At 49.1% G+C, this 115,343-nt stretch carries 102 protein-coding genes and 1 tRNA gene (2 of these 103 running past the window's edge); 57 read left to right on the top strand and 46 right to left on the bottom strand.

Annotated elements, in window-relative coordinates; all coding sequences use genetic code 11:
• Both L0Y31_RS13520 and L0Y31_RS13515 read left to right on the top strand, forming a co-directional pair.
• Positions 1-442, top strand: the 3' portion of a protein-coding gene (locus L0Y31_RS13520; RefSeq protein WP_234733604.1) for a TonB-dependent receptor. 1,922 nt of this gene lie to the left of the window's left edge; 442 of the gene's 2,364 nt are visible here — the last part of the coding sequence; the start codon falls outside the window, past its left edge; its stop codon occupies positions 440-442.
• Between the two features lie 13 nt (positions 443-455).
• Entirely contained in the window at positions 456-1,523 is a 1,068-nt protein-coding gene (locus tag L0Y31_RS13515) for a DUF4249 domain-containing protein (protein WP_234733603.1), read from the top strand.
• A gap of 6 nt (positions 1,524-1,529) precedes the next feature.
• On the opposite strand, the gene L0Y31_RS13510 is transcribed toward L0Y31_RS13515, so the two are convergent.
• The 4 genes from L0Y31_RS13510 to L0Y31_RS13495 all read right to left on the bottom strand — a co-directional run bounded on the left by L0Y31_RS13510 (position 1,530) and on the right by L0Y31_RS13495 (position 6,095).
• Positions 1,530-2,576 (bottom strand): lytic transglycosylase domain-containing protein, encoded by a 1,047-nt coding sequence (locus L0Y31_RS13510; protein WP_234733602.1) that lies wholly within the window; start codon positions 2,574-2,576, stop codon positions 1,530-1,532.
• A gap of 266 nt (positions 2,577-2,842) precedes the next feature.
• A complete protein-coding gene (gene guaA / locus L0Y31_RS13505) occupies positions 2,843-4,375 on the bottom strand; it encodes a glutamine-hydrolyzing GMP synthase (RefSeq protein WP_234733601.1) in 1,533 nt (510 codons plus the stop codon).
• 148 nt (positions 4,376-4,523) lie between these two features.
• Positions 4,524-4,805, bottom strand: a complete 282-nt coding sequence (locus tag L0Y31_RS13500; RefSeq protein ID WP_234733600.1) for a DUF7683 domain-containing protein — start codon at positions 4,803-4,805, stop codon at positions 4,524-4,526.
• An 84-nt stretch (positions 4,806-4,889) separates the two neighbouring features.
• Entirely contained in the window at positions 4,890-6,095 is a 1,206-nt protein-coding gene (locus L0Y31_RS13495; protein ID WP_234733599.1) for an exo-beta-N-acetylmuramidase NamZ family protein, read from the bottom strand.
• A 200-nt stretch (positions 6,096-6,295) separates the two neighbouring features.
• On the opposite strand from L0Y31_RS13495, the gene L0Y31_RS13490 reads away from it, so the two are divergent.
• The 3 genes from L0Y31_RS13490 to L0Y31_RS13480 all read left to right on the top strand — a co-directional run bounded on the left by L0Y31_RS13490 (position 6,296) and on the right by L0Y31_RS13480 (position 11,531).
• On the top strand, positions 6,296-7,519 hold the full coding sequence (locus L0Y31_RS13490; protein WP_234733598.1) for an ABC transporter permease: 1,224 nt from the start codon (positions 6,296-6,298) through the stop codon (positions 7,517-7,519).
• Positions 7,520-7,637: 118 nt separating this feature from the next.
• On the top strand, positions 7,638-9,839 hold the full coding sequence (locus L0Y31_RS13485) for a S9 family peptidase (protein ID WP_234733597.1): 2,202 nt from the start codon (positions 7,638-7,640) through the stop codon (positions 9,837-9,839).
• Positions 9,840-9,890: 51 nt separating this feature from the next.
• Positions 9,891-11,531 carry a M1 family metallopeptidase gene (locus tag L0Y31_RS13480; protein WP_234733596.1) on the top strand — a complete coding sequence of 547 codons (1,641 nt, stop codon included), beginning with the start codon at positions 9,891-9,893 and terminating at the stop codon, positions 11,529-11,531.
• Between the two features lie 34 nt (positions 11,532-11,565).
• On the opposite strand, the gene L0Y31_RS13475 is transcribed toward L0Y31_RS13480, so the two are convergent.
• The 4 genes from L0Y31_RS13475 to L0Y31_RS13460 all read right to left on the bottom strand — a co-directional run bounded on the left by L0Y31_RS13475 (position 11,566) and on the right by L0Y31_RS13460 (position 15,087).
• The gene (locus tag L0Y31_RS13475; protein WP_234733595.1) at positions 11,566-12,525 is read right to left on the bottom strand and encodes a LiaF transmembrane domain-containing protein; all 960 of its coding nucleotides are present in this window, start codon (positions 12,523-12,525) and stop codon (positions 11,566-11,568) included.
• A gap of 11 nt (positions 12,526-12,536) precedes the next feature.
• The gene (locus tag L0Y31_RS13470) at positions 12,537-13,043 is read right to left on the bottom strand and encodes a PspC domain-containing protein (protein WP_234733594.1); all 507 of its coding nucleotides are present in this window, start codon (positions 13,041-13,043) and stop codon (positions 12,537-12,539) included.
• A gap of 164 nt (positions 13,044-13,207) precedes the next feature.
• A complete protein-coding gene (locus L0Y31_RS13465; protein WP_234733593.1) occupies positions 13,208-13,828 on the bottom strand; it encodes a beta/alpha barrel domain-containing protein in 621 nt (206 codons plus the stop codon).
• A 221-nt stretch (positions 13,829-14,049) separates the two neighbouring features.
• Complete coding sequence (locus L0Y31_RS13460; protein ID WP_234733592.1) at positions 14,050-15,087, bottom strand: TIM barrel protein; 1,038 nt, start codon at positions 15,085-15,087, stop codon at positions 14,050-14,052.
• Between the two features lie 275 nt (positions 15,088-15,362).
• On the opposite strand from L0Y31_RS13460, the gene L0Y31_RS13455 reads away from it, so the two are divergent.
• Positions 15,363-15,935 carry a dihydrofolate reductase family protein gene (locus L0Y31_RS13455; protein WP_234733591.1) on the top strand — a complete coding sequence of 191 codons (573 nt, stop codon included), beginning with the start codon at positions 15,363-15,365 and terminating at the stop codon, positions 15,933-15,935.
• 296 nt (positions 15,936-16,231) lie between these two features.
• Complete coding sequence (gene mnmA, locus L0Y31_RS13450) at positions 16,232-17,356, top strand: tRNA 2-thiouridine(34) synthase MnmA (protein WP_234733590.1); 1,125 nt, start codon at positions 16,232-16,234, stop codon at positions 17,354-17,356.
• A gap of 172 nt (positions 17,357-17,528) precedes the next feature.
• Here the strand turns inward: mnmA and L0Y31_RS13445 are convergent, their stop codons facing one another.
• A complete protein-coding gene (locus tag L0Y31_RS13445) occupies positions 17,529-18,014 on the bottom strand; it encodes an OsmC family protein (RefSeq protein WP_234733589.1) in 486 nt (161 codons plus the stop codon).
• Positions 18,015-18,219: 205 nt separating this feature from the next.
• Between L0Y31_RS13445 and L0Y31_RS13440 the strand changes: the two genes are divergently transcribed.
• From L0Y31_RS13440 to L0Y31_RS13415, 6 genes are all read left to right on the top strand, one after another.
• Positions 18,220-19,083, top strand: a complete 864-nt coding sequence (locus L0Y31_RS13440) for a sugar phosphate isomerase/epimerase family protein (protein ID WP_234733588.1) — start codon at positions 18,220-18,222, stop codon at positions 19,081-19,083.
• An 87-nt stretch (positions 19,084-19,170) separates the two neighbouring features.
• Positions 19,171-20,514: a Gfo/Idh/MocA family protein gene (locus L0Y31_RS13435; RefSeq protein ID WP_234733587.1), complete on the top strand. Its 1,344-nt coding sequence runs from the start codon at positions 19,171-19,173 to the stop codon at positions 20,512-20,514.
• A 196-nt stretch (positions 20,515-20,710) separates the two neighbouring features.
• Positions 20,711-21,637 (top strand): DUF389 domain-containing protein, encoded by a 927-nt coding sequence (locus L0Y31_RS13430; protein ID WP_234733586.1) that lies wholly within the window; start codon positions 20,711-20,713, stop codon positions 21,635-21,637.
• Positions 21,638-21,700: 63 nt separating this feature from the next.
• Entirely contained in the window at positions 21,701-22,801 is a 1,101-nt protein-coding gene (locus tag L0Y31_RS13425; protein ID WP_234733585.1) for a sensor histidine kinase, read from the top strand.
• Positions 22,798-23,874: a sensor histidine kinase gene (locus tag L0Y31_RS13420; RefSeq protein ID WP_234733584.1), complete on the top strand. Its 1,077-nt coding sequence runs from the start codon at positions 22,798-22,800 to the stop codon at positions 23,872-23,874. Before L0Y31_RS13425 ends, L0Y31_RS13420 begins: the two co-directional genes overlap by 4 nt.
• A 107-nt stretch (positions 23,875-23,981) precedes the next feature.
• On the top strand, positions 23,982-24,167 hold the full coding sequence (locus L0Y31_RS13415; protein ID WP_234733583.1) for a hypothetical protein: 186 nt from the start codon (positions 23,982-23,984) through the stop codon (positions 24,165-24,167).
• Between the two features lie 98 nt (positions 24,168-24,265).
• Here the strand turns inward: L0Y31_RS13415 and L0Y31_RS13410 are convergent, their stop codons facing one another.
• The gene (locus L0Y31_RS13410; RefSeq protein WP_234733582.1) at positions 24,266-24,742 is read right to left on the bottom strand and encodes a hypothetical protein; all 477 of its coding nucleotides are present in this window, start codon (positions 24,740-24,742) and stop codon (positions 24,266-24,268) included.
• Positions 24,743-25,037: 295 nt separating this feature from the next.
• On the opposite strand from L0Y31_RS13410, the gene L0Y31_RS13405 reads away from it, so the two are divergent.
• From L0Y31_RS13405 to L0Y31_RS13380, 6 genes are all read left to right on the top strand, one after another.
• The gene (locus L0Y31_RS13405; protein WP_234733581.1) at positions 25,038-25,496 is read left to right on the top strand and encodes a LexA family protein; all 459 of its coding nucleotides are present in this window, start codon (positions 25,038-25,040) and stop codon (positions 25,494-25,496) included.
• Between the two features lies 1 nt (position 25,497).
• The gene (locus L0Y31_RS13400) at positions 25,498-26,754 is read left to right on the top strand and encodes a Y-family DNA polymerase (RefSeq protein ID WP_234733580.1); all 1,257 of its coding nucleotides are present in this window, start codon (positions 25,498-25,500) and stop codon (positions 26,752-26,754) included.
• A gap of 563 nt (positions 26,755-27,317) precedes the next feature.
• A complete protein-coding gene (locus tag L0Y31_RS13395) occupies positions 27,318-27,575 on the top strand; it encodes a hypothetical protein (protein WP_234733579.1) in 258 nt (85 codons plus the stop codon).
• 295 nt (positions 27,576-27,870) lie between these two features.
• Positions 27,871-29,298, top strand: a complete 1,428-nt coding sequence (locus L0Y31_RS13390) for an arylsulfatase (protein ID WP_234733578.1) — start codon at positions 27,871-27,873, stop codon at positions 29,296-29,298.
• A gap of 151 nt (positions 29,299-29,449) precedes the next feature.
• The gene (locus L0Y31_RS13385; protein WP_234733577.1) at positions 29,450-30,235 is read left to right on the top strand and encodes a glycerophosphodiester phosphodiesterase; all 786 of its coding nucleotides are present in this window, start codon (positions 29,450-29,452) and stop codon (positions 30,233-30,235) included.
• A 206-nt stretch (positions 30,236-30,441) separates the two neighbouring features.
• Positions 30,442-31,218 carry a DUF3223 domain-containing protein gene (locus L0Y31_RS13380; RefSeq protein ID WP_234733576.1) on the top strand — a complete coding sequence of 259 codons (777 nt, stop codon included), beginning with the start codon at positions 30,442-30,444 and terminating at the stop codon, positions 31,216-31,218.
• Positions 31,219-31,335: 117 nt separating this feature from the next.
• On the opposite strand, the gene L0Y31_RS13375 is transcribed toward L0Y31_RS13380, so the two are convergent.
• From L0Y31_RS13375 to L0Y31_RS13365, 3 genes are read right to left on the bottom strand one after another with little or no spacing between them, the layout of a single operon-like run.
• Positions 31,336-32,469 (bottom strand): efflux RND transporter periplasmic adaptor subunit, encoded by a 1,134-nt coding sequence (locus tag L0Y31_RS13375; RefSeq protein ID WP_234733575.1) that lies wholly within the window; start codon positions 32,467-32,469, stop codon positions 31,336-31,338.
• Complete coding sequence (locus L0Y31_RS13370) at positions 32,466-35,696, bottom strand: efflux RND transporter permease subunit (RefSeq protein WP_234733574.1); 3,231 nt, start codon at positions 35,694-35,696, stop codon at positions 32,466-32,468. The genes L0Y31_RS13375 and L0Y31_RS13370 overlap by 4 nt, the downstream gene beginning before the upstream one ends.
• Before the next feature lie 18 nt (positions 35,697-35,714).
• Positions 35,715-37,181 carry a TolC family protein gene (locus tag L0Y31_RS13365; RefSeq protein WP_234733573.1) on the bottom strand — a complete coding sequence of 489 codons (1,467 nt, stop codon included), beginning with the start codon at positions 37,179-37,181 and terminating at the stop codon, positions 35,715-35,717.
• A 198-nt stretch (positions 37,182-37,379) separates the two neighbouring features.
• Here L0Y31_RS13365 and L0Y31_RS13360 point away from each other — a divergent pair, with 198 nt between their 5' ends.
• The gene (locus L0Y31_RS13360) at positions 37,380-38,057 is read left to right on the top strand and encodes a response regulator transcription factor (RefSeq protein ID WP_234733572.1); all 678 of its coding nucleotides are present in this window, start codon (positions 37,380-37,382) and stop codon (positions 38,055-38,057) included.
• On the top strand, positions 38,054-39,334 hold the full coding sequence (locus L0Y31_RS13355; protein WP_234733571.1) for a sensor histidine kinase: 1,281 nt from the start codon (positions 38,054-38,056) through the stop codon (positions 39,332-39,334). Before L0Y31_RS13360 ends, L0Y31_RS13355 begins: the two co-directional genes overlap by 4 nt.
• 9 nt (positions 39,335-39,343) lie before the next feature.
• Here the strand turns inward: L0Y31_RS13355 and L0Y31_RS13350 are convergent, their stop codons facing one another.
• On the bottom strand, positions 39,344-39,910 hold the full coding sequence (locus L0Y31_RS13350) for a pyridoxamine 5'-phosphate oxidase family protein (protein WP_234733570.1): 567 nt from the start codon (positions 39,908-39,910) through the stop codon (positions 39,344-39,346).
• 77 nt (positions 39,911-39,987) lie between these two features.
• Between L0Y31_RS13350 and L0Y31_RS13345 the strand changes: the two genes are divergently transcribed.
• Both L0Y31_RS13345 and dinB read left to right on the top strand, forming a co-directional pair.
• On the top strand, positions 39,988-41,349 hold the full coding sequence (locus L0Y31_RS13345) for a PhoPQ-activated pathogenicity-related family protein (RefSeq protein WP_234733569.1): 1,362 nt from the start codon (positions 39,988-39,990) through the stop codon (positions 41,347-41,349).
• Between the two features lie 76 nt (positions 41,350-41,425).
• Positions 41,426-42,505: a DNA polymerase IV gene (gene dinB / locus L0Y31_RS13340; protein ID WP_234733568.1), complete on the top strand. Its 1,080-nt coding sequence runs from the start codon at positions 41,426-41,428 to the stop codon at positions 42,503-42,505.
• A 6-nt stretch (positions 42,506-42,511) separates the two neighbouring features.
• On the opposite strand, the gene L0Y31_RS13335 is transcribed toward dinB, so the two are convergent.
• Positions 42,512-43,924 carry a mandelate racemase/muconate lactonizing enzyme family protein gene (locus L0Y31_RS13335; protein ID WP_234733567.1) on the bottom strand — a complete coding sequence of 471 codons (1,413 nt, stop codon included), beginning with the start codon at positions 43,922-43,924 and terminating at the stop codon, positions 42,512-42,514.
• Between the two features lie 127 nt (positions 43,925-44,051).
• Positions 44,052-44,735: a uracil-DNA glycosylase family protein gene (locus tag L0Y31_RS13330; protein ID WP_234733566.1), complete on the bottom strand. Its 684-nt coding sequence runs from the start codon at positions 44,733-44,735 to the stop codon at positions 44,052-44,054.
• 97 nt (positions 44,736-44,832) lie between these two features.
• Between L0Y31_RS13330 and L0Y31_RS13325 the strand changes: the two genes are divergently transcribed.
• The gene (locus tag L0Y31_RS13325) at positions 44,833-45,225 is read left to right on the top strand and encodes a RidA family protein (protein ID WP_234733565.1); all 393 of its coding nucleotides are present in this window, start codon (positions 44,833-44,835) and stop codon (positions 45,223-45,225) included.
• Positions 45,226-45,424: 199 nt separating this feature from the next.
• Positions 45,425-46,435: an AraC family transcriptional regulator gene (locus L0Y31_RS13320; protein ID WP_234733564.1), complete on the top strand. Its 1,011-nt coding sequence runs from the start codon at positions 45,425-45,427 to the stop codon at positions 46,433-46,435.
• A 21-nt stretch (positions 46,436-46,456) separates the two neighbouring features.
• On the opposite strand, the gene L0Y31_RS13315 is transcribed toward L0Y31_RS13320, so the two are convergent.
• A complete protein-coding gene (locus L0Y31_RS13315; RefSeq protein WP_234733563.1) occupies positions 46,457-48,799 on the bottom strand; it encodes a PAS domain-containing hybrid sensor histidine kinase/response regulator in 2,343 nt (780 codons plus the stop codon).
• A gap of 198 nt (positions 48,800-48,997) precedes the next feature.
• Between L0Y31_RS13315 and L0Y31_RS13310 the strand changes: the two genes are divergently transcribed.
• Entirely contained in the window at positions 48,998-49,840 is an 843-nt protein-coding gene (locus L0Y31_RS13310) for a methylated-DNA--[protein]-cysteine S-methyltransferase (RefSeq protein ID WP_310587090.1), read from the top strand.
• Between the two features lie 23 nt (positions 49,841-49,863).
• On the opposite strand, the gene L0Y31_RS13305 is transcribed toward L0Y31_RS13310, so the two are convergent.
• Entirely contained in the window at positions 49,864-51,330 is a 1,467-nt protein-coding gene (locus L0Y31_RS13305) for an aminotransferase-like domain-containing protein (RefSeq protein WP_234733561.1), read from the bottom strand.
• 97 nt (positions 51,331-51,427) lie between these two features.
• Here L0Y31_RS13305 and L0Y31_RS13300 point away from each other — a divergent pair, with 97 nt between their 5' ends.
• From L0Y31_RS13300 to L0Y31_RS13280, 5 genes are all read left to right on the top strand, one after another.
• Positions 51,428-52,051: a pyridoxamine 5'-phosphate oxidase family protein gene (locus tag L0Y31_RS13300; protein WP_234733560.1), complete on the top strand. Its 624-nt coding sequence runs from the start codon at positions 51,428-51,430 to the stop codon at positions 52,049-52,051.
• Positions 52,052-52,061: 10 nt separating this feature from the next.
• Positions 52,062-52,661, top strand: coding sequence for a DNA-3-methyladenine glycosylase family protein (locus L0Y31_RS13295; RefSeq protein WP_234733559.1), 600 nt, complete (start codon positions 52,062-52,064; stop codon positions 52,659-52,661).
• Positions 52,662-52,765: 104 nt separating this feature from the next.
• Positions 52,766-53,035 (top strand): autorepressor SdpR family transcription factor, encoded by a 270-nt coding sequence (locus tag L0Y31_RS13290; RefSeq protein WP_234733558.1) that lies wholly within the window; start codon positions 52,766-52,768, stop codon positions 53,033-53,035.
• A gap of 13 nt (positions 53,036-53,048) precedes the next feature.
• A complete protein-coding gene (locus tag L0Y31_RS13285; RefSeq protein ID WP_234733557.1) occupies positions 53,049-53,711 on the top strand; it encodes an SdpI family protein in 663 nt (220 codons plus the stop codon).
• Positions 53,712-53,881: 170 nt separating this feature from the next.
• A complete protein-coding gene (locus tag L0Y31_RS13280; RefSeq protein ID WP_234733556.1) occupies positions 53,882-55,027 on the top strand; it encodes a hypothetical protein in 1,146 nt (381 codons plus the stop codon).
• Here L0Y31_RS13280 and L0Y31_RS13275 read toward each other — a convergent pair.
• The 9 genes from L0Y31_RS13275 to L0Y31_RS13235 form a co-directional block, all read right to left on the bottom strand.
• On the bottom strand, positions 55,021-56,253 hold the full coding sequence (locus L0Y31_RS13275) for a metallophosphoesterase family protein (RefSeq protein WP_234733555.1): 1,233 nt from the start codon (positions 56,251-56,253) through the stop codon (positions 55,021-55,023). The two genes, L0Y31_RS13280 and L0Y31_RS13275, sit on opposite strands and share 7 nt — an antisense overlap.
• A 24-nt stretch (positions 56,254-56,277) precedes the next feature.
• Entirely contained in the window at positions 56,278-57,684 is a 1,407-nt protein-coding gene (locus L0Y31_RS13270; RefSeq protein ID WP_234733554.1) for a DUF4403 family protein, read from the bottom strand.
• A 248-nt stretch (positions 57,685-57,932) separates the two neighbouring features.
• Positions 57,933-58,487, bottom strand: coding sequence for a YfiT family bacillithiol transferase (locus L0Y31_RS13265; protein ID WP_234733553.1), 555 nt, complete (start codon positions 58,485-58,487; stop codon positions 57,933-57,935).
• Positions 58,488-58,517: 30 nt separating this feature from the next.
• The gene (locus tag L0Y31_RS13260; protein WP_234733552.1) at positions 58,518-59,330 is read right to left on the bottom strand and encodes an inositol monophosphatase family protein; all 813 of its coding nucleotides are present in this window, start codon (positions 59,328-59,330) and stop codon (positions 58,518-58,520) included.
• Positions 59,314-60,582, bottom strand: coding sequence for an Lnb N-terminal periplasmic domain-containing protein (locus L0Y31_RS13255; RefSeq protein ID WP_234733551.1), 1,269 nt, complete (start codon positions 60,580-60,582; stop codon positions 59,314-59,316). Before L0Y31_RS13255 ends, L0Y31_RS13260 begins: the two co-directional genes overlap by 17 nt.
• The gene (gene rsmI, locus L0Y31_RS13250) at positions 60,551-61,216 is read right to left on the bottom strand and encodes a 16S rRNA (cytidine(1402)-2'-O)-methyltransferase (protein WP_234733550.1); all 666 of its coding nucleotides are present in this window, start codon (positions 61,214-61,216) and stop codon (positions 60,551-60,553) included. Before rsmI ends, L0Y31_RS13255 begins: the two co-directional genes overlap by 32 nt.
• Positions 61,217-61,334: 118 nt before the next feature.
• Positions 61,335-62,123, bottom strand: a complete 789-nt coding sequence (locus L0Y31_RS13245; protein WP_234733549.1) for a ferritin-like domain-containing protein — start codon at positions 62,121-62,123, stop codon at positions 61,335-61,337.
• Positions 62,124-62,135: 12 nt separating this feature from the next.
• Positions 62,136-62,876: a ferritin-like domain-containing protein gene (locus tag L0Y31_RS13240; RefSeq protein ID WP_234733548.1), complete on the bottom strand. Its 741-nt coding sequence runs from the start codon at positions 62,874-62,876 to the stop codon at positions 62,136-62,138.
• A gap of 193 nt (positions 62,877-63,069) precedes the next feature.
• Positions 63,070-63,333, bottom strand: coding sequence for a 4a-hydroxytetrahydrobiopterin dehydratase (locus tag L0Y31_RS13235; protein ID WP_255773031.1), 264 nt, complete (start codon positions 63,331-63,333; stop codon positions 63,070-63,072).
• Positions 63,334-63,671: 338 nt separating this feature from the next.
• On the opposite strand from L0Y31_RS13235, the gene L0Y31_RS13230 reads away from it, so the two are divergent.
• The 8 genes from L0Y31_RS13230 (at position 63,672) to L0Y31_RS13195 (ending at position 73,592) form a co-directional block, all read left to right on the top strand.
• Positions 63,672-63,756: transfer RNA gene (locus tag L0Y31_RS13230), tRNA-Ser, on the top strand.
• Between the two features lie 881 nt (positions 63,757-64,637).
• A complete protein-coding gene (locus L0Y31_RS13225) occupies positions 64,638-67,757 on the top strand; it encodes a SusC/RagA family TonB-linked outer membrane protein (protein ID WP_234733546.1) in 3,120 nt (1,039 codons plus the stop codon).
• A 45-nt stretch (positions 67,758-67,802) separates the two neighbouring features.
• Positions 67,803-69,503, top strand: coding sequence for a RagB/SusD family nutrient uptake outer membrane protein (locus L0Y31_RS13220; protein ID WP_234733545.1), 1,701 nt, complete (start codon positions 67,803-67,805; stop codon positions 69,501-69,503).
• 218 nt (positions 69,504-69,721) lie between these two features.
• Positions 69,722-70,168 (top strand): DUF2141 domain-containing protein, encoded by a 447-nt coding sequence (locus L0Y31_RS13215; RefSeq protein WP_234733544.1) that lies wholly within the window; start codon positions 69,722-69,724, stop codon positions 70,166-70,168.
• 134 nt (positions 70,169-70,302) lie between these two features.
• Positions 70,303-70,857 (top strand): hypothetical protein, encoded by a 555-nt coding sequence (locus L0Y31_RS13210; protein ID WP_234733543.1) that lies wholly within the window; start codon positions 70,303-70,305, stop codon positions 70,855-70,857.
• A 412-nt stretch (positions 70,858-71,269) separates the two neighbouring features.
• Entirely contained in the window at positions 71,270-72,061 is a 792-nt protein-coding gene (locus L0Y31_RS13205; RefSeq protein ID WP_234733542.1) for a glycosyltransferase family 2 protein, read from the top strand.
• Positions 72,048-72,890, top strand: a complete 843-nt coding sequence (locus L0Y31_RS13200) for a glycosyltransferase family 2 protein (protein WP_234733541.1) — start codon at positions 72,048-72,050, stop codon at positions 72,888-72,890. The genes L0Y31_RS13205 and L0Y31_RS13200 overlap by 14 nt, the downstream gene beginning before the upstream one ends.
• 9 nt (positions 72,891-72,899) lie before the next feature.
• Positions 72,900-73,592 carry a glycosyltransferase family 2 protein gene (locus L0Y31_RS13195; RefSeq protein WP_234733540.1) on the top strand — a complete coding sequence of 231 codons (693 nt, stop codon included), beginning with the start codon at positions 72,900-72,902 and terminating at the stop codon, positions 73,590-73,592.
• A 4-nt stretch (positions 73,593-73,596) separates the two neighbouring features.
• Here the strand turns inward: L0Y31_RS13195 and L0Y31_RS13190 are convergent, their stop codons facing one another.
• From L0Y31_RS13190 to L0Y31_RS13175, 4 genes are all read right to left on the bottom strand, one after another.
• On the bottom strand, positions 73,597-74,466 hold the full coding sequence (locus tag L0Y31_RS13190; protein WP_234733539.1) for a glycosyltransferase family 2 protein: 870 nt from the start codon (positions 74,464-74,466) through the stop codon (positions 73,597-73,599).
• 42 nt (positions 74,467-74,508) lie between these two features.
• On the bottom strand, positions 74,509-75,303 hold the full coding sequence (locus L0Y31_RS13185) for a methyltransferase, TIGR04325 family (protein ID WP_234733538.1): 795 nt from the start codon (positions 75,301-75,303) through the stop codon (positions 74,509-74,511).
• A 63-nt stretch (positions 75,304-75,366) separates the two neighbouring features.
• Positions 75,367-75,795 carry a sugar 3,4-ketoisomerase gene (locus L0Y31_RS13180; protein WP_234733537.1) on the bottom strand — a complete coding sequence of 143 codons (429 nt, stop codon included), beginning with the start codon at positions 75,793-75,795 and terminating at the stop codon, positions 75,367-75,369.
• A gap of 11 nt (positions 75,796-75,806) precedes the next feature.
• Positions 75,807-76,652, bottom strand: coding sequence for a glycosyl transferase (locus L0Y31_RS13175; RefSeq protein WP_234733536.1), 846 nt, complete (start codon positions 76,650-76,652; stop codon positions 75,807-75,809).
• 688 nt (positions 76,653-77,340) lie between these two features.
• On the opposite strand from L0Y31_RS13175, the gene L0Y31_RS13170 reads away from it, so the two are divergent.
• Both L0Y31_RS13170 and L0Y31_RS13165 read left to right on the top strand, forming a co-directional pair.
• A complete protein-coding gene (locus L0Y31_RS13170) occupies positions 77,341-78,633 on the top strand; it encodes an acyltransferase family protein (protein WP_234733535.1) in 1,293 nt (430 codons plus the stop codon).
• Positions 78,634-79,212: 579 nt separating this feature from the next.
• Positions 79,213-79,461, top strand: coding sequence for a hypothetical protein (locus tag L0Y31_RS13165; RefSeq protein ID WP_234733534.1), 249 nt, complete (start codon positions 79,213-79,215; stop codon positions 79,459-79,461).
• Between the two features lie 77 nt (positions 79,462-79,538).
• On the opposite strand, the gene L0Y31_RS13160 is transcribed toward L0Y31_RS13165, so the two are convergent.
• Positions 79,539-79,931, bottom strand: coding sequence for a helix-turn-helix domain-containing protein (locus L0Y31_RS13160; protein ID WP_234733533.1), 393 nt, complete (start codon positions 79,929-79,931; stop codon positions 79,539-79,541).
• 446 nt (positions 79,932-80,377) lie between these two features.
• Here L0Y31_RS13160 and L0Y31_RS13155 point away from each other — a divergent pair, with 446 nt between their 5' ends.
• Positions 80,378-80,632, top strand: coding sequence for a hypothetical protein (locus L0Y31_RS13155; protein ID WP_234733532.1), 255 nt, complete (start codon positions 80,378-80,380; stop codon positions 80,630-80,632).
• A 721-nt stretch (positions 80,633-81,353) separates the two neighbouring features.
• Here the strand turns inward: L0Y31_RS13155 and L0Y31_RS13150 are convergent.
• A complete protein-coding gene (locus tag L0Y31_RS13150; protein ID WP_234733531.1) occupies positions 81,354-81,818 on the bottom strand; it encodes an Lrp/AsnC family transcriptional regulator in 465 nt (154 codons plus the stop codon).
• A gap of 221 nt (positions 81,819-82,039) precedes the next feature.
• Here L0Y31_RS13150 and L0Y31_RS13145 point away from each other — a divergent pair, with 221 nt between their 5' ends.
• Together L0Y31_RS13145 and kbl are read left to right on the top strand one after the other, a co-directional pair.
• Entirely contained in the window at positions 82,040-83,002 is a 963-nt protein-coding gene (locus L0Y31_RS13145) for an NAD-dependent epimerase/dehydratase family protein (protein WP_234733530.1), read from the top strand.
• A 4-nt stretch (positions 83,003-83,006) separates the two neighbouring features.
• Positions 83,007-84,218 carry a glycine C-acetyltransferase gene (gene kbl, locus L0Y31_RS13140; protein ID WP_234733529.1) on the top strand — a complete coding sequence of 404 codons (1,212 nt, stop codon included), beginning with the start codon at positions 83,007-83,009 and terminating at the stop codon, positions 84,216-84,218.
• 79 nt (positions 84,219-84,297) lie between these two features.
• Here the strand turns inward: kbl and L0Y31_RS13135 are convergent, their stop codons facing one another.
• Together L0Y31_RS13135 and L0Y31_RS13130 are read right to left on the bottom strand one after the other, a co-directional pair.
• Positions 84,298-85,041, bottom strand: a complete 744-nt coding sequence (locus L0Y31_RS13135; protein ID WP_234733528.1) for a nuclear transport factor 2 family protein — start codon at positions 85,039-85,041, stop codon at positions 84,298-84,300.
• A gap of 311 nt (positions 85,042-85,352) precedes the next feature.
• Positions 85,353-86,360 (bottom strand): LacI family DNA-binding transcriptional regulator, encoded by a 1,008-nt coding sequence (locus tag L0Y31_RS13130; RefSeq protein WP_234733527.1) that lies wholly within the window; start codon positions 86,358-86,360, stop codon positions 85,353-85,355.
• A gap of 237 nt (positions 86,361-86,597) precedes the next feature.
• On the opposite strand from L0Y31_RS13130, the gene L0Y31_RS13125 reads away from it, so the two are divergent.
• Complete coding sequence (locus tag L0Y31_RS13125) at positions 86,598-87,971, top strand: Gfo/Idh/MocA family protein (protein WP_234733526.1); 1,374 nt, start codon at positions 86,598-86,600, stop codon at positions 87,969-87,971.
• 93 nt (positions 87,972-88,064) lie between these two features.
• The gene (locus L0Y31_RS13120) at positions 88,065-89,186 is read left to right on the top strand and encodes a mevalonate kinase family protein (protein WP_234733525.1); all 1,122 of its coding nucleotides are present in this window, start codon (positions 88,065-88,067) and stop codon (positions 89,184-89,186) included.
• Positions 89,187-89,192: 6 nt separating this feature from the next.
• On the opposite strand, the gene L0Y31_RS13115 is transcribed toward L0Y31_RS13120, so the two are convergent.
• Positions 89,193-91,289: a right-handed parallel beta-helix repeat-containing protein gene (locus tag L0Y31_RS13115; RefSeq protein WP_234733524.1), complete on the bottom strand. Its 2,097-nt coding sequence runs from the start codon at positions 91,287-91,289 to the stop codon at positions 89,193-89,195.
• A 225-nt stretch (positions 91,290-91,514) separates the two neighbouring features.
• On the opposite strand from L0Y31_RS13115, the gene L0Y31_RS13110 reads away from it, so the two are divergent.
• Positions 91,515-93,833 (top strand): glycoside hydrolase family 20 protein, encoded by a 2,319-nt coding sequence (locus L0Y31_RS13110; RefSeq protein WP_234733523.1) that lies wholly within the window; start codon positions 91,515-91,517, stop codon positions 93,831-93,833.
• A gap of 36 nt (positions 93,834-93,869) precedes the next feature.
• Here the strand turns inward: L0Y31_RS13110 and L0Y31_RS13105 are convergent, their stop codons facing one another.
• The gene (locus tag L0Y31_RS13105) at positions 93,870-95,987 is read right to left on the bottom strand and encodes an outer membrane protein assembly factor BamB family protein (protein WP_234733522.1); all 2,118 of its coding nucleotides are present in this window, start codon (positions 95,985-95,987) and stop codon (positions 93,870-93,872) included.
• Positions 95,988-96,088: 101 nt separating this feature from the next.
• Here L0Y31_RS13105 and L0Y31_RS13100 point away from each other — a divergent pair, with 101 nt between their 5' ends.
• Both L0Y31_RS13100 and L0Y31_RS13095 read left to right on the top strand, forming a co-directional pair.
• Positions 96,089-97,465 (top strand): L-serine ammonia-lyase, encoded by a 1,377-nt coding sequence (locus L0Y31_RS13100; RefSeq protein ID WP_234733521.1) that lies wholly within the window; start codon positions 96,089-96,091, stop codon positions 97,463-97,465.
• Between the two features lie 81 nt (positions 97,466-97,546).
• Complete coding sequence (locus tag L0Y31_RS13095) at positions 97,547-98,620, top strand: AI-2E family transporter (protein ID WP_234733520.1); 1,074 nt, start codon at positions 97,547-97,549, stop codon at positions 98,618-98,620.
• A 22-nt stretch (positions 98,621-98,642) separates the two neighbouring features.
• On the opposite strand, the gene L0Y31_RS13090 is transcribed toward L0Y31_RS13095, so the two are convergent.
• From L0Y31_RS13090 to L0Y31_RS13080, 3 genes are all read right to left on the bottom strand, one after another.
• Complete coding sequence (locus L0Y31_RS13090) at positions 98,643-99,554, bottom strand: NAD(P)/FAD-dependent oxidoreductase (protein WP_234733519.1); 912 nt, start codon at positions 99,552-99,554, stop codon at positions 98,643-98,645.
• Complete coding sequence (locus tag L0Y31_RS13085) at positions 99,554-100,012, bottom strand: hypothetical protein (RefSeq protein ID WP_234733518.1); 459 nt, start codon at positions 100,010-100,012, stop codon at positions 99,554-99,556. Before L0Y31_RS13085 ends, L0Y31_RS13090 begins: the two co-directional genes overlap by 1 nt.
• Before the next feature lie 112 nt (positions 100,013-100,124).
• Complete coding sequence (locus tag L0Y31_RS13080; RefSeq protein WP_234733517.1) at positions 100,125-100,526, bottom strand: MerC domain-containing protein; 402 nt, start codon at positions 100,524-100,526, stop codon at positions 100,125-100,127.
• 724 nt (positions 100,527-101,250) lie between these two features.
• On the opposite strand from L0Y31_RS13080, the gene L0Y31_RS13075 reads away from it, so the two are divergent.
• Entirely contained in the window at positions 101,251-102,171 is a 921-nt protein-coding gene (locus L0Y31_RS13075) for a glycoside hydrolase 5 family protein (RefSeq protein ID WP_234733516.1), read from the top strand.
• Between the two features lie 147 nt (positions 102,172-102,318).
• On the top strand, positions 102,319-103,047 hold the full coding sequence (locus L0Y31_RS13070) for an endonuclease/exonuclease/phosphatase family protein (RefSeq protein WP_234733515.1): 729 nt from the start codon (positions 102,319-102,321) through the stop codon (positions 103,045-103,047).
• Positions 103,048-103,064: 17 nt separating this feature from the next.
• Here L0Y31_RS13070 and L0Y31_RS13065 read toward each other — a convergent pair whose 3' ends face one another.
• Positions 103,065-103,322, bottom strand: coding sequence for a hypothetical protein (locus L0Y31_RS13065; RefSeq protein ID WP_234733514.1), 258 nt, complete (start codon positions 103,320-103,322; stop codon positions 103,065-103,067).
• Between the two features lie 282 nt (positions 103,323-103,604).
• Between L0Y31_RS13065 and L0Y31_RS13060 the strand changes: the two genes are divergently transcribed.
• From L0Y31_RS13060 to L0Y31_RS13045, 4 genes are all read left to right on the top strand, one after another.
• On the top strand, positions 103,605-104,564 hold the full coding sequence (locus tag L0Y31_RS13060; RefSeq protein WP_234733513.1) for an MBL fold metallo-hydrolase: 960 nt from the start codon (positions 103,605-103,607) through the stop codon (positions 104,562-104,564).
• An 81-nt stretch (positions 104,565-104,645) separates the two neighbouring features.
• Entirely contained in the window at positions 104,646-105,866 is a 1,221-nt protein-coding gene (locus L0Y31_RS13055; RefSeq protein WP_234733512.1) for a PQQ-dependent sugar dehydrogenase, read from the top strand.
• A 183-nt stretch (positions 105,867-106,049) separates the two neighbouring features.
• The gene (locus tag L0Y31_RS13050) at positions 106,050-106,241 is read left to right on the top strand and encodes a cold-shock protein (RefSeq protein WP_234733511.1); all 192 of its coding nucleotides are present in this window, start codon (positions 106,050-106,052) and stop codon (positions 106,239-106,241) included.
• Positions 106,242-106,395: 154 nt separating this feature from the next.
• The gene (locus tag L0Y31_RS13045; protein WP_234733510.1) at positions 106,396-107,589 is read left to right on the top strand and encodes a L,D-transpeptidase family protein; all 1,194 of its coding nucleotides are present in this window, start codon (positions 106,396-106,398) and stop codon (positions 107,587-107,589) included.
• Between the two features lie 57 nt (positions 107,590-107,646).
• Here the strand turns inward: L0Y31_RS13045 and L0Y31_RS13040 are convergent, their stop codons facing one another.
• Positions 107,647-108,333 (bottom strand): murein L,D-transpeptidase catalytic domain family protein, encoded by a 687-nt coding sequence (locus L0Y31_RS13040; protein ID WP_234733509.1) that lies wholly within the window; start codon positions 108,331-108,333, stop codon positions 107,647-107,649.
• Between the two features lie 126 nt (positions 108,334-108,459).
• Here L0Y31_RS13040 and L0Y31_RS13035 point away from each other — a divergent pair, with 126 nt between their 5' ends.
• Together L0Y31_RS13035 and L0Y31_RS13030 are read left to right on the top strand one after the other, a co-directional pair.
• Positions 108,460-109,194, top strand: a complete 735-nt coding sequence (locus L0Y31_RS13035; protein WP_234733508.1) for an EcsC family protein — start codon at positions 108,460-108,462, stop codon at positions 109,192-109,194.
• 180 nt (positions 109,195-109,374) lie between these two features.
• A complete protein-coding gene (locus L0Y31_RS13030) occupies positions 109,375-109,971 on the top strand; it encodes a fasciclin domain-containing protein (RefSeq protein ID WP_234733507.1) in 597 nt (198 codons plus the stop codon).
• A 52-nt stretch (positions 109,972-110,023) separates the two neighbouring features.
• On the opposite strand, the gene L0Y31_RS13025 is transcribed toward L0Y31_RS13030, so the two are convergent.
• From L0Y31_RS13025 to L0Y31_RS13010, 4 genes are all read right to left on the bottom strand, one after another.
• A complete protein-coding gene (locus L0Y31_RS13025) occupies positions 110,024-110,920 on the bottom strand; it encodes a lysylphosphatidylglycerol synthase transmembrane domain-containing protein (RefSeq protein ID WP_234733506.1) in 897 nt (298 codons plus the stop codon).
• Positions 110,920-111,873: a glycosyltransferase family 2 protein gene (locus tag L0Y31_RS13020; protein WP_234733505.1), complete on the bottom strand. Its 954-nt coding sequence runs from the start codon at positions 111,871-111,873 to the stop codon at positions 110,920-110,922. The genes L0Y31_RS13025 and L0Y31_RS13020 overlap by 1 nt, the downstream gene beginning before the upstream one ends.
• 103 nt (positions 111,874-111,976) lie before the next feature.
• Complete coding sequence (locus tag L0Y31_RS13015; RefSeq protein ID WP_234733504.1) at positions 111,977-113,650, bottom strand: ArnT family glycosyltransferase; 1,674 nt, start codon at positions 113,648-113,650, stop codon at positions 111,977-111,979.
• 74 nt (positions 113,651-113,724) lie between these two features.
• Positions 113,725-115,343, bottom strand: the 3' portion of a protein-coding gene (locus L0Y31_RS13010) for a TonB-dependent receptor (protein ID WP_234733503.1). Its footprint extends 1,615 nt past the window's final position; only the last 1,619 of its 3,234 coding nucleotides appear in the window; its start codon lies off the right edge, out of view; it ends in the stop codon at positions 113,725-113,727.

Here is a 115,343-nt window from a genome sequence, read left to right as displayed (position 1 = left end):
GGCCTATAGTGAACTGCAAGTCAACAACGGCCAGTGGTTCCCGTCAAATTTTGACCGGCCACACAACCTGTATCTGCAAGCACGTTGGGATTTGTCCAGAAACTGGCTCTTTTCTACCAATTTTGTATACAGTACCGGTATTCCGGCTACTTATCCCGATGGTCAATATGTATTTAATGGCCTTCCTACGCTGGATTATTCCCGGCGCAATGCGGATCGCATTCCGGATTACCACCGGCTAGACATTGCCTTTTCAAAAGACACGCGAAAAAGCAAAAACCAGCTTCGGTACAGCATTTGGACACTAGGCATTTACAACCTCTACGCCCGAAAAAATCCGTATTCGATCTATTTTACCCGCAGCGGTGCCCAGACTCAGGCCTACCGCCTTGCTGTTTTCGGCTCGCTCATCCCCTCCATTAATTACTCGTTTTATTTCTGAAGACTAGTTGACTATGCAACAAGCAACAAGACAATGGATAGGCTGGATAGTGGGCTTCGCTGTTCTGGCCAGCCTGGTTCCTTCCTGCATTGATCGGGTTGATCTTCCCATCCGCCATGAAAAACCAGTTTTAGTAGTCGAAGGGCAGATTACCAACGAAGCTCCCCCCTATCTGGTACGGCTTACTTACTCCAACCCCTTTCGGTATACGGGCGAGCTGCCTGCCGAAGCGTTGGCGCGGAATGCGCAGGTTCGGCTGAGCGATGATGCGGGACGCAGTACATCATTGAGGGAAATACTGGGCCGACCCAGCTATTACCAGACAGTTGATTCTACATTTGTCGGACAGCCGGGGCGGATTTATACACTGTCAATTGCTCTTTCGGATGGCAAACGCTACGTGTCGCAACCCGAACGCATGCAAGCGGTGCCACCAATTGATACAATTTATACTGATGTCGCTCGCTTGAACCTGACCACAGACCCCTTCCGCTACATGGTGTATGTTGACGCTCAGGATCCGGCGCAAACCGAAAATTATTACCGGTGGACGGCCACTACCTATAGCGTCCGCCTATCCACGGGCGTGCCCTGCGCTTTGGGAAGTTCCGCCCTATGCTACGATAAATGCTGGATTCCATTTTACCACCGAAGCCTTAACATCTTCTCCGACCAGGGTATCAATGGAAATTCAATTAAGAAACGGCTCGTCGCTCAGTCGCCCATTTATGCCCTTGGGCCACACGCCATGGAAATCAAACAGTATTCACTTTCCCGCCAGGCGTATCAATTTCTGCGATCTTTCCAGGAACAGCAATCCCGTGTAGGCAGCATTTTCGACCCTTTACCTACCTCTATTATCGGCAATATTGTTAACGCTGATGATGAAAAAGATCACGTGCTTGGCTATTTCAGTGCGTCAGCGGTTACAACAAAGCGTCTCAAAGAATTTAAGGATGAATCTAGTCGCGGAAACCTGCGCTCCTACCTGGCAACGCTCATTCCCCAGCAAGGAGACTGCCGATATCTGTTTGCGTCCGAAGGGGCTTTTTTACTTCAGTATGAACCACCCGGGTTTTGAAGTTAGCTACAGGGGTTTCAAGGTTAGCACCCAACCTGCCCGGACTTCTTCGAGGTCCGGCAGCGGAATCCCCGACTGTCCCGTGGAGGCATCAATCGCAGAGAGAAAAGCGGGCAACACGTTTCGTCGCTGAACGGAATAGGCCTTTTCTACGCGTAGAAACAACTTGTTGCGGCGAGCATCGATGTTCTCAATGACCGCGTAAAGCAAATCGCCTTCGTCCAAAGCAGCCCCGCGAACATCGGTTCCCCGGCTCAATTTAAAAACCCAAACCTGGCCCGCTTCCAGTCCTGAAGCTTCAACCAACGTAGCTTTCACGCCCGTGCGGACCATAGTACTGATTTCTTCGCTTTGTATATCTGTTAATTTCTGGCGGGTTGTTGTCGGTAGATTTTTCACTTCAACCGCACCGTCACCAGCCGCTGCTTCCACAGATTCAACGAGAATTTCGGGTATCAATACCTCGTATTCATTCTCAAGCTCGCCACCCGGCAATGGAATACTTAAGGTAGCCATCGCAGCCGGGCTGATAATTTCGTCGTAACTACGGTAGTTGGTAAACAGCTCTTTGAAAGCCACTATGCGGTACAAGTAGCGTGCTGTTTCCGGGTTTAGTTTCAGGTAATAATAATCGGCTTCCTGTTGCCGCCGGATGTGGTATAACAATCGATTAATCCCAATGTTGTAAGCAGCGGCGGCGAGTGTCCACGAGCCAAGTTGGTTGTGTAAATCCCGCAAATAGCGACAGGCCGCATCGGTTGATTTCAGCAGATTCTGGCGGTCGTCGCGGCCAGGGCGCACCGTTAGGCCCAGCTCACGCGCCGTTTGAGGCATAAATTGCCAGTAGCCCGCCGCCCCTTTGGGTGATACCGCCGTGCTGCGTAAGGCACTTTCGACGAGTGGCAGGTACTTGAAATCGGGGGGAATATGATAACGTTCTAAGATGGGCTCAATGGTGGAAAAAAAAGAGGAAGCCCGAAGCCGAAGCCGGTAAAGCGCCTGGTTGTGCGTAGAATGCTGCACCATCGTCGAAACCAACTTACGAGCCACCATGTGTTCATGGGTGGGAACTTCCTCTCCACAGAAAAAGACCGGAGGCAGAACCGCTTTTGATGAACGCCTTCCATTAGCCAAACTGGGATCCTCTCCAAAAGCAGTGTTACAGCTAACTATCAACCCTACCGCCAACAATAAGTACGTCAATCGCATGTAGTAGTAACATATTAGTTCTGGATATAAGACCCTGAAATTACTAATAAGTCACAGCCGGATAACGTTTTAACGAACTTTTAACGGACAGTCGATTTTACTCTCAATGCCTACTCCCACTCAATGGTAGCTGGTGGCTTCGACGAAATATCATATACAACCCGGTTCACTCCTTTGACTCGGTTGATGATTTCATTGGAGATATCGGCCAAAAATTCATACGGTAAGTGAGCCCAGTCAGCGGTCATTCCATCCACGCTGGTAACCGCCCGGAGTGCCACTACGCGCTCGTAAGTGCGTTCATCGCCCATCACCCCAACCGACTGAACGGGCAACAGCATCGCGCCCGCCTGCCAAACCTGGTCGTACAAGCCTTCACGCTTTAAACCATTGATAAATAGCGCATCTACTTCCTGCAAAATGGCTACTTTATCGGGAGTAATATCGCCCAGAATCCGAATACCCAAACCTGGACCCGGGAACGGGTGACGACCCAGAATTGCGTTTGGAATTTCCAGCGTCCGGCCCACCGCACGTACCTCGTCTTTAAACAACGTATTGAGCGGCTCGACTACTTTCAGCTTCATGAAATCGGGCAAACCACCCACATTGTGGTGCGATTTAATGGTGGCAGACGGACCTTTTACCGAAACCGATTCAATTACATCGGGGTAGATGGTTCCCTGACCCAACCACTTAACGTCTTCAATGAGGTGCGCTTCCTGGTCAAAAACCTCGATAAACGTTTTACCGATGGCTTTCCGTTTCGCTTCCGGATCGGTCAGACCAGCCAGCCCCGTATAGAAAAGTTCTTTGGCATCAACACCTTTGACATTTAGCCCTAAATGCCGGTATGATTCCAGCACATCTTCAAACTCGTCTTTCCGAAGAAGGCCATTGTCCACAAAAATACAATACAGATTTTTGCCAATAGCGCGGTGAATCAGCATGGCGGCAACCGAAGAATCTACGCCACCCGAAAGTCCCATCACCACTTTATCGTCGCCTAATTTTTCGGCCAACTGAGCAACGGTTGTCTCCACAAAGGATTCGGAAGTCCAGTTTTGCGAAGCCCCGCAGATGTCAACGACAAAGTTTTTCAACAAGGCCTTTCCTTGCAGGGAGTGCGTTACTTCGGGGTGGAACTGAATGCCGTACGTAGCTTCTCCCGCAATATCAAAAGCGGCAACGCGTACGGTATCGGTCGAGGCAATTACCCGAAAATCGTCGGGAAGCTGCATGATGGTATCGCCGTGCGACATCCAGACCTGCGAATGCTGGTCGATGCCGTGCAGCAGCGGGCTATCTTCGTTTACCGTTCCAAGCTTGGCGCGGCCATACTCGCGAATGGTAGACGGCTTTACTTCGCCACCGTTCCGCTGGGCCAGCATTTGTGCTCCGTAGCAAACGCCCAGTAACGGCAATTTTCCCCGGAATTGAGTCAGATCAATAAAAGGTGCATCCGCATCGCGAACAGAACAAGGGCTGCCCGAGAGGATAACCCCTTTGATGTCGGGGGTAATCGGCGGAATATGATTGTAAGGATGTATTTCGCAGTAGACATCCAGTTCGCGCACGCGGCGAGCAATCAATTGAGTATACTGCGAACCGAAATCGAGGATGAGAATTTGTTCGGTGGTCATGCTACGTTTCTAAAATGCAAATTTAGGTCATTTTAGAATACGGACGTCAAACCAGGAAAAGAATCCTGGTTTAAATAGCCGGAAACAACGCCCAACAAGGGGCTAATGCTCAAAAATCAGCTCTGCTTAGCTAAAGATACCCAACTTCTTAGGCGCTGGATTCTTTTTCGATTCGTGCACATTCAACGTAATAAATGTGCTCATCAAAGGCGAATCCAATATTTTCATCTCTAAACAAGGGCATGTGTTCAGGGCTGATTTCGTAAAATTCGTGCATCGACGGGTCGTTGGCCGGAACGTCAAACGTTGCTTTGTATTTTTCTAAGGAAAAGTGCTGGAGGGGTATAAGTTTAACAAACTGAGAAGATTCTTTTTCAAAAACCGATACAACCCGTTGAATTGGACCGGGGTCTTCTGTATCCAATGCCATAGCTAACCTCAATTAATTCTTTACTAAGCCTATTTTGTAGCAATATCATGAAATCCATAAATAATTGCACAAAAACTTACATTTTCAAGGATAAATTAGATACTTTTTCCGCATCTGTTTGTAATTGCCCAGGCCCGGCTCCCAGGTTTTCCGAATGGCTGCTTCGGTCATTCCCGCCCGAATCTGCTTGCGAAGCTGGTCGGAGCCATACAGACGGTCGATGCCATTGTTCGCCAGAAAGAACTTGTCTTTATTCGTTGCTTTTTTGTAAAAATCAATCAGGTACGACAGACTGATTTGCCCTTTCGGTGGTGCTACTTTCGATAAATCAACCCCGTAACAAAGCTTCCCTTCCTGCGGCGGATTAATCGCGCCGGGCTTATCAACGGGTGTAAATGTATAGGAGCCGCCTTTGGCATCGGGCATCCCGAGTACCTGAAACTGCTTGTCAGTGCCCCGGCCCACGCTCACGACCGTTCCCTCAAAAAAACAAAGCGATGGATAAAGTAAAACCGCCTGCTGATTGGGCAGATTAGGCGAAGGCGCTACGGGCAACACGTAAGGCATTTGGTGGTTGTAGGTTGGCATTTTAACCACCGTCAGGGAGCAGGTACCCGCTGGCGTGCCGTCCTTTTTCTTTAGCCAGCCCTCGCCGTTGATCATCTGCGCCAGTTCACCGACCGTCAAGCCATGAACAACCGGAATGGGGTGCATTCCCACAAACGATTGAAACTTTGGATCCAGAATAGGCCCGTCGACAAAATTGCCGTTCGGATTCGGGCGGTCCAGCACCAGCAGTGGTTTTTTATACTCCGCGCAAGCCTCCATCACGTAATGCATGGTACTGATGTACGTATAGAAGCGCGTTCCTACATCCTGAATATCAAAGATTAAGACATCGAGCGAATCAAATTGCGCGGCGGTCGGGCGGCGATTGCTGCCGTATAAGGATGTGATCTGAATGCCCGTGCGGGGATCGCGGCTGTCTTTTATTTTCTCCCCGTCCGTTGCCTGGCCCCGAAAGCCGTGTTCAGGCGCAAAAATTGTTTTGATCGTGATGCCCAGGGATAACAGACTGTCTACTAAATGCGTTTTACCAATGATAGAGGTGTGATTGACCACCATTCCAACGCGTTTTCCTTGCAGGACTGGCAGGTATTGGGGTAGTTGTTCCGCCCCGGTCTGAATCGTTTTTGTTTCCGATTTACCGGATACTTTTTTTTGTTGTGCGTTACAGCCTATTGCTACCATAAACGCGCCCAAAAGAAGTAGTTTGCAAGCGTATCTCATTGGATTTATTGATCGATTATGCCGTAAAATGTTACTTTTAAGTCGCAATATACCCATAGTTGGTCGTAGACAGGTTTTCAGTGGTCAGTTTTTCGTTGGTTGTGGACTGCCCTTTTAAAACGCATCATTTCCGCCAGCCTTTAACGCTTGCCACTCACTGTCAACTGCCTGCTTAAAAAACTGCTTACCGAAAAAACGTTTTGAACACTTCGTTATTCATTGCCCGCCGGATTCGCCACGCTCCCATTGCCACGTTTTCGGCTACGGTTACTAAGGTTGGTATCGCCAGCATTGCCATTGGCCTATCCGTTATTATCGTTGCTTTTTCGGTTTTATTTGGCTTCAAGAGCACCATTCAGCAAAAGATTTTTCTGTTTGGCTCTCATATTCAGGTTTCCAAATTTTCTTTGAACAACTCCTACGAAGAAACACCGCTACCAGCACATACGAAGCTATACGACGAAGCAAAACAGATCAAAGGGCTGCGCCATATCCAGGCCGTAGCAATGAAGGCGGGAATCTTGCAAACCACGGACGAGCTCTCCGGGGCTGTCCTGAAAGGCGTCGGTAAAGACTACGACTGGCAGCAGTTTAAAGAAACATTGGTGGAAGGCAAGGTGCCGGAAGTGCAACCTGATAGCGGCTATTCTACCCAGATTTTGATTAGCCGACAAATGGCGACGCAACTGCAACTGGCGGTGGGCGGCGACGTGCTGATGTATTTTATCGATAATCCGCCCCGCGCCCGGAAGTTGCAGGTAACGGGCATCTACGAAACGGGGCTGCCCGAATTTGACAAAACGATGGTCATTGGCGACATTCGGATGATTCAGCGGCTGAACAACTGGGGTGCCGATTCGGTGGGTAGTTACGAGATTTTCGTCAATAATTTCCAGCAGTTGGACGCGGTTTACAAGCGCGTTCGTGAAGCAGCCTCCCCCGATATGCGCCCCGTCCGCGTGACCGATAATTACCGTCCTTTGTTCGAGTGGCTCATGCTCCTTGACAACAATACGGCGGTTTTTCTGACGCTCATTTTATTCGTGGCTGGTTTCAATATGGTGTCGATTTTGTTTGTGTTGATGATGGAGCGCACGCCCATGATTGGCCTATTCAAAGCGCTGGGAAGCTCCAATGCCCTTATTCGGGGCGTCTTTTTTTATGTGGGTTTGAATATGGTAATCAAGGGGTTACTCATCGGAAATGCCGTTGGGATTGGGCTTTGTCTGATTCAGGATAAATTCCGCGTTATTCCGCTGGACCCAAAAAATTACTACATGAATTACGTTCCGATTGAGTGGAGTATTCCGGTGATTGTGCTGGCTAATGTCGCCTCGCTGGCCCTCATTGGGCTCATTCTTTGGCTCCCAACAATCGTGATTACGCGCATTCAACCCGTAAAAGCCTTGGTGTTTAAGAAATAACCCGTTTCTTATAATTTAACCAGAATCGGTATTATTTTACCTTCTATTTTACTACTTCACGATTCTGCGGTATATTGTTGTACCAAAAACACCTTTATTTAAATCGCATTTTGCGGATATGAGTTATTTTAGTCTTCCTCTCAACCACCTTTCATTGAGAAGGCTGGGTTTTGTTTTTTTACTTACGTGTATTCTTTCGTCAAAATTGGCCGCTCAGCGCGGGAATCGGCCCATTACCTGGACCAAAGACGGAAATTCGTATACAACAATCAAGAATGGTTCGCTGGTAAAAACGGATGTTGCCACGAATCAGGAAACGGTGCTGGTAGCGGGCGAACAATTGCAGGTTGGCGGAAAGAGTCTCCCCATTGCGAGTTACGCGTTTAGCGACGACGACTCGAAAATGCTCATTTTTACCAATACGGCCCGCGTCTGGCGGCAGAATACCCGGGGCGACTATTGGATTCTTAATCGCAACACCAAACAACTGCGTCAGATTGGCAAAGACAAGCCTAGCCAGTCGCTGATGTTTGCCAAAATCTCCCCCGACGGCACGCGCGTTGCCTACGTCAGCGAGCGCAACATCTACGTTGAAAACATCGCTAACGGACAGACCACCGCCCTGACCACCGACGGCACGCGCAAGCGGATCAACGGTACGTTCGACTGGGTGTACGAAGAAGAACTGGATTGCCGCGACGGCTTCCGCTGGAGCCCGGATGGTCAGAAAATTGCTTACTGGCAGGTCGATGCCAGTGGAATCCGGGATTATTTGATGCTTAATACCACCGATTCGCTCTACTCGTTTGTCGTACCGGTTGAATACCCTAAAGTTGGTGAGGCACCTTCGCCCACCCGCGTCGGCGTGGTGAGCGCCTCTGGTGGCCCAACCACCTGGCTCGCTGTTCCCGGCGATCCGCAGCAAAATTACCTGGCCCGCATGGAATGGATTCCGGCAACACAGGAGCTTATCGTGCAGCAACTCAATCGGAAACAAAACGAAAGCCAGCTTTATATCTGCCAAAGCGGCAACGGAACCGCGCAACCCATCTACAAGGAAACGTCTACCGCTTGGATTGACGCCAAAGACGAACCCGTTGGCTGGCACTGGCTCGAAGGCGGTAAAAGTTTTGTCTGGGTATCGGAGAAAGACGGCTGGCGGCACATCTACAAACTGACCCGCGACGGCAAGAAAGAAACTCTGCTCACGACGGGCAAATACGACATCGCTTCCATCAGCCGAATCGACGAAGCGACGAATTACGTTTACTTCATTGCGTCACCGAACAACCCGATTCAGCGGTATCTGTACCGCGTCAAAATGGATGGCAAAGGCAAACTGGAACAGCTTTCGCCCGCGAGTCTAGCCGGAACGCACTCGTACAATATTTCTCCCAATGCGAAATGGGCCACGCACAGCTTTTCAAACTACAAAACTTTCCCGGCGCAGGAATGGATTAGCTTGCCGAGCCATAAGCCTTTGAAAGAAGCCGAGAGCATTGCGGCCACCAGCAAACCAAGTCCAGCCCAGAATCTGGAGCTTTTCACGGTCACTACCGACGATGGCGTAACGCTAAACGGTTGGATGGCCAAGCCCGTGCCCTTTGACAGCACGAAAAAATACCCGGTTGTTTTTTACGTGTACGGCGAACCGGCCACAACCACAACCAACGATGTTTTTGGCGCAGGCAGCAATCGTTTATTTGACGGCGACATGGCCAAAGAAGGCTATTGCTACATTGCCCTGGACAACCGGGGAACGCCCAACCTCAAAGGAGCCGCCTGGCGGAAAGCCATTTACCGCCAGATTGGTCGCCTGAATATTCGCGATCAGGCGATGGGTGCCAAGAAATTGTTCCAGCAGCGGTCGTACCTCGACACCAGCCGCGTAGCCGTTTGGGGCTGGAGTGGTGGCGGTTCGACGACACTGCACCTGTTGTTCCAGTATCCAGATATTTACAAAACGGGTATTTCGGTAGCCGCCGTGGGTAATCAGTTATTCTACGACAACATCTACCAGGAACGCTACATGGGTCTGCCGCAGGAAAACCGCGAGGATTTCGTGGCCGGATCGCCCGTAACGTACGCGAAAAACCTGCGGGGAAATCTGCTTTACATTCACGGTACCGGCGACGATAACGTGCACTATTCCAACGCCGAAGTTCTGATTAATGAGCTGATTAAACACAACAAACAGTTTCAGGTCATGCCGTATCCCAACCGAACCCACGGCATTTCGGAAGGCGCCGGAACCAACCAACATTTGCGGACACTCTTCACGCGCTATTTAAAAGAACATTGCCCCCCAGGCGCCCGTTAATTTCACCCTTTCCCGCCTCTTATAAAGGGGCGGGAATTAATTTTAATTACCATGCAGAAGTTTTTTCTGGTAATAACGGCGCTGTTGGTTTCCCTGACGGCTTCGGCTCAGCGCTATATTTTTACGCACGACGATACCTTGCGCGGGTCCATTACGCCCCAGCGGGCCTGGTGGGACTTAACTTTTTATCACCTCCAGGTGCGTGTGAACCCAACCGACAGCACCCTGAGTGGCAGCACCACCATTCACTACAACGTGCTGAAAGCAGCGCAGGAACTCCAGGTCGATTTACAGCGTCCTTTGCGCATGCTCAAAGTTGAGCAGGATGGTCAAGAGCTTCCTTTTCGACAGGACGGCGACGCCTATTTTGTCACGCTAAAAAAAGGCCAGCAACCCGGTAAAAAAGAGTCGGTTGTGGTTCATTATTCCGGTAAGCCGCGCGTAGCGAAGCGCCCGCCCTGGGACGGCGGTGTCACCTGGTCGCGCGATTCAACGGGGCATTGGTTTATTGCTACGTCCTGCCAGGGTTTGGGAGCCAGCGCCTGGTGGCCCTGCAAAGACCACATGTACGACGAACCCGATAGCATGTTGATCAGCGTGACCGTTCCCAAAGACCTGAAAGACGTGTCGAACGGCCGTTTGCGACGCGTTGTCGAGAATAATGACGGAACGCATACGTTCGACTGGTTTGTGAGTAACCCAATTAACAACTACGGCGTTAACCTGAATATTGGCCGGTACATCAACTGGTCTGACACGTTACAGGGCGAAAAAGGCCAACTGGACCTTAGTTTTTACGCTCTGCCCGAACACGAAGCGATGGCCCGCAAGCAGTTCCAGCAGGCGAAGAAAATGCTACGGGCGTTCGAGCACTGGTTTGGCCCCTACCCTTTTTACGAAGACGGTTTTAAGCTGGTCGAAACGCCCTACCTGGGCATGGAACACCAAAGCTCCGTGACCTACGGCAACAAGTTTCGGAACGGTTATCTGGGCCGCGACCTGTCCGGCACGGGCTACGGAATGCTCTGGGATTTCATCATCATCCACGAATCGGGTCACGAGTGGTTTGCCAACAACATCACCTATAAGGATGTGGCCGATATGTGGGTTCACGAAAGCTTTACCAACTATTCCGAAAACCTATTTACGGAGCATTATTACGGCAAAGCCGCCGGTGCCATGTATGTGATTGGTACCCGCCATAACATCCGCAACGACCAGCCGATAATTGGAACCTACGGCGTCAATAAATCCGGCTCGGGCGATATGTACTACAAAGGGGGAAACATGCTGCATACGATCCGGCAGCTGGTGAGTAACGATGAGCGGTGGCGGCAGGTTTTGCGGGGAATGAACAAGCAATTCTACCACCAAACCGTTGACGGTAAGCAGATCGAAGATTTCATGATCCAGCAAACCGGCATCAAACTGCAAAAAGTATTCGATCAATATTTGCGCGATACGCGGGTTCCTACGCTGGAATACCAAGTGACCAATGGCCAGATTAAATACCGCTGGACCAACTGCGTTGCCGGTTTTGACATGCCGGTACGGGTTTGTCTGAACGAAGCGGGTCCTTCGCAGAACCTGAAGCCAACTACCCAGTGGCAAACGCTTAAAGCGGCCAAGGCCACGGCGTTGACCGTTGACGCCAATTACTACGTCCTGGTTAAACGAAGCGCAGGTCTTTAAATGGCAGAGGGGAGCTAAACGGCTCCCCTCTTTTTTAGTAACGCTCTACTCTGATTTTCGAGATACCACTCTCATAACGAATGGTAATTTTCTTGGTACTTTGCGTATACCCAGAACTCTGGTAGATTCCGTCGCTTACTTCATTGAACCCTTCGAAATTCTTTACATTCAAAGCGCCATCGGCCTCAATCTGACAACCAACCGTTCTTGGCACCCGAATCGTCAAAGCAGCTACTCCGGACGAGATTTTTATGTCTGATTCGGCGGCCTTATCGCCTAGCTTCAGGTCAATTTTGGCGGCTCCTGTTTCCAGATCCAACGAACGAACGGCGTAGGAACTCAAATCCAGATCGGCCTGTCCGGCGCCAAAGTCCAGGTCGAAATCCCAGAAAGGCTTGTCATTTAACTTCAGGTCAACCCGATTTTTAAGCTTTCCTCTTTTCAGATTAACCTGGTCGTCGTTCAGGCGCATGCTAACCACCGCGGCATTATTGTCATTTTTTTCGACGCTCATGCTGTAGTTGGTGACTGTCACCTGCGAGTTCGCTTCAACGAGGCTATCCGAGGCGGTCCCAATCGTGAAAAAGCCCGCGCCCCCTTCAAATTTTAAGGTAGCCTGCCTGATTGTTGAATCCATCGGCTCGGCAAAGTGGTTGATCTGTACCTTGCTCTCTTCAGCCTCTTCTTCGTCTTCTTCCTCACTGTCATTCCAGCGATCGTTATCATGGATACCAACCTGAAAATCGCCGTTGTTAGAACGCATAGCACTCACAATGGCCAGGGGCACGGCAATAGCGAGCAGAATGGTTGTCACAACGGCGGCAGAACTTTGCCGCCGTCGCAGAATAATATTGACACCCGCCAGAACCAGCAATAAGGGCCAGAATCGGGAGAATATACTCCAGTCCAGATGAAACCAGCCGTAATTCTCACCCAGAAAAATAACCCCAACGGTAATAAGTAGAACAGCCGGAAAAATACCTCTTGTTTGCATGACTAGCTAAATTAAAGCGGTTGCTGCGGATTGTTCGGCGGATAGGTTCCCCCGTAGGACGAGCCGGGATTGGTGCCATCGTTCCAGGGATCATGCGGCTTGTTTCGGTCTTTCACCAGCAACCAGATACCCAGCCCAATCAGGAACAGCGGCCAAAGCTTTCCCCAGTCAATGTCAATATCAAACCACTCCCGCAGGAAGAAAACCAAACCGATCACGATTAGGATGGCTCCACCTACCAGACTACCACTTTGTTCATTGTTACGACTCATAACTGTTTCAGGATTAGAGAAAACATTGGATTGATCGGACTCAGATGCAGTCGCATAGCCGAATTTCCGCTCGGGCAAGGCGATCCACAAGATAATGTATACCAGCAAAGAAGGGAAACTCGGCAGAAAAATGCCCACAATAAATAAAACCCGAAAGAGGACTTTATCGACCTTAAAATAGTCAGCCAGTCCGGCGGCAACCCCGCCCAGGACAGCATCTTCGCGCAAACGTTCTAATCGTCTCATGGCATTTTGTTGTTTTGACGATGTAAACGTAGCCCTATCCGGCCTTGTTCTCAAGGTGAGTTATAAGAATGGATGCCGGACAGGATGAAGAGGGGTTTTTGCTGGATAGTTGGTATTACCAACTACTGTGTTTAACCAAGCCATAAATAAGCTTGAAAGGCTGGTTAATCTTCCTCCAGTATTTCCAGAATATCCATGAGTTCACCAAATTCACGGTAGCCGGGGCGATCCTCTTGCCCACCGGTCAACGCAATGCCTTTAATGGGCATATCAGTCAGCAGGTCATGAATATTTTCGGCCGTAACCCCCGTGCCTAGTAACAAGGAATACCGGTCGGCAAGCCGCTGCAGAGCCGTTTTAAGTTCTTCGTCCAGGTTGAACGCCGCTTTACTTTCCAGTAAAATATAAGTCAGCCCTGCGTAATTCGCCGTCAGCAGCGCTTCCATCTGGTCCAGGGTCAGCAGGGCCAGATCCAGTTTCAGGATGACGGGCAAATTAAAGGAAGCGACATAGGGCACCAGCGAAGCCTCTTCGACCTGCACGCCGTCTGGCTGGTAGGTTTCCAGCAGCGCATCAAGCGTCTCCGGATCCGTTACCGCTGTTTCGCCGATGATTTGCACGCCCGCCACCCAGGACCGAATTTCTTCAAATTTTTTCGGCTCGATGTATTGTTCGGAATCTTCGTCCATGGAAAAGCCTAACAGGTCTACCCCCATTCCGGCGCAATACCGGGCATCACTGAGGTTCGTAACGTTGCTAATCTTGACGGTTGTTTTCAGAGCCATTTTGGAGATATTAGTGAACAGTTGATAATTCTTTGCGCGAGGCAAAAGTAATTCTGTATGATCAACTGTCCACTATTGGCTAAAGTTTTCGTATTCCCTCGCGAATACTTTTGTTTGTTTCCTGTCTATTAAGCAGAAAAACGAGCGACGGCGGGTAACTGGCGATTGCACCTGCTTTGACCCGACGTAGCCCGCGTTATTTCTCCTATCTTTTCAGATGATTAACTCAAAATCTTCCGACAGAACTCGAAGCACTTGCTCACTTCCGCTACCGATGTTGATCCTTGGGGAACCTGGTATTCCAACTCGATAGTAGCCGGAAACTGGTATCTTTTTTCGCGCATCAAGCCCAGTACTTCCTTCAGTGGCGTATCGCCCTGGCCCCAGGGCAAATTCCCTTTGCCGTGCGTCGGAGCCTGCCGGTCTTTGATGTGCATACTGGCAATGCGGTCGTGTTTTTGCTGAACCAGATTCAGCGGGTCGGGCTGCCCGGCAGCGATGTAGTGCCCTAAATCAAAATTCAGAGCGTTGCCCGGCGATTGAGCCAGCGCCGCATCCCAGAACGTGGGGGTTTGCTGTTCATGCCCATGATAACCCACCCGAATGCCGTGTTTCTGCGCCATCTGACCTAGTTTAAGCGTATGGGCTTCGTTGACCGGGTGTTCGAGCGTTATCTGGTTGGCTCCCAAGGTCTTAGCTGCACGCATACCATAATCTATTTCGGCATCAGAATTCTGCATACCGAACGCATCGGGCTTAAAACCGTAAATGCTTACACCCGCCTGGTTATACATCTTCCGTACCTGCTCAAATTTTGCCATAGGCACCTTTTGCCGCCAGTTGGCCATTTCGGTCCGGTACGCTTTCAGCTTGGTTTCGGCTTCAGCCAGTGTTTTTTGCTCATCCTCGGTCAGCGTTTGGTTTTCGCGGCGTTTGCGCATGAGTGGGTACATGCTCCGCATGTCAACCGTGTTTTTAGGTGCCCCCGCGAACGATTCGACGGGAGTGCCCATGAGCTCAATGGCGCTGATACCACTGTCGAGCACATACTTTAAGGTGGCTTCCGCGCTCTGGTCGGGCATATCCCGGTACGAATACGTAATTACGCCGATCTGCACCCCGTTAATCAGGGAATTTGGCTTGTTTAAGTTTCGGATCAGGGCAGGAGCGCCCCAAAGCTTGTTGGGACCCAGGACGGCACCAGCCACCAACGCGGCGGAGGCTCCCAGAAAATGACGACGGCTTTGATTTGGTTTCATGAGGTTTAAGAATAATCGGCTACTAGAGCCAAGCTGAGCCTCTGCTTGGTACAGTGCTTTTACCCACTGATTTGGCTTTGCTATGGCTCACTAAATGTAGCTAATTAAACTATCCGTATTTACTGATCCAGCAATTTTAGTAAACTAGCCTGAACGGATACTGCCACGCACGAACGGAAAGACTTTATTTGTCGTAATTCACCCCCTTCAAAGGCGCATTAACAACCCACTCCTTTAATCGGCACAGACTAATTTTGTAAAAAAACAAAACGACCATGCGAAAATTAAAACTGCAAGTACAAATGACCCTTGATGGATACATCGGGGGCCCGAACGGCGAAATGGATTGGGCGGTCTGGGATTGGGATGATCGATTAAAACAATACGTTGGTGACTTAACAGAACCGGTTGATTGCATCGTCCTGGGCCGAAAGCTGGCCGAAGGGTTCATTCCCTACTGGGGTTCCGTGGCCGCAAATCCTGAGAACCCGGAATATTCAGCAGGCCAGAAATTTACGAATACCCACAAAGTTGTTTTCACCAAAACGCTCGATAAATCTGATTGGGCAAATACGGTTCTGGCCAAAGGTGATCTGGCTGATGAAATCAATAAACTGAAAAATCAGGACGGCAAAGACATTATCGTTTACGGCGGTGCCACGTTCGTGTCGGCCCTCATTCAGCACGGCTTGATTGACGAGTTTCATCTTCTAATCAACCCCACGGCGATTGGCAACGGGATGGCTATTTTCAACCAATTAGACCACCAGCAGGGATTGACCCTAATTAAATCCATTGCCTTTGACTGCGGCATTGTTGTGCTCCATTACGAACCAAAACGCGCTTAACGCTATTTCCCAACATCCTGAAATTACATGCTTTTTAATCGTTTCATGAAGCTTTGAAAAGCCGGTTTTAAGTCTTCAAAAATTCGACTAGCCAGAAAGTGCTACATTTGTGCGTTATAACGCGAATGGATTTGGCTGAAAAATTGTTAGACTATACCTGTAGTGTAGTACTGTATCTATAAAAGCAAGCCATTTCGGTTTGAAATTGTACTTTTGCGTTGCTTTTAGCTTTATCAAATTTACCGAAAATCAATACAAATTAAATCATCGCAGGGCTTTGAACCCTGGCAGATCGCATGAGTAAACACGGACGCATTTTGGTCGCCATGAGTGGCGGCATCGACTCCTCCCTGGCAGCAGTTCTGCTGCACGAACAAGGCTACGAAGTAATCGGTATGACCATGAAAACATGGGATTATGCCTCCTCCGGCGGTTCTAAAAAAGAAACCGGTTGTTGCAGCCTGGATTCCATCAACGACGCCCGCAACATTGCCGTCAATCTGGGCTTTCCCCATTATATCTTAGACATTCGGAATGAGTTTGGCGATTCGGTTATCGACCATTTTACGGGCGAATACCTCGAGGGACGGACCCCTAATCCCTGCGTTTTGTGCAACACACACATCAAATGGGACGCCCTGCTCCGCCGCGCCGACCGCCTTGATTGCGAGTTCATTGCGACGGGACATTACGCGCATATCCGGGAAGAAAACAACCGCCATATTATTTCCAAAGGCGTTGATACCCTGAAAGACCAGTCGTATGTTTTATGGGGGGTTTCGCAGGAAAGCCTGAGCCGCACCAAACTACCGCTGGGCCATCTGCGTAAATCCGAAATCCGCGAAATGGCCACCGAACGGGGCTTTCTTGAACTGGTTACGAAATCGGAATCCTACGAAATCTGCTTCGTTCCCGACAACGACTACCGGGGCTTCCTGAAACGCCGGATTCCGACGCTCGAAAAAGAGGTAGCAGGCGGTAATTTTGTAATGGAAGATGGCCGCGTCGTGGGCAAGCACGAAGGCTATCCGTTCTACACCATCGGCCAACGCAAAGGCTTAGGCATCGCGCTGGGACACCCGGTGTTTGTGACCGAAATCCGGAAAGATACCAACGAAGTGGTGCTGGGGCTCGACAAAGACTTGTACCGCGACGGGATGGTAGTCCGAAAACTGAATCTACAAAAATACGACCGCATCGAAAAACCGCTCGAAACGGTTACTAAAATTCGGTATAAAGACGCTGGTACTCCGGCCCTGATATCGCAGGTTTCCGACGACCAGATCAATGTTTTGTTTGAGCAGGGCGTTAGCGCCATCGCTCCCGGTCAGGCAGCCGTTTTCTACGAAGGTGACGATGTCATTGGCGGTGGCTGGATCATGAAAAGCTTCCGGCAAACAGACAGTTTGTCGAATAATTAAGTAAATGAGTGAGTGAGTGAAAGAGAGAATGAGCGCATGGCTTCCAGTGAATTAACTCCATCGACAGTCCGAGTAATCACGCCGATTTAACTCAGACTTCCACAGGAGTAACGCCCTGAAATTTAGCCACTTATTCACTCTTTTGCTCTCTCCCTCATTTCTCGCCCCAGCGCTAATGCGCCCGCTCTTCGCTAACCCGACAGATTGGCTGGTGCAAAACCGGAAAATTTACTGAGTTCGCAATAAAGCAAAGCTGATTGGCGCGGTGGTGCAAGGCGTTGGCCTGATCTATAAGCTGGGGATCGGTTATAGTGACGATGGGACGAAGCGTTACCTCCGTAAAACGGCCACCGCCATCCGCAGTTTCTTCCATAATACCCGTGGCCTCGCCCTCATACGCCACAACAACAATCCCCGCCTCGGCACACAAATGCAGGTACCACAGCATGTGGCAAGACGCCAACGAATCGACCAACAAATCTTCCGGGTTATGCCTGGTTTTATCGCCCCGAAAGGCCGGGTCTGATGATCCCAGAATATCCGCTTTACCCGGATGCAACAGCGTAAAATTCCGGTCATACGCCCGATAATCCATCGTTCCCTGGCCTTTGTTGCCCGTCCATCGAATGGTTGACGTGTAGCTATGCTGTCCTTTCATTGGGCGTTTAATTCACTGACGAAATTTATAAAAAAGCGTTTACTGAACCAGGCTTGCAAGCAAGCCAAATGAATTTTATTGGCAACGAAATAGTACGTAAACGGCGTTCTAGCCGATTTATCCCGACTTTTACTTTGCTTTATAAGTAAAAAGTACCTTAGCTTGCCTTACTGTAAAAAGCGCCAAAATTGACCAGTCATTACCGATGACAACACGAAGATCTTTTCTAAAAAATGCCGGCGGCTACATGGCCCTAGCCAGCATGACTCCCGCCGTCGCTTCTGCTAATGCGCCCGAAATGCGCGATTCTGCCAATGAGGATTTGTTCAAGTTGGGCATGGCGGGCTATACGTTTGTTCATTTCAATCTGGATCAGGCCCTGGAAATGATGAAGAAAACCGATGTGCATTACCTATGCATCAAGGACTTCCACCTCCCCTACGCCAGCACGCCCGAGCAAATTGCCGCCTTTCACGAAAAGCTGAAAAATTCGGGGGTGACGGGCTATGCCGTTGGTCCGATTTACATGAAAACAAACCAGGAGGTGGACAACGCCTTCGCCTACGCCAAACGCGTCGGTGTCAAACTCATTATCGGTGTTCCCAATACGGAGCTTCTCCCATACGTCGATAAGAAAGTAAAAGAGTACGATTTCCGGTTCGCCATCCACAATCACGGACCCGATATTGAGCTGTACCCTAACGCCATTTCTATCCACAACGCCATCAAAGACCTGGATTCCCGGATTGGCTTCTGCTTCGATATGGGCCACGATAAGCGCAACGGCGATGATCCGGTAGCGGACCTGCAAACCTATTCCAAACGCATTTTCGACATTCACCTCAAGAATGTTACGGCGGCTTCCAAGGCGGGGAAAACCTGCGAACTGGGCCGGGGCGTGATCGACATTCCGGCGTTTGTGCAAATGCTGCGGAAAGTTAAATACAGTGGGAGCTGTAGCCTGGAATACGAAAAAGACATGAAAGATCCGCTGGCGGGTATTGCCGAATCGGTGGGGTATTTCAAAGGTGTCTGCGACGCGTCGAGATCTGGAAAACGCAAGGCATAACCTGCTTATTTGGCCCAGATTGGGCGTTTCGGGCTTTGTCTGAATGGGCTTGTTTTAATAATATTGCTTTTTAAGCATCTGTAATTCATGGAAAATTCCAGAAGAGATTTTATCAAAAAAGTAGCCCTGGGAACCGCCGGGGTTTCGTTTGGTGGATTGGCTAATGGCATGTCGGCTAAAAGCTACGCCAAAATCGTGGGAGCTAACGAACGTTTGAATATAGCCATCGCCGGACTTGGTCGCCGACTGGACGCCTACTACGAACCCATTGGCAAAAAAGACAGCAATGTAGAACTGGTATATCTGTGTGATGTCATGCAGAAGCAACGTGAAGCGGCGGTGAAGAAATTCGCCAAACACATCACGTACACACCCAAGCTCGAAAACGACATTCGCAAAGTTATTTCCGATAAAAACGTGGATGCGCTCATCAACGCCACGCCCGATCACTGGCACGCGCCGGGAACCTGGATGGCGGTGCAGGGCGGCAAGCACGTATACGTCGAAAAACCGTGTAGCCACAATCCGCGCGAAGGCGAACTCCTGGTAGCGTTTCAGAAAAAATACAACAAGGTGGTTCAGATGGGAAACCAGCAACGCTCTTCCCTGGAGTCCATCGACATCATTAACCAGATTCACAACGGCGTGATCGGGACGCCTTACAAAGCCGTTGCTTTTTATGCAGCTTCCCGCGGGGAGGTGCCCATTCCTAAAAAAGCGCCCGTGCCCACCGGACTGGACTGGGAGTTGTTTCAGGGACCCGCGCCCCGCAAAGCGTACACGCACGACACCTGGGACTACAATTGGCACTGGTACGGCTGGGATTACGGCACCGCCGAAAGTGGTAACAACGCCACCCACGAACTGGACGTAGCCCGCTGGGCCTTGAAAGTTGACTTCCCCGAACACGTTGCGGTCGAAGCGGCCAAGCGGCACTTTGCGGACGACGGTTGGGTGATGTACGACACGATGGACGCTACCTTCCGCTTTCCCGGCAATAAAATCATCAAGTGGGACGGCAAAAGCCGCAACGCGCACAAGACCTACGGCAGCGATCGGGGAACGATTATTTACGGAACCAACGGCTCTGTTTACGTTGACCGGGGTGGCTACCAGTTGTTCAGCCGCGAAGGCAAAGTCATTAAAGACAGCAAGTCGAAAGGAGCCGAAGCCGGAACCGCTCTGGGCGGTGGCGGCGATATGTCGACGCGGCACGTGGTTAATTTCTTTGAAGCCATTCGGGGCAAAGAAAAACAAGCTTCGCCGATTGACGAAGGGGCCAAGAGTGTGTTGCTTTGCCACTTGGCCAACATTGCTTACCGCACCAACAAGCCGCTCGATGTTGATTCGAAAAACGGCCACATTCGCGACCGCGACGCCATGAAACTGTGGGGCCGGGAATACGAAAGAGGCTGGGAGCCGGTCATCTAAATAAAAAATCGCACAAGAACGTTTTTCTAAATCAGATAGAATGAGTTACGGAGCCATTTCGTAACTCATTTTTTTTGCCGCTGCTGGCTTCTATTTCGGTTAAACCATTGATTCCGTACGGAGTTAGTAGGTATGAGGGTTCAGTAAAACTGATGAACCAGGCTCATTTTCATTTGTTTCCCCCATCCTAAACGCTATGCACCGGACCCTGGAAGTCTCCGTACCTGCCGACCGAACCGACCAATTAATTGACCATTTGTGTCCGTACCCGGAGGTAATCGGGCTTGCCGTTCTACGCGGTGCCTCCATCAAGCCTAAAGGAGACATATTGACACTCAGCGTATTAAACCGGGGAGCGGATAAAGTCCTTCAGCAAATCCAGACTATTTGTACCGGCTCGGAGTATAGCATCGCCACTGCGGAACAGGCTAGCCTGATTGATCCGCAACAAGACGGTCTTATCGAAGAAGACTACGACGAAGCCATCTGGGAAGAGATGGAAACGGGCCTGAGACACAACGGCTGCATTACCGCTAACTACTTGTCGCTGATGGCGATTGGCGGTGCTGTTGCGGCGGTTGGTCTGGTATCCGATCCGGCTCCTCAGGCCATTTCCTTCGTAGCGGCGGCGGTCATTGCACCCGGTTTTGACCCACTCGCCAAACTGTCGTTGGGGATTACGTTACGCAAGCCCGGCTTGATCAAAAAAGGCATAAAATCCACGCTGGCGGGTTACGCCTTACTCGTCGTAGCGGCGGCGGCGGCCTTCTGGATTATGCAATGGACCGGTTCAGCCAGCGTCATTGATTTTACGACTAACCCGGAAGTGAAGCATCTGTCAGAGCCTACCAGCCGGGAAATGATCATGTCCGTTTGCGGGGCGCTGGCGGGCGGCATTATGGTTGCCTCCTACCGGGAAAGCTTTATTGCCGGGCCTATTATTGCGCTGGCTTTTATTCACGCCTCGGCCACGATTGGGGTGGGTCTTGCCAGTGGTGAGTGGGCTTTGTCGGTCGAAGGGCTGGAACGCTTCGGGCTGGATATTTTATTTATCGTTGCGGGCTGCTGGTTTGTCTTCGTTATCAAGCAACTCTTTGTGCATAAGCGAAAACCCATTGTTTAGCTTTTCAGAAGGAGATGTAACCATTCCGCGCTGATTTTACGGAAATGATCGTAAATTTACCGAATGGTGCTGCCTTTACTGCAAAGTAAATTACGGACAATTTTCAGCGAGCGGCTTGACGCCAGAATGAAGCTGGGCAGAATTTACGCCCAGGCTTGCCTTGTGGTTCTTCCCTGGTTTGTGCCACTGGCAGGCCACTTGTTCTGGGGCGCCAGATATCTTTCCAGTTGGTCAACCTTTCTGGGAATATCCCTCACCCTCACGGGCACTACCATGCTGGCTACTGCCTTGACGGTTAACATTGCGTGGCGGGTTATCAAACGCTTTCCAGAGCCTCATCAATCCGTCTACCGGGTTGGCCTTCTGGCCTTTCTGTTTGTGTTGCTAAGCCTGTTGTTTGCCCAGGGCATGATGCGGAGCTTCGACGCCCTTAATCTATACGGCTACCGATATCAACCCCAAGCCGCCCTCTGGATTCTTCTCTTTTTTGCGCTGATCAACATTCTGGCGGCGGGGCTTTGCGAATTTGCGTATGCCTTTACGCAGTGGCGGGTTAATAAACTGGAGTACCAGCAGTTTGAGCAGGAAAATTTACAAACTCAGCTCAACGAAATCAGGGAGCAGGTCAATCCGCATTTTCTATTTAACAGCCTGAATTCCTTATCCGTATTGATTGGCGAAAATCCGCAGCAAGCCGAACAGTTTGTGGATGAACTGGCCAAGGTTTACCGGTATCTGTTGCAGGTGGGCGAGAATCGGTTGACCACGCTGGAAGCAGAAATACAGTTTATCCGCTCCTATTCTTATTTGCTTTCTACCCGTTATGGGGCGGGATTTACGTTGCAGATCGACGTAGCCGACCACTACCAGTGCAACTTACTTCCTCCTCTAACCCTGCAACTCCTGGTAGATAATGCCTTAAAACACAACGCTGTTACAACGAGTCGTCCCCTTCACATTACCATTAAAACCACTAATTCCGATCGTCTGCTGGTTCAGAACACGATTAACAAACGCCAAGTAAAAGTGCCGCTGAGACGAGCCGCGTTGGCCACGCTGATTGCCCGGTATCAGCAATTTAATTACGGCCCCATTCAGGTTGTGCCCGACGATCATTATTTTACGGTCGATTTACCACTGCAATCGACCGCACCTGCCTTATGACCCAAACGCTACTTACTCGCTCTTTCTGGCGGTTTAGTCCCCGCGGCCAATGGACATACGCGCTACTGGTGCCCTGGTTTGTGCCTTTTATTAGTTATTTATTCATTGGCGACCCTTACGGAAATGATATTCAGACTTTTGCGGTAGGAACGCTTACATTCTGGCTTATGACTACCGTCGCTTTTATGACCCACGATTGGGCGGCAACGGCCATTGCCCGGCGCTACCCTAGTCTGCGGCAAACCATCCAACGGTCTTTATTGCTTTTTGTCGCTTTTTCGTTTCTTTCAGGCTCTTTTCTGGCCGTATACACGTGGTTTTTTATTCAATTTAAGCCCTTTAACTCGCAGCTTACCTACGATTCGGTAGCCCTGGTTTACATCTTTGACTTAGGAGCCATATTCATATTGGTTCTGCTTTACGAAACGCTCTATTCGCTGGCGATGTGGCAGGAGAACCGGCTGGGGAAGGAACAACTCAAAAAGGCGCGTTTGCAAAGCCAGCTGCAAAGTCTGAAAAGCCAGATCAATCCGCACTTTCTGTTCAATAGCTTAAATTCGCTTTCGTCTATGATTGCCGATGAGCCCGAACGCGCCGAACAATTCGTAGACGAAATGGCCAAAGTTTACCGTTACCTGCTCCAAAATAACGAACAGGAGTTAACCACTCTAGCCGTTGAACTCAACTTTATTCAATCGTATTACCATTTGCTGCGGACACGACACGGATTGGGCCTGCACCTGCATGTATCCATTGAGGACTCGTACATGACGTACCAGATTCCACCGCTGACGTTGCAACTGTTGGTCGAAAATGCGGTCAAGCACAACATTATTCAGACAACGAAACCGCTCACCATCGAAATTTACACTAGCCCGGAAGGAAACTTACACGTTCGGAATAACCTCCAGGCCAAAACCGCCCGCATTGCTTCCAACCGTGTTGGCTTAGCCAACATTATAGCAAAATACCAACTGCTCGCAACGACCCAACCGATTATCGACCAGAGTTCGACCCATTTTACGGTGACCTTACCTTTACTTGCGCCGTTGACCAGTGATAAGAATCAGTGAGTTGCTCAATAATACCACAGCCTAATCTTTTCAGCGTATTCTAGTTTGGCGATTGCTTTCCTGCCCGCCTTCGCGTATGATTGCGCAGAATAACAACCTACTCAGCAATGGAAGAAATCAATTATGGCGACCGCGTTTGTCACGTTAACCCGGCAGTCAATCAGGGGCAGGAAATGGATGTGCTAAGCACGGAGGACGACAAGGCACTTTGCAGCCTGAGTGATGATTCTGAAGAATGGTTTGCCCTCAGCGAGTTGCGGATTACTAAAAAATCGGAAGGCGATTTTATCTAGCCCTCCGATTCAACTTAGTTTAGCTTACTAACAAGCAAGGAAACAGCGTCGTACATCCAGCTTTGAATCTGGCGTAAGGCAATGCTCCTGGCTTTCTATTACTTATCCAACGAATCGATAGCATCGTAGGCTATCCCGGCGGCCAGCGCATAAACGGCGTGGTGCAACCCATCAATGGCTGTTGTCTCGGGTTTTGCTTCGGTCACGGGTGGTGCCAAATCGAGGCTAGGCAGCATCACCAGCTCAGCGCCCCAGATTGCCACAAAATGCGCCAGCGTCGCCGGCCATCCTTTCACGCCCGCTAGGGCCAATACACCCCGGGGAATGCCCCAGGCGGTGCCGTACGTCCAGTGAATTTCCTGCGAAACCTGTTCCTTCTTGGCTTTTCTCACGGGTTTCACATCCAGCACTTTAGAAACTGCATCGGCAGGAACGGTGCTGGCTGGGCGCTTCGTGATTTGCATTTCAATCATTTGTGAGATGGTAATGGCTACCGTGCCAGCAAAACCAGCCAGTATGCCGACGCCGATAGCTGTTCCCAGCTCCTTCATCGGGTTGTTTGTCTCGATTTTCATAAGCAATCGTCGGGTTGAAATTGGGTTTTTATACACTACTCGGCTTTGCTTCAGAAGGTTTTAGGACTTATCGTATGCCTTGATCAGAAACGTTTTATGCAAACTATAACTATCCTATTAGAAAAGAAAAGCAATACATTTACTGCTACCTTTTATGATATATCGCCAACATAATGTTTCACTATCTTCTATTTAGATAACAAAAAGTAACTAAATACTGGTTTTTATATTCTTAAAAATGCATATTGCTTTTGTATAATATCATTAGCTAGCATGTATTTAAAATAGCGCTGCCATGAGGAATCAGATTGATCCTGCTGATTGCATTCCGCCCGATTGGATTGTCAAGGCGACGGCAAAAACGCCGCTGGCGATTCCCTTTTTTGCCAGCTATGTGCAGGCCGGTTTTCCTTCCCCCGCCGACAATTACATCGAGAAAACCTGCGACCTCAATGAGCTATGCATTACCAACCAGCCAGCGACTTACTTTGTGCGGGTGGGGTCGGATAGCTTGAGTGGCGACCGAATCGAGCGCGGTGATATTTTAGTGGTTGACTGTTCGAAAGAGCCGGTTGGCGGCAAAATTGTGGTGGTCTGGCTCAACGGACAACTGGCCGTCAAGCGCATTCAATACGCGGCGGAAATGGTGGTTTTGTTGCCCTCCAATCCGCAGTATTCGCCCATTTACGTGCATCCCGGCGATGAATTTAAAGTACTCGGGGTAGTAACTTACGTCATTCAAAAAAAGATCTGACATGATCGCCATCGCCGACGCCAACAACTTTTACGTAAGCTGCGAACGCGCTTTTAATCCTACGCTGGAAAAAAAACCGGTTGTTATCATGAGCAATAACGATCTGTGCGTGATTGCCCGCAGCAACGAAGCCAAAGCACTGGGTATCAAAATGGGGCAACCCTATTTCCAGGCCGAAGAGTTTATCAAGGCGCACGACATTCAGGTTTTCAGCTCAAACTATGTTTTGTACGGCGATATGTCGGCCCGGGTAATGAGTACGCTGGCGCATTTTGTCGAAGACGTTGAGGTCAGCAGCATCGACGAGGCTTTTCTGGACCTTACCTCCTGCCCGGGTAATCCAGACGATATCGGTCGCCAGCTAAAAGCTACCGTTTCCCAATGGACCCGCATCCCCCTGTCTATTGGCATTGCGCCCACGAAAACCCTGGCTAAGGTAGCCAACTGGTACGCCAAGAAAGCCCCCGAAAGCGGCGGTGTTTTGACCTTTCAAGACCCCGACCAAATCAACAGTGCGTTAAAAAATTTTGAAGTAGATAACCTGTGGGGCATTGGCCGTCGATACGCCACGCTCCTAAAAAAGAACCATATTCATACCGCCTGGGATCTGAGTCAAGTCCACGATTTATGGATCGAAAAGCACATGACCGTGAACGGGTTACGGCTCGTTCATGAGCTGCGCGGCCTGCCGTGCCACCCCCTGGAAGTCGAACCAACGGCCAAGAGAGTTATTTGCGTAGCGCCTTCCTTTGGCCAGCTTATCCACGACCTGCCGACCATTCAAATGGGGCTGATGAATCACCTGGCGCAGGCCTCCCGGAAACTGCGGGCGCAGAACTCGGCGGCCAGTTCGCTCACCGTGTTCCTGCATACAAACCGATACCGCACCAACGCGAAGTACTATTCCAATAGCCGTTTCGTTCAGCTCCCCCACCCGAGCGGAAGCCTTAGTGAGTTGGCAAAATATGCTTCGGCTGCCCTCGAAGCCATTTTCCGATTCGGCTACGCGTACCAGAAAGTAGGGATCTATCTAACGGGTTTGGTCCCTCTTCATTATCAACAACCAAGTATCTTTACGGAAGGCCCGGATCCCCGCCACGCCAAGCTGAGCCAGGCCATGGACCAGCTCAACCACCGGTTTGGTCGTGATAAAGTACGCTTGGCGGCGCAAGGCTACGAAGAGCGCTGGCAGATGAAGCAACGTTGGCTGTCGCGCTGCTACACAACGCGGTGGTCAGATATTCTGGAAGCCATGTAATGCGGCCTTTTTTATTAATTCTCTTTATTAAAATGAGGAGCCGGCTAGGGCCAGCTCCGTTTCATGGGGCAATGTAAAGAACCAGCTCGGAGGCCGACTGATCTTTGTCTTGCCTAGCTAAGTGAGTTCTAAAACAACAAAATCTTTTGCGGATTCGGCAGAGAATAGATGTGAACGACACATATAGTGCAGTGAAAGTGCGTTTTATTGTAATGAAAGCCGAATTGCAGTTTGTTACTTATTTGCGCATAGTGGGTAAATCCAAGCTTCTACTTGGCGAAGATTGGTAAAGAACTGGTCTCTTTTCCGATCAAAAAGCTACCCTTGGCCAACCGCCTAAGTGGCTTGATTTTCCCCTCCCCCTTCTAATTATTTATTACGATTCATTCTGTCAATGGAGCGATTTTTCAGTTAATCTTTTAGCGGTTACGCTTATCTAAATACAATCTTTGTCTGTTTACTCAAAGATTATCAAGTTCTTTTGCATTTAATTTTCAGATACTTACCTTTGCGCACTCAAAACTATCCCACTAAAACGATTTTCGTCAATCAAACAACGTTATATGAGGTTAATAGTAATCTACCTATTTTGGGGTCATTACAAATCCTTAGAGTGTCGTTCCGATCGCGAAGGCCTGGAAATCCTTTCTGACTTAGCTACTCACGAAGACATGGAACCAGTTGGCGTTTACAATCCTAAGACCCGACGCATTACCTGGCATCCTGAAAATCCTTTCCGTTCTTTGCAGGAATCCGATCCAACCTTAACTCGCTTCCTGCTCAAAACGCAACTTTCTCAGTTGATGAGCAGCTACAACTAGCGCACGGCCTAGCTGAAATCACTTTTGTCCACTGTCTGGGAACCGCAGGTTATTTTTTGGTAAAAACAAGTACCTGATAGACCTGTTTTGAACCACGCTGCCAGGGAAAGCCAGCCAACTTGCTGGCTCTATTTTTTGGTAACTATCGCTCTTTCTTACTTCAAGATTTTAAAGCATTCCCTTCTTTACCCGATCTATTTCTGAGTTGATTCTCTGGCTAATGTCTCGCATCGGTAGACAAAGAATCCGAATATTTATAAATAACTTAGGGCCGCTGCTTTTAACTTTTTGATTTATGCGGATTACCCTTGTTAGCCTTCTTTTCGTTTTCTTTCACCTTCAGGGGCACGCCCAAAACACAAAAGCCCCGCGACCCAATATTATTTTTATCCTGGCGGATGATCTGGGATTTGGTGATGTAGGCTTCAACGGCCAGAAGCTTATCAAAACGCCTAACCTTGACCGGCTGGCGGCGGAAGGAAAACAGTTCACGCAGTTTTACGCCGGGACTTCGGTTTGCGCGCCCTCCCGCTCGTCGCTTATGACGGGTCAGCATACGGGACATACCTTTATTCGGGGGAACAAAGGCGTGGAGCCGGAAGGCCAGTACCCAATTGCTGATTCTGTGACCACGGTGGCCGAAGTGCTCCAGAAAGCAGGCTATAAAACGGCGGCTTTCGGTAAATGGGGGCTTGGCCCGGTTGGTTCAGAAGGCGACCCGAACAAACAGGGTTTTAACCGATTTTATGGGTATAATTGTCAGACACTTGCTCACCGCTATTACCCCAATCACCTCTGGGATAATAATCAGAAGATTGTTCTGAGCGAGAATGAAAATCTACGTCAGAACAAGCAATACGCCCCCGACCTGATCCAGAAAAAAGCGTTGGAATTTGTAGATGCTCAGGCCAATGGCCAGCCTTTCTTTTTGTTTCTGCCCTATATTCTCCCCCACGCGGAATTGCTGGTTCCAGACGATAGCCTGTTTCAATACTACAAAGGTAAATTTGCTGAGAAGCCTTATAAGGGTGCCGACTACGGATCTGACGCCAGACCGGGCGGTTATGCGTCGCAGGAATATCCGCACGCAGCTTTTGCCGCGATGGTTGCGCGGCTTGATTTATACATTGGTCAGGTCATGGCCAAGCTGAAAGAAAAAGGACTAGACCAGAATACCCTGATTGTTTTTACCAGTGATAATGGCCCTCACCAGGAAGGCGGCGCCGATCCGACGTTTTTCAACAGCGGTGGTGGCTTCCGGGGCTTCAAACGTGATCTGTACGAGGGCGGAATCCGGGAACCGTTTGTGGCCCGGTGGCCGGGTGTGATCAAGCCCGGCACCAAGAGTGATTTTGTCGGCGCTTTCTGGGACTTGCTGCCCACCTTTGCCGAACTGGCGGGTACTCGGTCGCCCTCGCGCATTGATGGCATTTCGTTTGTTCCGTCCTTGACTGGCAAAGGTGCGCAGCAGCAACACAATTACCTTTACTGGGAGTTTCACGAACAGGGTGGTCGGCAGGCCGTGCGGCAAGGTTCCTGGAAGGCGGTGCGCCTCGACGTTGCCACCAATCCCAAGGGGGCGGTTGAATTATATGATCTCAGTAAAGATCCCGCCGAAAAGAATAACCTGGCAGCCAAGCACCCCGACAAAGCCAAAGAACTGGGCCAACTCATGAACCAGTCGCACGTACCGTCGGCCCTCTTTCCTTTCGGAATCGAGTAAGCTGATTTTATTAAGAAATCGTGAAGATTAGACCAATAACCTTTTGATAATCAAAAGCCTGATTTATCGCTAACCCTAGGCGAAGCGTATAACCTCTTATCCACAAAGGAAACGTTGTACCTTGCGGCCCTCTTTTTAAATCTCTTGTCACATGAAACGTACTGGCTTACTTACAGCCATTTTACTCATGGCTTCCCTTTTTCCGGTAATGGCCCAAACGCAGGGACCGAAAACTAAAGTTATTGCGCACCGGGGAGCCTGGAAAAACACGGGCGCGCCTCAAAATTCCATTGCCTCGCTTCAGGAAGCCATCAAATTAGGCTGCTTCGGTAGTGAGTTTGACGTTCATCTTTCGGCGGATTCGGTGCTGGTGCTCAGCCACGACCACGTAATTCAGGGCGTTGACATTGAAAAGGCAACGGCGGCGCAACTGGCAGCGGTGAAACTCAGCAATGGCGAGTCGCTGCCGACGCTGGAAGCTTTTCTGAAAGAAGGATTGAAACAGTCAAAAACGCGGTTGGTTCTGGAAATCAAGGCGTCAAAAGTCAGCAAGGAGCGTTCGCTGGCCCTAACCACCAAAGCGGTGCAGATGGTTAAAGCCCTGAAAGGCCAGGCGCTCGTCGATTACATCAGCTTCGATTATGACGTTTGCAAAAGAGTGAAAGCGCTGGATCCGTCGGCAAAAGTGGCTTACTTAAACGGCGAAAAATCGCCCGAACAACTTGCGGAGGATGGCCTCTATGGACTGGATTATCACCAGAGTGTGCTGAAAAAGAATGAGAACTGGATTAAAGAAGCGCAGCAGAAAAACCTGACGGTCAATACCTGGACCATAAATCAGCGGGAAATGATGGATTGGATGCTGGAACGCAACGTGGACTTCATCACCACCGACGAGCCCGAACAACTGCTGAATATTCTGAAATCAGGGCGTTAAGCTCTCTCCCCGTCTTAAACGCATAAAAATTCCCCGCTTTGTCCGACCAGGCGGGGAAATTTGTTTGTGGGGTTATTGCACACGTATAAACCGCTTATCCAATTGGGCGAACAAAAGCTTGGAAGTGCTATATGAAGATGTTTTATTTACTGGATAGAAGGATCGTATTCTAAAAAAAATGACTGCCAATAAAGTGAACAATAAAAATGGCAAGACCACTTAAAATTGGGAAAAATGAATTCAAGTTCAAGAAAGATGCACTTGCTTTCTACAAGGCGATTTTGAATTCCTACAATTTTGGCGAATCGTTAAACGACTCTGATTTTGACGCAGTCGTGGCTCTTCTCGATTACGAGTATTTGAATTCTGTAGCAGAATATGAGGAGGCAGAGCACGAGACTGACGAGCTAGAAACAACAAAAGAAGACAGTAGCGAAGAGGGAAAAGACGATTTTTACATAAATGATATTCAAGTAGCGAGAGTTCAGTTTAATACCAAATGTTTTGAGGTCTTCTACTCTGATGAGACAAGTTATTACATTTCGTACTTAATGGCGCTTAACAAAAAAAGGTACGATTCTGAAAGACTGTTTTATGCTGCTTGCCGCAATTCAATTCATACTGATATTCACGCTGTGAAGCAAGCTTATTTCGATGCCTATTCTGTCAAGGGTCAGGTGAAGTGTCAAGAAACGAGCATTCTCTCAAAATGGACTGAATTGGTTGTTGATCACCGGCAACCCAACACCTTTTCGATCATCGTTGACCGTTTTAAAGAAGTGAATAATTTTGATTTAGAAGCACTGGAATACGATTCAAACCAACATAATCACATTATCTTCAAGGACGAAGCTTTGGGACAAAGCTTCAAGGATTACCACAAAGCCAAAGCGCACTTACGGATAGTTAGAAAAGAATGTAACTCAAGTCGAACTGGATTAGCTCGAGTAAAAAAGGCAACCAAAGATTTAACGGTAAAATGAAAGTGGGCAGCCTCCGTCACTGGAAGCGCGTCCCAAAAGAGGATGTTCAAACTTTCTATAACAAACAACTTCCCCCGTTTGGCCAGTAAGACCAAGCGGGGGAAGTTGTTTGATGACTTACTGCACCTTAATCGCTTGCCCGTCGCGCAGCTCTTCGGAGGCAACCCGCACGATGGACTCACCCACCTGGAGGCTGCCAAACACTTCGACTAGACTATCAACCACCACGCCTTTTTCCACGGGCACCCAGATCGCTTTGTTGTCTTTCACCCGAATCACAAACACTTTCTCGCTCGAACTCACCACCGAACTAGTCGGCACAAATAGGGTCCGAACGGGTCGCTCGAGCGGTAATCGTACCTCGGCGTACATCCCCGCTTTCAGTTCGTGACTGGCGTTATTGACATCAAATTCAGCGATCATGGCCCGGTTTTCCTCCACCAGACTCCGGGCATCTCGAGCTAGTCGAGCCGAAAATTGTTTTTCTGGAATGGCGCTCACGGCAAACGAAACGCCGCTTTTTTCAACTAGTTGGTTCGTAAACGTTTCGGGAATGGCAACCGTCAAACGCAGCGTGCGGCTATCTTCCAACACAAACAACGGCTTTCCGGCATCGCCCGCACCCACCAGCGCACCGGGGCTAATGTTCCGCTCGATGATCATTCCGTCGAACGGGGCGGTGATGGTCAGGTAGTGCGCCAACTCCGATTTGGCCTGCAAGTTCGACCGGCCCGCCTGCACATTTCCCTGCGCCACCGAAACCATCGCACTGTCAGCCTGCATCCGGGCCTGGGACTGATCAATCTCGTTAGCCGATACGGCCCCTTCGGTTTTGCTGGTTTGCAGCAGACGCTGGTACGTCAACCGGCTGGCCCGGTAGCGCGACGTTTGCTCGACCAGGGCGGCTTCCTGCGCCAGTACCTGCGCCTTCGCCTGACTCAACTCAGACAGAATTTCGGGCGCATCCAGTTGGGCCAGCACCTGCCCTTTGCGCACCCAAGTACCCCGATCTACCTGAACGCCCCGCACAAAACCTTTGATTTTGGCGTGGATGCTGACGCGGTTCCACGGCTTCAATTCCCCCGGCAAAACCGCTTGCCGGCGGGGTTGTAGCTGCTGGACAGCGGCCACCTCAACCGCCGGAACCGTCACTTTTTTACTGGCTTCTTTCGTCTCACTGACGGCTGATGTACACGATACCATTCCGGCAACAACCGGAACAAACCCGAGGATTCCACGGAACAGTTTCATAAGGATGGTGATAATTGAGATTTGTTAAAGAATTTACTTTCAGGATCTTGCGGATCAAGCGAGACCGATTGAACAGAGGCTTTTTTCTGAAGTTGCGTAAACACACACGGCAGAATCAGCAGGGCGGCACCGGTCGAAGCGATCAATCCGCCAATTACGGCCTGTCCCAGCGGCGCAATCTGGTCGCCACCCTCGCCCATGCCCGACGCCATCGGCAGCATCCCGGCAATCATAGCAATACTGGTCATCAGAATAGGGCGAATCCGGCTATTAGCCGCCATCAGCACCGCCTTGCGGGCATCACTAACCGAAAGCCGCAGATTCTCCGCGTTTGTGACCATCAGAATGGCGTTGGCGACCGATACCCCCACGGACATAATCAGCCCCATGTACGATTGTAGATTGAGCGTTGCTCCGCAGGCCAGCAGCATCAGCAGCGAGCCCGCCACCACCGCCGGAACGGCCGACAGAATAACCAACGACAGCTTAAACGACTGATAGTTAGCGCTCAGCAACAAGAAAATAATCACAATGGCTACTAGCAAACCCGTCTGCAACGAATTGAGCGTATCAGCCAGCAATTTGGTTTGTCCGCGCATTTCGACAATGACGCCGCGCGGTGGATCGCCCGCCTCGCGAATGGCCGTCTGTACGGCCTTCTGGGCGGCTCCCAGATCGGTTTTGTTCAGGTTAGCCGTGATGGTGACGAGGCGGTTTGGTCCGGCGCGGTCGTACTGCCCCGGCGTCGTTTCTTCCGAGAATTTGGCCACATCGGACAGGACGGGATGCATGGCTCCCGAACGTAGCGGAATATTGGCAATGTCATCCGGATTGGCCATTTTATATTCCGGTATCTGCACCTGCACCTGATACGCCAGCCCTTTGCTGTCATCCAGCCAAAGGTTTTTGTCGGTAAAGCGGCTCGATGAAGTGGCCGCCACCATCGACCGCGCTACCTGCGTAGACGTAATACCCAACTGACCGGCCCGCTCGCGGTCCAGCGTCACTTTCAGCACCGGATACGCCAACGGCTGGGCAATCTGCACATCCCGAAGCGTCGGAATCTGCCGCATCCGGCTTTCGATCTGCCGGGCAAACCGCCCCGCTTCCTTGAGATCTTTCGCAGCCACTGTTACCTCAATCGGCGTGGCGGAACCCTGGCTCATGATTTTATCAACCAGTTCAATCGGTTCAAACGAAACCCGCGCATTGGGCAGTTTAGCGGCAATTTGTTCCCGCATCTTTTCTTTCAATGCGTCCATTTTTACGGGATGATCTTCGCGCAGCGAAACCTGCAAAACCGCCTCGTGGGGACCGCTGTTGAAGACAAAAATGTTCGACGTTCCGTAGCTGGATGGCACCGTTCCAACGTAGGCCGACGAAATTTCAACACTTTCCTCCCCTACCTCCGATTTGATAATATCCAGCACTTTCAGCGTGGCGGTTTCGGTACGTTCTACACGCGTTCCGTCGGGCACCCGCAGCCGCATCTGAAACTGGTGGCTGTTGGCATGGGGCAAAATATCCGTACCAATTAGACTGAAACACAAGGCAATAACTGCTACGCTTCCCAGCAGATAAGCCCCAACTACCCACGACCGACGGCCCATAATTTTCTCCAACATGGCCGAGTACCGTTGCTTGAATTTCTCAAAGCCTTTGGCCTCCGCAGCCGGATGCGTCTGTTCTTCGATAAGCGTGGCCCGCTCCCGGTCGTCCAGAGCCAGCGTGGCTGGTTCGTGATGCGGATGGCTTTTCAATAACCAGTTCGACAAAACCGGAACTAGCGTTTGTGACAGAATGAAGGACGCAATCATGGCGAAACCAACGGCCAGCGAAAGCGGTAAAAACATGGATCGCGGCACGCCCTGCATGACGAAAGCGGGCGCAAATACGGCCAGAATCGCCAGCAAAATCAGAAATTCCGGGAAGATAATTTCCTTACAGGCATCCCAGATTGCATCGGCTTTGGGTTTGCCCATTTCCAGATGCTGGTGAATATTTTCAATCGTCACCGTGGCCTGATCGACCAGAATCCCCACGGCCAGCGCCAACCCCGACAAACTCATGATGTTGATGGTTTGCCCGAACAGATTCATGAGCATAATGGCGCTCAGGATCGAAATCGGAATGGTCAGTACCACAATGATTACGCTACGCCAGTCGCGCAGGAACAGCAGCACCATCAGCCCCGTCAAAACAGCGCCCAGAACACCTTCCGTCACCAGACTTTTCAAGGCGTTAGTCACATAAACCGACTGGTCAAATTCGTAGGAAATCTTGACGTCTTCGGGCACCGCGTTTTGCAGTTCCGGCATGGCTTTACGGATGTTGTTGACCACATCCAGCGTGGAAGCATCGGATTTTTTAACAACCGGGATATAAACCGCCCGCCGCCCGTTGACCAGCGCGTAACTTACCGTAATATCGGCGCCGTCTTCCACCGTGCCAATGTCGCGCACAAACACGGTTGGTCCGCTTCCTACCCGAATCGGAATATTCAGAAAGTCTTCGGGCTGACCCACCAGCGAGTTCACCGGCGTCATCAACGCCCGGTCCCCAATTCGAATGTTTCCGGCGGGTGATGGCTGGTTATTGCTAACAATCGCTTTGATTACTTCTTCGGGCGTCAGGCGGTAGCTGCGTACCAGCTGCGGATCGACTTTAATGACCACTGTGCGCTGGTTCCCCCCGAATGGCGGCGGACTGGAAACACCCTCAATGCGAGAGAACATGGGCCGCACCCGCGAAGACGCATAATCCTGAATTTCATTCAACGACCGCGATTCACTTTCGAACACCAGTTGACCCACCGGAACCGAGCTGGCGTCAAAACGCACGACCTGCGGCGGCACAGTTCCTTCGGGCATGTAGGCTTTGGCCCGCGAAACGTTGTTGGCCACCTCGGCAGCCGCCTGCGCCATGTCCGTTCCCGGATAAAATTGCAGCTTAATGAGCGACAGTCCCTGAATGGTTTTTACCTCCACATCCCGAATCCCGGACACATACAGAAAGTGATCCTGGTAGCGCGTGGCGATAAATCCATCCATCTGATCGGGGGCCATCCCTCCATAGGGCTGCACCACATAAATGGTCGGCAAATCCAGATTCGGGAAAATATCCACCGGAATCGTTCGCAGGGATAAAATCGAGAAAAAGAGCAACCCGACCACGGCTACAATGACCGAAATGGGCTTTCGGAGCGCCGAACGAATGATATTATACATAGGCGGTTAATATTTTGATTACTTCACTTGATTCAGGAAAAGAGACAAATCCCCCTCGGCGGCGGCTTTCAGCAGTAGCGAACGCCAGGCGTTGCCATTGGACACGTACCAGTCTACTTCCGCCCGATTGAGCGTGACGAGTGTTTGCAGCAACGTTGGCAAGTCCGTCAGGCCATTCTGGTAACGGGCATTTCCCTGGTTATATGCCCGCCGGGCCGCTTCCAGCTGCACCGGAGCCAGACGCGCCTGCTCGACAGCCACTTGGAAGCCCGTATCTGCCTCCCGGCTCTGGCGGGTCAGGCGCAGATTCTGCTCGTTGGCCAATTGCCGAAAACGTTCCAGTTGAAATGCTTCCCCCTTGGAATCGCTGCGGGTTCGGATATAGTGGGTCAAATTCCAGCGGGCAGCCACGCCGAACAGGTAGTTATACACCTGGTACGAAACGCCACTGGCCAGATCGGTTCGGTATACATCGCCGGAATTGGCCACCCCGGAACCCCGCGCCCAGCCCGCCCCGACCAGCGAAATCGACGGTAAACCCGCCCGCTGCGCCGCCACACTCCGGGCCGCCGCCAGGTCGATTTGGGTTTGATAGAATCGGAGAACCGGATTTTTGGGAGAAACCCAATCAACAGTCGGTGAAATGTGGGGTAACGTGGCGTAGAAACGCATGCTATCCACCCGAATGCTGTCGATCACGCGCCCCGTCAACTCCGACAAACGCAGCCGTTGCACCTGTTCGCGCTGCTGGCTTTCGAGCAGCAGCAGACGAGCGCGGGCAGCTTCTGCCGTAGCCAGCGCACTGTCTACCCCGGGGCGCATGCCTGAGCTAACGCCCGCGTCCACAACACGCTTGAAGGTCTGGGCTCGCTCAAGATTACTGCGCTGAACGGCCACCAATTTCTGATTGATGAGTAAAGTCAGATAGGCGTCTACCGTGCGTACCTGGTGTTGGAATAGCTCATTTTCGTAATCAGCTTCGGTCCGCCGCACATCGGCTTGTGCCACCTGCACATTGGCTTTTACGCGACCAAAATTGATCGCTTTCCAGTCGAAAACCGCCGATGTAAAGCTCCCAAAAACACCCTGGTAAATATTATCAGGCCGAATACCTCCCGAGGTTGAAATGGATGTGCCTTCGTTCGGGAAGAAGGAGCCCGACAGACTGTTGTTGGTCGAGAAGGTATACTGATCCTGTACGATGATCGTTGGCAGGTATTCGGTTTTTCCCGCCTGTAACCGGTGACGAGCGCTGGTTATCTCAGCTTGTTTTGCTTTTAGGAACGGATAGTTCTGCGTACTTTGCTCTAGAACTTGCGCTAGCGATAGTTGCTGCGCGCTGGCCGGGAAAGCTAAAAATCCGCAGAGTAGCCCACCTAAGCAGCCTATTTTTTTTCCATACCAAATCCTGTTCGAAAGCAAACGAGTCGGAATAAATGGCCGTTCGGACCGTTTGCCGATTGAGGATAACAAACCTGACATCATAGGTAATGCAGTTAAATTATCCCACAAAACACGGACCCAAATCTGGAAACATTTTGGAAATTGGGGCTAATTCAGAAGATTAGCTTTCTTTTTACGCAAAAACGCTCTCCTAAATGTTTCCAGATTTGCGTTTTACCTTCACGGCTGGTTGTGGTTTTATGAAGGCGTCTGGTTGCGCCACGAAAAAGGGATTTGTTTATGAAAATGCTGGTTGTTGAAGATGAACGGGGGCTGGCGGAAAGCATCGCCGAATACCTGACGCGGGAGGGCTTTGTCTGCGAAATGGCAACCACGTATCAGGAAGCAGACGAAAAAATTTTTCTGTACACGTATGATTGTCTCATCGTTGATCTTACGCTGCCCGACGGCGAGGGTTTCGACTTGATTCCGACGCTTAAACGCATGTCGGCTACGACCGGAATTATTATTATTTCGGCGCGTAATTCGCTTGACGATAAGATTAAAGGGCTGGAAATTGGCTCCGACGATTACCTGACCAAACCGTTTCACCTTTCGGAGCTAAACGCGCGGGTTAAGTCGCTGATTCGGCGGCGTAATTTTGGCGGCCATAACGAAATTAAGTATCATGAAATCAAGGTGTTGCCCAATTCCCGCCGCGTTTTCATCAGCGATCAGGAAACGGTTCTTTCCCGAAAAGAATACGATTTGTTGTTGTATTTTCTGTCGAATATTGACGTGGCCCTGACGAAAGCGTCCATTGCCGAACACCTCTGGGGCGACCACATCGACTCAGCGGATTCCCTTGACATGGTATACTCGCACATCAAGAATTTACGCCGGAAAATCGTCGAGAAAGGCGCTCCGGATTATGTTCGGTCTATTTACGGTATTGGTTATAAATTCGGTCAAGCTTGAAACTCCTCACCAGAACCAATCAGATTTACCTCTCGTTTTCGCTGGTCATCTACGTTTTGACGGCCCTGGCCTTTTACTGGATTGTCAAAATGGTCATTTACGATGAAGTCGAAAGTCGGCTGCGGGTTGAAAAGCGCGATTTTCTGGCGCATATCCAGACGCACAATTCGTGGTCGAGCAACGATTATTTTGTGGAGAATAAAATTGAGGTTGCGCCCGTCAGCTACCGTGTGCCGATCACAGAGGAATTTACCGATACCTTGATTCAGGATCATTACGACAAAGAATTTACACCCTTTCGCCAGCTTACCTTTTACACGAAAATCAAAGGAATTGACCACCGGGTGGCCATTCGAAAGTCACTGATTCAGTCTTATCGGTTAATAGAAGTAATCACGATTGCGATGGTTACTTTTCTGGGTCTTTTGCTCGTAGGCATGTTCTGGTTTCAGGGTAAATTGTCCGGCAGGCTCTGGCAACCGTTTTATGAAACCCTGGCCAAAGTGAAACGCTTCGACCTCAGCCGGGGCGAATCCATCGATCTGGAAAAAGAGCCCATTGATGAGTTCAATGAGCTTAATGACGTGCTGCGCAAAATGGCCGAGAAAATTCAGCAGGACTACCGGAGTCTGAAAGAGTTTACAGAAAACGCTTCCCACGAGATGCAAACGCCACTTGCTTTGATCAATGCACGGGTAGAACAACTGATTCAGGCCGAAACCCTTACCGAAAAACAATCCCAACGCATTGACGAAATTTACCAGGCGTCGCGCCGGATCTCCCGGCTTAATCAGGGTCTTCTGTTATTGGCCAAAATTGAAAACCGGCAATTTGCCAATGTGGAACAAATCGACCTCTATGCGTTGCTAGCGGAAAAACTGACGGCGATGGATGATGTATTGCAGCACAAACAGCTTCGTACCCAGCTCAACTGTTCGGCAGCCTTTTCCAGCCATTTGTCCCCCGTTCTGGCGGATATTCTGATCACAAATCTGGTCAACAACGCCATCAAACACAACCAACCGGACGGACGCATTGAAGTTTATTCAACCCTCCATTCTTTGGAAATCAGTAACACCGGACCCGCCCTGCAAACGGCACCCGACCGCCTTTTTGAACGTTTCAAAAAAGAAGCCACGCATACGGATTCGGTTGGTTTGGGTCTGGCGATTGTAAAACAGATTTGCGACAGCTACCAGCTGACAGTCAGCTATACTTTTGACGCGGGTATGCACCACGTTTGCCTAAAACATCGACCTGAAGAAAGAGCCGTATAGCGTTTGCCCTTAGTTCAGACTTTCCTGCCGCAGACCTAAATCAGTCGGCAGGCCATCCAGACTAACCATGTTTTTCTCTCTAACGTAATTCTGCAACCCTTTTTCGCCCTGCTTCTCGGCCCAATTAAAGTGAATGTCGCGTTCGCCCACGTACTCAAACAGAGGCACCCCAAAGCCGCAGGACGTCTGTACCAGACTAATGTCGGCCACGATTAGCTGGCGGGTACTCGGATAGATGGTGAAATTCGGGGCGTATAGCTCCCACTCTGCTGTGTTGGGCAAAACCGTGTGTCCTTTTCCATACAAACGGAGAATATTCGGCGCGCCCTCAAACGAGCAGAACATAAACGTAATCCGGCCATTCTCAAGCGTGTGCGCCGACGTTTCGTTGCCGCTGCTGATCAAATCCATGTAAGCGACCTTGCTCTCCGACAATACCCGGAAACAGTCCAGCCCTTTCGGGGATAGATTAACATGGCCTTCCGGGTCCAGGGGCGCTGAACTAACAAAAAAAACGTGCTGTTTACGAATAAATTCCTGGTGCGCTGGCTTGATTGAATCGTGAAATTTGCCCATTTCTGTTTATTTTAATTCCTTGTATCGAAGATAGACGTTCTTTTGTTATTCTGCATTCTGCCTATCGCCTAAATCCTATGCGCCAACGTTGGCTTTTTTTACTGCCCGTCTTGCTTACCCTGCTTTGTTTCAGCTTTGAGAATGAAGGCCCCGCCCCTATTACGCCTGCAACGGCCCTGCAAAGTTACCTGAACAACGGCGACCAATCGGCCCGCTGGGAACGCCGGGATTCCTTTGATCTCGGCGAAGTCAAAGGCTATAATCTGTTGCTAACGTCGCAGAAATGGCGGGAACATACATGGCGGCACCAACTCACAATTCTGGTGCCGAAAGAGGTGCAGCACGATGGCGCGTTGCTGTTCATTACGGGCGGTTCCAACAAGGAAAGTCAGCCGAACTGGCGCGGAATGAATGACGGACTGGTGCGCTCAACGGGGTTTCTGGCGACCAAAAACAAGGCCATTGTCGCCATTCTGCGCCAGGCACCCAACCAGCCGCTCTACAATGGTTTGACGGAAGATGCGCTGATTTCTTTTACGCTCCATAATTTCAAAAAAGACGGCGATTATAGCTGGCCGCTGCTGTTCCCAATGGTGAAAAGTGCCGTTCGGGCGATGGATGCCACGCAGGAATTTTCCCGGCAGGCGCTGAAAAAATCAGTCAACCGTTTTGTGGTTTCCGGTGCTTCGAAACGTGGCTGGACTACCTGGCTGACAGGCGCTAATGACAAGCGCGTGGTGGCCATTGCGCCAATGGTTATCGATATTTTGAACATGCCGGTTAATCTGGATTATCAGATGAAAATCTGGAATAAGTACAGCCCGGAAATTGATGATTATGTTAAACTAGGTATTCCGCAGACGGCCCGCACCAAGGAAGGCTCCGCCATCACCGACATGGTTGATCCGTATTCGTACCGGAAAAATCTTACGATGCCGAAGATGATTTTCATGGGCACAAATGACCCGTACTGGACGGTTGATGCCATTAAGCATTACTACGACGATATTCCCGGCCAGAATCTGATTCACTATGTTCCCAACGTTGGTCACGATCTGGGCGATGGTCGTCAGGCGTTCGAAGCGCTAAGTGCTTTTTGGGGCCTTACACTGGCTAAAAAGCCGTATCCCGTTTGTGAATGGAATGCATCTGGTACCAAAACCGGCGTCAAACTAAGCCTAAAAACCACGCCGGACGCGCTGGTTGGAGCCACGGTCTGGTCGGCCGATTCGAAGGATATGATTTTTCAGGACGAAACCTGGACGAGCAAAACGCTGGATATTCAGAAAAAAGATAAGCTTGACTTAACGCAGTCTTACCCAGAATCCGGTTACCGGGCTTTTTACGTAGACCTGAAATACAAAGACCCTAACGGAGGCACTTACACGGAAAGCACGCGCATGTTTATGACGGATAACGACGAGGTATTTCTGAAATAAAGACGCGATTTTCACTAGTTGGTGGTCGGGTCAAAATCGACCTGAATCTGTATCTTTGCGCGGTAGTTTTAGTGCCATGGAGCAGCCCGAAATCCGGAAAATTATACACCTCGATATGGATGCTTTTTATGCCTCCGTCGAGCAGCGCGATAATCCCGAACTGCGCCACAAACCCGTGGCCGTAGGTGGTTCGAGGCAGCGCGGCGTGGTAGCGGCGGCCAGCTACGAAGCGCGGCAGTTTGGGGTTCGTTCGGCGATGGCTTCGACGGTAGCGCTGCGGAAATGTCCAAACCTGATTTTTGTCAAACCCCGATTTGAGGTTTATAAAGCGGTTTCTCTACAGATTCGGGCCATTTTTGCCGAATACACGCACCTGATCGAACCGCTCTCACTCGATGAAGCCTACCTGGATGTCACTGAAAATCATAAACAGATTCGCTCAGCGACCCAAATTGCCGAAGAAATCCGGGCCGAGATTCTGGAACGAACCGGCTTAACGGCATCGGCGGGTATTTCGTACAACAAATTTCTGGCAAAACTGGCCTCCGACTACCGAAAACCAAACGGGCAATACGTCATCAAACCACAGCACGGACTGGCTTTCGTCGAAAATTTGAAAGTGGGTCAGTTTCACGGGATTGGCCAAGTCACTGCCGCCCGCCTCAATCAACTGGGCATTTTCACAGGCCTTGATTTACGGCAACAACCGGAGGAGGTTTTACGGCTTCATTTTGGCAAGGCGGGCAGTTATTATTACACCATCGCCCGGGCCATTGACCACCGCCCCGTCACGCCCGACCGCATTCGAAAGTCCATCGGTTCCGAAACTACCTTCGAGCAGGATTTGAGCACCCAGGAAGAACTGGCCGAGCAATTGGCACCTTTGCTAGCGTCCGTCTGGCGCAACTGCGAACGGCTTCAGGTGTTGGGTCGAACCGTTACGCTGAAGGTTAAATACAATGACTTCGAGCAAATTACGCGCAGCCGTAGTATGATGAGTTCGATTCCCGACCCGGCGCTTTTTGAACGGATTAGTCTGGAATTGCTTAACGGCATTTTTCCACTTTCCAAAAGCATTCGGCTGCTGGGCGTTTCCATGTCGAATCTGGAACGCTCCGACGAATGCGCCGGTCAGCAGCTCGCGTTGCCTTTTTAACGTCGCTTACTTCTGAAACAAAGCCTGATAGTGAGGCGAAGGCATCAGGATTCCCCCGCTTTCATCATAAAACGCCTGATTGGTCTCATAGACGCCTTTTTGCGTTTTAGTCCACACGGCCCCCGCTTTTGGGTGATACGCCATGAGTTTATCCCAGTTTTTGAAATACTGGTGGCCGTTCGTTTCCTGCAACCCAATGGACATACCCGGAAAAGGAGGCAGTCGGGCCGCTACGCTCTTGTTCCAATCGACCAGAATTGGATTGACGGTCAGGTCCGCGCAGAAACAGGGGATCTTTTTCTCGTAGGCCAGCTGAGTGATTTTCATGGTCATGCTCAGCGTTTTGGCGATGGCTTTCACGGCAATGGCGGTGTAGCCCTGCTCGATACGACGCGCCGCGTCCTCTACGGTGTGGGCACTTTCGTCGGCGGCAATGCGCACGCCCAAATCGCCCACATAGACTTCGTTTTCTTCCGCAAACGGTTCTTCAATCACGGCAATCTGATCGAAAGCACCTATTTTTCGGGCATGATCGAGGAAACGAAGCAGGGTTTCTTTTTTCTCGTAGCGTCCATTTGCATCGAAGTAGTACGGAATTTTTCCGCTTTTGGTGTACGGCGTTTCGTAGTGGCCAATGGCCTTGTGCACAGCCGACAGAAAGGCAATGTCTTTTTCGATCATTTCCTGCTGGCTCCCCGCCGAACCCGTTTTCAGCTTCATGATAAAGTACCCTTCGTCGGCGGCTTTTTTGATCGTATCAGCGGTCGTACCCACGCTAAACGATGGAATGCTGGCCACTTTACTGTGCCGATGGGACAATCCGGGCCGATAAGCGGCGGGAATTATGTCATCAAATCGGCTTATATTATTTTCCTGCGCATAGAGCAACCAGGCCGCGTTATCGACGCAAACCAGAGCGTTCAAGGCAAATGTTTTTCGTAAATTTGGGTTTCCCGTGATCTTTTTCCCGTAGTCAAGTACTTCCGGCAACAGCTTATCCAACAGCTCAACGGGGTTCGTGAAGGAGGTTCCTTTCAGCAGCTGCAGCGCCCGCTCACTCATGGCGTACATAAGCGCGTTTCCCGCCGCTTCGGAATGCTTTTCGAATACTTTCGAGTCCGACCACAATACGCCCTGCGTTCCCAAACCAACCTTGCCAACGCCCGACTCCGACTCCAGATAGGCGATTGCCTGCCAGCTTTCCGTTATGGCGCTCCCCTTGAAACGATACGGATTCAGCGGCTCCCGCTCAAAGTTGGAGTTTACATTTTTGATCCGAATGTTGGCCAAAGGCGCCTGAGCTTTAGCCTTCGAATTAGCATTTCGAAAACTAGTTAAGCCCAACGCCACCAGCGAACTGGCGCACCCTACAAACTCACGGCGGTTAAGCATTCTGTTGTCTTTTGTCGGTTCATTCATGATTACGCCTGGTTGATTTTAGCGCCTCCGCCAACGAGCTTCCGGGTGGAGGCCAGGCGTATTTTGGGCACTTGCTTCGGCCAAAGCAATAAGTCACTGAACGCGATAAAATACTCACCTGGACGAATCAAAGCTGGAGGCAGTCGGCCAGCGTTCGGATGTAATTTTCCAGATATGCGTCCGCCGAGCGGCTGCGATACTGAAGAATATAACGGGGATGGTCCAGGGTTACAATTCGGTCGAAGAACTGATGCTGGTCGTTGAGGCGCTGAAAATATTTCTCGTTCTTCCGCCCCAGGCAAACCGCTACCTGCCGCCGCGCCCCAAACTGAATTTGCGTCTGGACGGTTTCGGCGATGGCTGGCCAGAGCGCCTTGGTGGTTTCCCGATCATCGTAATAATTGTAATTTTTACCCTCCTTGACTAAAGCCAGCGGAAAAAGTGAGGTCAGGAAAAATTGGCTGTAAAACGCCTCGGCACCCCCAAACGCCTCAACAACCTGATAAATAAACCGGCTGGACAGTTCGGGCGTTGGCGTCAGGTCATTATCGATGTGGCAATGCGCCCGTAGCGCCTGGGGCGTGGTAAAGGAAATGCCGGTGACGCCCGCGCCGAAGCGGCCCGGATTGATACCCACCACAAAAACGCGCGGTTTGGCATCGTTGAAATACCGGGTATAAAACTCCCGAATAATAGGCTGCACGTCCGGCTGCTGGTAGGGATTAAGCACGGAAACACCGGTTGGCAAGCCCGCCGGCTCAGCTAGATTCAGGTAATAATCGATGGCCTGTTCGGCAAAGGAAGCACTCATTTTTTTATCGTTTTATTCGCCGTGTCGTTTTTATTCAATCCAGTCTGAATTAGCCCTTGTAGTTTTGCATCAGATCTTATCAAATACAACAAATACAATGCAAAAAAGACTTATCAATCCCTGGAAATGGCAGAATCAGTTGGGCTATTCACAGGCCATCGAAACGGCATACGTTACGCATACCCTCTATTGCTCCGGACAGGCAGCCATGAACGAACAAGGCCAACCTGTCGGAAGCACCATGAGTGAACAGCTTAGTTCCTGCTTCGATAATCTGGATACCATCCTGCAACAAGCGGGTTATGACATGGAAAATGTAATCCGACTGAATTTTTACACCACGTCGGTCGAGTCCTTTTTCCAGGATTACGAGAAGGTAATTACGCGGCTGACGGCAGCTAACTGCACGCCCACCAGCACACTAACGGAAGTGAAAGCCCTGGCTTTCCCCCAGCTTCTTATCGAAATGGAAGCCACGGCTGTTAAATAAAATCAGACCGTTTAACCAATAGATGAGTTTTTGTTCCTGAATTTTTCAGGATGTCGCTTTTTTTCAATCCAGCCCCAAAAAAGCGCGCTACTTTTGATTCTCTACGCTTCACGCCTTTACTGGAATGTGTGAAGCGTAGCAGCAATTACCCAAATTTACCACAGTTTCACCATTTTCGGGCGATAGCCTCATTAAACCCATGCTTGGCATTTCACTACCTGTCGCGCGGGAGATGATTCATTGCAATTGCTCCAGCAACGACGAAGTACGTTCGTTTTACGCAGCCCTCGATCTATCTCCCGACTTGACGGATCCGATGGCTTTTATCTCCCTCTCCACTTACGAAAAGCTTTGGCAATTAATTGTTGCGAAGGCAGGTACGGAAGCGGTGAGTTTGCAAATGGGGCAGCGGTCTAACCTGGGTATGCTGGGTATTCTCGGCCATATTGTGCAGGTGAGTCCTAGCTTGCTAGTTGTCTTGGAGCAGGTATCATCTTTCAGCAATCAGATTGCGACGGCCTATTCCTACGGACTGGAACCTGTTCAGAACTGCTATGCCTTTACGTTTGACGCCCACCCGGATTTTGCGTACTATAGGCCATATACGTCACAGAAAGGATTGGAGTACACGGCATCCTGCCTGCTGCACCAGTTTAGCGAATTACTCAAGAAGCGCTTGCAACCGATTCGCATCCACTTTTCTTTTCCGAGGCCTGATTATGCCGAAGCGTTTGAGCGAACATTCCAATGCCCGGTTTACTTTGAGTGTGAGCATAACCAGATTATTTTTCCGGCGAAAGAACTAAAAATGCCCCTTCCCGGCAACAACCCGGTTTTATTCCATTATTTCAAACAGATCATTGAGGATTTAAGGGCGGAACAGCTACAGCAACAGCCTTTTGCAGACACTATCCGCTCGCTGGTTACGCAAAAATTTCAAAACAAGCACTTTATTTCCATTGAAGAAGCCGCCCACCAACTGAATACGTCCCGGCGGAGTTTGCAGCGCCGGTTGGAAGCCGAAGCTACTTCATTTAAGGAAATCACCGATAAGGTAAGGCGGGATATTTCGTTTAAGCTTTTGCAAAAGCGGCAGCATTCCATCAAGGAAATTGCTTATTTGCTTGGGTATGAAGAGCCTGCGTCTTTCCGGCGGGCTTTTAAAAAATGGACGGGAAGCAACCCAAAGGCTTACGCAGCTGTTGCCTGATGGCAGCATCTGCGGGCCAGTTTAGGCTTTGTTCAACTCATCCAATTGCTGCTGAACAACACCCGTTATCTGTTCAACTTCCCGCTGAATTTCTTCCTGCAAGGCTTTTAGTTTGGTCGCCTCTGGATTTTCCAGCGCACTTTTCTCCATTGTAGCAAATTTCTTTTCCAGATCGGTTAGGCCCAGCATCCCAAAAGCAGGACGAAGTTTGTGCGCAATTTTCTTCAACGACTCCCAGTTCTGTGCATCAACGTACGATTTAATCAAAGGCACTTCCGGCACAATATCGGTCAGGAACGACTCCAGCATAAAGCCAATGTACTCTTTGTCACCATCAAACAAATCGGCGAAGTTATACGCTTTGCCGACAGCCGGAGCGGCTTGTGTGACTTCTTCCACCACGGGCTCTACCTTCACCTCCTCGCCTGCCTCGGTCGGAATCAGTCGGTTGAGCGACTCCCAAAGCTGGTTGGGCGAGAAAGGCTTGGTCAAAAATTCATTCATCCCAACGGCAAGCGCCGTTTTTTTATGGTCGTTTAGCGCCGAAGCAGTCAACGCAATAATGGGCGTATTCTGGTTGATGTTCTGCACGGTCCGAATTGCGATGGTTGCTTCGTATCCATCCATGATCGGCATTTGAATGTCCATCAAAATCGCATCATAGACCTGATTTTTTGCCAATTCAACGGCTTTCCGTCCGTCCGTTGCCAGCTCAAAATTGATCTCCCACTTCCGGAGAAGCTGCTCAACGTACTTCTGGTTCATGATGTTATCTTCTACAATCAGAACCCGGCGGTGTTTCAGATGCGTTCCGGGACCCGGCTGGACAACCTCCTGCCCTTCTGAAGCGGATGACTTTATTTTGGTAAACGGAAGCGTAAATGTAAAGGTAGTGCCCCGGCCCAGTCGGCTCGATACCGAAATCGAACCGCCCTGCACTTCAACCAGTTCTTTGGTAATGGCCAGCCCCAGCCCCGTTCCTTTGTGTTTGTGTCCTTCGTTCGTCTCAATCTGTTTGAATTTCTGAAAAATCACATCCACTTTATCGTCGGCAATGCCAATTCCGGTATCCGTCACCTGAAATTCCAGAATCAACTCTTTATCGGTTTCTTCCAGAACCAGTACACTCAGTCTGACGCTGCCTTTTTCCGTGAATTTTTCGGCGTTCCCCAGCAGGTTCAATAGAATCTGGTTCAGCATCAACTCATCGCCCAGCACTTCACCCGTAATCTGCGTGTCGATCATGACGTGGAGCGAGATAGGCCGCTCTCGAAGCCGGATCTGATACATTTTCTGAATCTTGCGCAGAAAGCCCACCAAATCAAAAGGCCGAGCAATGATTTCCAGGCGCCCTGCTTCGATTTTGGCCATATCCAGCAGGTCAGAAATCAGGCTGTGCAGGAAGTTCGCGGAGCTTTGAATAATCTCGAAGTATTCCAGTTGCTGCTTGGTTGGCTGGGTGTCATACAGCAGGTGCGACATGCCGATGATGGCATTCAGAGGGGTCCGGATTTCGTGGCTCATGTTGGCCAGAAATTGCTTCTCCGCCAGCTGTGCTTCTTCCGCAATCCGCTTAGCGTTAGCGAGTTCCAGTTCCAGCTTCCGCCGGGCCGAAATATCGTAGTGAATACCCAAAGAACCAATTACATTTCCCGCCGAATCCCGAATGGGCGTGCCGCTGATGATGACCCAAAGTTCAGCCCCATCTTTACAGCGAATCGGCATTTCGTAAGAGTCGGCTTCGCCAGACATCCGATTCATTTGCTTTTCTTCCAGCAACGCCATGTATTCAGGAACAACAATCAAGTCGGTCGCTTTTTTGCCAATCAGTTCTTCTTCAGTGTAGCCGACCATTTTGCAAAAACGCTCGTAGGCGCGGATAATGGTATGATTATTATCCACTTCCAGTAACCCTAATTCCATGTTGTTCATGATACTACGATATTTTTCCTCGCTTTGCTGGAGCAATTCCTGAGCGCGGTATTTTTCAGTTATGTCACGTGCTACGGCGGCAAACTCGAACCCACTCTCTCCTTTCGGAATACAGCGAACAGTCTGGCCAATCCAGATAATCTGCTGCGCATGTGTCACCACCGGAAATTCCAGATACGTACTTTCTTTTTTGCAGGTCAACATGTCTTCATAAAAAGAGAGTACGGTCTCCTGAAAATCGGGATGGATTAATTCCGTAAACCGTTTGCCAACAATATCTTGCTTTGCATATCCCAGTATCTTTTCTACGGCGGGGTTGACGTACAGGAAATAGCCATCCGGCGAAGTCGTATAAATTATATCATCAACCGATTCCAATAAGCGGCGATAACGTTGTTCATCAGGACTTGCCCAAACATCTTCCTTTTTCATCTGCAATGCATTAATGAGCTACCCTTTACAAAAATCAGACCAGACTGAATATAATTATAATATGATAAAATTAAATTATACCCTCACTAAATTTAGTATCCTAATGGATAGAAGCGCCTAAGTTCGCAAGAATCGGGTTCTATTCCTCTTTTTAGGCAAGTATTTTTGTTCGTTAATTTAGCAAACGCAATGAATAAAATGAGCGAAACCTACCAACAAATTGCCCGCGCCATTGATTATCTGAACCATAACTTCCGGCAGCAGCCAAAATTGGCCGAAGTGGCCGAGCAAGCTTACCTGAGCGAATACCACTTTCAACGCTTGTTTACAGACTGGGCCGGGGTTAGTCCCAAGAAATTTTTGCAATACCTGACCCTTGATTACGCCAAAGGCCAACTTCGCAAGGGACTGACACTGGCCGAAACTGCCGATGCTTCAGGCCTATCGGGGACAAGCCGCCTGCATGATCTTTTTGTCACGCTGGAGGGCGTTACCCCCGGCCAATTCAAACTGGCGGGCGAAGGTTTACTGCTCCGTTATGGCATTTTCGACGGGCCATTCGGCCTGTATTTCCTGGCCGCTCTGGACGAAAAAATCTGCAAGCTCTGGTTTCTCGATGAATCAGAACCTGTCGAAAACCTGGTGCAACGTTTAAAAGCCGAGTGGCCCGGGGCGAAAATTCAGCCCGACCAAATCGCCTTAGAAACCCTGGCCCGTCGCATCTTTGTGTCTGGCAATTCGGAACAACTGCGTTTGCTGGTAAAAGGCTCTTTCTTCCAGCTTAAGGTTTGGGAGGCTCTACTCCGCATTCCGGAAGGCCGAATTACCAGTTACGATCAGATTGCCACAGCCATCGGAATGCCTAACGCTTCCCGTGCCGTTGGAACTGCCATTGGGAACAATCCCATTGGGTACCTCATCCCCTGCCACCGTGTTATTAAAAAGACAGGACTCTTCGGAAACTACCGTTGGGGCGCTGTAAGAAAAACCGCCCTATTGGGTTGGGAAGCCGCCCAGACAGCTAAAACAGAAGCATATTAAGCATTTTTTTCAGACAAAACTACTTAATAAATCAATCGTTTAATGATCGCCACACTTTGGGCTAATTCTGTTTCTGAGCTGGAAGCAAAGCCTAAACGCGTACTATTAAGACTTTTACCGGGAGGATTATGGGCTTGCCCGTTCGCAAAAAACAACCCTTCGCGCTGGGCCGCCTCCGCCAGTTGCGTTAGCGGAATGGCCGGATCAAACGCCGCCCAGACCGCCAGGCCACCATCCGGGCGGGTAAACTGAACCCGATCGCCCAGTTCATCCGCTAACAAAGCACAAAAATAGTCGCGCCGAGCCTCATACATACGAAGCGATTTTTTCAGGTGACGCCGCATATCGCCATTTCGGAACAAATACCCAATGGCAAATTCCAGCATCGAATCACCCTGGCGGTCAATAATACGGCGCAGACGGGCCAATTCGTCAATGAGTGCCGCCGGTGCCACCACGTACCCCATCCGAAAAGCAGGGGCCACCGACTTAGACAAGGAACCAACGTAAATCACCATGCCGTGCCGGTCGGCGCTAATCAAGGGCAAAATAGGGCGACTCTGGTAATGAAAATCATAATCGTAGTCATCTTCCAGCAGCACAAAACCAGCTTCCTGACTCAGTTGCAAGAGCCGAAGCCGCCGGTCAGCCCGCAGCGTAACCGTTGTGGGGTAATGATGGTGGGGCGTTACATAGACCATTCGAACAGGCTGTTTTTCGCAAATGGCCGCAATGGCCTCCACGTCAAGTCCGTGCTGGTCCACGGGTACGGTCAATATTTGGGCACCGGCCTGGCGAAAATTCATGTTGGCCCCCGACCAGTTGGTTTCACCCACAACAACAATATCGTTGGGTTGAAGCAGCAGCGTACTAGCCAGATGAATGCCCATGATGCTGCCCCGCGTAATGAGCACGTTGTCGGGTGTCGTGCGTAAACCACGGGTTTCGTTCAGGTAGGCCGACAACTCCTGACGCAGGAGCGGATGCCCCTTTGTATCGCCATACCCAAAGTGCTGCTGCGGATCGCCCCAGCGGAAATAGCTGCGGTAGGCGCGGGCCAATTCTTCCATCGGAGCCAGGCGAATATCGGGAAAGCCATCATCCAGACGCAAGCCAGGCAACGTAGCCAGGACGGGACGCATCAGGTGGTCGTTTTGTCGGAAGGCATAGCCCGGTTTTTCTATAGGCTTGGTATCTGCTTCTTTATCGCCAAAAGACTGGGGCTGGCTCTGGGCTAAATGCCGGGAAACATACGTACCGCTACCGATTTGGGTTTCAAACCAGCCCTGAGCAATCAGCTCGTCATAAGCCGCCACGACCGTTTTCCGGTGGAGGTGTACTAGATCGGACAGTTGCCGCGTACCGGGCAAACGCTGCCCGGGGGTTAGTATACCCTCGCGGACGAGCCGTTCCAGTTGTTCCGACAATTGCAGAAAGACCGGTATTTCTGAATTTTTATCAATGACGAGTAGCGTTTTAAAAGGCAGCATAACCGGACTACTTATTTTTCAAAAACTGGACGATTTGCATAGTCCACTAAAGAAAGATATTTGAGCCGTAACTTAAAAATGTATTTCTTAAAATCACATGCAAACAAGCCGCACAACACCGAGCCGTACCGCCAAACGCGCCCACTACGACGAACCAACGATTCACGCTATTCTGGACGAGGCCCTTTTTTGTACGATTAGCTTTGCCCAGGACGGCCAGCCTTTCTCCATCCCGACGGCTTTCGCCCGCGAAGGGAACCGCATTTTCATTCACGGGTCGGTCGGCAGCCATTTTATCCGTGAGATTGAAAAAGGCATCCCGGTCTGTATCGCTGTTACCTTGATAGACGGCCTGGTGCTGGCTAAATCGGGCTTTAGTCATACGGTTAATTATCGTTCCGTGATTATTTTCGGAAAGGCAGAAAAAATTGAGGATAATGCGGAAAAGGAAAAAGCACTGGCGCTGATTACTAACCAGCTCATTCCCAACCGCTGGGAGGATCTGCGTCCTTCAACAGCCAGTGAGATGCGAAAAACCACGATCCTCGCTTTTACGCTGGACGAAGCCTCGGCTAAAATCCGCACGGGCGGGCCAAATGACGAACCGGAAGATCGCAGTTTACCCACCTGGTCGGGTGTTATTCCGCTCAAAACGGTTCGTTTAGCACCCGAACCCGACGAGACGAGCGCGGCTATGCCCCTGCCTGATTATCTTTGCTAAATTTTTCACGATGTCCCTCACGCACCTTTCTCAAGATCTGGTTCTGGCGCAAATCATTGCCACCACACCCGCCCCTAAACTTGCCTTTGACTACGAGGGTGATGTTTACCTGGCGCTCTTGGAAAGCATTGTTTCCCAGCAGATCTCGGTGAAAGCCGCCAACGCCATTTTTACCCGCTTTCGCGCTTTGTTTCCGGAGAATTACCCCTACCCCGATTTGCTGGTGGCCTTGTCGGCGGAAGAATTACGTACCGCTGGGTTGTCGGGACAAAAGTCAGCTTATCTACAAAGCGTTGCCCAGTTTTCCATGCAGAACCGCCTGGATAGCGCCTATTTCACCGCGCTGACCGATGAAGAAGTCGTCCAGTATCTGATCCCAATCAAAGGGGTTGGACGCTGGACGGTCGAAATGCTCCTGATGTTTGTGCTCGACCGACCGGACGTTTTTCCCGTCGATGATCTGGTTATTCGTCAGAAAATGGTGCGGGCCTATGAGCTAACCGAGACTGGGCGGGCCCTTTACCAGCGCCTTCACGAAATCGCGGAGTCCTGGCGTCCCTACCGCACCCTGGCCTGTCGTTACCTGTGGCGCTGGCAGCCACCCGTTTAAAAATACGCCACACCTTTTATCCTCTTTTTCGCCCTAATTATACAGGTGCGCTTGTTGTAAAATTTATTATTTAGATATTTGTCTAAATATTTAACAGTAAACCCATGAACGTTTTGTTCAAAGCGCTGAACGATCCTACCCGTCGGCAAATTCTCGAACTCCTGCGCACAGGGGATCTCACAGCCGGGGAAATAGCCGATCGTTTTGACATGACCAAGCCGAGCATTTCGCACCACCTCGACTTGCTGAAGCAGGCGGGTTTGGTGGAAGCAACCAAAGAAGGCCAGTTTATTCGCTATACGCTCAATACCACGGTTTTGGACGAGTTGCTGGGCTGGCTGATGGGATTTCGACAAAATGACACTAAACCATAATTAGCATAAAGCCATGAAAAAAAGTGTATTCTTCAGCGAATGGATTCTGGGAGGTGTGATGCTGCTGCCCCTGATTTATCTGGCCTTCATTTACAACCGCTTACCGGCCACCGTTCCCATGCATTATGATTCGATGGGAACCCCCAACCGCTACGATTCCAAAGAAACCTTTGTCACCATTTTTGGAATTATGACTCTCTTTATGTACCTCCTTTTTCGCTACATCCCGGCGCTGGATCCCAAACAAAAATTAGAGACCGCCAACTACTATAAAATGCGCCTTTTGATCGCGGTTTTCTGGGCTGTCCTGCTTATTGGCATTGGTTATACGACCACGCAGGGGCTGGCCAGCGATCGTTTTCTAAGCTTTCTGACGGCTTTGGTGTGCCTGATGCTGGCGGGAGTGGGTAACCTGATGTATAGCGTTCGCCATAATTATTTTGTCGGTATTCGCACGCCCTGGACGCTCGATAGCGAGGTGGTCTGGCGCAAAACCCACCAACGCGTGGCGCCAATCTGGGTAGCGGTAGGCTTGCTGGGCACTATTTTAGCGTTCTTGTTGCCAACGCCTTGGAAAAGTAACATGATTCTGATTATTGCGTTAGGACTAGCCTTGGGATCAGCGGGCTACTCCTACCTGGTTTTTCGGCAAGAGAAGGCAAAGCAGACCATTTAACCACAACTCGCCATGCGTCTTTCTTTTTGGAATCCTATAAACCAACCGAACTTACACGCACTGCCGGAACGAGTCCGCCGATTACTCATTTTATGGAAAAAAACAACTAGAGTATTTTAAACGTTTTGTATACTTTTTGGGTCATATAGCACACAAATCAAGGATGTTGTATGCGTTCAATTTATCTATATGGCTTACTGACGCTACTGGGCTTTTCGGGCTGCGGCACGGGTAAAAATGCCCTGAAGCACGGCAATTTCACGACGGCGGTGCAGCTCTCGACCCAACGGCTTCGGCAGAAACCAGCCAATCCGAAAGCGCAACAGGTTTTGCAAGAGGCCTTTGCCACCGCCTACAACCAACGGCAGCGAGCTATCCTACAACTTAGTCGCTCCGACGAGCCTTTTCGCTGGGAACTGGTTGTGAAGGAATACAACAAACTTCAGGAACTGGCGAAACAGGTAACGGCCTGCCCGAGCTGCCCTGACGTGCTGAAAAACTACCCGCTTCATTACGAAACCCAGCTCCAAGAAGCGCGGGAGCTGGCTGCTGCGGATCGTTACAAAGCGGCGGAACTGGCTTTTACCTACAGCCAAAACGATCGGCTGGCCGCCCGCGACGCCGTTCTAAACTTTCAGAAGGCTGACCAATGGGTTGAGAATTACCGGGATGCCCGCTTGCGAGCCGCCGATGCGCTTTATCTGGCTGCTTTCCGGGTTGTGATTGAACCGATGGCAATCACGCGGGAACTATCGGCTTCTGAATACGACGATTTACAGAATCAAATCTTTCGTCGCATTAAAAATCAGGGGCCTCCTTCGCAGTTTGTCCGCTATTACATGCCGGGCGCTACCCCCGAGCCGGGACGCATGCCTAACCACGTTGTCCAGATGAAAATTATGGATTACCGCCCTTTCGATACGGCGGTTACCTCCTCGTCACAGGACGTTGAGAGCAACCAGACCTTCAAAGTAGGCACAAAGAAAATTAACGACAGCACCGTTGTCGATGTGTACGAGAAAGTAAAAGGAAAATTAACGACCTACCGCAAGACCATCTCGGCCCGGCTGGACATGCGCATTCGGGTGGTAGACCTGGCGAAAGACGATGTTGTCTGGCAGGATAGTATCTGCGAAACTGAAACCTGGGCCGACGAGTGGCAGGAATTTAGTGGTGATAAACGCGCCCTGAACGGTCATACGCTGAAAACAGCCTCGCTCCTGGTTCCAGTCGCCTGGCAATTGTACAGCGACCTCACGAGTTCTATGGCTTCCAGCGTCAACTACCGGCTCAGGACCTGGTACCACGATTATTGACCATATTTCGTCATGTCTGGATGAACAAACAGGGTTTTGACAGCCAATTCGCCATTTTCCCGATTGACAGACCACTGCTCCGATACGACAGTTTGTTTGTTCTGATCAATGTAATCCAGTTTTAGCTGAGTGCCCTCAATGGTCATCAAGGCAAAGCCATTGTACCCCACGGCCTTTCGGCGGACGCGTTCGCGAACGCGCTGGTCGTACAGCACAAGCTGGCTCTCGTGTCCTCGATTCGGTTCATTGATTTCGACGGGCATACCGCCAATTCCCACGCAGCGCCCCCAGGCTTGAATACCGTCTGGGAAACCGTATTTTTCGTAGAAAGAAAGTCGGTGCTCATGCCCCCAAATCCAGACAACCGGTCGCGCCGAATCGCCCATGATTTTCCGCAATTGCCGCCCTACTACCGGGTGATCGTCCCGAAACGACGAATAATAAGGATGATGACTAAGCAAAATAATGCCCCTCGTATCACTTGGATCGCCCAGGCGAACGACATTTTTCAGCCAGTCTAACTGCTCTTCGCGGAGGTGGCAATCGGGCTTGAACAGCACCTCCAGAAAAGGACGGTTAGTCGAGGTGTAGCCCGTATCCAGGCCAATGATGCGCCAGTGTTCGTGTTCCAGGCAGAAAAAACCAGCCTGCTGCGTCGCCACGGTTTCGCCCTTGCGGATTTTCATGGCGGGCAGTAGTTTTTTGAAATACGCCGTCCCGTTGGAATACATCTCGTGGTTTCCCGACAAAGCCAGGCTCCCGTGTTTGCCATAATGCCAGGAAGAATGAGGGGCTAGAAAATTAGCTTCCACTTCTTCCGGCGTACCAACAAAATAGACATCGCCCAGATGAATCGTATAATCGGGATCGTAGGTAGACACCAGATGCCCGATCTGGTCGGATTCTTTGGTGTCCGTCGCCCAGTCCGACAACAAAGCAAGCGTTACGGAATCCGTGAAGGTATGGGTGGGATACAGCCCATCGTCGCCGTTACGGGGATAAAACTGGTATTCGGCTTTGGGTCCTAAACGGCTGCGTATGTAGTGATACGCAAACCCAAACAAATTATACCAGAAGAAGGCACTAAGCAGGTTAGTCGTGTTGCCAGTATACTGCGTTTTCTTTTCGTAGAGGGCCACCTGGGTTTTCAGGTGGTTTTCCAGTTCTGTATGCCCTAAATCAACATATTGCTCTTTTTCGCGCTTCTGGGAATCTATATCTGCCATACCTCGTCTTCAATGGGGGCTTTTTCAGAGTTTTTTTACTTTCAACATCATGGTCGCCCGAACGTTAATCAGCACCTGAACCGCTTCAGGCCGAATGGCAATGTTACGCGGCGTTAACCGAAACTGCTGAATATCAATCAACGCTTTTTCTCCGGTTTTCCCTTTCGCAAAAGCTTCCTCAATTTTAGTAGGAATTTTTTCTAAATGCTGCTTCAGAGGGACACTCAATGCCGTTTCGAAGGTTTCCTGCAAAGAATCATGCAGCAACCAGTCTGCGGTTGACAGAAGAACTTCCTCTGTGTTTACGTCAAACTTCAGATTTTTGACCAACAGTTTATGCTGTAAGGTATCGTAGGCTGGCCGGCCCCGAAAGAATAAAGTCCCATTTACGCTTCCTTTGACATCCGATTTGAGAATGAGTGTATTTCCACCTCCGTATACCGAAGCGCTACGAATGCGCACAATCCGGCTGGATAGTTTCACTTCCTGGTTGTCTAGTGTTCGCGCCAGCGTCTGGTTCAGGTCGTTGTAGGGAATGCGACTCAACAGATTCAACTCCGATACCAGAGGCAATGTATCTACTTTTTGCAGGGGCGGCAGCTTGCTCTTAATGGCAACCTGTGGCTCTGGTCCGAAGCGGGTTTCAATGTTAAAATAGACGCGCAGTGGCACTACAATCGTTTTCTCATCGCCGTATACATCACTAACCTGAACAGAGCGTGGCATGGGAATAAGCCATATATTTTCGAACTGGCGATTCAGGAGCAACGGCTTCTGTAATTCCTGCCAGATTTTCTGAATTTCGCGATCCAGGTGCAGTTCGGTGTAAATTGCTTCATTGATGGCGTCTTCGATGTTTTTCCGGCGATTTTTAAGAATTCCTTCGGCCAGATCAGTAACCGGTATATCAAAGCCAAGCAAGCGGATATTGGGCTGTTCGATCCAGCGGTACTTATTTAGGGAGACCTTTGTTTCCAGCTTCCAGTCCTGACGAACGCTGATGGGGCTGTTGAATTCGACGTCAATCGAGCAGAGCGCACGCCGATCGGCGGCTTTTTTCTTAGAAGTTAGGGGGTTAATAATCCAGATCGTCAAGGGAGCCCCAAACGTCAGGCGGTGGCCATCGTAAGCAATCCGGACGCGCCCGGAGCGTTCGACCCGAAGTTTCCAGATTTTTCCTTTCTGGCTTTTTTGCTCTTCCTGATCGACAATTACCTGACCCAGCGATTGATTAATTTTCTCCTCGAGTGCTTTAACATCAAAGACAATCGGCGCACTAACATACGACGATTCGGCTTTCAACGGGGCGTCAAAAGCAGTAATAACAGGGTCTTTGGGAGCTACTTTTTTGCAGGAAGCAAGGCAAATGATGAGCAATAGGACCACTGCACGCAGCAAATGGCCATTCCATTTTTTGTATAATCGTTCCATGTCCGCCAACAAGCTATACAGTTGACGTTTGCTTCGGCGGACCGATTTTTACTTTTGTTTCTTTTTGTGCGCTATCTCCACTACATCCACATCCTTTGCCACATCCGGCATCTTTCACAAACACACTTTTATAGATTCGACGGCCCAGAAAAAGAAGAGCCGCCCCAAAAAGTATCCCGATGACAACTTGTTCCAGCATACGTCGTACAATGATTGTAACAGTATCCTATGTTGCAGGACTGTTTTTATTAAACGACTGTATCCAGCCAATTGTTCCGTTCCCCGAGTGTGCGGGCATGCTGGTAATGGTGTTCGCCATGCCAGGCATACAGCGCAATCATTTCAGACAAAGCAAATTCACGCGCGCTGCTGGGATGATAATAGGTTCGTTGCAACTCTTTTTCGGTCAGAGTTTCGAGTACGGTTACCCAACGCAGGTGCAGGTTGCTCAGAATAACCAGCGAGGGCGCAATGCTTAACTTCGAATCCGGCAGCTTGGCCCACTCCCCTTCTTCGTACGGTTTGATGGTCGGGGTCGCTTCCGTCAGCGCCAACTTGGTTCTGACGTAGGCATTCAGGTGACTATCAGCCACATGATGCACTAGTTCCCGAACGCTCCATCCGCCGGGGCGGTAGGGCGTGTCCAGGCGTTCGTCTCCCCACTTGCCCACTAGGGCAGTCAGGTCATGGGGCATGGTGGCGATGGTGGCGATATGCGCCTGCGTCTGATCAAAGGTGAAGGTCTGTCCGTATTCAAATTTTCCAATTGGATAACGGAGCGCCTCCATATCAATATGTTCCATGGTTTTATTGGCTCAGAATTAGCTAATCAATTAAGTCCAGTATTCCTGAATCACGGCCAGGAGCTCAGCATGTACGGCGCAGCCCGCCACGACATCACCCCGGAACAGGAACTCGTCCCCACCGGTAAAATCAGTGACTACGCCGCCCGCTTCACGTACCAGAATTACGCCACCAGCCATGTCCCACGATTTAAGATTATACTCAAAAAATCCGTCGAACCGCCCACAGGCCACATAGGCCAGGTCAATGGCTGCCGATCCCATCCGCCGCAGACCGTGGGTTTTCTGCATCAGCGACTCTAAAATATGCAGGTATTGCTGCATTTGCTCAAAGCGGTAATACGGAAAACCGGTTGCAATCAGGCTTTCCTGCAACTGCTGCGCTGGCGAAACCCGAATCCGTTCTTCGGCGCCCCCGTTCTGGCTGCACCACGCTCCCCCGCCCTCCCAGGCGCTAAAGCATTCGTCACGGTTGACATCGTAAATAGAGCCCGCAATTGGCCGCCCGTTGTCTACCAGTCCCACACTTACGGAAAAGACCGGTAATTTATGAATGAAGTTGGCCGTTCCATCCAACGGATCGATAATCCAGTTTAATCCCGCCCGATCGGCCTGCTCCGTAGTGCCTTCTTCAGTGATAAAACCGGCCTCGGGCAAAAGTTGGCTTAAATTGTCAACCAGTTGTTTTTCAGCCTCTTTATCAACGTAGGAAACCACGTTATTAAAATCCTTGTACTCAATGGCCGCCCGGTCGAAGGATTGGTTCTCAGTACGGAGAAAGGCCCCGGTTTTTTTGACAATTCCGGTTAACTGCCGGGTGATTGCGTTAAGATCGTTTGGCATGAGATAAAGCTAATTGGCGTTGAATGGCCCAGGCGCGCAAAGCAAGCAATGCGATTACGGGAGCAAACTCAATGTTAAATTCCTGAAAAATTGTGACGGCGCTGAATACTAAGGCAATAGCAGCCAGCACAGCCGATACGGCAAAATAAGTACGCACCCAGGCGGGGGACGATTTCCGCAGCAGAAAAACCACTACCACATGAAACGGGATGGCCCACAGCAGATTCCAGTTTTTCTGGGTTACGGCATGGTCGGTTCCAAACCACAGAAAGGCCATAAGGCAACCAAACAGACCCGCAATGAAAAACAGAATCCGGTCAGTTCGGAAGCTGATTTGATTTCGGAGCAATTGCGAGCGCGTTTGAAAAATTCCCGCCAGTAAAAGCACAAAACTGATGATCAGAACGGTATAATCTACGTCATGCCCAATTGGCTTTTCTTCCTGAAACAATACCGTGTCGCGCGTTACTAATGGCACTTCGGTAGCGCCCTGCCGTATTTTAGCTTCCCGAAACTCCTCCCGCAGGTTATCGGGCAAGAACATTTCGTCAAAGGCCGTTGCCTGTTTGTCGGTTGGCGTACCCAGCAAAATATCCATGCCCGTCTTGATAAACGGCTTCTGGTTCATGTAATATTGAATCCAGTCGCGGTAGGTCATGTTTTTCGACTTGCTACTAAACTGAACGCTATCACCAACCGCTTTTACCAGCATATCGCGGAGCCGGGTGGAGCAATTGTCAAATAAAAAATCGTATCTGTAAAACTTATTTTCAGGTAGAAGATTGATTTCCAACAACTCATAAAGGCGTTGCTTCTGGCTTTGCGTCAGATTGAGCTCGTCTTCAAAAACGCTCCGGTCTTCGTATTGTGCCCCCGCCAGCGTGTTATAAATCGGCGACACGGAAAGCATGTAAGGCAGTTGGCCCCGAACGAATTTGACGTAAAAACCTTCCGTGCGAAAATCAAACGTCCCGTAGTTATACACCCGGTCGATGCCATACACGGGGTCCGAAATCCAGAAGGCACTGTGCCCAAAACCCGAATACAGCTCCTCTCCCGGCGATACGGTCACCAGGCTGACTTTTGTTTGTGGAGACAGGATAATGGTCTGAGCCGAAGCAGAATATACGCTGAACAACCCCCACCAAATCCCTAAAATCAGGACCAGAAGACAAGACTTGGCCCCCTGCTTTGGCTGCTTTATCGTTTCTATCTGGCCGCTATTTTCCCTGAACAACAATGACAATTTCACCTTTAATTGTTTTTTCGGCAAAGTAAGTAATTATTTCCTGCAACGTACCGCGAATTGTTTCTTCGAACAGCTTTGTTAACTCGCGGCTCACGCTGGCCGGACGGTCGGGGCCAAAATATTCCGCAAACTGTTCGAGCGTTTTCAGCAAACGGTGCGGGGATTCGTAGAAAATCATGGTCCGGCTTTCGCCCACCAATTCGGTCAGGCGGGTCTGGCGCCCTTTTTTGTGGGGCAGAAAACCTTCAAAGGTAAATCGGTCGGCGGGAAGGCCGGAATTGACCAGCGCGGGTACAAAGGCTGTTGGACCAGGCAAACACTCGATCGGAATGTCCTGCTTTATGCATTCGCGGACCAGCAAAAACCCCGGATCAGAAATGGAGGGCGTGCCCGCATCAGAAATCAGCGCCAGGGTTTTGCCCCCTTTCAGTTGAGCAACAAGGCGTTGGACAGTCTGGTGTTCGTTAAAAATGTGGTAGCTATGAAGCGGTTTACTAATACCGAGGTGCTTCATCAACACGCCCGACGTGCGTGTATCTTCCGCCAGCACGGCATCTACTTCTTTCAAAATATTGATTGCCCGCAACGTAATATCTTCGAGATTGCCGATGGGCGTAGGAACGAGGTATAATTTCATTAAAACAGAAGACGGTTCACCAATGTGATTCAAAGTTATAAGGAAACAACTTTAAATAACATCAATAAACCGTCTTTGACGTATAAATAGTCAGGCTTTCGCCAACCAATTACTTTGCTTAAGCCAGGAACGGCGTTACGATAGCCAGTACCTGCTCTTTGCTCAGTGGCTCATCGAATGATTCGCTAACTGCTTTGTCATCTACCCCGAAAGCAACTGATACAGAGCTTACGTTGATTGGGTTAGACGTACCTTGAATCAACATGTTTTCACCGGCATAAATGGCTGCTGGTGCGCCTTCGCCATCCGCAAAGCTAACCCAAGGAGAAACATTACGCATCTTCCGGATCGCCGCCGCGTGGCGCGCTTCTACCGAGTGGATTTGCAGCGCTGCCTGTAGAATAGGCTTAGCAGACATTAGGTTACCAGCCTGGCCTTTGTAAGCGCGAACACCTGTATCTTCAAACGCTTGTGAAACCGTTTTGAAGACTTCGAAGTTGCTGAATACCGTTGGGAAAGCACCTTTCGCTGTGAAGTCGAACTTCAGATTGCTCACAGGCGTACCACCCAATGAGGTGATTGCCGAGCGCAGGAAGTTTACGTGTGCGTTTTCGTGCATCCAGATTTCGTGGAAAGCGATCCGCTGAGCACCTGGAATTACGGTCTCAAGTCCCCGGTAATAGAAATCCCGCTCAAGATATTCCAGCGTAAGGGCAAAGTTCAAGACGTCAACGATACCAGATGTACCCTGACCATAGGCACTTTTCAGTGAAGCACCAAAAGCCATCGGAACAGCGGCAGCAGCCACTTTAGCTCCAAAACGGAACATGTTCCGGCGCGAGTTCAAACGCTCGTATACTTCAGGATCGAGCTGCTCGATTTCAGAAAAAATATTTTGCAGTAACATAAAGGGTGGCGATTAGGTAGTGATGAGACTGTTTGCAGTGATGGTCGTTTTGACGTACTTCTGAGCAATTGGCAATACGTAATTTGGCTCATAAGCCCGGTCCAGACCATTGCCATCCACCACATCCGTGCCAGCAAAGTGACCCGTGTTCATATCTAGCATGTAACGAATCACACTCGCGTGACGCGCCTCTACCGATACAATTTTACCCGCCAACACCAGGTATTCTGGTGTCATGATGTACTTACCAGCCCCGTTATATGCACCTACACCCAAATCTTCAAAAGCCCGAGCTGTAGTTAATACGCTAATACGGTCGTTGAAACGAACCGAGCTAAAGTCTACTTCCAGACCTGGAATAGCGGCTCCACCCAAGGCGGCTTTGAAGAACTCCCGGTGAGCTACTTCGTGATCCCGAATGCTCTTAAGAATCTTCATCTCATCAGAAGACATGCCGTTGTACGGGTTTTTCACCACCATGTCGTAGAAAGCCGCTTCGAGTTGTTCGAGAGCGTAGGCGTAGTTAAGAATACCCACATCACCTGAACCTAGATCAACGGAAGCAGCCAAACGAGCCCCGCCAACAGTAGTAGCCTCACCCGTGAGGGGATCTTTGCTACAGCCCGCTACCAAAAGGCTAGAGGTAACGGCCGCCGCTCCGGCCATACGCAGAAACAAACGACGACCGACTGGCTCCAGGGTGAGCTCGGTCTTCTCGGCTTTTTTAGCAGAAGAGCTGAAAAAATTGCTCATAAAGTGTTTATTATTTGACTTCCATCCGACCGTCGGACAGGTATCGATATGAACGAGCTTCTCAGACCTTTGGATTTTAAAACGTGCTATTACCGAGGGAAAGTTGGATTAATTGAGGTAATGGCCAAAAAACCCCTCAAATACGACCTAAGTGGACATTGAAGCACTAGTCTTCCACATGCCTCGCTTATTCTTATTTCACTAATTTATTGATGGCTGCGGCGAGCGTATGGTCCTTTTCCGTCACCAAATTTCCGGCGTCGTGAGTAGTTAGTTCAATTGTCACTTTATTGTAAACATTTCTCCAGTCGGGGTGATGGTCCATTTTTTCGGCCAGGAAAGCAACCTGCGTCATAAACGCGAAGGCTTCACTGAAATCTGCGAACTCGAATTGCCGAACAAGCTTATGGTCTATTTCCTTCCACATATTTTCTTGCTTAGATAAAAGGTTAAAAATGAGGTTTTAGCAAAGATTGATCTACTTAAAAGCGGCTGACAGGCCAAATGTTTGGCGGATTATTAAAAAAAATTAATAAACATAGTTGTATCTTTGCCTCTGAATTTACCAGCCATTGTGCGCTAGAAAGTGAACGTGACGGTTGGAATTCAAGATGTCGATAGAATTTACAGGACAACCCGCTGGCTTTACCGACGGGTCGTTTTTTTTACGGCATTAAGTCCCTGATTACGTGTGAGAACACTTTTTTTTGCATAAATTTATTTACCTAGATCGCACATAGGCCTTGACAACAAGCTTAAAACGTCTTACCTTTGTGCCACAAATTTCGACTTTAAAGAGGGATGGCGGAGTGGTCGATCGCGGCAGTCTTGAAAACTGTTGACTGTTACAGGTCCGGGGGTTCGAATCCCTCTCCCTCTGCAAAAAGCCTCAAAACACGCTGTTTTGGGGCTTTTTTCGTTTAATATGTACTCTCGGGTCACTTAACGCACTCAGAGAATTAACTACTGAGCTAATGAGCTATCGCCAGTTAGCACCTATATACTCTTCTTCTATCTCTTCTATTTCAGCATTGTTATTTCAAGGGACCTTACCAATGCTAGCCCTCTGGGCCTGACCCGTTGATTTGCTCGCGCCCATAATGGTTCTACTGGGTGAGTTTTAGGTAAAACAAACGAGCACCCTGTATTCGCCTAGGTTATATTTATTGGCTTGTTTCCTCTTTAAGCTGGCTTTTAGACATACTTACAGTAAAACCTCCATGCATGTCTAGACTTGGACGCTGGCGCTGATATACTCCCTCCCTTTTCTAACTACAACACTTTTCGGAATCTCCAGATACTTGAGCATTTTCTCGCTGGAAGGTATACGCTAACGATAGCTGATATCTGAAGAATAAACCAATAAAACACTCAATCCATTTAATGGAAGATTAAAAAGCGATTAAGTACAAATACTTAATTAAAAAATTGTACTTATTTTGTAAAAAATGGTTTTAGTCGAAGTACTAGTCAGACTATTAAAAGTTTATTTATATTCAGCCCTAAATTAAACCAAATCTATTCCTCTACCCTTAACCGAACAATTATGCGACAAATACTTAAAATATACCGCATTGGGCATTTTTAACCGCTTAATAGCCCATTTTAGAGGATTCTACCTGCTTTTTATTCGTCTGTAATTACTACCGAATAAGGCTCTGCTGCTAGCCGCCCCGAAACTGAAACCCTGAGTTCAGTTTACCAACTGATTGCCCTACAACAGTACCTCAATTACCAACCAGATTCCTTAATCTTTACTGTATGAGTAACATTTCTTCTATTTCTCGTCATTCCTTCCCTATCGCGTTGGGAATGGCGATGATGGTGGCCTTCGGAAACGAAGCTGCTGCTCTGGCCCCTAGAAAGCCACTGGCTTCGGGAGCGATCGCGGGCATATTGGCGCAGGAACGTACCGTCAGTGGTCGTATTCTGTCCTCAGAAGATAACACCCCGCTGCCTGGCGTCAATGTGGCAATCAAAGGAACTACCCGTGGAACGACAACCGACGCAGAAGGGCGTTACCGTTTGGCTGTTCCCGATAATAATTCGGTACTTGTTTTTTCAGCGGTAGGCTTCACGGCCAAAGAAATGGTCGTTGGCAATCAATCCACCATTGACATTATACTGGATGCAGACCAGAAAACGCTGAACGAAGTTGTCGTCGTTGGCTATGGTACCCAGAAAAAAAGCCAGCTGACCGGTGCTATTACGCAGGTCACCGCCAAAGAAATTCAGGAAATGCCCATTACGAACCTGGGACAGGCCCTTCAGGGGCGGGCTGCCGGGGTCGACGTAACACAAACGGGCTCCAAACCCGGCACCGTGCCTACCATTCGAATTCGGGGCCGCCGCTCGTTCAGCGCCAGCAACGACCCGCTTTATGTGGTCGATGGAATTCCGCTTTCGGCTGGGTATGAAGACATGAACCCTAGCGATGTGGCCTCGATGGAAGTCTTGAAAGATGCCACCGCTACTGCTATTTATGGCGCTCGGGGTGCCAATGGTGTAGTGCTGATTACCACAAAACGAGGTGGTCAGAAAGGAAAAACAACCGTATCGTATGATGCCTACGTTGGGGTTTCTAAACCACTGGATAAACTCGAACTATTTAATGGAGCAGAATTTGCCGAATTTGTTCGGGAGTCATACAGAGCTACGGGTGGGTATAAAGATGCCAACGGTAATCCGGTTCCGACGGGCGTTGTCGATGCCTATGCCGACTCGAAAGTAGCCGTCCTGGGCGGTGACCCGGCCGTAGCCAAAGGGATTGCCAACGGCACCAGCACGGATTGGCAGGATTTGATCCTGAAAAATGGCTCAATGCAAAACCACTCCATTGGTATTCAGGGGGGTAGCGACCGGACTCAATTTTATATTTCGGCTGGTTACTTTAAAGACAAAGGTATTTCGGCGGGGCTGGATTATACCCGGTACTCACTGCGGGCCAATATCGACCACCAGGTCAATAAGGTTTTGAAAGTAGGGGTTTCATCGTATATGATGTATAGCCTTCGGAATGGCGAAAACCTCAACCCGTATCAGTTCACCATTCAGCAAAACCCGCTGGCTGCTCCGTATGATGATAACGGAAAGGTGATTTTCTCGCCAACCAACGACGCGCTGCTGACTAACCCACTGGCTGAAATTGTTCCGGGTGCCCAAATTGACGAAACCAAAAAGTACCGGATTTTCAACAGTATCTACGCCGAAGCCAAGATTTTGGACGGCCTAAAATACCGGGTTAACTTCGGTCCTGATTTCACGCTGGCTCGCTGGGGACGCTTTATTGGCGCTCAAACCAATGCCCGAAAAGGGGGTGATCCACAGGCTTTTAATGAAAACCGATTTAGTTTTAACTGGACGCTGGAGAACATTGTCAATTATACCAAAACGTTCAATGGCAAGCACAACCTGAACGTGACGTTGCTACACTCGATCCAGCGCGATAATTACGAGCGTTACCGGACAGACGTTCAGGGCGTTCCTGCTGAGTCTCAGGAGTTTTATAACTTAGGAGCGGCCAGCTCGGTTCAGGCTACTGCCAGTGAACTGATTCAATGGACGATAAATTCGTACATGGCTCGGGTTAATTACGATTTCAACGATAAATACCTGCTCACGGCCACAATTCGCCGCGACGGTTCGAGCCGATTTGGACAAAACACCAAGTACGGTAACTTCCCGGGAGTAGCGCTGGGCTGGAATATCAGCAACGAACCTTTCCTGAAAAACACAACCTGGATCGATCTGTTGAAACTCCGGGCTGGATATGGTATTGTAGGTAACCAGGCGGTTGCTCCTTACCAGACTCAGGGACTGTTGAGCCGGACTGCATACGCCTGGGGCAACACGTCGGCTTTTGGTTACCGTCCTAATACCATCGGTAACCCTGACCTACGCTGGGAAACGTCGGCAACGCTTAACTTCGGGCTTGATTTCAGTTTATGGAGAGGCCGTCTGCAAGGTTCGCTCGAATTATACCAAACTAACACAACAGCTCTGCTTCTGGCGGATCAGCTACCCGGTTCAGTCGGATTTAATTCGGTGACGCGTAATGTGGGCGAAACCCGCAACCGGGGTATCGAACTAGGCTTCACCACTGTAAACATCAACTCACCTTCCGGCTTTAAATGGTCTACTGATTTTACGTTTATGAAGAATACGGAGGCCATTGTGTCTTTGTACAATGGTAAAGTCGATGACATCGGGAACGGTTGGTTTATTGGTCGTCCGCTGAGCACGGTTTTTGATTACAAAAAGGTGGGTATCTGGCAGAAAGACGAAGCTGACAAAGCCAAATCGTATGCCAGCGAAGTGGGCCAGATTAAAATTCAGGACACCAACAACGATAACCGGATCAACGCCGACGACCGGGTTATTATCGGCTCGGATGTGCCTGACTTCAGCGCCGGTATTACCAACCGCTTATCGTTCAAAGGATTCGATCTGTCCTTCTTTTTCTACGGTCGCTTTGGTAACCTGATCCGGAGCGATTTCCACCGCAACCGGAACGCCCTGGCAGGTCGGTACCAGCAAATCAAGGTAGATTACTGGACTGAAAACAATCCAACCAATGAATTCCCACGGCCTAAGAGCAACCAGGAATTTCCGGTGTATAATTCCACCATATCGTATTTTGACGGAACTTTCGTTAAACTTCGTAACATCAATTTCGGCTATACCTTCAGTCCTACGTTCGCTAAAAAGCTAAGAATGGAATCTCTGCGGTTATATGCCAGCATTCAGCAGCCTTTCATCTGGTCAGAATACCGGAGCAAATACAACGGTGTTGACCCGGAAACAACGGGGCTGGCCCTGAGCGAAACGGGTATCGTACCGGCTACGTCAGTCACCACGTTCGGTCTGAATGTCCGTTTCTAATCTGAAAAACGAAGTTGAAAAAATACGTTTTAGCCATTAAAAGCAATGAGAATCAATACGATATATAAGTCAGTGAAAATTGTTGGCCTAGCGGCTATGCTGCTGCTGAGCCAGTCGTGCAAAGACGTTCTGGATGAAGAAATTGTGTCGGGAATTGGTAACGATTACATCAATACCACCAAGGGTTTTGACGACGCCGTGAAAGCGGCTTATTCTACCCTCCGATACTATTACGCTACCCAGCAGGGTTTGACCATGTCGGAGTTTGGGACGGATATTTACGCAACCGGCGCGGATGGAGGCTACAAAGGCTTTCACTTCTATGATGGTCAGCTGAACCCAACAGTCGATTATTTGGGCAACACCTGGGATGAACTTTATAAAGGCATCAACACCTGCAATGCCATCATCGATCGGGCGGCCAATGTAACCGGAGTTACCGACGCAACGAAGAAAATTCGGGTTGCCGAAGCGAAGTTTTTGAGAGCTCATTATTATTATCTCCTCTTCATGCAGTGGGGTGGTGTCGATCTGCGGCTCACCGAAACCCTGGTACCAACCAAGGAAACGAAGCGGGCTACAGATGCGGAAATGTATGCGGCGATCATCAAGGACCTTACGGAGGCCATTCCTGATCTGGAAGCCAAAGCACAATCTGCCGATTATGGCCGCGCGACAAAACCCGCTGCTGAAACGCTGCTAGCCAAAGTATACCTGGTGAAGGCTTATTCATCGTCCAAAGCAGCGGATGATTTTACCAAGGCCGCAGCGTTGTGTAAGACAGTAACGACGGCTTACGGGTACAAACTACTCGATGATTTTGCCAGCGTATTCGACGAAAATAATCAGGTAAACAGCGAAATTGTGTTTGCGGTGCAGTACTCGTCAGATCCCTTGTCGAACCTGACGAACAACATAGCCGCCGCCAACGGGGGCAATAACCTTCACCTCTTTTTTGGGATGCAGTACGATGTTCAGCCGGGCATGAAGCGGGACGTTTTTTACGGTCGTCCTTTCAAGCGGTTACGCCCAACGACTTACCTGATTAACACCGTTTTTGCGGATCGGGTCAATGACTCTCGGTACAAAAAAACGTTCCGTGATACCTGGCTGAGCAATAACCCGGGTACGAACCTTAACGCGGCTTCGTTCGATGATTCAAAAACGAAGGTAACGTTTGCCGCTGGTGACACGGCCATTTTCATTCCGGGCGTCGAGTGGACAAAAGCGCAACGGGCCGCTAAAAAGTATCAGGTGTTGGTGCCTAGCCAGTACAGTGAAGCCCTGTTCCCAACGCTGATGAAGTTCTTTGATACAAAACGCCCTGACTTAACGTACGAACCGGGTAGCCGTGACTTCTTCGTATTCCGGTTGGCAGATGTGTACTTGATGTTAGCTGAAGCGTCGCTACAGTCAGGAAATGTAGCGGATGCCGTTACGGCCATCAATGCGGTGCGCTACCGGGCGGGTTGGCCCGGTAAAAAAGATGCCATGTTGATTGCGGCGAAAGACATGACGTTTGAACTGATCATTGAGGAACGCGCCCGTGAGTTGGCCGGCGAACAAACGCGCTGGTTGGACCTGAAACGGTGGAATTTGCTGATTGAGCGGGTGAAAAAATACAACGCGCAGGCCGCCAACATTCAGAATTTCCACGTGTTGCGTCCGATTCCCCAAACGCAGATCGACCGCAGTGCCAAAGACGCTAGTGGCAAGTCTGTGTTTGCGCAGAATTCGGGTTATTAACGCCTGTATTTTAAAAAAGGATTTTATGCTGGCCGTGGCCATTCCCTTATAAACTCGGGAATGGCCACGGCCTTTTTACGTTCTGCTTTTTAGGAGACATTAAAATACGAATGGAAAGCTGTTTTTTCCAGGTTACACACGCTAGATCTGCTGGCGCACGAGCCGCACGAAATCATCAGATTTTGTAATATTGGCTAAAGTCCAGAATAATCTTTCTTATGACTATTTCAAACGCATTCTTAAAAACCGGTTTCATGACCTTTGCTTTCAGTTTATCTGCTTTTTTAGGACAAGCCCAGGTAGTAAACCTCACCATTTCCAACATTAAATCAGCAGAGGGTCAGATTTTAGTCGGCGTCTTTAAAGACCAGCAAAGCTTCAAAGATGAAAAACCGGCTTTCCGACATCGCTTTCCAAAGACCTCACTCAGTAATGGAGTCCTGAAAGTCCATCTCGACCTACCACCGGGTAGCTATGGATTTGCCCTGGTCGATGACGAAAATAAAAACGGAAAACTCGACAAGAATATGATAGGCATCCCCAAAGAAGGAATTGGTTTTTCTAACTTTTATTTATCAGGCATGAGTAAACCTTCTTTCAATGATTTCAAGTTTGAGGTTAAATCTCCCTCAGTAACCGTACAGTGTAAAATACGCAATTTCTAAGCCAGAGCCCCTCAGCCCCGGTAAGTAGCAAAAGCGCAGGTCTTGACCGATAAATAAATGACAATACTTTATTTAATGTTTTTATATACATTAGAGCCTGTTTTCATTTATTCATAAACTTTTGTTACTTTTTTATGAAATTTAAGTTCTATTTACTCGTAACTTCCTTATTTGTATCCACTCTGGTTGGCTGCTCGAAAAAGGATGATTCAGTTAGCCCCAACAACACGGCTGAGCTTTTGGCACGTAAGTGGGAATTTGTCGAATTCAAGGTTAAAACCGATGCCAAAACGTATACCATCCCGAGTAAAGATGCACCCGTATTTGGCGATGACAACGTACTAACAATCAATAAAAACAATACTTATACCGTACTTGATTACGGACAAGTTGTAACCGGCAAATGGGAGCTTTTCAACAACGATAAGACATTAACGTTCATCGCTGAAGATGACGACTCTGATCGAATGACCTTTACGATTAACAGCATCAGCAAGACTGATATTGATCTATCCAGTCTCAATGTAGATGTCGCTAAAGTCAATATGTCCTCTGAAGAATATAACGCAGCTGCTCTTTCCGCATTGACTTTATTATCTATTGATAAGGACTACGGTGGAACTGTTGATTTTTCTAAAGAACCCAAGTACAAAACGTTACAGATGTTATTCAAAGCAAAGGCATTATAAGGCTACTATTTACCTCACAAGAAAGCCCCGGAGACACACTCCGGGGCTTTCTTGTGAGGTACTACTTCTAAGAAAAGGCTAGCCTCTAACACGTTTTCACCAACCAACTCCACTTATTCTGGCAAAATCTTTATCAGAATCAGTTACACATGAATTTTTTGAGTATAATTGCCTAAAAAAATATAGGTTTATACTTAGAACTTTATGTCAAATTTCTATATTTGCATAAGTTAATTAGAATAACACATACTTTTATCTTCTTCATGAATTATTACTTAACTTCACCAACCGCCGGTCTACACCAGGCCAGGAATAGACGTATTTTCTGGGAAAAAGGATAAAAAGTTGCGTGTGCTAGTTGGCACTCGGTGACTTTGCGCATGATATGCATCTTTAAGAGACAACGAATTGAATGTTGGTTCCCAGAACGTCCCTGATAATTTCTACCTATAATTGGCCCGCTGCCCTGAAACATTGCCTGACAAGCGCGGCCCAGCAAAAGGTTCTTCCTGACGACGTGATCATCGCTGACGACGGCTCAGGCGAAGAGACGCGCGCCCTGATCGAAGAAATGCAACCGCATTTCCCCGTTCCGCTCGTACATGCGTGGCACGACGACCTGGGTTTTCGCAAGGCCGAAATTCTGAACAAAGCGGTGAAACAGAGTTCAGCCGACTACCTCATTCAGGTAGATGGCGATGTGATTCTGCATCCACTTTTTGTCAAAGACCACCTGGTCGCAGCCGAGCCGGGCACGTTTGTTAGAGGTACCCGGGCCCGATTGACGGCCACCCGGACAGCCGAATTGCTAGGCAGCCCCAGTCCTACCCTGCATTTTTTTTCGAGCGGGGTTTACAACCGGCTGAATGCGCTGCGCCTACCCGCCCTGAAATCGCTCGGTGAACGAAAGGAAATGAAATGCCGCAACGTACGGGGAAGTAATCTGGCCTTCTGGAAGTCTGACTTTATTCGCGTGAATGGTTACAACAATGATTTGCAAGGCTGGGGACACGAAGACGAAGAACTGGCCGCCCGATTCATTAACAATTCCATTATCAAGAAGATCATTAAACTAAGTGCTATCCAATTTCACCTCCATCATGATGAATTACAAAAGGAAAACGAACCTTTTCACTCGAAAATAGTCGAAGAGGCCATCATTAACAAAGTCAAAACCTGTCGTAACGGATATGGCCGCAGTTAACTCGAAACGTGGAATAAAAACGACCCTTATTATTTCAACTTACAACTGGCCGGAGGCCCTGCACCTTTGTTTACTTAGCGTTTGTCGCCAGTCTGTGCTTCCCGACGAAGTGATCGTTGCCGATGACGGTTCGACGATCGAAACGTACTCGCTGATTGAGCGCATGAAGGCGCACTTTCCCATTCCCCTGATTCACGTATGGCAGGAAGATGAAGGTTTCCAACTGGCCAAAATCCGTAACAAGGCCATTGCCCGCGCTTCCCACGAATACATCATTCAGGTAGACGGCGATCTGATTCTTCATAAACATTTCGTTCAAGATCACCTTGACCTCAGCAAACCAGGCACATTTATTACCGGGAGTCGAGTCCTGATGAATGATAAACTGTCTGAACGACTGCTTCGTACGAAAAAAACCAGCACCGGTATTCTGGCCCTGGGTATTAGTAACCACACGAATCGGTTCCAGATAAAATTTTTGCGAGACTACTTCGCTGATCGCTATAAACCCAACGACATCAACAAGTTAAGGGGCTGCAATATGGCTTTCTGGCGCGCAGACCTCATCCGCATTAACGGCTATAACGAAGAGTTTTACGGCTGGGGAAAAGAAGATAACGACATTGCAGCCAGGCTTATGAATGCCGGCCTCAAGAAAAGAACCATCAAATTTGGAGGAATCGTTTTCCACATGTATCACCCGGAACAATCCCGGACTCGGTGCCCGGAGAACGAAAGAAAACTGGCACTTACCATTGCCAATAAGGTCGTTTACTGCAACATGGGTGTCAACCAGTACAGTGATGAGCGCGTGGCTGTTCTTGTGTAATGCTTGCCCATGATTTCTATTATTTTAGTTACCCGCAACGCCGCTACCTGCTTGCAAAGATGCCTCGATAGTATCTTTCAACAATCCTATAGTGATCTGGAAATCATCGTGATGGATGGTGCCAGCACCGATGGGACAGTAGCCATTCTTCAAGCGAATTCTAAAAAAATAGCTTTCTGGAAGAGCGAAAAAGACCGGGGAATTTATGACGCCATGAATAAGGCCCTTGACCATGTCAGGGGCCAATGGGTTTATTTTATTGGTGCGGATGACGAACTTACCCCAGAATTTTCAAAATTAGCCGAAGCCCTGGAAGACCCCGGAGCGATTTATTACGGAAGCGTCTGGAAGAATCGTCAAAAATATCTGGGGCAGCTCTCGGCCTATCACCACGCCAAAACCGGAATTAACCACCAGGCGATGATTTACCCCGCCAGTGTCTTTCAAAAATACCGTTTCAATACGGCTTACCCCATTTCTGCCGATCACATTCTGAACATGTGGTGCTGGAAAGATCAGGACTATCGCTTCGAATTCAGGGATTATGTCATTGCGACTTTTAGCCACACCGGCGTTTCCTCCCTGCACAAAGATCAGCTCTTCGAAAAGCGAAAAGCCACCTTCATCTTGCAGAATTACGGGCTGGCGATCTGGTTGCGCTTCCTGTTCAAACGACTAAAAGCAACCCTTGCCGCTTCTTAACCAGTTATCGCTTACTCAACACAAAACCCCGCGCCCGGTCAAACACGATCTTTTTGGGCAACTTTAACACTTTTAGCGCCATTCGCTCCCGCCACTTTCTGAATGGAAACAGGCGGACCAGCCCCATCATCAGGCGGCAATACCAAAAATAAGCTTCATCGCCAGTCTGTTTCCGCTCCTGCGTCAGCAAAGCCTGCACCTCATCCAGGTAGGCTTTTCTTTGATCAAGACTCTTCTGGTTTTCGTTTCTAAGCCGAAAGCCGCCGAGCAGAAAGGAGGTGGTGTACAGTGTGTCGTAGCGAAAAAACCGAAGCCAAAGCTCAAAATCAGCGGCCAACGAATAGTCTAAATTGACAAAGCTACCTGCCTCTTCCCACAACGTCCGCTTCCAGAAAACAGATTCCTGTTGAATAAACTTGCCCTGGTAGAAATACAGGCGCCACTTAGACCACCGTTGCTGGTACGGCTCCTCTTCATAGACAAAAGGCTGGCCCTCTTCGTCAAAAAAGGTATTGCTGCCCATGATCCACCGCACGTGCTCAAACCGTTCAAAAATAGCCGCCGCCGTAAAGAGGCTTTTTTTGTGGTACATGTCGTCGGAATTAATCCAGGCCATGACCTCACCGGTCGATCTCGCAAAGCCTTTTTGTAGGGCGTGGTAAAGGCCGTTGTCTGGTTCGCTTACCCAATACGACAGCTGTTGCTCGTATTTTTTAATGATAGCCACGGAATCGTCTGTGCTGCCGCCATCAATGATGATGTATTCCAGATTGGGGTACCCTTGTCTAATCACCGAAAGTATGGTGTCTTCCAGGTATTTACCTTGATTAAACGAGGGCGTAATTACAGAGATTTTGGGGAAAGACGCAGGCATACTAAATCAGGCAGCTTCTAAAAGCACGGTGCTAGCCAACCGTCAATGCTTTTTAACCAGAAAAAAGCCCTTTTCGTAGCCGATGGGTTCATGATCGATGTCAACAACCGCCTCGCCTTCCACGTAGGTCTTGAATTCCGCTTTAATCTCATACTCCCTGGCAAAATGCTTTAAAAAGCCCACTTCGTTGAAAAACCAGGTCGGATACGAGGCTTCATAAATGTTCGGCCAAACTTTCTGAACCGTCAGTCGGTCTTTGCTTTCCTTGACGAAAGCAGTGCGGTCGAACAGGATTGCTTCGAAACCGTGGGCAGTCAGGCTATCCAGAAAACGGTGAGGGTCGGGCAGGTACTGGACAACGCTGGAAAGAATAATCAGATCCACGGGATAGGCCGCCAGGCATTCATCAATCGAGTGAAAGAATTTAAGCACTTCATCCTCAAAAAGCGCCTGGCCGCAGGCAATGTAATGCTCCTGCTCCACAATGCTCCAGCTAGCACAAACGCGAGGCGTCAAAAACTCTTTCACCTGGAAATAAGTGCTTCCCAGCGAACCGCCAAAGTCAAGTATGTGCAACGGAGCTTCTTTCTGAAGGGCGGTATGCAGCAGAAAGGAAATTAGCGGAAAGGGATATTCTTTTTTGTCGAAAAGTACCGAATCCCGTTCATAAACGGCTTCTCTACGCTTCACTTTCAGCAGCGCCTCCTTGGTCTTTTCCAGAATATTTTCTTTTTCGTACCCATCGGCCACCGCAGAAGCGTCCTGCCAGGATGAATAGCGACCAAACCATCCGTACTCCGGCTTATTCCGCTTCTTTCTCCGTAAATAATTAATCACATGAACGACATTAAGTTTCCTACAATCCTCTTTCCCGCTGTAAATCAGTCGTGTAAAAGCACGTTACAGAAATGCAACTTCCCGCTCTAAAAGGCGAGTAGCCGCTTTTAGAAACTGATCATCTCGGTAATCATAAGGCTCGTAGATATAATCCTGCGGATCAAAGTGCTCGGAAGCCAATACCATCAGGATGGCGTCTTCGCTAAAATCAAACATTTGATGCCAGTCCTCCGGCTTAAGCAAAAGGCATTTGTCAGCCGAATCCAAGACAAATTCTTCCTGAACTCTATTATTATTATTATAAATCGTACAGCTTCCTCGCAGGCAAATAGCGGCCTGGATCGTTGTTTTATGCCTGTGACCACCCCGAACAGAGTCATCGACACCGTAAATATAAAAGATACGCTTTATTGAAAAAGGGACTACTTTTTCAATGACAGTGAGATTACCGCGTGCATCGGTAAATGTCTTCAGATTAATTAAGTGGGCCACGAAGATAGTAGTTAGTAAAGCTTGCTTTGTTTATAATAATTCTTGTAAGAGCCTGTGAGTAAAAAATTCGTCTTTCGACCTAAGTTGGTTTTTACCCAACTTAGCGAAAACAAAGGTTCATGGAAAACAGTCGCCTGGTCGAGCAGTCTGATTTTCTTTTCGGCAACCGCTAGCGACCGGACATACGGCCGGTATACAAAGTCAATCGCCTCTTTTTTCAGCTTATACTGTTCGTCGGTAAGCCGGAAAACTTGGTCAATGCAGTACCGGAAATCGTGAAAATGGTAAAAAACGAGCGGCTGTTCTTCCAAAGCAGTTTTAACCCAGACCCGACCTTCTTTTTTCTGATACGTATATTCCTGGTTATTCCAGGGAGCCACGCCGCCGCCAATGTGCTTCAGAACGTGTACGCCTTCAAAGCGCGTTGTCCAGTCATCGAGGTATTTCTGATCGCCAAATTTACCGTCTTCAAAACGTCGGTAACACCAGGCCAGACAGGCTTTGCGCCACCAATCCAAGGCTTCGAGTCCGGCGGGAGTACGCTTAAAGGTGATGAACTGAACACAATAGATGCCGCTTAACGCCGACTGGTCATGCGCTGCGCTATAACGATGCTCCGTAATAAGGACCGAAGCCTCCCCCATTTCATCCGTCAGCACTTTTGGATCGGCAAAGAATAAAAGGTCGGCATCGATGTAGGTGCAGTGATCCAAGGAATACGTGTGAATACAGTACCAGATTGTAGACGACGTACAGGTCCAGCAATATTCGCCCGCCGTGCGGTCAGCTTTTACTGCCAATAGCTCCTCGTTTTCAAATTCGCTGAGGGAAATGACCGTCGCGTGCTTTAGGTCCATATCTTGGAGCACCCTGTGACAGTGGTCATCAAAAGCAAATACATACAGGTGGAAGTCTGCGCATTGCTCAACCAGGGAGAAATACATAGCCAGGCCCCGCGAGAGGTACGCCGAATTAAACAGAGTACAGAAATACTGCATTATAACTCAAAAATATAGTCCAAGCTGACGGTCATCTAAACTACGAATAAAAATCGCCTTGTAGGACTTTTATCGAAAAAACTATTCTAAAAACCACAACAAAGCAAAGAAACAAAGCTTAGCGAACAAGTCTTTTAAGAATCATTTGGTATACAAATCTAGTAAAACTACTCAATAGTTCGTCTGGTGCATTTTACTTCCCGTTTGATTTAAGGATACTTTAATATACACCATGACTTATACTAGGGTCAAAGTGACTTTTTCTGATTCGCCCGGAAATTGGTTGTGGCCTATTTGACATTTGATCTGATCCAATTAATTTAGGACATTGCTACCATCATTTACAGCTCCTTATCGATTTAAACTTGTACCCAAACGTAATGCGTTCCGCCCTGAAGACGGCCCTTTCAATGGCTCTAGACCGATTGAATGCAAGTGGCTATCTTATCTCTTTGCCGTGTCTCCTGGCTGATCAAAGCACCTCCCCCAATGGTGTCTGGAAAACCGTTAGCCTACCACCTTGTGTAAAGTTGACGCACTCCTAACGATGGTCTTCTTAAAAAATATTCAGTCTGCTCTGGCGAAAACCTTTCAGTTTCCCGATGCCTCCAAGCGAATTCTAGGCCTGGACATGCTCCGAAGCCTGGCTATTTTGATGGTACTGCTTTCGCATGGATTCCCGCTAATTAACCACTGCATCCCGGGCATCTACCGGGTTTTGCTCATCGATGGTGTCGATTTGTTTTTCGTCCTGAGCGGGTTTCTCATCGGGTCTATCATCATTCGGCAATTTGTGGGTTTTACCCACTTTACTCCGGCCCTCATCCTGGGCTTCTGGAAGCGGAGGTGGCTCAGAACCCTGCCTAACTATTATGCCATTCTGCTGGTAGGACTACTGCCGGTGTTGGTGCTGGGACCGGTTTTGTTTAACAAACCGATTTACCTCAAGATCGACGTCTGGACTAAATACATCATCTTCTCGCAAAATCTCTTGACAGCCCATCCCACGTTTTTCAGCGTAGCCTGGAGTCTGGCCGTTGAAGAATGGTTTTATTTGAGCTTGCCCCTGTTGCTGCTTTTCTTCCGTAAAATCGCCGGACCTTCCTCCCCGAAGCAGTATCCATTGATGGCTACCATCGCCTCTGTCTTGCTGCTGGGGCTGGCGTTTCGGTTGTATAAGTTTTCCCAGGAAGGCACCTTGACTCTTTCCGACTGGGATAGCCAGGTCCGCAAGGTCGTTGTTTTTCGCCTTGATTCGCTGATGTTCGGTGTTTTGGGGGCTTACACCAAGTATTATTTTGAGCCATTGTGGAAAAAGTACCGGCACTCTAGTCTGGTTGCTGGGCTTCTTATCCTCAGCCTGCTGTACCAACACAATCAGTCGTTAACTACTGGGCCAGTCAGCTTGTTCACCTATGCTTTTCTCTTCACCGTTAACAGCGGGGGCATTTTGCTTATCCTGCCTTTCTTTGACCAGCTAAAATCGCTACGACCGACCCCGGGCCTGAATGTGATCGCCAAAGGCATTACTACCTTCAGCATCATTTCGTATTCGCTTTATCTGGTGCATGACTTTCTGATTTTAGACAAGATCAAAAAAGTGCAGCCATATCTGGGGGTGTCTTATTTTCAGAGCACCCTTGTTAGTTTAAGTATCTTTTCGCTCTATCTGGTTCTTTCGGTGGCCGTATCGCTGGGGCTTTATAACTGGCTGGAAAAACCCATCATGAACCGGCGCGAAAAGGAGTTATTACCTCAGGAGGAGCCCGCCCTTACTATGCCTCAATTGATTATCCAACTATCCGAATCCGAAAACGTCACCCTCGAAAAAGCGGTCTAGACTACACTCACTTACGCGTTTTTAGCGGAAATTAGTATACAGGAAGATGTATGTGTAGCGTTGTAAAATACAGGAATACTTCAACGGTAACAACAACTCAGCTTGTTTGCTTGGGAAATATTTAGAATAAATAGGAATCAATTCTGAATATTTCCTATTCAATAAGCGGAATGCTTATTTAGTTGTAGTAATTCTTGCTTAGGTTACTATTCTATACTCAACACCACACCTGTTATGGAATTTCTACAGACTAGTCCTCCACTCGTCGCGTTTATCGCGGGCGTCTTTATTGGCTTCTTTTTTTGTCTGATTCTTGCGGCTCTACTTTGGGTATCTTTTCGGCAGGCTAAAGAAAATCCAGACTCTACCCTAAAAAAATCATCTGCTGCTTCGCTACCTACTCAACGCAAAAAATTACCAAAAATTTCTTAATCTACTTATTCCTGCCTCAACGTCCATTCAATCAGATTAGTAGTAATTACTCAAAATTTTTGCTACTTTAATGGGTTATTTATTAACACTTAGTAAATTTTAATTAACCATTTGGTTAGCTAAAGGCATCAAGCCGACCGATCGTCTATGCTCTACATTTTTACCCTTGTAGGTCCTGTTCTGCTCTTTTGGGGACTTTCCCGACGCTACTATTTAAAAAACCGAAATCAACAAAAGTTACAAAAAGCCTATTTTGAAGCATTGGCTAGCGGCGACAAGGGCCGAGCTTGGCTGATGGGTAGGCTGTATTACTACGAATTAAGAAACGGCCAAATAACACCGCAGGATGAGCAAAACCTCGAACAAGATATACTAACGATGAAAGAAGTCGCTTAGCAGGTGGTATCAAGATGTAAATCCGAAGTTGCTGCGCTTTCTTCACAAAAATTTTAACTTAATACCGAAAAGCTTACTCAATTTCCTGATTTCAGTCTTCTTCGAATCGTATCAAAACTAGCCATAAATTCAAGGTGCTGGTCCATTTCCCGGTAGGCTTTGGAAATGCCCACCGCCTTGGCACGTTGCTTAAGCTCCTGAAATAAAGGCTCCGGAATGGCAATTGGCTTATTTCCCCGGCCTGGCTGGTCCATCAGACGTTCTATGCCACCCTCTTCAAATCGATTAAGCCAGTTGTAGATTGTGCGCCGATGCACCGAAAATACTTCAACTAACTCACTGACAGTCATCCCATAATGGTGAAACAAGATACATTGACAACGATTAACGAGTTGGGGTGGCGTATCAACTGCCTGGATAATTTGTCGCAATAACTGAATTTGATCAGAATGCAGCTCTATTGAACGCATAATTAATTTAATTTTTGAGGAAGTTTTAGCTAAATGGCAACGCATAGGCTCATCTCAATGGATTTTAATCGTGAACCCTATATTATATACGTTTATTTTCGCCTCTTAGTTTACCTTTTAATCAATAGTTATACCAAAAATTTCGTTTGTCCGTAAAAAGCTCTCGTTTATAGCATTTTTTTTATTTATGAAGGGAGTCTGAGCATTTGGCAAGATTCTTGAAAACCTATTGCCGAAAGTGCTTTGATTAAAATTTCTTAATCCGGGGGTGATTTAATGTGGGCTTAATTTAACAGCAGTACCTTACGACCGCATTCCTATATTCTATATACGAGCTTGATTGCGACCTATTTGTGTTGGGAACATGATGTTCACTGGATGAGCAACTTTATCTATAATTAATTTACTCTTTCTTTGATTCCGTTCACTCCAGTCTAAGGTACTTGATGACTATCTATTTTTCTGCCCGCACGCCTAAAAACGAACTGCGACAATATACCTACTCAGCAGATCATCTTGAAGCCTTGATTGAAGCGGTAAACATGATCGTCAATACCGGCAATACGTTAATAAGCGTATACTTAAAATCTGAAACGGATGTCTTGACCTTGCTGCCCGTCGAAGCCTTTGATGGCAGCCCCATTGCGATTCACCTCATCCAACTACAAAAGTCCTGGGAGCGCCTTCTTGCTTGCAACTAAGCTATCTTAAAGCCCCTTGTGCACCCCTATTTGCCTGCTTCTTTCTTATTTACCTGAACACTTTCTTTTCTGGAAAGCACACATCAATGCGGTTAACAAAATCTAACTCGTTTTGTTACCATTAATTATTTTCTGGAAACATGCATGAAAAATTATGCATCTATTTTTCAAGACGCTTCTGTAATCAAGGCTCTACGAAGAAATATCTTGTCTGATAATTACCTGTGGCTGCTTTTGAGCTAAAATCCAAAATGCTTTCTCAATCGTATATAGCCGCTCCTATGGGAATTCACTAAGTTACTCTTAATCCTTTGGCGTTACTTTCAGCTTCTTTTTAGAAAACGAATTGGTGAGACGAAAATGATGCATTACTTGAGTTTTATTTGAGCCGGAAGCCATACATGACCAATGTAAGCGTCAGAAAAATGGGCATAAATTGCCTAAATGCCTTTTTCCTTACTGTGGGAAAGTCATCGTAGTAGTCTGCACTTCCCTTATTTTTTTGCTTTTTTCCCGACCCCGTGTAGGCTACAGAGTCAACAGGTACTGTTACCAAGCTATCCCGTGTTACTGGAAGCCCCTGAGAAAAAGCAGAGGTTGTTACTAATAACGCCAAAATTATAACTAGTATTTTCAAGGCTACCCTTAGTCGATTTCTCTTTAAGACCCTTTTTTGGCATTATGGTCACCTTGAATAGTTAAGGATCGTTTTTGTGGCCACTTAATTGATCGGATAACCTAAGTTATGCTTGATTTCTTTTAATACAAACGTGCTGTTCAGCGTACCGATATTTTCTATCTCTGACAGCTTGTATTTGACAAAGTTGTGGTATTCGTCCAGGCTGGCAACGTGAATTTTAAGGAGAAAATCAACTTGGCCGGCCATGTGGTAACACTCCTGAACTTCTTCCAGTTTTTTTATTTCCTCTTCGAATTTATCAATAAATGCCTTGTCATGATGGCGCATGGAAACTTGGCAAAAGGTGGTAATCGGCTGGCCAAGCAGGTTTTTGTCCAGCACGGCAATGTACTGTTTGATGTACCCGAGCGTTTCCAGCCGCTTGATTCGCTCATAAATCGGCGAGAGCGTTAAGCCAAGTCGGGAGGCCAGTTCTTTAGTGGTCAGCTTTGCATCTTCCTGCAACAATCTGAGTAGCTTTTTATCAATTTCGTCAATCTGCTCCATGTACCGAAAATTTTTCTTTTAGCACTTAAATCCCTTGACCAGAATAAGCAAATATTACTCCTATAATCACCTTATCCAATAAAATTAACGGATTATTAGCACTATTTTACTAAAATAATCTGCTTTTGTAACTTTGTGCCATAATAAAAGCACATAATCAACAAGCTAAAGCAACCGCTTAGCTAGAAGTTACCTGTTTTCACAGATCTAACGAATTTACGATGAAGCGCGAAACCATTTTAGTCATTGGTGCTAACGGGCAAATCGGCACGGCACTTCTGCCCAGACTCCAGGAAGCTTTCGGCTTTAACCACGTCATTGCGGCCGACTTAAGGCATCCTAAACAGGAACAGGGACGGTTTGAGTTACTTGATGCAACCAAAATCGACGAACTGGCTACCCTTGTTCAACGTAATCGGGTTACTCAAATCTATCATTTAGCCGCAGTCCTGTCTGCCAAAGGCGAAACCGACCCACTGTGGGCGTGGAACCTGAACATGCAAACGCTGCTTAACGTCCTGGAAGTATCCCGGCAACAGGGAGTAAAAAAATTGTTTGCTCCTAGTTCAATCGCGGTTTTTGGCGAACAGGCTCCGAAACTCGAAACCCCACAAACCACCGCTCTGGACCCAGCCACGGTCTACGGAATCAGCAAGGTGGCCGCCGAAAACTGGTCGTTGTATTACCACAAACGTTACGGGCTGGATATTCGCTCGCTGCGGTATCCGGGCGTTATCAGCTACCAGTCCATGCCCGGCGGCGGTACGACCGATTATGCCGTGGCCATTTTTCACGAAGCGGTTCAGGGCAATTCGTACGACTGTTTTCTGGCGGCTGACACCCTGCTGCCCATGATTTACATGGACGATGCTCTACGCGCCACGCTGGAACTGATGGAAGCTCCCGCAGACCAGATTAGCGTTCGTACGTCGTATAATTTAGCCGGTATGAGCTTTACGCCTGCCGAGCTAACTGCTTCGATTCAAACCTATTTCCCCCACTTCATCACCAACTATAAACCGGATTTCCGGCAGGGAATTGCAGATTCGTGGCCCAAAACCATCGACGATTCTGTTGCCCGACAGGATTGGGGCTGGAAACCCGCCTACAATTTGCCCCGCATGACGGAGGAAATGATTTCCCAGCTTTCAGCCATCTATCAACCGCTTGTCCAAACGCACTAAAACCATGTACGGAACCATCCAAGAAGAACTCCGGCAGGAGCTTGACGCCATCAAAGAAGCCGGATTGTATAAATCAGAACGCATTATTGTCTCTCCCCAATCGTCGGTTATTGCCATTCACGATGGACGGGAGGTGCTTAACTTCTGCGCCAACAATTACCTGGGCCTTTCGTCGCACCCCGCCGTTATCGAAGCGGCTCACCAGACCCTGAATAGCCACGGTTTCGGGATGTCGTCGGTCCGGTTTATTTGCGGTACGCAGGATATTCATAAAGAACTGGAACGAAAAACGGCAGAGTTTGTCGGCGCGGAAGATTGCATTCTGTATGCGGCGGCTTTCGACGCGAATGGTGGGGTTTTCGAGCCGCTGCTCAACGAATCTGACGCCATTATTTCGGATGAACTCAACCACGCTTCGATCATCGATGGCATCCGTTTGTGCAAAGCGAAACGTTTCCGGTACAAGCATAACAACATGGCCGATCTGGAGGCGCAACTGCAAGCCGCTTCGGGCAGCCGGCGTAAACTAATTGTTACCGACGGCGCGTTTTCGATGGATGGCACCATTGCCCAACTTGACAAAATTTGCGATTTAGCCGATCAATACGGTGCGATGGTTATGGTGGATGAATGCCACGCCAGCGGTTTTCTGGGTAAAACGGGGCGGGGCACGCCGGAACATTGTAATGTGCTGGGTCGGATCGATATTATTACTGGTACGTACGGAAAAGCCTTAGGCGGTGCGTCGGGTGGCTTTACGGCGGCCCGCAAAGAAATTGTTGACATGCTGCGTCAACGCTCTCGGCCTTATCTTTTCTCGAATACGTTGGCTCCTTCGATTGTCGGCGCTTCGTTGAAGGTGCTGGAAATTCTGCAAGGCTCGACCGAGCTGCGCGACAAACTGGAATCGAACACCCAGTATTTCCGGCAGGCCATGACAGCGGCTGGTTTTGATATTCTGCCCGGTGAGCACCCTATTGTGCCGATTATGCTGTACGACGCGCCACTGGCGCAGGAGTTTGCGGCTCGCCTGTTGCAGGAAGGTATCTACGTCATTGGGTTCTTCTATCCCGTTGTGCCACAGGGCAAAGCCCGGATTCGAGTGCAGATTTCAGCCGGACACGAACCGGAGCATTTGCAAAAAGCCGTCGAAGCCTTTACCAAAGTGGGCCGCGAACTGGGTGTCATTCCAGCCAGCCAAACCACAGTGGCTTAACCGCATTTGACAGCCAAAATTCTATTAACTAAAAATCCGGCTACCACGTCTTAACAACGGGTAGCCGGATTTTTTAGATTTAATCAGGTAAGATTTGTTGTATACTCCACTGTTCCACAATCTTCCGATTACGCAACCGAAAAATATCGAAAAGCAGACCTCGGCTCTTTGTTGACTTCACTTCCGCCTGAACCACCACAAAATTACCCTCAGCAATAATCCGGTTGACTTTTTCGACCGAAAACAAAGGCGCTTCCTGCCTGATGTACGCCTTTAACCCTCCCAGTCCATTCTCGATTTCGGGTTTATGTTGCACCAGATCAGCGGTGACAAAATCAGCTAGCCCGCTAACCTCCCGATCAACGAATACCTGCTGGTAAAAGGACTGCACAAGCTGCTTATTTTCCACCGTTAAAGCTAAATCCTCAATTTCCAGCGCTCCATCCAGCAAGGGATGGCCATTTAACGTCGTTTCGGGTTGATCCTGGATGGCATCCCAGTGCTCAGCCACTTTTCCATGCTGAAAACGGAAGACATCGACTACCGCCTTTTGTTTTTCGCCCCAATCAAAGCTGAGATTCGTTACCACATAATCGCCTTCGGCAATCAAGCGCATGAAAGGCTTTGTTGGCGCGGCTGGTTTGGGCATCTGTTTCATGGCGTGAAGTGCCTCCAAAATACCGGCTTTTCCCGGCTTTATGCCCGGACTGTGCTGAATGTAATCCTCGGCAATTATTTCCTGAGCAAAGGCAATGTCGCCCTGCCCTACGGCTCTCCGATAAAAATCACGGATGAGCGATTTATTGATTTCTGACTGCTGCATAACGAATGGATGAGCGATTGTTTCGTAACAGGATACACAGCGCAGCGAAACGCACGGTGTCCATGCCGAAACAGTGAAGTTTTACTTTAAAGAAGGAAATGATGAGAAGGTGGCCTCACTAGGCAGGCAAACCGAAGCCGGACACTGTGTGTAGCACAGTGTAACCGAAAGCCTTACCAATGGAAGGTAAGCCTGCCTAGCGCAGCGAGTCGTATGTAATGCAGCCGATTGTCAAGGCTGTAAATGTAAAAAAAATTAGAGAAAACTTAACCCAGCCCTTTGTTTCAACTGATCAGTTGATAACAAATTTTTTATCCTCTGATAATCAACTCCGGCTCCAGAATGATCTTCTGCAAATCGGTGGGTGCTATTTCGCCGCTAATAACCCGCAACAAAATCTCCGCTGCTTTATAGCCTATTTTCTGGGGGTGCTGCTCAACCGAAGCCAGCGGCGGGTGCTCCAGATACTTGTTCCAGCCTATATTGGCGAAACTGACAAAAGCAATATCCCGATTGACCGATAGTCCGTTCAGACGGCACGCCTGCATGGCATCCAAAGCTACGTATTCGTTAAAGGCCAGCACCGCATCAGGACGCGTTTCGCCGTTCAGTAACTGGTTCATCTTTAAAAATGCGTCCTCCGTTGTCAGGTCAACTCGTTTGATCAGTGCATTTTCGACGGGCAGACCTTCTTCGAGTAATGCCGTAATATAGCCCCGGTAGCGTTCTTCACTAGCCACCAGCGCGTGGGGGCCATTTAAAAAGGCAATTCGTTGGTAGCCGCGCTGGGCCAGCCACTTGGTCGCTTCGTAAGCCCCTCGCTCGATGTTGCAACTCACCTGATGCGCCGCCAGGTTCGGCGGAATCCGATCAAAAAGCACCACGGGAATCTGGCGATCAATCAATTCCTGAATGTGGTCAAATTGCGCTGTTTCGGCGGCAACTGACAGTAACACGCCATCGACCCGATTGGAAGCCAGTACGTTCAGAATTTGTTTTTCCCGCTCAAAATGATCGTGCGATTGATACAGCGCCACGGTAAACTGGTGGGCAAAAGCCAACTCTTCTACACCGTTGATCACATCCGCAAAAAAATTCTCTCCGGCTTTAGGCAGAACCACCCCAATGACCCCCGTTTTTCCCCGTTGCAGGTTACGGGCGGTAGTGCTCGGCAGGTATTTTAGCTTTTCCGCCAAAGCACGGATGGCCTCCCGGGTCTGGATGCTGATGCGCGGATGATTCTGCAACGCACGGGAAACCGTAGACGGTGACACGTTTAACTGGCGGGCAATTTCCTTGATCGTAACGACTTCTTTCATTCATCTGGCGTGTTCAGCCTTCCAATTTACCGTTTCCTGCCTGGAGGAGCAAATTTCTTCCAATTTGAGCAAACGTTTGCGCAACCAAGAACAAACGTTTGTTCACGCCAAAGTTACATGAACTATGATTTATATAATTGAATACGCTATTGCTTTCGCGCTTCTTTTTCGCCAAATTTCGGTATCCTATTCAGTTAAAAAAAGCCTTTTTAAGGCGGCATCCGTCCTTAACTCATCATGTCTATCTCATCCCGCAGAACCTTCCTGCGTACTGCCGCCCTGAGCACGGCTGCCGTACCGCTTTTACCTTCCTTATTTGAGTCTGCCAACGCCCAGACACCCTCCGCCCTAGCGAAAGTTCGGCTGGCTTTTATTGGCGTTGGGGCACGGGGACGTGGCCATGTTCAACAGGCACTTTACCGGGATGATGTTGTTATTACGGCCATTTGCGATCCTGATCCGGAAGCCATCAGCCGTACCAATGCCCTAATTGCGAAAAAAGGCCGCCCGGCTCCGGTAGCTTACACCAAAGGCGACGAAGCGTTTCTGGACATGCTCAAACGCGATGATATCGACGGCGTGGTTATCGCAACGCCCTGGGAATGGCACGTTCCAATGGCCGTTGCCACCATGAAGGCGGGCAAATACGCGGGCCTCGAAGTATCGGCGACCGTGACCCTGAAGGAGTCGTGGGATTTGGTGAATACGTTTGAAAAAACGGGTTCGCACTGCATGATTCTGGAAAATGTCTGCTATCGCCGCGACGTGATGGCCGTCCTGAACATGATTCGTCAGGGTTTGTTTGGCGAGATGACTTACGCGCATTGTGGCTACCAGCACGACCTACGAAACATTAAGTTTAACGACGGAAAATCCATTGGTGGCGTTGGCGCCGAATTTGGCGAAAAAGGCTATTCCGAAGCCCGCTGGCGGACGCAGCACTCCGTGGATCGCAACGGCGATTTATACCCAACTCACGGCCTGGGGCCCGTTGCTCACTGGCTAAACATCAACCGGGGTAATCGTTTTATGCACCTTACTTCCATGGCTACCCAATCGCGCGGCCTGCATAAGTACGTAGTGGACAAAGGCGGCCCCAACCACCCGAATGCGAAGGTGAATTTTAAATTGGGTGACGTAGTAACCACCATGATTCAGTGCGCCAATGGCGAGAATATCGTCATTATGCACGACACCAACTCGCCCCGCCCCTATTCGCTTGGTTTCCGGGCGCAAGGCACGCAAGGCATCTGGATGGACGATGGGCATACTATTTATCTCGAAGGCGTTAGTCCTAAGCCGCACCAATGGGAACCGTTTACGGCCTATCAGGAAAAATACGACCACCCACTCTGGAAACAACACGCCCAAACCGCGCAGAATGCCGGCCACGGTGGTATTGACTTCTTCGTACTGCGCGCCTTTATCGAATCCATTAAACAGCAAGTGGCTCCGCCCATTGACGTATACGACGCCGCTGTTTGGAGCGCCATAAGTCCGTTATCGGAGAAAAGTATTGCTGAGGGGAGTAAGCCTGTCGAGATACCGGATTTCACGCGGGGCAAGTGGAAAACCAACAAGCCAATTTTCGCCCTGAATGACGTGTATTAATTAGACTCAACAATATGTTCAGACAGCAATAGGTGCCAACTCTTCGCGAAACCAGCGGCGTTGGCACCTATTGCTGCGCTAAAAATGAAACCAATGAATTCCACCTTTTCGCCTCATTTCCCGGTATCGATTTCCACGCCTGGCCGCATCTGCCTTTTTGGTGAACATCAGGATTACCTGGGTCTGCCGGTTATTGCCGCTGCGATATCGCGTCGCATTTCGATTGTTGCCGAGCCAATTACAACGCCCGAAGTACGGCTGCTTTTACCGGATATTGACGCCAAAGAACGCTTTCCGCTGACGCCTCTCCCCCTGCCTTACCAACACGAGCGCGACTATTTTCGCAGTGCAATCAATGTACTTTTTCGGGAAGGGTTCCGCTTTTCAAATGGGATTAAAGGCGAGGTAAGCGGAAATATTCCAATCAATGCCGGGACTTCCAGCTCGTCGGCGTTGCTAATTACCTGGCTGAATGTTTTAGCGCAATTGGCCGATGAGCCTCAGGAACTGACACCCAAAAGGCTGGCGGAGCTGGCCTATAAAGCTGAAGTTCTGGAATTTGGTGAGCCAGGCGGCATGATGGACCACTACGCAACGGCGGTAGGCGGTGTTATTTATCTGGAATCGAAACCTACTATCCATGTCGAAACGTTTCAGCCGAAGCTAGGGGCTTTCGTATTGGGCGACTCGCTCGAACCGAAAGATACCATCGGGGTTCTAAAACACGTCAAACTGGGCATGTTGCAGGCCATGAATAAGATCAGCCAGTTCGACCCTTCCTTTTCGCTCCACACGTTTCCCCAGAATGCGGCAGATACGTATCAGCATTTGCTAACCCAGGCGGAGTTTTCGCTCTTCAAAGGCAACCTCTCCGACCGGGATGTTCTGCGGGAGGCGCTGGCCATGTTCCGGCAAGGGCGCATCGATCACCATTCCTTGGGCAATCTGCTTAACACCCACCAGACCAGCCTTCGGGATGCCAAGCTGGTTTCTACGCCTAAAATTGACCGCATGATCGACGAAGCGCTCCGGGCTGGTGCCTACGGCGGCAAAATCAACGGTTCCGGCGGTGGTGGCTGTATGTTCGCCTACGCTCCCGAAAATCCAGAGGTGGTTGCCGAAGCCATCGAACGGGCGGGCGGCAAAGCCTATATCATCTGGGTCGATCAGGGAACGATTATGCACTCGAACACAGTACCCGGATTAATTAGTTAAGGCGGCTCACTTAGCCGCTTTTTCTTCCAGTTCTGCCACGGTTTGGTCAAATTTTTGCGCGAGAACCGGATCAAAAAGAGCTTTGTCTTTCCAGTCGCGGTTTCCGTAGACCCCCGCCTTCTCGTAGTTGAACGGCTTGAAATTTATAGCTTTCAAGACGGAGTGATTTTTAGGTTGAAAATCAAAATGGGCCGGATCCACAAACGTTGGATCCGCGATCACGGAGTTTTTATCTTTTCCACTCGCTTGCCATTCCTCGAACGACATTTTTGCCACTTTATTGGTCAAACCGCTGGTATTCCAGTAACAATTATAATCCGCTGTAAAATTGACCTTATCCCAGCGATTGCCCACCAAAAAACCTTTGCCGTAATAAATAATGTTATTCGTAAAGGTAAACGAGTTGTGGTCTTCTACCCGCGTTGCTTCCAATTGAGCCCGAAGCTGGTTGGCAAAAATGTTATTACGAATCACGTTGTTTTTGCCGTAATGCTGGTGAAATCCGGAGCTTTTACAGGCATAAACCAGATTATTTTCCATTGTAATCCCCGTCGATCCCTCGTCCGTGTAAAGTCCCCAGCCACCGTAGGTATACGAATAAATATGATGAATCAGGTTATTGCTCACGGAAGTACCCTCTGATAAGCCCAGCGTATAAACACCGCCCATATCGCTCAGAACACCCCACCCCAGATGGTGTATGTGGTTGAACTCAATTTTATTCCGCTTAGTCGGGCTGGAGCCATACCCCCATACCCACCCTACTGAGATTCCTGAATACCGAAAGTCACCAATGTCATTATGGGTCAATATGTTATCACTCGCATTGAAAATAATTAAGGCTACGGCGCAGGGAAGGACATGCCCTCCCGAGTGGAAAATATTGTTGTTCACCGTGATGTTTTTCGTCAGGTTAACCTCTTGTTTAGGCGCTTGAATCGGGCCGATTTTCACCGCCCCCGCTCCTAGATCGTGTAGGTAGCAGTGTTCCACTTTCCCCTCCGAACAGGCGTTTCTAAACCAGATTCCATTGGAACCAGTATGCGCAATTTCGCAGTTCACAAACTGAATTTGACTGGCGTAATCAACCATAATCGTCGCCTCAATGGCAGCGGCGGCCTGCATGGGTTCATTGCCGGTAGGCGGCATGCTATAGCCCGAAATCTGGAAGGAAAGATTCTCGAAAATCAGGTTTTCAACGCGTTGGCTCTCTGTTCCCTGGATAATTAGAAATTGCTCAAGATACGGCGCAAAGCAGCTTACATTCGCCAGCGATTCGCCGGGCCGGGGATGATAAAACAAAACACCTGCCTTGTCCAGATACCACTCGCCAGGCGCGTCCAAGGCGGATTTCACGTTTTCAATCGTGAAAAGGGTGTTGGGTGTTAGCTTGTTCCAGGGCTTCATTCCGTGGCCAGTGATGTAAACAGCCGAATCCTGGACGCTAAAACGAAGAGGTCTTTTTCGGGTGTTATCCCAATTATGGTAAAACGTAAAAACAGCCTCATCAATCTCTTTTCGGGACAGTTTAGCCAGCAAAGATACCTGCTCTGGATGCAAACTAATCTTTTGGGTAGCCGAGTCGGCCACTCGTCCTTCACCCTGTCGAATAGCTGTTTCGGAAATGGCTTTTGGCTGATAGAAGCCCTGATTTGGATATTGCGCTCGAATCGCCCGCTGCCCATTGACAAACAATTGCTCAAAGGTCTGCCCGCCCGGCACCGACGCTTTCCAAAGGCTATCATTCACTTTTTCAAATTCACTGATTGGAAAGCCCCCGTAAAAAACCGGGTGGTCGCCTTTCCGGGCAGTATAAACAATGGGAGCTTCAGCCGTGCCACCGTCCTCCGCGCTTAGCCGCAACGGTTCCGTCATGAAATAATCGCCTCCTAGCACCACTACTTTCATTGCTTTTGCCTTGGTATTTCCTTGTCGCAGCGAACGCACTTTATCGCGCGCGCCCTGCAACGAAGCCAGGGGCTTTTTTAAGGTTCCCGGATTGGCGTCATTGCCGGTGGGCGAAACATAGATTGTCTCGGCAAAAACAAAAGCCCCACTTAGAAAGAAGAGCAAGCTAAGGCAAAAGGCAGCGAATTTGTTCATTACTTCTTTAGGGTTGGGGCTAGCTTGACGATACTCGGCTAAACATGGCAGCGATCACCTATAAAAGCGCGCAGGTTTCGTTTTTTCCTTTCTCCGCCTAATTTTTCCTACAATTTGGTCAACTATATGACGTAACCTTAAACTAGGACGTTGATTGTTATGCGCCCATTTAACGAAATTAGCGTTTACCTTTATCGTCATTACCCAGTCCCTGAAGCGAGATTCATGAAACGGTCTATCCTTTTTTTTCTTTGTTTTTGCCTTTCCATTTCCCTTTTTGCCCAGTCGGATAACACGTATAATCTTCTTCCTTTCCCGGCCCGATTCAATGGTAAGGATGGGCGCTTTGCCTTAACCACGACAACCCGTCTGGTTGTGGCACCGAAAAATGCCGGAGCGCAGGCCGCCGCTCAATTGTTGGCCACTCAGTTGAAAACAGCCAGCGGTTTGCCCTTGTCGGTAGCGTCTCTTACCCCGGCTTTAGCCAAGGGAAAACATATTTTTTTTAATCCCCACAAAGGCGGGAAATGCGGTCCTGAAGGCTACCTGCTGAAAGTCTCGCCGAACAGCGTGGTGGTAGAAGCCGAAGCGCCTAAAGGTTTTTTTTACGCGGTACAGACGCTCTTGCAATTGTTACCCACCGAAGCGTTTAGCCCTAAAAAAGTAGAGAACGTTTCGTGGTCGATGCCCGCCTGCGATATCCTCGACCGTCCCCGCTATGCCTACCGAGGCCTCCATCTGGACGTGGGTCGTCATTTCATGCCGGTTTCGTTCATCAAGAAATACATTGATCTGATTGCGCTGCACAAAATGAACACGTTTCACTGGCACTTGACCGAAGACCAGGGCTGGCGGATCGAAATCAAAAAATACCCTAAACTCACGCAAATTGGCTCGAAACGCCGCGAAACGGTGCTGGGACACAATGCGGAGAATTACCCGGCCAAATTCGACGGAATCGAATACGGTGGTTTTTATACCCAGGAGCAAATTCGGGACGTGGTTCGCTACGCCGCTGCCCGGCACGTAACCATCATTCCAGAAATTGAACTGCCCGGCCACGCGCTGGCGGCGCTGGCAGCCTACCCCGAATTGTCCTGCGATCCGGCCAAAAAGTACGACGTAGCCACGCGCTGGGGTATTTTCGAGGATGTCTTCTGTCCAACAGAACCGACGTTTACGTTTTTGCAGAATGTCCTGACCGAAGTAATGGCCTTATTTCCCGGTAAATACATCCACATTGGCGGCGACGAATGTCCTAAAGAAGCCTGGAAAAAAAGCCCCTTTTGCCAGTCACTAATTAAAAAATTAGGGCTAAAAAATGAAAACGAACTACAAAGCTACTTCATCCGGCGCATCGAGAAATTCGTCGTGTCTAAAGGAAAAGCCGTCATCGGCTGGGATGAAATTCTGGAAGGCGGCGGCCCGGCTCCGACAACAACGGTTATGAGCTGGCGGGGTACGTCGGGCGGCATCGAAGCCGCCAAACAGAAGCACAACGTGATCATGACTCCTTCGGATTACTGCTACCTCGACTACTACCAGGCCAATCCGGCCCAAGAGCCACTGGCTGCTGGCGGTTACCTGCCGCTCGAAAAAGTATACAGCTACGAACCTACCCCCGCTGAACTGTCGCCGGAGCAGCAAAAATACATTCTGGGCGTACAGGGCAATGTGTGGACGGAGTACATGCGTACGCCTGAGCAGGTTGAGTACATGGCTTTCCCACGCGCGACGGCCCTGGCCGAAATTGGCTGGATTCCCCAAGGCCCCCGCAACTTTGAAGATTTCGCCGTTCGGCTGAAAGAGCACCTCAAACGCCTCTCTTTCCTGAACGTCAAGTACTCCAAACGTTTTCTGGACGTACGCGCCGTGACGCAGTTTACGGACGAAGGACAAATGCAAGTGCGACTGGAAAAACAGGATTCCGACAGCAAAATTTTCTACACGCTCAACGGGAAAGATCCTTCTACGTCTTCTACCGAGTACATTTCGCCCATCGCACTCAAGAAAACGACCACCATCAAGGCCATCACCACGGCGGGTACCAAGTTTGAAGAAACCTTCTTTATCCACCGTGCAAAAGGCAAACCGTACACCTACACCGGAACGCTGGCCGACGCGACCGATCCCGAACGGAAGCGGCTCACCGACGGACAGGTAGCGCAAAGTCCCCGCAACAAGGCGGAATGGGTGAGCGTAACAGGCGAAGACCTGGAAGTGGTCATTGATCTCGGCGAAGTTCGGTCCGTCACGAAAGTATCGGCTAATTTTCTGAAGCGCATTCCGTACAATGACTTTCCACCTTCGACGGTAGAGATTGGTTTGTCGCAGGATGGCGCGACGTACAAGGAAGCCATTTCGCAGCCCGTGAAATACAACCTGGAAGGCGAATGGGGCATTTTACCCGCCGTTGCCGATTTCAAAACGGCTCGGGCGCGTTACGTTCGTCTGAGGGCGAAAAACGCGGGACCAGCCCCGGCTGGCCTTCCCCGTGCGGGCAAACCGACGGCTATCGCGATGGATGAAATTGTGGTGGAGTAACCGTTGATTACCCCACTTCTCACGCAAATTCTTGTATCACGGAAGTGCAAAGGCGACGTAGCTGTCGCCTTTTTTTGTTCCTAGTTTGGTGCCTCCGCAGGCAATTACCACGTACTGTTTTCCGGCCACCTCGTACGTACTTGGGGTGGCAAACCCCGACGCGGGCAGTTCGGCCTGCCAAAGCAGCTTGCCGGTCTTTTTATCGAAAGCCCGGAACATGCCGTCTTTGGTGGCAGCAATGAATAACAGACTACCCGCCGTAATGACCGGCCCTCCGTAGTTTTCCGTTCCGGTTGGCGCAATTCCCTTGGCAGTCAGCTCTTTGACTTCCCCCAGCGGAATCTGCCAGCGATGATTGCCCGTATTAAGGTCGATGGCCGTCAGGGTTCCCCAGGGTGGGCGAATACCGGGCTGGCCTTTGCTGTCCAGAAATTTGGTATAGCCATTGAATTTGTAAGGCAGAGAAGGCTTTTTAGCCGTTGCGGCGGCCACCATTTCCTGCTTTTCTTCCCCGAATAAAAAAGAAATCAAGGCCTGTTTTTCAGCGGCGGACAGGCTGGCAAAGCTGGGCATCATGCCTTTTCCCGTCGTGATTACTTTAGCCACATAATCTCGATCCCGACGTTGACCAATGTCCACCAGCGACGGAAAACCACTGGCCGGATTGCCCCTCCGCTCCGGTCCATGACAGGAAGCGCAGGTAAGCGTATAAACCCGCTGTCCAGGACTCAAATGCGCCAGTTCATCGGCTTTGGGCGTATCGCCCAGACTCAGCAGCCAGGCCGTTTCGTTGGCATTAACGTACATAATTCCCTCGGGATCGACCGCCGCACCGCCCCATTCCGCGCCGCCATCCAGCCCCGGATACACCAATGTCGGCACTTTCCCGAGCGGCTGGAACAGGCCCTTGCGCGCCCGCCGATACGTGGCCAGCAACGAATCTTTCGCTTCTGAATACGGATTCAAATCGGCTTCCGTGATGGTTTGACGCGCAAAGGGAAGGGGCTTTCGGGGAATGGGTTGCGTGGGCCAGGTGATTTCCTCCGGCAAATCTGATTTTGGGAATGGCTTTTCGTCGATGGGAAACAGCGGCTTTCCCGTTACGCGGTCGAAGACAAACACATGCCCCGTTTTGGTAACCTGCGCTACGGCATCGATGCGCCGTGGCCGCCCATCGGGATCCTTTTGAGTAACTGTAATCAGGTTTGGTGGTGCCGGAAAATCCCGGTCCCAAATGTCGTGGTGCACCGCCTGAAAATGCCAGAGCCGCTTTCCCGTCCGGGCATCCAGCGCCAGTAGACAGTTAGCAAACAGATTCTGTCCTTTCCGATTTCCGCCGTAAAAGTCGAACGCCGCCGACCCGGTCGGCACGTAGACGATCCCCCGCCGTCGATCTACGGCCATCCCCGCCCAGTTGTTGGCTCCGCCGACTTCCGTGTTTTTGTAAACCTCTTTCGGCCAGGTCGTATAGCCATATTCACCGGGATGCGGGATGGTCCGAAAAGACCACGCCAATTTTCCCGTCCGAACGTTAAACGCCTGAATATTGCCTGGTGCTGCATCAGCTCCTTCGGACAGCCGCAGCGGCATGATGATTAAGTCGCCAAAAAGCGTTCCTGGTGTGTTGGAAATAGCCATTTTATCCTGAGCGGTTGGCCCTAGGCCCGCCTTCAAGCTCACGCGGCCGCCGTCGCCAAAGGTCGGAATGGGCTGTCCGGTCAAGGCGTTGATAGCATACAACCAGGGACCGATTGCCACCAAAATGCGTTTATCGTCGCCATCTGCCCAATAGGTCACGCCCCGGTTGGTGTTCAGGCCACCCGCTCCCTTTTCGGTATAGCGCCACTTTTCCTGGCCAGTGGCTGCGTTCAGGGCAAAAAGCTGGCTCGTAGCTGTTACGCCGTAGAGCAGTCCTCCAACAATAATGGGATTGCATTGCACTTGCCCCGAATCGCGGCTATGGTATTCCCAAGCTACCTTTAACTGACTAACGTTGGTTATATTGATCTGATCCAGTGGCGAATAGTGGTTCCGGTCGGGGCCGCCCAAGTATTCAGGCCATTCGCGGGAAGGTGGCGATTCGCCGGGAACAATTTGCGTGGATACGAGTCCGGCCAGCGCCACAACAACCACTGGAATTATTGCATATTTCATTTGGTTAAGGAATAAGGGCAAGCTTAGTAGGTACAACCTATTATCCAAAAGGAATTTATCAGTAACTTTTAGCCTTACTTCGTCAGAAATTTTCTAAAAATATGAATACTTCCCCGATTACCACCTCGGTTTTCGATTTGTTTAAAGTTGGTCCCGGGCCGTCGAGCTCCCACACGATTGGCCCCATGAAAGCGGCCTTTGACTTTCTGCAACGCCTGCAACAACTTCCCGAAGCTATTCAACAAAAAGCCACGGCGATTGGCATTTATTTATACGGCTCCCTCAGTGCCACCGGCAAAGGTCACGGCACCGACCGGGCGATTGTGGCGGGCCTGCTGGGCTGGCAACCCGAAACGACCGACCCGGAAGAGTTGCTCGCCTTGCTGAAAGATCCCGCCATTAATTATCCGATTCAGGTCGGCTCCCGGTCAATTGACATTAATAACAACAGCCTGCATTTCGAGCGCAAACGCTACGAATCGCCGTATGCCAATACCATGGTTTTGAAATTGGAAGCCAATGGGGAAATTCTGGCGGAAGAAGAATATTATTCCATTGGGGGTGGTTTTGTCATTCGGAAAGGGGAACCCGAAGCTGGTCCGGTTTCGGTGGACCTGCCTTACCCTTACCGCACCATGAAAGAGTTGCGATCGCACCTGACTGCCAGCAAGTTGCCCCTGGAAGACGTACTAATTGCCAACGAAATGGCGCTTACAGGCCGGTCACGGAAAGAAATTAACCTGCGCATTGACCAGATTCTGGACTTTATGCACAAGGCTGTAAAACGAGGCCTGCGACACAAAGGCATTCTACCCGGCTCGATTCGGCTGCATCGAAAAGCGCCCGTTCTGTATAAACAAGCCTGTGGCCTGTCCCAATCGTCGGATAGTTTTCTGATCTTTTTAAATGCGTATTGCCTGGCTGCTTCAGAAGAAAACGCGGCGGGAGGCATCGTCGTCACCGCCCCTACTTCGGGGGCTTCCGGCGTCATTCCCGGTCTGACTTTTCTCGCTAAAAAACACTTTCATTACGATAAAGAAACACTCCGAAAAGGCATGCTGGCCGCCGCTGCGGTGGGCTTTCTGGTGAAACACAATGCCAGCATATCGGGGGCCGAAATGGGTTGTATGGGCGAAATTGGAACCGCTGCCGCCATGGGCGCGGCCTTCCTTACCTACTGCGCGGGCAAGCCGATTGACGCGGTTGAGTCGGCGGCTGAAATATGCATTGAACACCACCTCGGCATGACCTGCGATCCCATTGGCGGCTACGTTCAGATTCCGTGTATCGAGCGCAACGCGATGGGTGCCGTTAAAGCGTATAATGCCTTCTTACTGGCCACGGCGGGGACGCCTGCTCACCAGAAAATTTCGCTGGATGCCGTCATCAAAGTGATGAAAGCAACGGGTCGGGATATGTCCACTAAATACAAAGAGACATCCGAGGCGGGCCTAGCGCTCAGTGCTACTGAATGTTAATGAATCAAAAAAAAACAATCTGATAAGCCAGATGAGTTTATAGGGGGAGCGATCGCTCAACTAATTTTCATCTGACTTATCATGGCTAATATTTACACCCCCCGTCAACAGCGCATCTTGCTCATTACCAGCCTGATCGTCATTGCTGGATTTATTCTTCTTGGCTTACGGCAATACATTAGTGCCTTTCTGGGCGCTGGCATTTTATACGTTGTCTTTAGACCGTGGTTTAATAATCTGGTTCACAAACGAAAGCTCAACCGACGACTCATCACGGTTCTGCTCATGCTCTTTTCGCTGATCGTAATTATCCTGCCTTTTCTATCGCTCAGCCTGCTGCTGGTTGACCGAATTCAGTTTTACAGTAAAAATTCCGAACAGATCTTGCAATTGATCGATAAGCTGGAAAAGGCAACGGGACTTCAATTGACCAGTCAGGATAACATCAAATCCGTTGTTAGTCAGGGAGCCTCTTTCGCCAGCAAGCAATTTCCAATGGTTCTTAGTGGCACGCTCGATCTGGTGATTATTCTGGGCTTGCTGTATGTCGCGCTGTATTTTATGTTCATGGAAGAAGAGGCTTTCCTGCGCGGCTTTCGTAAATACCTGCCCTTCCGCCGGGAAACAATTGACGAGTTGGGTGAAGATCTTAAAAACATGGTTAATGCCAACGTCCTGGGCCAGGCGCTGGTGTCTTTGGTACAAGCCGTATTGACAGGCTTAACGCTCTGGATTTTTGGCGTTCCTGACGCTGCTTTCTGGGGTACGGTGGCCTTTTTCATGGCCTTTATACCCGTTTTAGGGACGCCCCTTGTTTGGGGTCCCGCAGGCCTTATTATGATCTCTCAGGGTTCTACTGGTAGTGGAGTTGGTATTCTGGTCGTTGGGGTAGTGGTTATTGTTAATATCGATAATCTCCTGCGGATTGCCCTGGCGAAGCGGATGGGCGATGTGCATCCCTTTGTCACTCTGACAGGTATTGTGCTTGGCGTACCGATTTTTGGCATTCTTGGTCTAGTTATCGGTCCCTTGCTGATGGCTTACTTTATGGTTCTGATGAAAGTCTTTGAGAAACAAAACAGACAATACTGCGAGGCCCTCACGGAACGGGAGCAAAAAGAAGGGAAGTTACAGCAAGAAGCAGCAAAATCATAAAGCGCTGCTTCTTGCCTCCCTGTTAAAATTCTGCCCAAATAAGTTCTCTGTTAATTGTAGTAGCCGCTTTCAGCCCGTTGGCGGCTGCTACCAGTACCTGACGTTGCATGGTTTGTGTATCACCTGCCGCATACACGCCTTCTACGTTGGTTCTGCCGAATTCGTCGATTTTTACAAAGCCCAGATCGTCGTGTTCACAACTTAATTGCTGGGCTAAATCCGATTTTTGATTCAGGTGCGGGTGAGCATACATAGCCCCTAAAGCATGTTTTGTCTGGTCAGACAGCAACAAGTTGGTCATTCGCTCCTCATTATGCTGTATGGCAATGACGGGTGTCTCAACCAAGTTTAGTCCGTGCTCTTTCAGTTTAGCCGTCTGTTCGGGCGTTAGGGTAGATGGCCCGTTGGTAAAGAGCGTCAGGTTCGGACTCCAGTGCTGAATAAGCTTCATCATGTCAAACCCCTTGTCTCCGTTTGCCAGGATGCCTACGGCCTCGTCTTTCACTTCATACCCGTGGCAATACGGACAATGCAGAATGGAAATTCCCCAGCATTCCGCAAAGCCGGGAAGAGCAGGCATTACTTCCGTTAAACCCGTGGCCAGTAAAAGCCGTTTTGCCCCAAAAGTGTCTCCTTTGTCGGTAGTCACCACAAAATTCCCTGCTTCGCCGCTCGCCGTTGTCGCTTGGGCAGTTAGCAAACGAACGGTTGGGTACGCTAAAGCCTGCTCCCGCGCAATGGCCAGCAAATCAGTGGGCTTGTCGCCGTCGCGGGTCAAAAAACCATGCGAATGCGGGGTTTGTCGGTTGGCTGGCTGGCCACTGTCCAGCACCAAAACCTGGCGCAGCGAGCGCCCCAGCACCAGAGCCGCGCTCAGGCCAGCGAAGCTCCCGCCAACAATAATAATCTCGTAATCCTCAGTGGTTGTGTTCATTATAAAAGTGTTGAAGCTCTTTTCAGAGTAGCTTCCGTTTGCTTTTGAATTTCTTTGATATTGGTTAGAATTTCCCGCTGCAAATCACGCATCTGATCGGCGGGCAAATCTTTTAACGTGGCATCCGCATGGTGATGATGCTCGTGATCTCCGTGGTCATGGCTGTGTTTATGGGGCATTCCCGGCACTTCGACCAAATTACCTTCCCAATCTTCAAATGCTTTTTTTAGACTATCCAGCGACGCAACTGTAGCTTTAGCGGCGGGTTCTGTACGCTGGGTCAAAAGCGTTTTCAGCGAGTCGATTCGCTCGATCTGGGGTTCAACTACGGCTTGAATTTCTGTTGCCTCATTGTGGTACTTAGCGGCCTCTTCCAGGGCTGGGTCTTTTTTTTCACCGGTTGAACAGGACAAATTCCATATAGTAAGTGGAAGCACTAGGAACAGAAGACGTTTCATAGAGTTGATTCTTTTCAGATTTTCCAGATATAAGCAGAAAAATACGAATCATGCAACTATGTTGCAAACAATGTACACAAAAAGTATAGTCTGTTTGCTTTCTTTTCCGAAGCTAGCTTACAGCAGTACGGGTGCGGGCAGTATGATGAAGCCGGCAATAGCGAATATTACGCAGATGACTAACGACCAGTCCGACAGAGGCTGCGTAGGCCACGTACTCAAAAATTTCGTTGACTTCTTCCAGCAGCAACGCAGTGGCAAAAAGGCTCAGGAAGCTCCAAAGCGCAATTTTGATTCCTTTTGTAGTCTCGTGCCGCGTGGCTGAGAAAACAGCGAGTACATTGATCCCTATAAAGACATAATCCATGCTGAGGTAACCGGCCCAAAGTGCGTCATGCCGGATGAAGGTTGAACTCATGGCGAGTATAGGCGTAAGTAAGCAATGGATAATACAAAGTACCGACCCTGTTATACCAAAGTAGTCTGCTTTTTGCCCGAGGGGAATCCATTTCATATGCAATAAAATTAACTGGTTAGCTCTGCAAAGATAAGACTCTTTTTATAAATGCAACAATGTTGCATTTATAAAATTTAATTGTTTTTATTCTCCCCCGTTTGACATCGTTGAAGGCGAAAAAATAATTCTCAAAAAAAGTTACCCAGAGAGCGTTACTTTTTGAAGGGTGCTACGTCTTAGGAAATTTCAAATCCGTTTTGAAAAATAAACAGGCTATTTTTCATCGTTTTTTTCCTTCATATATCAATTGCTACTTCTTTTATTTTATTCCTTTTCTTACGTATATACGTATTCTTTGGATAAATACTTCATAATCTTATAATTACTAATTTTCAAGCGGAAGGCTTACCCAAAAAAGTCATATTTCACTTTTTTCAAATGGATTTTATAGCCTTAATTATCAGACAAAAGTTATCATCTTCGACTACTTAGTAACAATCCTGTTTTGGTTGTTTCCAGCAAGGAAGGCCACATAGTTAAAACAGGATCATTCTCATAGCCCGTATAATTAATCACATGTATACCTGCTAATATTTTCAATACAATCGCAGTACTGCCAGCCTTTTGCACTGAATGAAGAAAAGTTGTACAAAACGAAGCTTAGACGCTCTAGATCAATTAAATGTCCGTTAAAATGTGGATGCCGCCAAGATCCTATCTAGTATAAATTAAACCTAACTTCTACATTTGAATCCAATCAGTAACAGACGTAGAATACGAGATGAACCGCAATATATTTTCTTCGTTGCAGACCTACCGTTTTCAGGCTGGTCTCTCCAATCAAATCGCTGGCCAGTGGTCAGAAGAGCAGGCATACGACTGGTTTGCTTCCCAACCATTGCTAACGGGTTGCAATTTTATTCCCAGTAATGCCGCTAATCAGTTCGACATGTGGCAAGACCAGACCTTCAATCAGGACACGATTGATCAGGAACTAGGCTTTGCCCGTAGTCTCGGGTTTAACACCATGCGTGTTTTTCTGCATAACCTCGCCTGGCAGTACGACCCGGAAGGCTTGAAAAACCGGATGGAAACCTATCTTGCCCTTGCAGCCAGCCACGAGATAAAGACTGTTTTTGTCCTTTTGAATGACTTTACCAAATCGACCGGCACACGGGGTGTGGTACAATCACCCGGTCAGGAAGAAGTTGGTAACCTTTCGGCCTATTCGCAACTAGAATCGTACGTTGTTGATATTCTGTCCCATTTCGCCAACGATGAGCGGGTGCTGATGTGGGATTTGTACAATGAACCTGGCAACTCGGCACTCTTCAACGAGTCGGTGCCGCTGCTCAAGCGGGCCTTCGAATGGGCCTGGTCCGTGCGGCCTTCGCAGCCGTTGACAGTTGGAACCTGGAATTATACCGAGCAATTTGACTTGTTAAACACAATGTCGCTGTTCTATTCCGATGTTGTTAGTTTCCACCACCATGAGAATAGCCCAGCCATCGAACGCGTGATTACCAAAGTCAATGGCTACCAACGTCCTGTTGTTTGCACAGAATATACCAGTGAACCAACGGGCGCAAATGCTGCAATGACGCTGACGGCGTTGAGAAAAAATGAAATTGGAGCTATCTCCGACGGACAGGAACTTACCTTGTTGCTCGAAGCAACGGTTACCGAAGTGGCCCTGGTATAAACTTGTTGTAACTATTCATAAACCCGATTGGCCCGGCGCTAATCGGGTTTTGCTTTTGAGGGCAGTAGGCTTTCGCTAAAGTTTTGCGTTCCGGCTCAACAAAAGATTCGGTTTTCGGTATTGTAATAAAACCAATCCTGCTGAATCATGCCCTCCGTTCTGTCGCTGAATATTGATGGTTACAATACGAAACATGGCAAATGGTCCGTTCGCCGCGACTACATTCGGGCAACCATTGAATACCTTAAACCCGATATTGTCGTCTTACAGGCTGCTTTTTACAACCGCCTTCTGGATGGCTCAAACCAGGCCGAACAACTGACCAGATTACTCCCTAAATATCCCTTTTGCCACTTTCAGCCCGCCCACACCCACAAGGGCATCACTGAAGGCTTGGCGCTGTTGTCAAAAATAGAACCAGCAGACATCTACCTGCACCGACTTAATAACCGACCCGAATACAAAGAAGCTAGTAGCCGCATTATCATGCATGCGCACTTCGGTTTTACAGATGGTAGTAGTTTTAATGTACTAAATGTGCATTACTCGCCAGTCTATGAACAAACCCACGACTACCTGATTGAAACATTGAACTATACGGAGAAACTTCCTGACCCAACGCTCCTAATTGGCGACTTTTGTCGACCCGCCGACAGTCCGTTATTGGCCCTTCTGCACGCTGCGGGTTGGATCGACGCCTGGGATAGTTTATACCCGAACGAAGAGGGATATACGTACGAAGCAGGTGGCGAGTTAAGAATCCGTCGGGATCAGGCCTGGTCGAAAAACCTGGCCATTTCCCGCGCCAAAACAATCATGAATGAAGCCAACGGCGTTCGCATGTCGAGTCACCTCGGCTTACTGGTGAAGTGGTAAGTAAGGTAAAAATAGGGCTATACAGCGCGGTATTCGTTGAAATTTCCGACCAGGATCGACGCTTGGTGTAGCAGTTCATTCATGGCAATCTGTTCCTGAATTTCTTCAATGCGTTGGTCTACTTTCCCAATTTCGATAATCGTATGGGCAAGAATGGACTGATCACGCCCCTTCTCTGTTTGCGCCATCAGGACGCGGCCCAATTGCAATAGACTTAAAGAAGTTCGTAGCTCCGGAAGACGTCTGCTATACTTAGTCACTTTTACGGTATTCATTAAGTCAAGTACGGTTATTTTATTTTACAAATATAACAATTCCCTGAAATACGATCCGAACAAATGATGGTTATTTTCATAATAAATTACAACTAAATAGGTAATAATGAAAATATTATTGGGTATTTATCTATAAAATCGAACGGAGCTACTTTGACTAAGTAGATCAAACATTCCCGGTTAATTAGGGTTGAGAGAAACGTAAGTATATAACTATAAAATGCTAGTCTCCGTATGTTACCAGACTAACATGTAAGGTATATTATTCTAATTAGACGAACTATGGAAGCAGTAATGAACCCCGAAACCTCTTCGGAAGACCTTGCTCCGTACGCTGTGGCGCCGGATATAGCTGGAATGAAAGTCGTTTTTGTCAATGTGTATTTTGTAGGCGATCCGGTTGCTGGTAGCAAATGGGTTCTGGTCGATGCTGCTCTCCCTAATTCAGCAGCCCGCATTAAACGTGAGGCAGAACGGCTGTTTGGAGAAAACAATCCCCCAGCGGCTATTGTGCTGACTCACGGCCATTTTGACCACGTTGGTGCATTACCCGATTTGTTGAAAGAGTGGCCCAACGTTCCGGTCTACGCACACCCGCTCGAAATGCCTTTCCTTCAGGGCAAATCGCATTATCCGCCACCTGACCCAGGTGTTGGCGGGGGAGCAATGGCCTATATGTCCTGGATGTTTCCAACAGGACCCTCTAATCTGGGCGACCAGGTTCAGCCTTTTCCGGCTGACGGGACCATTCCTGAAATGCCAGGCTGGCATGTTGTTCATACGCCCGGCCATTCGCCTGGTCATGTGTCTTTGTTCCGTGCTTCCGACCGGGCCCTTCTGGCGGGTGATGCCTTTACAACGACCCGACAAGAATCGGCCATAGCGGTCATTACGCAAAAAGAAGAACTCCACGGTCCGCCAACCTATTTTACGATTGACTGGGAAGCAGCCCGGCGCTCGATTCAAACGCTGGCGGCCCTGAATCCAACCGCGGCGGGAGCAGGCCACGGTAAAGCCATTCGAAGCATAACACTGCCCCAGCATCTGGACACGCTTTTACAGCACTTTAACGAAACGGAAGTTCCTAAAGGTGGACGGTATGTGAAGCAGCCTGCGCACACAGACGAAGAAGGCATTGTCGATATGCCTACGCCGGTCTCCTACCACGTTGCCCGCGCCATTGGCATCGGCCTGATTGTGGGCACGGTGATGTGGGCATTTGGCGGCAGCCGGAAACGCTAAAAAAATTCCTTACAGGAAGTCATTGTTCAGGTCAATGGCTTCCTGTAGCTTTTTGATTATTAATTTTTACTCAACCAAAGAATGAAAAACTGGAAAAAAGGTCTACTTAGTATAGCACTCGGCACAGGTGTCATGTTGGGGTGCGACAAAGCCAAAGAGGTTTTTAACGAAATGATCCCCGAAACGGATCAGGAACCAACCACCGCCCAGGTACAGGGATATGTATTTTACCCCGCCCTGACGGATGCGACGGACCAAAATATTGCTCAATTGAAAGCGCCGGCAGGCTTTAGCATTAAGAAGTTTTCCGATGGCCTTGGTAAGCCTCGCATGTTAGCGGTGCATAGTAGCGGAGCCATTTATGTTACCGACCGCGAAGCTGGAACCGTTACCCTTCTCCGCGATGGAAATAACGATGGCGTGGCCGATACTAAAACAATTGTAGCCAATATAAAACAGGTACATGGCATAACCATTCATAATGGCATGCTGTATCTGGTTACAGTTCGGGAAGTTTATTCGGCTCCTATTAATATGGACGGGACGCTGGGGCAGCGTACACAACTTATCAATAACTTGCCCGATGGTGGCCAGCACCCTAACCGGACCATTGGTTTTGGCCCGGATGGCATGATGTACATAACAGTTGGTAGCACTTGTAATTCCTGCCCGGAACCAAACCCAGAACACGCAACCATTCTGCGGGCGAACCCTGATGGCTCCAACCGGAAAATCTTCGCCAAAGGTCTTCGGAATACAATTGGCTTTGGCTGGCATCCCCAAACAAAAGACCTCTTCGGAATTGATCACGGTATTGACTGGCTGGGTGATAACGAGCAGAAAGAAGAAGTTAACAAGATTGTGCAGGGAGCCGATTACGGCTGGCCGTATATTTACGGAGAAGGCAAATACAACCCTTCCGATCGTCCACAAGGCGATACTACCTATCAGCAGTATCTTCAGAAAACCACACTGCCTTTGCTAACTTATACGGCGCATAGCTCCCCGCTTGGCATGGCGTTCTATACGGGCAATCAGTTTCCGGCAGAATATCAAAATGATGCTTTCGTAACAATGCGGGGCTCCTGGAACCGGAGCCAGCCTTCGGGATACAAGCTGGTTCGGCTGCATTTCGAGAACGGAAAGCCCACGCGATTCGACGATTTTGTGACGGGTTTTCTGATTAATAACAACCGTGCGCAGTTTGGCCGCCCCGTCGGAATTGCCGTTCACACAGACGGTTCGCTGTTATTCACGGATGATAACAATGGGGTCCTTTACCGCGTATCTTACGCGAAATAATCATTGGCCACAGGAGGTTAGTACCAACGCTAACCTCTATTTTTAGCTGAAAAGCCAATAATTCGGTCTTGTTTCGAAAATGTTGCCATAAATAATTGGGTGGTTACACAATTTTTTTCGATTCGTTAGAATTTCTCAATTTTTCTAGCGTATTTTGCTGAAATTGAAATTCTAATCAATACAATGCAAACAGGTAAGGTTAAATTTTTTAATGAATCTAAAGGATACGGATTCATTAAACCGGACGACTCTAGTGAAGATATCTTCGTCCATGTATCGGGTCTCATCGATCAAGTTCGTGAGAACGATGCGGTAAAGTTTGAGGTAGAAAAAGGCCGCAAGGGTCTGAATGCCGTCAACGTAGAACTGATTTAATCGGAATTCTCTGATATAAATTTGAGTTTATAAAAAGCCACACTGAGAAGTGTGGCTTTTTTGTGTTTTGACTGTCTGTACAAAATGCTGCTTTTCCCAAACACATTGCGAGCTACTTGGTTTTAAAGTAAACAAGTACACTATTTTCATAGGAATGGAAAAGCAAAAAAAAATAATAATTGCATCCTTGATTGTGGTGTTTTTGCTGGGGCTTACGTTCCTTAATTATAACAAGGTAGGCTACTGGTTTAAAAACACGAGCTTCTTCTCGCAGGAAGAGCCTTTCAAGAAAGAATTGCTCAGCGAACTGAAAACGTACGCCGATTCTATAGGTATCGATACATCGCGCTACACGCTGGCCGATAACCTGGACGCCACTGAATTACAAGCCGATACGCTCATCCGAAGACTAGTTCTGGAAATTAAGTACGGCAAAAAAGTAACGGGGCTGCTTCAGAACAAAATTCCGGAACAGGTTGACTCGGCAACTATTTTTACGGCTCCCCTTGGTAAGAATCTGGTCGATTCTTTGAAAAAAGGCAACGCTTTCACACCGTATGCGCAGTTAGTAGCTCACTATGACCGATTGAGAGGTTCTGCCTCAGACGATACACTTCGGCAAATCCGGAAAACGCTTAACTTCTACCGCTGGCTAAACCGCTTTGAACTGGACCGTTTTATCGTGGTGAATATTCCAGCCGCCGAACTGAATGTATACGATGATCAAGGAAAACGGCTAATGCCCATGCAGGTTATTGCAGGCAGCAAAAAGAACGCAACGCCCCTGTTCACGACTTACCTGACGGACATTATTGCCTATCCGTACTGGAATGTGCCCCAGGGCATTGCCGTTAAGGAGCTGTTGCCGAAAATCCAGCAAAACCCCGGATTTTTGGATAGCCAAAACCTGGAGATTCTTGATAAACGCGAGAAAGTAGTCGATCCAGAATCCATCGATTGGGAAAGCTTATCGGCCACGAACTTTCCGTATCGCATTCGACAAACGTCGGGCTGTCATAATTCGTTGGGGTTGATCAAGTTTAATCTGGATGGCCCGGGCGCTATCTACATGCATGATACCAACGCCCGGAACCTGTTCGAAATGTCTACCGACCGCTGGCGTAGCCACGGGTGCATGCGCCTCGAAAAACCCGTTGAATTTGCCAATTATCTGCTGGGCGAAACCAAGTTTGACGAAGGTTTCTACAACCGTTGTTTGATTGACCAGAAACCAAGCAGCTTCAAGCTGCCGAAAAAATACCCAGTCTTTGTAATTTATAACCTGGTCGATGTAAACGCCGAAGGGCGGCTGGTCTTCTACCGCGATGTATACGGACAGCTTGTATAATAAAAAAGCCACTCTTTCGGGAGTGGCTTTTTTTATTATCTATATAACGAAGTCTTCTTAGATTAGGAAACTGGATTGCTGCAAATAAGCCTGGCTGGGTGAATACACAAACAGACAGGTTCCACCTTTAATGGCAGCAATGATTGGTTTTGTCACCTCATTTGGAACCGCCGGGCAGCCCTGGCTCCGTCCAAGACGACCCGTCCGGCGGATAAAATCTTCGCAAACATAATCAGCCCCGTGTATTACAATAGCGCGGCTATATGCGTTATCATTAATGCCTTTTTCCAGTCCTTGCAGCTTCAGCGACAGGCCGTGTTTGCCCTGGTAGGTGTTCATGGTCTTGTAAAACCCTAAGCTCGACTGAAAGGACGACGACGTATTTGAAAACTGCATCGCATTCAGCTCACCAGAATTACGACCGTGCGCAACGTAGGTATGAAACAGCAGTTTGTTGTTCTCCAAATCGATCACATACAGGCGCTTTTGGGAAGAGGGCTTGCTCAAATCCGCAATGGACAGAACATGCCGCGCAGGACCTATTTTCTGCATGCCCCGCAAGGCATATTCAAACACTTCGCGGTTTAAACCAATGGTCTCAAGATGCAGGTTATCATAGACCTGTGACCAGGCAGCATGATCACTTTCAACGAGTTTGACCGCGTTTCCTTTGGGAGAAACGGAATAATTACCGATCGTAGTGAAGCTTAAGCAGATGAAGGCAAGAGCAAGCAATTTTCTCATACGCGATAGTAAATATCATTGAAGTTGTATAATAAAAAACGCCTATATAGTAAATTTAATTCCTTTCAGTAGAATATTCTCCTGTGACATGAACAATTTAACGGCTTATTAATCCCGATCGCACCCATGACTTCCTACGAAATATACGTCCAACACGAACTCCGATCCTGGCAGATTAAGATGCAAAAACCTCCGTCTGCTACCAATCGGCTCTCCAAAGCCGTGCAAACCCGCCTCAATCGCTTTATTCCCAATCAGGTGCGCAAGGCCATTACCGTGGCCATTAAGCAAATGACGCGGGCTGTTCTGTTCGGAGCGGAGCAGCTTACCCGCCAGCCTGTTGCCGGGCTTACCTTTGAACAACGTGAAAACAGGGTTCAGGAACGCATCGAAAACTATAAAAAAATTGGTGCCGCCGAAGGAGGTTTGACCGGTGCGGGTGGCTTATTGTGGGGTTTGGCCGACTTTCCGCTATTGTTGACCCTGAAAATGAAGCTGTTATTTGAAATTGCCGCTTTGTATGGTTACTCCGTCAATGATTATCGGGAGCGGCTGTTTATCATGTATATCTTTCAATTGGCTTTCTCGAGCCAGGAACGCCGCCAGGAAGTATTCCGACACGTCGCGGATTGGACCAAACACAGCCAGCAGCTTCCCGACGACATTCACCAATTCGACTGGCAAGTGTTTCAGGAAGAATACCGCGATTACATTGATTTGGCAAAAATGGCCCAGCTAGTTCCTGGCATCGGTGCGGCAGTCGGTCTTGTGGTAAATTACCGACTTCTTCATCAACTGGGTACAACTGCCATGAATGCCTACCGGATGCGGTGGTTTGCCGAACGACAATTGAATCCCTAAAGCCATCCCCTTCGTGGTTTAATTAAACCTACTCGTTCAATTCTAATCCAATTAAGTAATCAGGTAATAATTAGCCATTTACTGCAATAAATTCGACTTAAAACAAAACATTTTTTGGTTACAAGCTATTATTTATCGTACGACTACTGCCAACATGCATCCGTCTTAATTAATCACATCATGAAAAAGAACTCATTTCTCTCCATTGTTTTTAGTATTACCTTCTTAATGGGAACTGCCGCCTGTGCGCAGACAACGCCAACACAAGGCAATACGCAAGATAGCTCTACGCAAACGCCGGGAGCAGCCGGACGCGAAAGTCGTGTGGGCTCACAGGGTGTGTCAACCGGAAAAGACCTGGCGGCCAGCGCCTCTATGTCGCCTAATCACACCATGCTGGCATCGGCTCTTAAGGTTGCCAACCAGAACAGTCGGATGGCGGCTGGTACAAATTATACCGTCTTCGCGCCTACCAACGACGCGTTCAACAAGCTCCCCTCGGGAACGATGGAGAAATTGCTGACACCGGCTTACAAACAAAAACTAATGGGTATTCTCGGAACCCACGTCGTACAAGGCAATCTGATGGCCGCCGATTTGCAGGATGGTCAGCAATTAACTACGCTTTCCGGCGAAAAACTAACGGTTAGCAAGCAGGCCGATAAGGTAATGCTCAAAGATGCGCAGGGTAACACAGCCACGGTTATTATGGCCGATATCAAAGCGACGAACGGCGTTGCTCACTCGGTGGATACGGTACTGATGCCTTCGAAATAACGGACTTTTTTAGAACGGCTGCTGCCTGTCTCCGACCGGTTGGCAGCCGTCTTTATTTTCTGACTGGTGAGGGCGGAATTAGGATGGTTTCGGAATAACTGAATACAATGCCGCTTAGCGAAACGAGGGCCGTAATTACGTAGAACAGCAAACTGATCGCTACTGCCTCATCGGCGGGCAAGCCAAATAGTTGCGCCCCTAGCAGGAAAGTCAGCTCCCGCGAACCAGCCCCGCCAATGGTGAACGGAATGATTGACACGATAGAAGAAAGCAGAAAAATAGCCAGGTAAGCCGCCCATGCTCCCGAGGCCTGCATGGCATATAACAGAACGATAATTTCAATCATCTGCGCTACTTGCACACCAATGGATTGTAAGGTCGCCCGGTTGAAAACTGGGCTAAATTCGGGCCAGAAGCGACGAAGCAGCCAACTAGCTCCAAAATACCCAAGTGGAATAAGTCCTAAAAAAAGCCAACGATAGGGAATAATTGCATCCAGCACCGGCAAGGACGGCAAAAATACAGCCAAAGCGGCCAACATATACCCCAGTGGAAAAATGCCGATAATCCGGTCAAAAAGTGTAGCCGCAAGGAGCGATTTAACGGGCGTTGCCGTCAGCCGATTGAGCAGGTAAACTTTGTACCCGTCACCGCCAATTCCACCCGGTAAAAACAGGTTGTAGTACATTCCTAACCAGTATAGCTTCAAACTAGGACCGAAGTTGATGTTTAAGCCAATCTGCCGGAACAGCAACCGCAAACGCTCCGCTCCTAACACCCTCGATACCAGATAAAGCCCCGTAGCCAGCACTAACCAGCCTACATGAACCTGCTTTATCACAGCCCAGACCTGTTCCGGCTCAATTTTACGAAATACCAGCCAAAGCGAAAGTCCGGTTAGGCCTATCTTAAGGCTAGTTTTCAGGTAGGCAGGGATTTTTCTAGCCATCAAGCCACGACACGTTCGGCCTGATAAATCCGCCGGATTCGGTAGGGTTTTTTCTCCTGCGACTCATAATAGGTCCGCATTTGCAGTTCTGTCATGAGGCCAAACGTAATCAACTGAATCCCGCCAATAACCAGCGTAACGCCCAGAATCAGGAGCGGCCGCCCGCCAATTTCATAACCCAACGCTTTCTGAATCAACAAATAAGCATGAATCAGAAGTCCGGCAAACAAAGCCATAAGCCCCCAGTTCCCAAACAGGTGCATGGGCTTGCGCAGGTATTTTTTCAGAAAGAGCATCAGGATTAAGTCACTGATTACCTTTAAGGTTCGTCCTAGGCCGTATTTGGATTGACCGATCCGGCGCGGATGATGCTGCACGTCCATTTGGGTCATGCGTGCTCCTTCCAGGTGCGCCAAGACGGGGATAAAACGATGCAGTTCGCCGTATAAACCTATGCTTTTGGCTAAATCGGCCCGAAAAACTTTCAGCGCACAGCCGTAATCTTTCAGATGGACCCCGGATGCCTGCCGAATGATCCAGTTGGCCATCCGGCTGGGAACTTTGCGGAGCAGCATGCCATCCTGCCGTTTGGCCCGGATGCCCGCCACCAGATCAAAATCGCCCTCTTCAGCTTTACGAAGCATTTTAGGAATATCAGCGGGGTCGTTCTGTAAGTCGCCGTCCAGCGTAACAATGTATTGCCCGCGCGCTTTCTCAATTCCCGCTGCCAGGGCCAGACTCTGGCCGTAATTGGTTTGCAATTGAATAACAACCAAGCCATCGTGATTCACGGCTTTCAGCTCGGCCAGGGTCCGGTCGGTAGACCCATCATCGACGTAGACAATTTCGTATTCGTAGCCTATCAGCGCGTGGTCAATAGCCTCGATCATTGGAACTATGTTTCCTTCTTCGTTGTAAACACAGACAACAATGGATAAGTAAGGCTGCTGCATAGGATCCGTAAGTCTGGTAATTCTTCTCGCTAAGCAAAGATACAGGAACCCCGCCGATTAGCAACTGAAAAAATACAACGCTTGACGGTCATAGCACTGATTATTATTCAAATTGTACAAGTTTAGCCGGTCTCTGTTCAAAAATTATAAACTCTTTAAGCGTACGATAACGCTTCCCTACCAAACTTACCGAATCGGCAATGTAGTAGATGGTTGTGTCGCGTGAGGTAATTATCTTCTGATCGGTATCCTGCAAAACCACTCCCCTCACAGCCTCAATGTGAAAGCTGTTTACATCCGTTGCGCCATCAAATCCAATGCTATTGTTGTAGCTGTAGAGTGGATAAGGACGGCCATTTTTGTCTAAGGTTAGTCGGGCAACCTCTTCCGATGTGCTCTTATAAAATTCCCGTTTTTCGATGCGTCCGGGCAGGATAATCCAATTGAAGCCAATCCGCACAACGGCCAGAAACACAAACAGAATCAGTAGCCGGTTAGCTAATTGCCGCTTGTATTGCCACGAGATAAACACAAACGACCCGAAAAGCAGGCTGCATTTCCACCATAAGCCCGGTATGTTTTTTGTTTCGGGCATAAAAAAGGCAGTCCAGCAACCAAGTGTTACAATCAAAATAGCCACACCCAGAAACCCTTCCCAAACCCGCCTCCGCCAATCGTTGGGTGTTGTGTGTTCATAATATACGTAGGTAAAAATAGTAAACAACAGCGGCAGTAACATGAGCAGATACCGCGCATAGACTTGTGGGGAAGTCCAGTAGATAATGAAATTGACGAAGAAGATAATCAGATTGAAAACCACGAAAGGATGTGCTTCCAGCAGCGGAGAGCCCCACCTTTGCGCTTTACTTCCCACCCGTCGATACAGGCGTTGGAAGGCATCTTTTCGGAACAGCAAAATTACCAGCAGCAGCCAGGGCGCATAATAATACTGCATTTCGAACGGAAAAGTTAGGATGTGCAGCAACGTCTGCCCAACTCCAAATTCGACCACCGTCCGTTTCGAACTTTCACTAAACAACACCCCCGCGACTTTTTCCAGAGGCACGTTATTTTTGGTAAAATAAGCAATGTAGTAACTGCTGACGATAAGGACGAAAACCAGTATTCCAGCAAAATGAGCCGGTAAAAACAGCTTTTTGAATTGCCGGGTATACGTAAAATAAGCCAGCAGTGTCAGTCCCTGGAACACTACCGAAGGCAAGCCTTTCATGAGAAAACCGAGGGCGGTCAGAATGTAGGTGATCAGAAAGAGCGCCCAGTAATTTCTGGAGCGGTCAAACTGGTAGACCAGAATAAACGCTGTGTAGGTAAGCCAAGAAAAGAGCGTATCGATCAGGCCAAGGTAAGAGTCATAAACCAGAATCCGGGCGTTTGTCGCCAGCATCAGCGCCACCGCGAACGCAACCTGCTTGCCCAACTGGCGCTTCACCAGCAGGAAGATTGTAATGACATAGCCAACCAACGAAATTGCCATTGGAAAACGTAGCGCATAGGAGGAGTAATTGCCAAACAGTTTAAAGGAAGCGACAATCAGCCAGTTATACAGGGGCGGCTTGTTGAAGTAAAGCTTGCCATTGAGGGTTGGGGTAAGGTAATCGCCGGATAGCATCATTTCGAGGGCGACGAGCGCCCGGCGTGGCTCGTCGGAACGGATGTCGAGCGGCAAGGCACCCAAATAAGCAAAGAAAGGAATCACCAGCAAGACAATGGCCAGGAGTTGCCAGAATAAAGGCTTTTGGTGGAAGGAAGTGTTCATGGTGCCAAAATAAAACAACAAAGTCCGACTTTACAGCCGGACTTTGTTGTTTTATGCAGTCGTCTTATAATTGACTAGTCAAAGATGTAGCGCAGACCAACTTGGGCTGTCCATACGTTTGTTGCAATTACGTTGTTAACAAACGTTGAGGTTGGCAACTGGCCACTTACCGGTACAGACCGGAATGTAGGAGCAGCGCTCGTACCTGCCGAGGCTAGAATAGCGGCGTTGCTTAAAGCGGTCCGCTGTCTGATTCCCCAGTTTGAGTTCAGCAGGTTACCAACGTTGAATACGTCAACGCTCAACTGTAATTTATGCACTTTGCTACCTGCTTTAACACCGAAATCTTGCAGAATTCTCAAGTCAAACGTGTTCAACCAAGGCAGTAAAGCACCGTTACGTTCTACATACTGGCCTTTCCGGCTTCTCAGGTAATCATCCTGCTCGATGTATTTGAAGAACGCATCAGCCTGTTGTTGAGCCGTGAATGGCGTTGCTCCTGTAATGGGCAGGAAGTTGATTTCAGACGCATCTTTCGGTACGTACAACAAGTCGGCAGTGGCTCCATCACCGTTCAGGTCCGTGCTATACCGGTACGAGAAACGTCCCTGGTGTTGGCCCTGATAGAAAAGAGAGAACGTTGTACCCCATGTTTTCAGGTACGAGAAGCGGTACGAAATCGAACCAACTACCCGGTGAGGAACCGCAAATTCAGAAGGGCTTAATTCCAGATTGTTCAAGCTACCAACGGCTGAGTTATTCGACCATGCTGAAGCAGCCTGGTCGCCAGGGTTACCCGTGATATCTTTCGTCTGGTTGTACGTATAAGCGGCAGTTGCGAAGAAACCATTGGCAAATGATTTCGTTGCCTGAGCCGTCAGGATAAGGCTGTGGCCTTTGTCTGTATTGCTCAACACCATGGCTTCCGTGATCGCTGGGTTCACCCGGCGCGTTGCGTTCGTTCCACTCCATACGGGGCGGTTATCAGGACCTGCCAGGGTGCCAACCGGAGCTGCCAGGTTGATGTTACGCTGGTAGATGGTCGTTAACTCTTTGGTATAAATCCCTTCTAAACCAACGGTGAAGTTGCCCGGAAGCTTCTTCTCCACCGCGAAGTTTGTCCGCCAAACCTGTGGCATTTTGAAGTTACGGTCAACAACCGCGATGCTGCTCGGTGCGCTCTGACCCGCTGTTTGCGGCAGGGCACTCAGGTAAGCCGTTGGGTTTGGATTGAACGGGAAGTTCGCCAGCGTAGCCGCAGTCGTTGTCTCATAGGTGAACTGAGTCATACCGGCGTTGGTTGGCTGGTTTGTAAACCACACAAATGGAATACGACCGTTGAAAATACCAGTCCCACCGCGTACCTGCAAGCTGTTATTCCGGTTCCAGTTGAAACCAATACGAGGAGAAACACCTGGCTTGGTTTTAGGCCACATACCCGTGTTGATTTTCTCGCCGTTTGCGAACGTTAACTCAGATACTTTCGGATTTTCCAAGGGTGCATCGCCATAAATAGGCGCATCAACACGAATACCTAACGTTACTTTAAAGTCTTTGGTAACGTTGTATTCATCCTGCAAATAAGCCGATGCCTGTCCGAAGTTTAACTTCGCATAAGTGTCGTTTCCAGAAAGTGGATACGTGTAAGCGAAAGCTGTTGGCGTCCGGTTATTGATGAAATCCGCAACCGAAG

Source organism: Tellurirhabdus bombi, assembly GCF_021484805.1.
Classification (GTDB): Bacteria; Bacteroidota; Bacteroidia; order Cytophagales; family Spirosomataceae; genus Tellurirhabdus; species Tellurirhabdus bombi.
This window is presented reverse-complemented; position numbering and strand designations above follow the sequence as displayed.

Excerpts from the sequence above, each read along its gene's own strand:
- L0Y31_RS13160 (WP_234733533.1), bottom strand. The coding sequence starts at position 79,931 with ATGCGTTCAATAGAGCTGCATTCTGATCAAATTCAGTTATTGCGACAA.
- L0Y31_RS13465 (WP_234733593.1), bottom strand. The coding sequence starts at position 13,828 with ATGGCTCTGAAAACAACCGTCAAGATTAGCAACGTTACGAACCTCAGT.
- L0Y31_RS13110 (WP_234733523.1), top strand. The coding sequence starts at position 91,515 with ATGAAACGGTCTATCCTTTTTTTTCTTTGTTTTTGCCTTTCCATTTCC.
- L0Y31_RS13410 (WP_234733582.1), bottom strand. The coding sequence starts at position 24,742 with ATGAAAATCGAGACAAACAACCCGATGAAGGAGCTGGGAACAGCTATC.
- L0Y31_RS13325 (WP_234733565.1), top strand. The coding sequence starts at position 44,833 with ATGCAAAAAAGACTTATCAATCCCTGGAAATGGCAGAATCAGTTGGGC.
- L0Y31_RS13260 (WP_234733552.1), bottom strand. The coding sequence starts at position 59,330 with ATGCCAAACGATCTTAACGCAATCACCCGGCAGTTAACCGGAATTGTC.
- L0Y31_RS13460 (WP_234733592.1), bottom strand. The coding sequence starts at position 15,087 with ATGAAACCAAATCAAAGCCGTCGTCATTTTCTGGGAGCCTCCGCCGCG.
- L0Y31_RS13435 (WP_234733587.1), top strand. The coding sequence starts at position 19,171 with ATGGAAAATTCCAGAAGAGATTTTATCAAAAAAGTAGCCCTGGGAACC.
- L0Y31_RS13510 (WP_234733602.1), bottom strand. The coding sequence starts at position 2,576 with ATGGTGGCTCGTAAGTTGGTTTCGACGATGGTGCAGCATTCTACGCAC.
- guaA (WP_234733601.1), bottom strand. The coding sequence starts at position 4,375 with ATGACCACCGAACAAATTCTCATCCTCGATTTCGGTTCGCAGTATACT.
- L0Y31_RS13130 (WP_234733527.1), bottom strand. The coding sequence starts at position 86,360 with ATGAAAGAAGTCGTTACGATCAAGGAAATTGCCCGCCAGTTAAACGTG.
- L0Y31_RS13225 (WP_234733546.1), top strand. The coding sequence starts at position 64,638 with ATGAGTAACATTTCTTCTATTTCTCGTCATTCCTTCCCTATCGCGTTG.
- L0Y31_RS13190 (WP_234733539.1), bottom strand. The coding sequence starts at position 74,466 with ATGCCTGCGTCTTTCCCCAAAATCTCTGTAATTACGCCCTCGTTTAAT.
- L0Y31_RS13365 (WP_234733573.1), bottom strand. The coding sequence starts at position 37,181 with ATGATGTCAGGTTTGTTATCCTCAATCGGCAAACGGTCCGAACGGCCA.
- L0Y31_RS13220 (WP_234733545.1), top strand. The coding sequence starts at position 67,803 with ATGAGAATCAATACGATATATAAGTCAGTGAAAATTGTTGGCCTAGCG.
- rsmI (WP_234733550.1), bottom strand. The coding sequence starts at position 61,216 with ATGAAATTATACCTCGTTCCTACGCCCATCGGCAATCTCGAAGATATT.
- L0Y31_RS13380 (WP_234733576.1), top strand. The coding sequence starts at position 30,442 with ATGGCAAGACCACTTAAAATTGGGAAAAATGAATTCAAGTTCAAGAAA.
- L0Y31_RS13280 (WP_234733556.1), top strand. The coding sequence starts at position 53,882 with ATGCGTTCAATTTATCTATATGGCTTACTGACGCTACTGGGCTTTTCG.
- L0Y31_RS13420 (WP_234733584.1), top strand. The coding sequence starts at position 22,798 with ATGACCCAAACGCTACTTACTCGCTCTTTCTGGCGGTTTAGTCCCCGC.
- L0Y31_RS13345 (WP_234733569.1), top strand. The coding sequence starts at position 39,988 with ATGCGCCAACGTTGGCTTTTTTTACTGCCCGTCTTGCTTACCCTGCTT.
- L0Y31_RS13015 (WP_234733504.1), bottom strand. The coding sequence starts at position 113,650 with ATGAACACTTCCTTCCACCAAAAGCCTTTATTCTGGCAACTCCTGGCC.
- L0Y31_RS13310 (WP_310587090.1), top strand. The coding sequence starts at position 48,998 with ATGAGCGAAACCTACCAACAAATTGCCCGCGCCATTGATTATCTGAAC.
- L0Y31_RS13305 (WP_234733561.1), bottom strand. The coding sequence starts at position 51,330 with ATGCTGCCTTTTAAAACGCTACTCGTCATTGATAAAAATTCAGAAATA.
- L0Y31_RS13040 (WP_234733509.1), bottom strand. The coding sequence starts at position 108,333 with ATGAGAAAATTGCTTGCTCTTGCCTTCATCTGCTTAAGCTTCACTACG.
- L0Y31_RS13330 (WP_234733566.1), bottom strand. The coding sequence starts at position 44,735 with ATGAGTGCTTCCTTTGCCGAACAGGCCATCGATTATTACCTGAATCTA.
- L0Y31_RS13200 (WP_234733541.1), top strand. The coding sequence starts at position 72,048 with ATGGCCGCAGTTAACTCGAAACGTGGAATAAAAACGACCCTTATTATT.
- L0Y31_RS13375 (WP_234733575.1), bottom strand. The coding sequence starts at position 32,469 with ATGAAACTGTTCCGTGGAATCCTCGGGTTTGTTCCGGTTGTTGCCGGA.
- L0Y31_RS13150 (WP_234733531.1), bottom strand. The coding sequence starts at position 81,818 with ATGGAGCAGATTGACGAAATTGATAAAAAGCTACTCAGATTGTTGCAG.
- L0Y31_RS13425 (WP_234733585.1), top strand. The coding sequence starts at position 21,701 with ATGGTGCTGCCTTTACTGCAAAGTAAATTACGGACAATTTTCAGCGAG.
- L0Y31_RS13025 (WP_234733506.1), bottom strand. The coding sequence starts at position 110,920 with ATGGCTAGAAAAATCCCTGCCTACCTGAAAACTAGCCTTAAGATAGGC.
- L0Y31_RS13090 (WP_234733519.1), bottom strand. The coding sequence starts at position 99,554 with ATGAACACAACCACTGAGGATTACGAGATTATTATTGTTGGCGGGAGC.
- L0Y31_RS13370 (WP_234733574.1), bottom strand. The coding sequence starts at position 35,696 with ATGTATAATATCATTCGTTCGGCGCTCCGAAAGCCCATTTCGGTCATT.
- L0Y31_RS13105 (WP_234733522.1), bottom strand. The coding sequence starts at position 95,987 with ATGAAATATGCAATAATTCCAGTGGTTGTTGTGGCGCTGGCCGGACTC.
- L0Y31_RS13390 (WP_234733578.1), top strand. The coding sequence starts at position 27,871 with ATGCGGATTACCCTTGTTAGCCTTCTTTTCGTTTTCTTTCACCTTCAG.
- L0Y31_RS13210 (WP_234733543.1), top strand. The coding sequence starts at position 70,303 with ATGAAATTTAAGTTCTATTTACTCGTAACTTCCTTATTTGTATCCACT.
- L0Y31_RS13320 (WP_234733564.1), top strand. The coding sequence starts at position 45,425 with ATGCTTGGCATTTCACTACCTGTCGCGCGGGAGATGATTCATTGCAAT.
- L0Y31_RS13405 (WP_234733581.1), top strand. The coding sequence starts at position 25,038 with ATGAGGAATCAGATTGATCCTGCTGATTGCATTCCGCCCGATTGGATT.
- L0Y31_RS13430 (WP_234733586.1), top strand. The coding sequence starts at position 20,711 with ATGCACCGGACCCTGGAAGTCTCCGTACCTGCCGACCGAACCGACCAA.
- kbl (WP_234733529.1), top strand. The coding sequence starts at position 83,007 with ATGTACGGAACCATCCAAGAAGAACTCCGGCAGGAGCTTGACGCCATC.
- dinB (WP_234733568.1), top strand. The coding sequence starts at position 41,426 with ATGGAGCAGCCCGAAATCCGGAAAATTATACACCTCGATATGGATGCT.
- L0Y31_RS13400 (WP_234733580.1), top strand. The coding sequence starts at position 25,498 with ATGATCGCCATCGCCGACGCCAACAACTTTTACGTAAGCTGCGAACGC.
- L0Y31_RS13120 (WP_234733525.1), top strand. The coding sequence starts at position 88,065 with ATGAATTCCACCTTTTCGCCTCATTTCCCGGTATCGATTTCCACGCCT.
- L0Y31_RS13445 (WP_234733589.1), bottom strand. The coding sequence starts at position 18,014 with ATGAAAGGACAGCATAGCTACACGTCAACCATTCGATGGACGGGCAAC.
- L0Y31_RS13300 (WP_234733560.1), top strand. The coding sequence starts at position 51,428 with ATGCAAACAAGCCGCACAACACCGAGCCGTACCGCCAAACGCGCCCAC.
- L0Y31_RS13495 (WP_234733599.1), bottom strand. The coding sequence starts at position 6,095 with ATGAGATACGCTTGCAAACTACTTCTTTTGGGCGCGTTTATGGTAGCA.
- L0Y31_RS13155 (WP_234733532.1), top strand. The coding sequence starts at position 80,378 with ATGACTATCTATTTTTCTGCCCGCACGCCTAAAAACGAACTGCGACAA.
- L0Y31_RS13175 (WP_234733536.1), bottom strand. The coding sequence starts at position 76,652 with ATGGACCTAAAGCACGCGACGGTCATTTCCCTCAGCGAATTTGAAAAC.
- L0Y31_RS13060 (WP_234733513.1), top strand. The coding sequence starts at position 103,605 with ATGGAAGCAGTAATGAACCCCGAAACCTCTTCGGAAGACCTTGCTCCG.
- L0Y31_RS13385 (WP_234733577.1), top strand. The coding sequence starts at position 29,450 with ATGAAACGTACTGGCTTACTTACAGCCATTTTACTCATGGCTTCCCTT.
- L0Y31_RS13360 (WP_234733572.1), top strand. The coding sequence starts at position 37,380 with ATGAAAATGCTGGTTGTTGAAGATGAACGGGGGCTGGCGGAAAGCATC.
- L0Y31_RS13100 (WP_234733521.1), top strand. The coding sequence starts at position 96,089 with ATGAATACTTCCCCGATTACCACCTCGGTTTTCGATTTGTTTAAAGTT.
- L0Y31_RS13145 (WP_234733530.1), top strand. The coding sequence starts at position 82,040 with ATGAAGCGCGAAACCATTTTAGTCATTGGTGCTAACGGGCAAATCGGC.
- L0Y31_RS13315 (WP_234733563.1), bottom strand. The coding sequence starts at position 48,799 with ATGAAAAAGGAAGATGTTTGGGCAAGTCCTGATGAACAACGTTATCGC.
- L0Y31_RS13095 (WP_234733520.1), top strand. The coding sequence starts at position 97,547 with ATGGCTAATATTTACACCCCCCGTCAACAGCGCATCTTGCTCATTACC.
- L0Y31_RS13050 (WP_234733511.1), top strand. The coding sequence starts at position 106,050 with ATGCAAACAGGTAAGGTTAAATTTTTTAATGAATCTAAAGGATACGGA.
- L0Y31_RS13455 (WP_234733591.1), top strand. The coding sequence starts at position 15,363 with ATGCGAAAATTAAAACTGCAAGTACAAATGACCCTTGATGGATACATC.
- L0Y31_RS13350 (WP_234733570.1), bottom strand. The coding sequence starts at position 39,910 with ATGGGCAAATTTCACGATTCAATCAAGCCAGCGCACCAGGAATTTATT.
- L0Y31_RS13170 (WP_234733535.1), top strand. The coding sequence starts at position 77,341 with ATGGTCTTCTTAAAAAATATTCAGTCTGCTCTGGCGAAAACCTTTCAG.
- L0Y31_RS13275 (WP_234733555.1), bottom strand. The coding sequence starts at position 56,253 with ATGGCAGATATAGATTCCCAGAAGCGCGAAAAAGAGCAATATGTTGAT.
- L0Y31_RS13480 (WP_234733596.1), top strand. The coding sequence starts at position 9,891 with ATGCAGAAGTTTTTTCTGGTAATAACGGCGCTGTTGGTTTCCCTGACG.
- L0Y31_RS13020 (WP_234733505.1), bottom strand. The coding sequence starts at position 111,873 with ATGCAGCAGCCTTACTTATCCATTGTTGTCTGTGTTTACAACGAAGAA.
- L0Y31_RS13205 (WP_234733542.1), top strand. The coding sequence starts at position 71,270 with ATGTTGGTTCCCAGAACGTCCCTGATAATTTCTACCTATAATTGGCCC.
- L0Y31_RS13470 (WP_234733594.1), bottom strand. The coding sequence starts at position 13,043 with ATGAGACGATTAGAACGTTTGCGCGAAGATGCTGTCCTGGGCGGGGTT.
- L0Y31_RS13240 (WP_234733548.1), bottom strand. The coding sequence starts at position 62,876 with ATGAGCAATTTTTTCAGCTCTTCTGCTAAAAAAGCCGAGAAGACCGAG.
- L0Y31_RS13485 (WP_234733597.1), top strand. The coding sequence starts at position 7,638 with ATGAGTTATTTTAGTCTTCCTCTCAACCACCTTTCATTGAGAAGGCTG.
- L0Y31_RS13085 (WP_234733518.1), bottom strand. The coding sequence starts at position 100,012 with ATGAAACGTCTTCTGTTCCTAGTGCTTCCACTTACTATATGGAATTTG.
- L0Y31_RS13165 (WP_234733534.1), top strand. The coding sequence starts at position 79,213 with ATGCTCTACATTTTTACCCTTGTAGGTCCTGTTCTGCTCTTTTGGGGA.
- L0Y31_RS13270 (WP_234733554.1), bottom strand. The coding sequence starts at position 57,684 with ATGGAACGATTATACAAAAAATGGAATGGCCATTTGCTGCGTGCAGTG.
- L0Y31_RS13080 (WP_234733517.1), bottom strand. The coding sequence starts at position 100,526 with ATGAAATGGATTCCCCTCGGGCAAAAAGCAGACTACTTTGGTATAACA.
- L0Y31_RS13055 (WP_234733512.1), top strand. The coding sequence starts at position 104,646 with ATGAAAAACTGGAAAAAAGGTCTACTTAGTATAGCACTCGGCACAGGT.
- L0Y31_RS13515 (WP_234733603.1), top strand. The coding sequence starts at position 456 with ATGCAACAAGCAACAAGACAATGGATAGGCTGGATAGTGGGCTTCGCT.
- L0Y31_RS13395 (WP_234733579.1), top strand. The coding sequence starts at position 27,318 with ATGAGGTTAATAGTAATCTACCTATTTTGGGGTCATTACAAATCCTTA.
- L0Y31_RS13500 (WP_234733600.1), bottom strand. The coding sequence starts at position 4,805 with ATGGCATTGGATACAGAAGACCCCGGTCCAATTCAACGGGTTGTATCG.
- L0Y31_RS13335 (WP_234733567.1), bottom strand. The coding sequence starts at position 43,924 with ATGAATGAACCGACAAAAGACAACAGAATGCTTAACCGCCGTGAGTTT.
- L0Y31_RS13065 (WP_234733514.1), bottom strand. The coding sequence starts at position 103,322 with ATGAATACCGTAAAAGTGACTAAGTATAGCAGACGTCTTCCGGAGCTA.
- L0Y31_RS13475 (WP_234733595.1), bottom strand. The coding sequence starts at position 12,525 with ATGCAAACAAGAGGTATTTTTCCGGCTGTTCTACTTATTACCGTTGGG.
- L0Y31_RS13265 (WP_234733553.1), bottom strand. The coding sequence starts at position 58,487 with ATGGAACATATTGATATGGAGGCGCTCCGTTATCCAATTGGAAAATTT.
- L0Y31_RS13215 (WP_234733544.1), top strand. The coding sequence starts at position 69,722 with ATGACTATTTCAAACGCATTCTTAAAAACCGGTTTCATGACCTTTGCT.
- L0Y31_RS13195 (WP_234733540.1), top strand. The coding sequence starts at position 72,900 with ATGATTTCTATTATTTTAGTTACCCGCAACGCCGCTACCTGCTTGCAA.
- L0Y31_RS13030 (WP_234733507.1), top strand. The coding sequence starts at position 109,375 with ATGAAAAAGAACTCATTTCTCTCCATTGTTTTTAGTATTACCTTCTTA.
- L0Y31_RS13125 (WP_234733526.1), top strand. The coding sequence starts at position 86,598 with ATGTCTATCTCATCCCGCAGAACCTTCCTGCGTACTGCCGCCCTGAGC.
- L0Y31_RS13415 (WP_234733583.1), top strand. The coding sequence starts at position 23,982 with ATGGAAGAAATCAATTATGGCGACCGCGTTTGTCACGTTAACCCGGCA.
- L0Y31_RS13285 (WP_234733557.1), top strand. The coding sequence starts at position 53,049 with ATGAAAAAAAGTGTATTCTTCAGCGAATGGATTCTGGGAGGTGTGATG.
- L0Y31_RS13075 (WP_234733516.1), top strand. The coding sequence starts at position 101,251 with ATGAACCGCAATATATTTTCTTCGTTGCAGACCTACCGTTTTCAGGCT.
- L0Y31_RS13070 (WP_234733515.1), top strand. The coding sequence starts at position 102,319 with ATGCCCTCCGTTCTGTCGCTGAATATTGATGGTTACAATACGAAACAT.
- mnmA (WP_234733590.1), top strand. The coding sequence starts at position 16,232 with ATGAGTAAACACGGACGCATTTTGGTCGCCATGAGTGGCGGCATCGAC.
- L0Y31_RS13035 (WP_234733508.1), top strand. The coding sequence starts at position 108,460 with ATGACTTCCTACGAAATATACGTCCAACACGAACTCCGATCCTGGCAG.
- L0Y31_RS13245 (WP_234733549.1), bottom strand. The coding sequence starts at position 62,123 with ATGTTACTGCAAAATATTTTTTCTGAAATCGAGCAGCTCGATCCTGAA.
- L0Y31_RS13115 (WP_234733524.1), bottom strand. The coding sequence starts at position 91,289 with ATGAACAAATTCGCTGCCTTTTGCCTTAGCTTGCTCTTCTTTCTAAGT.
- L0Y31_RS13295 (WP_234733559.1), top strand. The coding sequence starts at position 52,062 with ATGTCCCTCACGCACCTTTCTCAAGATCTGGTTCTGGCGCAAATCATT.
- L0Y31_RS13135 (WP_234733528.1), bottom strand. The coding sequence starts at position 85,041 with ATGCAGCAGTCAGAAATCAATAAATCGCTCATCCGTGATTTTTATCGG.
- L0Y31_RS13045 (WP_234733510.1), top strand. The coding sequence starts at position 106,396 with ATGGAAAAGCAAAAAAAAATAATAATTGCATCCTTGATTGTGGTGTTT.
- L0Y31_RS13290 (WP_234733558.1), top strand. The coding sequence starts at position 52,766 with ATGAACGTTTTGTTCAAAGCGCTGAACGATCCTACCCGTCGGCAAATT.
- L0Y31_RS13440 (WP_234733588.1), top strand. The coding sequence starts at position 18,220 with ATGACAACACGAAGATCTTTTCTAAAAAATGCCGGCGGCTACATGGCC.